Annotated in this window: 101 protein-coding genes, 4 tRNA genes and 3 pseudogenes (1 of these 108 cut by a window edge); 61 read left to right on the top strand and 47 right to left on the bottom strand. The window is 67.8% G+C overall.

Annotation, left to right across the window (positions count from 1 at the left end):
* The 3 genes from ACYVF3_RS14415 to ACYVF3_RS14405 form a co-directional block, all read right to left on the bottom strand.
* On the bottom strand, positions 1-160 hold the 5' end (the start) of the coding sequence (locus ACYVF3_RS14415) for an ATP-binding protein (protein ID WP_461154720.1). The gene continues 281 nt to the left of window position 1, outside the view; the window shows 160 of its 441 coding nt (coding positions 1-160); it begins with the start codon at positions 158-160; its stop codon lies off the left edge, out of view.
* Between the two features lie 99 nt (positions 161-259).
* A complete protein-coding gene (locus tag ACYVF3_RS14410) occupies positions 260-886 on the bottom strand; it encodes a vitamin K epoxide reductase family protein (protein WP_461154719.1) in 627 nt (208 codons plus the stop codon).
* Positions 883-1,620: a DsbA family protein gene (locus tag ACYVF3_RS14405; RefSeq protein WP_461154718.1), complete on the bottom strand. Its 738-nt coding sequence runs from the start codon at positions 1,618-1,620 to the stop codon at positions 883-885. Before ACYVF3_RS14405 ends, ACYVF3_RS14410 begins: the two co-directional genes overlap by 4 nt.
* A gap of 154 nt (positions 1,621-1,774) precedes the next feature.
* Between ACYVF3_RS14405 and ligD the strand changes: the two genes are divergently transcribed.
* The gene (ligD, locus tag ACYVF3_RS14400) at positions 1,775-2,770 is read left to right on the top strand and encodes a non-homologous end-joining DNA ligase (protein WP_461154717.1); all 996 of its coding nucleotides are present in this window, start codon (positions 1,775-1,777) and stop codon (positions 2,768-2,770) included.
* Here ligD and ACYVF3_RS14395 read toward each other — a convergent pair.
* On the bottom strand, positions 2,767-2,919 hold the full coding sequence (locus tag ACYVF3_RS14395) for a hypothetical protein (RefSeq protein ID WP_461154716.1): 153 nt from the start codon (positions 2,917-2,919) through the stop codon (positions 2,767-2,769). The two genes, ligD and ACYVF3_RS14395, sit on opposite strands and share 4 nt — an antisense overlap.
* Positions 2,920-3,222: 303 nt before the next feature.
* Here ACYVF3_RS14395 and ACYVF3_RS14390 point away from each other — a divergent pair, with 303 nt between their 5' ends.
* From ACYVF3_RS14390 to ACYVF3_RS14355, 8 genes are all read left to right on the top strand, one after another.
* A complete protein-coding gene (locus ACYVF3_RS14390; RefSeq protein ID WP_461154715.1) occupies positions 3,223-4,431 on the top strand; it encodes a PucR family transcriptional regulator in 1,209 nt (402 codons plus the stop codon).
* A 559-nt stretch (positions 4,432-4,990) separates the two neighbouring features.
* On the top strand, positions 4,991-6,451 hold the full coding sequence (gene lpdA / locus ACYVF3_RS14385; RefSeq protein ID WP_461154714.1) for a dihydrolipoyl dehydrogenase: 1,461 nt from the start codon (positions 4,991-4,993) through the stop codon (positions 6,449-6,451).
* A 24-nt stretch (positions 6,452-6,475) separates the two neighbouring features.
* Entirely contained in the window at positions 6,476-7,591 is a 1,116-nt protein-coding gene (pdhA, locus tag ACYVF3_RS14380; RefSeq protein ID WP_461154713.1) for a pyruvate dehydrogenase (acetyl-transferring) E1 component subunit alpha, read from the top strand.
* 149 nt (positions 7,592-7,740) lie between these two features.
* On the top strand, positions 7,741-8,736 hold the full coding sequence (locus tag ACYVF3_RS14375; protein WP_461154712.1) for an alpha-ketoacid dehydrogenase subunit beta: 996 nt from the start codon (positions 7,741-7,743) through the stop codon (positions 8,734-8,736).
* A gap of 25 nt (positions 8,737-8,761) precedes the next feature.
* Positions 8,762-10,027: a pyruvate dehydrogenase complex dihydrolipoamide acetyltransferase gene (locus tag ACYVF3_RS14370; protein ID WP_461154711.1), complete on the top strand. Its 1,266-nt coding sequence runs from the start codon at positions 8,762-8,764 to the stop codon at positions 10,025-10,027.
* A 407-nt stretch (positions 10,028-10,434) separates the two neighbouring features.
* Positions 10,435-11,064, top strand: a complete 630-nt coding sequence (locus tag ACYVF3_RS14365; protein WP_461154710.1) for a DUF4232 domain-containing protein — start codon at positions 10,435-10,437, stop codon at positions 11,062-11,064.
* Positions 11,065-11,151: 87 nt separating this feature from the next.
* Positions 11,152-11,775 (top strand): DUF4232 domain-containing protein, encoded by a 624-nt coding sequence (locus ACYVF3_RS14360; protein ID WP_461154709.1) that lies wholly within the window; start codon positions 11,152-11,154, stop codon positions 11,773-11,775.
* Between the two features lie 53 nt (positions 11,776-11,828).
* On the top strand, positions 11,829-13,928 hold the full coding sequence (locus tag ACYVF3_RS14355; protein WP_461154708.1) for a PLL family lectin: 2,100 nt from the start codon (positions 11,829-11,831) through the stop codon (positions 13,926-13,928).
* A 49-nt stretch (positions 13,929-13,977) separates the two neighbouring features.
* Here the strand turns inward: ACYVF3_RS14355 and ACYVF3_RS14350 are convergent, their stop codons facing one another.
* Positions 13,978-14,982, bottom strand: a complete 1,005-nt coding sequence (locus ACYVF3_RS14350; protein WP_461154707.1) for an iron-siderophore ABC transporter substrate-binding protein — start codon at positions 14,980-14,982, stop codon at positions 13,978-13,980.
* 161 nt (positions 14,983-15,143) lie between these two features.
* Between ACYVF3_RS14350 and ACYVF3_RS14345 the strand changes: the two genes are divergently transcribed.
* From ACYVF3_RS14345 to ACYVF3_RS14325, 5 genes are all read left to right on the top strand, one after another.
* Complete coding sequence (locus tag ACYVF3_RS14345; RefSeq protein ID WP_461154706.1) at positions 15,144-15,902, top strand: EI24 domain-containing protein; 759 nt, start codon at positions 15,144-15,146, stop codon at positions 15,900-15,902.
* Between the two features lie 26 nt (positions 15,903-15,928).
* Positions 15,929-17,242, top strand: a complete 1,314-nt coding sequence (locus ACYVF3_RS14340) for a M20 family metallopeptidase (protein ID WP_461154705.1) — start codon at positions 15,929-15,931, stop codon at positions 17,240-17,242.
* A 201-nt stretch (positions 17,243-17,443) separates the two neighbouring features.
* On the top strand, positions 17,444-18,151 hold the full coding sequence (locus tag ACYVF3_RS14335) for a M50 family metallopeptidase (RefSeq protein ID WP_461154704.1): 708 nt from the start codon (positions 17,444-17,446) through the stop codon (positions 18,149-18,151).
* A 203-nt stretch (positions 18,152-18,354) separates the two neighbouring features.
* A complete protein-coding gene (locus ACYVF3_RS14330; protein ID WP_461154703.1) occupies positions 18,355-19,257 on the top strand; it encodes an oxidoreductase in 903 nt (300 codons plus the stop codon).
* Positions 19,258-19,398: 141 nt separating this feature from the next.
* Entirely contained in the window at positions 19,399-21,504 is a 2,106-nt protein-coding gene (locus ACYVF3_RS14325) for a putative bifunctional diguanylate cyclase/phosphodiesterase (protein ID WP_461154702.1), read from the top strand.
* Between the two features lie 54 nt (positions 21,505-21,558).
* On the opposite strand, the gene ACYVF3_RS14320 is transcribed toward ACYVF3_RS14325, so the two are convergent.
* Positions 21,559-22,947: an LVIVD repeat-containing protein gene (locus ACYVF3_RS14320; protein ID WP_461154995.1), complete on the bottom strand. Its 1,389-nt coding sequence runs from the start codon at positions 22,945-22,947 to the stop codon at positions 21,559-21,561.
* 227 nt (positions 22,948-23,174) lie between these two features.
* Between ACYVF3_RS14320 and ACYVF3_RS14315 the strand changes: the two genes are divergently transcribed.
* Entirely contained in the window at positions 23,175-23,780 is a 606-nt protein-coding gene (locus ACYVF3_RS14315; RefSeq protein ID WP_461154701.1) for a DUF305 domain-containing protein, read from the top strand.
* An 18-nt stretch (positions 23,781-23,798) separates the two neighbouring features.
* On the opposite strand, the gene ACYVF3_RS14310 is transcribed toward ACYVF3_RS14315, so the two are convergent.
* From ACYVF3_RS14310 to ACYVF3_RS14290, 5 genes are all read right to left on the bottom strand, one after another.
* Positions 23,799-24,155 carry a GntR family transcriptional regulator gene (locus tag ACYVF3_RS14310; protein ID WP_461154700.1) on the bottom strand — a complete coding sequence of 119 codons (357 nt, stop codon included), beginning with the start codon at positions 24,153-24,155 and terminating at the stop codon, positions 23,799-23,801.
* A gap of 124 nt (positions 24,156-24,279) precedes the next feature.
* Complete coding sequence (gene meaB, locus ACYVF3_RS14305) at positions 24,280-25,269, bottom strand: methylmalonyl Co-A mutase-associated GTPase MeaB (RefSeq protein ID WP_461154699.1); 990 nt, start codon at positions 25,267-25,269, stop codon at positions 24,280-24,282.
* Positions 25,269-27,473, bottom strand: a complete 2,205-nt coding sequence (gene scpA, locus ACYVF3_RS14300) for a methylmalonyl-CoA mutase (protein WP_461154698.1) — start codon at positions 27,471-27,473, stop codon at positions 25,269-25,271. Before scpA ends, meaB begins: the two co-directional genes overlap by 1 nt.
* Positions 27,470-29,338 (bottom strand): methylmalonyl-CoA mutase family protein, encoded by a 1,869-nt coding sequence (locus tag ACYVF3_RS14295; RefSeq protein ID WP_461154697.1) that lies wholly within the window; start codon positions 29,336-29,338, stop codon positions 27,470-27,472. The genes scpA and ACYVF3_RS14295 overlap by 4 nt, the downstream gene beginning before the upstream one ends.
* 194 nt (positions 29,339-29,532) lie before the next feature.
* Positions 29,533-29,730 (bottom strand): hypothetical protein, encoded by a 198-nt coding sequence (locus ACYVF3_RS14290; RefSeq protein WP_145737388.1) that lies wholly within the window; start codon positions 29,728-29,730, stop codon positions 29,533-29,535.
* A gap of 153 nt (positions 29,731-29,883) precedes the next feature.
* On the opposite strand from ACYVF3_RS14290, the gene ACYVF3_RS14285 reads away from it, so the two are divergent.
* The 5 genes from ACYVF3_RS14285 to ACYVF3_RS14265 all read left to right on the top strand — a co-directional run bounded on the left by ACYVF3_RS14285 (position 29,884) and on the right by ACYVF3_RS14265 (position 35,577).
* Positions 29,884-32,394: a DEAD/DEAH box helicase gene (locus ACYVF3_RS14285; RefSeq protein WP_461154696.1), complete on the top strand. Its 2,511-nt coding sequence runs from the start codon at positions 29,884-29,886 to the stop codon at positions 32,392-32,394.
* A 156-nt stretch (positions 32,395-32,550) separates the two neighbouring features.
* On the top strand, positions 32,551-32,964 hold the full coding sequence (locus ACYVF3_RS14280; RefSeq protein WP_461154695.1) for a universal stress protein: 414 nt from the start codon (positions 32,551-32,553) through the stop codon (positions 32,962-32,964).
* A 140-nt stretch (positions 32,965-33,104) separates the two neighbouring features.
* Positions 33,105-33,689, top strand: a complete 585-nt coding sequence (locus ACYVF3_RS14275; protein ID WP_461154694.1) for a DUF1349 domain-containing protein — start codon at positions 33,105-33,107, stop codon at positions 33,687-33,689.
* Positions 33,690-33,802: 113 nt separating this feature from the next.
* Positions 33,803-34,378: a TetR/AcrR family transcriptional regulator gene (locus ACYVF3_RS14270; protein ID WP_461154693.1), complete on the top strand. Its 576-nt coding sequence runs from the start codon at positions 33,803-33,805 to the stop codon at positions 34,376-34,378.
* On the top strand, positions 34,375-35,577 hold the full coding sequence (locus ACYVF3_RS14265) for an FAD-dependent monooxygenase (protein WP_461154692.1): 1,203 nt from the start codon (positions 34,375-34,377) through the stop codon (positions 35,575-35,577). The genes ACYVF3_RS14270 and ACYVF3_RS14265 overlap by 4 nt, the downstream gene beginning before the upstream one ends.
* Here ACYVF3_RS14265 and ACYVF3_RS14260 read toward each other — a convergent pair.
* From ACYVF3_RS14260 to ACYVF3_RS14235, 6 genes are all read right to left on the bottom strand, one after another.
* Entirely contained in the window at positions 35,552-35,887 is a 336-nt protein-coding gene (locus ACYVF3_RS14260) for a YnfA family protein (RefSeq protein ID WP_461154691.1), read from the bottom strand. The two genes, ACYVF3_RS14265 and ACYVF3_RS14260, sit on opposite strands and share 26 nt — an antisense overlap.
* A 144-nt stretch (positions 35,888-36,031) precedes the next feature.
* On the bottom strand, positions 36,032-36,733 hold the full coding sequence (locus tag ACYVF3_RS14255) for a copper homeostasis protein CutC (protein ID WP_461154690.1): 702 nt from the start codon (positions 36,731-36,733) through the stop codon (positions 36,032-36,034).
* Complete coding sequence (locus ACYVF3_RS14250) at positions 36,730-38,427, bottom strand: formate--tetrahydrofolate ligase (RefSeq protein ID WP_461154689.1); 1,698 nt, start codon at positions 38,425-38,427, stop codon at positions 36,730-36,732. The genes ACYVF3_RS14255 and ACYVF3_RS14250 overlap by 4 nt, the downstream gene beginning before the upstream one ends.
* A 26-nt stretch (positions 38,428-38,453) precedes the next feature.
* On the bottom strand, positions 38,454-39,290 hold the full coding sequence (locus tag ACYVF3_RS14245; protein WP_461154688.1) for a methylenetetrahydrofolate reductase: 837 nt from the start codon (positions 39,288-39,290) through the stop codon (positions 38,454-38,456).
* A 10-nt stretch (positions 39,291-39,300) separates the two neighbouring features.
* Positions 39,301-40,494: a glycine cleavage T C-terminal barrel domain-containing protein gene (locus ACYVF3_RS14240; protein WP_461154687.1), complete on the bottom strand. Its 1,194-nt coding sequence runs from the start codon at positions 40,492-40,494 to the stop codon at positions 39,301-39,303.
* 126 nt (positions 40,495-40,620) lie between these two features.
* Positions 40,621-43,065, bottom strand: coding sequence for an FAD-dependent oxidoreductase (locus ACYVF3_RS14235; protein ID WP_461154686.1), 2,445 nt, complete (start codon positions 43,063-43,065; stop codon positions 40,621-40,623).
* Positions 43,066-43,275: 210 nt separating this feature from the next.
* Between ACYVF3_RS14235 and ACYVF3_RS14230 the strand changes: the two genes are divergently transcribed.
* Positions 43,276-43,812 (top strand): sarcosine oxidase subunit gamma, encoded by a 537-nt coding sequence (locus ACYVF3_RS14230; protein WP_461154685.1) that lies wholly within the window; start codon positions 43,276-43,278, stop codon positions 43,810-43,812.
* 113 nt (positions 43,813-43,925) lie between these two features.
* Positions 43,926-44,684, top strand: a complete 759-nt coding sequence (locus tag ACYVF3_RS14225) for an IclR family transcriptional regulator (RefSeq protein ID WP_461154684.1) — start codon at positions 43,926-43,928, stop codon at positions 44,682-44,684.
* On the opposite strand, the gene ACYVF3_RS14220 is transcribed toward ACYVF3_RS14225, so the two are convergent.
* Entirely contained in the window at positions 44,667-46,232 is a 1,566-nt protein-coding gene (locus ACYVF3_RS14220) for a Na+/H+ antiporter (protein ID WP_461154683.1), read from the bottom strand. The genes ACYVF3_RS14225 and ACYVF3_RS14220 overlap by 18 nt on opposite strands.
* 51 nt (positions 46,233-46,283) lie before the next feature.
* Here ACYVF3_RS14220 and ACYVF3_RS14215 point away from each other — a divergent pair, with 51 nt between their 5' ends.
* Positions 46,284-46,556 (top strand): UBP-type zinc finger domain-containing protein, encoded by a 273-nt coding sequence (locus tag ACYVF3_RS14215; protein ID WP_461154682.1) that lies wholly within the window; start codon positions 46,284-46,286, stop codon positions 46,554-46,556.
* Positions 46,557-46,684: 128 nt separating this feature from the next.
* Here ACYVF3_RS14215 and ACYVF3_RS14210 read toward each other — a convergent pair.
* Both ACYVF3_RS14210 and ACYVF3_RS14205 read right to left on the bottom strand, forming a co-directional pair.
* Positions 46,685-46,768 (bottom strand): annotated as a pseudogene (locus tag ACYVF3_RS14210) (hypothetical protein); the annotation flags it as partial.
* A 21-nt stretch (positions 46,769-46,789) separates the two neighbouring features.
* Positions 46,790-47,176, bottom strand: coding sequence for a hypothetical protein (locus ACYVF3_RS14205; protein WP_461154681.1), 387 nt, complete (start codon positions 47,174-47,176; stop codon positions 46,790-46,792).
* 391 nt (positions 47,177-47,567) lie between these two features.
* On the opposite strand from ACYVF3_RS14205, the gene ACYVF3_RS14200 reads away from it, so the two are divergent.
* Entirely contained in the window at positions 47,568-47,939 is a 372-nt protein-coding gene (locus ACYVF3_RS14200; RefSeq protein WP_461154680.1) for a hypothetical protein, read from the top strand.
* Here ACYVF3_RS14200 and ACYVF3_RS14195 read toward each other — a convergent pair.
* The gene (locus ACYVF3_RS14195) at positions 47,887-48,666 is read right to left on the bottom strand and encodes a cupin domain-containing protein (protein ID WP_461154679.1); all 780 of its coding nucleotides are present in this window, start codon (positions 48,664-48,666) and stop codon (positions 47,887-47,889) included. The genes ACYVF3_RS14200 and ACYVF3_RS14195 overlap by 53 nt on opposite strands.
* A gap of 89 nt (positions 48,667-48,755) precedes the next feature.
* Here ACYVF3_RS14195 and ACYVF3_RS14190 point away from each other — a divergent pair, with 89 nt between their 5' ends.
* The gene (locus tag ACYVF3_RS14190; RefSeq protein WP_461154678.1) at positions 48,756-49,703 is read left to right on the top strand and encodes a D-2-hydroxyacid dehydrogenase family protein; all 948 of its coding nucleotides are present in this window, start codon (positions 48,756-48,758) and stop codon (positions 49,701-49,703) included.
* 91 nt (positions 49,704-49,794) lie between these two features.
* On the top strand, positions 49,795-51,108 hold the full coding sequence (locus ACYVF3_RS14185; protein WP_461154677.1) for an MFS transporter: 1,314 nt from the start codon (positions 49,795-49,797) through the stop codon (positions 51,106-51,108).
* Between the two features lie 102 nt (positions 51,109-51,210).
* Here the strand turns inward: ACYVF3_RS14185 and ACYVF3_RS14180 are convergent, their stop codons facing one another.
* Entirely contained in the window at positions 51,211-52,257 is a 1,047-nt protein-coding gene (locus tag ACYVF3_RS14180; protein ID WP_461154676.1) for an LLM class F420-dependent oxidoreductase, read from the bottom strand.
* 216 nt (positions 52,258-52,473) lie between these two features.
* Between ACYVF3_RS14180 and ACYVF3_RS14175 the strand changes: the two genes are divergently transcribed.
* Genes ACYVF3_RS14175 through ACYVF3_RS14165 form a run of 3 tightly spaced genes read left to right on the top strand, consistent with a single transcriptional unit; the run spans position 52,474 to position 54,576 of the window.
* Positions 52,474-53,430 carry a Ppx/GppA phosphatase family protein gene (locus tag ACYVF3_RS14175; protein WP_461154675.1) on the top strand — a complete coding sequence of 319 codons (957 nt, stop codon included), beginning with the start codon at positions 52,474-52,476 and terminating at the stop codon, positions 53,428-53,430.
* 53 nt (positions 53,431-53,483) lie between these two features.
* Entirely contained in the window at positions 53,484-53,870 is a 387-nt protein-coding gene (locus tag ACYVF3_RS14170; RefSeq protein ID WP_461154674.1) for a phage holin family protein, read from the top strand.
* Between the two features lie 4 nt (positions 53,871-53,874).
* A complete protein-coding gene (locus ACYVF3_RS14165; protein ID WP_461154673.1) occupies positions 53,875-54,576 on the top strand; it encodes an ESX secretion-associated protein EspG in 702 nt (233 codons plus the stop codon).
* A gap of 120 nt (positions 54,577-54,696) precedes the next feature.
* On the opposite strand, the gene lhgO is transcribed toward ACYVF3_RS14165, so the two are convergent.
* The gene (gene lhgO / locus ACYVF3_RS14160) at positions 54,697-55,890 is read right to left on the bottom strand and encodes an L-2-hydroxyglutarate oxidase (protein WP_461154672.1); all 1,194 of its coding nucleotides are present in this window, start codon (positions 55,888-55,890) and stop codon (positions 54,697-54,699) included.
* A gap of 387 nt (positions 55,891-56,277) precedes the next feature.
* Between lhgO and ACYVF3_RS14155 the strand changes: the two genes are divergently transcribed.
* From ACYVF3_RS14155 to pip, 4 genes are all read left to right on the top strand, one after another.
* Complete coding sequence (locus ACYVF3_RS14155; RefSeq protein WP_461154671.1) at positions 56,278-58,554, top strand: sensor histidine kinase; 2,277 nt, start codon at positions 56,278-56,280, stop codon at positions 58,552-58,554.
* Between the two features lie 27 nt (positions 58,555-58,581).
* The gene (locus tag ACYVF3_RS14150) at positions 58,582-59,007 is read left to right on the top strand and encodes a roadblock/LC7 domain-containing protein (protein WP_461154670.1); all 426 of its coding nucleotides are present in this window, start codon (positions 58,582-58,584) and stop codon (positions 59,005-59,007) included.
* Positions 59,008-59,017: 10 nt separating this feature from the next.
* Entirely contained in the window at positions 59,018-59,389 is a 372-nt protein-coding gene (locus ACYVF3_RS14145; RefSeq protein ID WP_461154669.1) for a DUF742 domain-containing protein, read from the top strand.
* Positions 59,390-59,716: 327 nt separating this feature from the next.
* Positions 59,717-60,673 (top strand): prolyl aminopeptidase, encoded by a 957-nt coding sequence (pip, locus tag ACYVF3_RS14140; protein ID WP_461154668.1) that lies wholly within the window; start codon positions 59,717-59,719, stop codon positions 60,671-60,673.
* On the opposite strand, the gene ACYVF3_RS14135 is transcribed toward pip, so the two are convergent.
* The 3 genes from ACYVF3_RS14135 to ACYVF3_RS14125 are packed head-to-tail and all read right to left on the bottom strand — an operon-like array spanning position 60,674 to position 61,565.
* Positions 60,674-60,904, bottom strand: coding sequence for an iron chaperone (locus ACYVF3_RS14135; RefSeq protein WP_461154667.1), 231 nt, complete (start codon positions 60,902-60,904; stop codon positions 60,674-60,676). It abuts the gene before it with no gap.
* Entirely contained in the window at positions 60,905-61,045 is a 141-nt protein-coding gene (locus tag ACYVF3_RS14130) for a DUF1801 domain-containing protein (RefSeq protein WP_461154666.1), read from the bottom strand. It lies immediately after the preceding gene.
* 28 nt (positions 61,046-61,073) lie between these two features.
* A complete protein-coding gene (locus ACYVF3_RS14125; RefSeq protein ID WP_461154665.1) occupies positions 61,074-61,565 on the bottom strand; it encodes a GNAT family N-acetyltransferase in 492 nt (163 codons plus the stop codon).
* Between the two features lie 68 nt (positions 61,566-61,633).
* On the opposite strand from ACYVF3_RS14125, the gene ACYVF3_RS14120 reads away from it, so the two are divergent.
* Entirely contained in the window at positions 61,634-62,029 is a 396-nt protein-coding gene (locus ACYVF3_RS14120; RefSeq protein ID WP_461154664.1) for a VOC family protein, read from the top strand.
* A gap of 101 nt (positions 62,030-62,130) precedes the next feature.
* Here the strand turns inward: ACYVF3_RS14120 and ACYVF3_RS14115 are convergent, their stop codons facing one another.
* Complete coding sequence (locus ACYVF3_RS14115) at positions 62,131-62,466, bottom strand: DUF4288 domain-containing protein (protein ID WP_461154663.1); 336 nt, start codon at positions 62,464-62,466, stop codon at positions 62,131-62,133.
* 214 nt (positions 62,467-62,680) lie between these two features.
* On the opposite strand from ACYVF3_RS14115, the gene ACYVF3_RS14110 reads away from it, so the two are divergent.
* From ACYVF3_RS14110 to ACYVF3_RS14100, 3 genes are all read left to right on the top strand, one after another.
* Positions 62,681-63,325, top strand: a complete 645-nt coding sequence (locus ACYVF3_RS14110; protein WP_461154662.1) for a class I SAM-dependent DNA methyltransferase — start codon at positions 62,681-62,683, stop codon at positions 63,323-63,325.
* A 72-nt stretch (positions 63,326-63,397) separates the two neighbouring features.
* The gene (locus tag ACYVF3_RS14105; protein WP_461154661.1) at positions 63,398-64,150 is read left to right on the top strand and encodes a MerR family transcriptional regulator; all 753 of its coding nucleotides are present in this window, start codon (positions 63,398-63,400) and stop codon (positions 64,148-64,150) included.
* A gap of 148 nt (positions 64,151-64,298) precedes the next feature.
* Positions 64,299-64,589: a YrhK family protein gene (locus tag ACYVF3_RS14100; RefSeq protein ID WP_461154660.1), complete on the top strand. Its 291-nt coding sequence runs from the start codon at positions 64,299-64,301 to the stop codon at positions 64,587-64,589.
* 98 nt (positions 64,590-64,687) lie between these two features.
* Here the strand turns inward: ACYVF3_RS14100 and ACYVF3_RS14095 are convergent, their stop codons facing one another.
* From ACYVF3_RS14095 to ACYVF3_RS14085, 3 genes are all read right to left on the bottom strand, one after another.
* Positions 64,688-64,864 carry a cadmium resistance transporter gene (locus ACYVF3_RS14095; RefSeq protein WP_461154659.1) on the bottom strand — a complete coding sequence of 59 codons (177 nt, stop codon included), beginning with the start codon at positions 64,862-64,864 and terminating at the stop codon, positions 64,688-64,690.
* A 234-nt stretch (positions 64,865-65,098) separates the two neighbouring features.
* A tRNA-Val gene (locus tag ACYVF3_RS14090) sits at positions 65,099-65,170 on the bottom strand.
* 58 nt (positions 65,171-65,228) lie between these two features.
* Positions 65,229-65,753 carry a TIGR02611 family protein gene (locus ACYVF3_RS14085; protein ID WP_461154658.1) on the bottom strand — a complete coding sequence of 175 codons (525 nt, stop codon included), beginning with the start codon at positions 65,751-65,753 and terminating at the stop codon, positions 65,229-65,231.
* Positions 65,754-66,573: 820 nt separating this feature from the next.
* Between ACYVF3_RS14085 and ACYVF3_RS14080 the strand changes: the two genes are divergently transcribed.
* The 4 genes from ACYVF3_RS14080 to ACYVF3_RS14065 all read left to right on the top strand — a co-directional run bounded on the left by ACYVF3_RS14080 (position 66,574) and on the right by ACYVF3_RS14065 (position 67,405).
* The gene (locus tag ACYVF3_RS14080) at positions 66,574-66,999 is read left to right on the top strand and encodes an SsgA family sporulation/cell division regulator (protein WP_093412952.1); all 426 of its coding nucleotides are present in this window, start codon (positions 66,574-66,576) and stop codon (positions 66,997-66,999) included.
* Between the two features lie 139 nt (positions 67,000-67,138).
* Positions 67,139-67,211 (top strand) — tRNA-Gly (locus ACYVF3_RS14075).
* 46 nt (positions 67,212-67,257) lie between these two features.
* A tRNA-Cys gene (locus tag ACYVF3_RS14070) sits at positions 67,258-67,329 on the top strand.
* A 1-nt stretch (position 67,330) separates the two neighbouring features.
* A tRNA-Val gene (locus tag ACYVF3_RS14065) sits at positions 67,331-67,405 on the top strand.
* 49 nt (positions 67,406-67,454) lie between these two features.
* Here ACYVF3_RS14065 and ACYVF3_RS14060 read toward each other — a convergent pair.
* From ACYVF3_RS14060 to ACYVF3_RS14040, 5 genes are all read right to left on the bottom strand, one after another.
* Positions 67,455-68,786 carry a tyrosine-type recombinase/integrase gene (locus tag ACYVF3_RS14060; RefSeq protein WP_461154657.1) on the bottom strand — a complete coding sequence of 444 codons (1,332 nt, stop codon included), beginning with the start codon at positions 68,784-68,786 and terminating at the stop codon, positions 67,455-67,457.
* Between the two features lie 87 nt (positions 68,787-68,873).
* Positions 68,874-69,215 (bottom strand): helix-turn-helix domain-containing protein, encoded by a 342-nt coding sequence (locus ACYVF3_RS14055; protein ID WP_406689258.1) that lies wholly within the window; start codon positions 69,213-69,215, stop codon positions 68,874-68,876.
* A 162-nt stretch (positions 69,216-69,377) separates the two neighbouring features.
* A complete protein-coding gene (locus ACYVF3_RS14050) occupies positions 69,378-70,454 on the bottom strand; it encodes a DNA-methyltransferase (RefSeq protein WP_406689259.1) in 1,077 nt (358 codons plus the stop codon).
* The gene (locus tag ACYVF3_RS14045; protein ID WP_406689260.1) at positions 70,451-71,233 is read right to left on the bottom strand and encodes a TRM11 family methyltransferase; all 783 of its coding nucleotides are present in this window, start codon (positions 71,231-71,233) and stop codon (positions 70,451-70,453) included. Before ACYVF3_RS14045 ends, ACYVF3_RS14050 begins: the two co-directional genes overlap by 4 nt.
* Positions 71,226-72,074: a hypothetical protein gene (locus ACYVF3_RS14040; protein ID WP_406689261.1), complete on the bottom strand. Its 849-nt coding sequence runs from the start codon at positions 72,072-72,074 to the stop codon at positions 71,226-71,228. Before ACYVF3_RS14040 ends, ACYVF3_RS14045 begins: the two co-directional genes overlap by 8 nt.
* A gap of 611 nt (positions 72,075-72,685) precedes the next feature.
* Between ACYVF3_RS14040 and ACYVF3_RS14035 the strand changes: the two genes are divergently transcribed.
* From ACYVF3_RS14035 to ACYVF3_RS13990, 10 genes are all read left to right on the top strand, one after another.
* The gene (locus tag ACYVF3_RS14035) at positions 72,686-73,480 is read left to right on the top strand and encodes a hypothetical protein (protein ID WP_406689262.1); all 795 of its coding nucleotides are present in this window, start codon (positions 72,686-72,688) and stop codon (positions 73,478-73,480) included.
* Between the two features lie 57 nt (positions 73,481-73,537).
* Entirely contained in the window at positions 73,538-73,906 is a 369-nt protein-coding gene (locus ACYVF3_RS14030) for a pilin (RefSeq protein WP_406689263.1), read from the top strand.
* Positions 73,907-73,973: 67 nt separating this feature from the next.
* Entirely contained in the window at positions 73,974-74,927 is a 954-nt protein-coding gene (locus tag ACYVF3_RS14025; protein WP_406689264.1) for a hypothetical protein, read from the top strand.
* Positions 74,928-75,856: 929 nt separating this feature from the next.
* Positions 75,857-76,894: a PrgI family protein gene (locus tag ACYVF3_RS14020; protein WP_406689265.1), complete on the top strand. Its 1,038-nt coding sequence runs from the start codon at positions 75,857-75,859 to the stop codon at positions 76,892-76,894.
* Complete coding sequence (locus tag ACYVF3_RS14015; RefSeq protein WP_461154656.1) at positions 76,891-78,729, top strand: VirB4 family type IV secretion system protein; 1,839 nt, start codon at positions 76,891-76,893, stop codon at positions 78,727-78,729. Before ACYVF3_RS14020 ends, ACYVF3_RS14015 begins: the two co-directional genes overlap by 4 nt.
* A gap of 22 nt (positions 78,730-78,751) precedes the next feature.
* Positions 78,752-79,141 carry a hypothetical protein gene (locus ACYVF3_RS14010; RefSeq protein ID WP_406689270.1) on the top strand — a complete coding sequence of 130 codons (390 nt, stop codon included), beginning with the start codon at positions 78,752-78,754 and terminating at the stop codon, positions 79,139-79,141.
* An 88-nt stretch (positions 79,142-79,229) separates the two neighbouring features.
* Positions 79,230-80,048, top strand: coding sequence for a GP88 family protein (locus tag ACYVF3_RS14005; protein WP_406689271.1), 819 nt, complete (start codon positions 79,230-79,232; stop codon positions 80,046-80,048).
* 47 nt (positions 80,049-80,095) lie between these two features.
* A complete protein-coding gene (locus tag ACYVF3_RS14000) occupies positions 80,096-82,579 on the top strand; it encodes a type IV secretory system conjugative DNA transfer family protein (protein ID WP_406689272.1) in 2,484 nt (827 codons plus the stop codon).
* Positions 82,580-82,659: 80 nt separating this feature from the next.
* Complete coding sequence (locus tag ACYVF3_RS13995) at positions 82,660-83,727, top strand: replication-relaxation family protein (RefSeq protein ID WP_461154655.1); 1,068 nt, start codon at positions 82,660-82,662, stop codon at positions 83,725-83,727.
* A 7-nt stretch (positions 83,728-83,734) separates the two neighbouring features.
* On the top strand, positions 83,735-84,688 hold the full coding sequence (locus ACYVF3_RS13990) for a M23 family metallopeptidase (RefSeq protein ID WP_406689274.1): 954 nt from the start codon (positions 83,735-83,737) through the stop codon (positions 84,686-84,688).
* A gap of 364 nt (positions 84,689-85,052) precedes the next feature.
* Here ACYVF3_RS13990 and ACYVF3_RS13985 read toward each other — a convergent pair whose 3' ends face one another.
* Together ACYVF3_RS13985 and ACYVF3_RS13980 are read right to left on the bottom strand one after the other, a co-directional pair.
* On the bottom strand, positions 85,053-86,234 hold the full coding sequence (locus tag ACYVF3_RS13985) for an alpha/beta hydrolase (RefSeq protein WP_461154654.1): 1,182 nt from the start codon (positions 86,232-86,234) through the stop codon (positions 85,053-85,055).
* A gap of 243 nt (positions 86,235-86,477) precedes the next feature.
* Complete coding sequence (locus ACYVF3_RS13980; RefSeq protein ID WP_406689276.1) at positions 86,478-87,773, bottom strand: MFS transporter; 1,296 nt, start codon at positions 87,771-87,773, stop codon at positions 86,478-86,480.
* 375 nt (positions 87,774-88,148) lie between these two features.
* On the opposite strand from ACYVF3_RS13980, the gene ACYVF3_RS13975 reads away from it, so the two are divergent.
* Positions 88,149-89,711, top strand: a complete 1,563-nt coding sequence (locus tag ACYVF3_RS13975; protein WP_461154653.1) for a serine hydrolase domain-containing protein — start codon at positions 88,149-88,151, stop codon at positions 89,709-89,711.
* A gap of 70 nt (positions 89,712-89,781) precedes the next feature.
* Here ACYVF3_RS13975 and ACYVF3_RS13970 read toward each other — a convergent pair whose 3' ends face one another.
* Positions 89,782-90,753, bottom strand: a complete 972-nt coding sequence (locus ACYVF3_RS13970) for an alpha/beta hydrolase (protein WP_406689278.1) — start codon at positions 90,751-90,753, stop codon at positions 89,782-89,784.
* A gap of 27 nt (positions 90,754-90,780) precedes the next feature.
* A complete protein-coding gene (locus tag ACYVF3_RS13965) occupies positions 90,781-91,905 on the bottom strand; it encodes a serine hydrolase domain-containing protein (RefSeq protein WP_406689279.1) in 1,125 nt (374 codons plus the stop codon).
* Positions 91,906-92,048: 143 nt separating this feature from the next.
* On the opposite strand from ACYVF3_RS13965, the gene ACYVF3_RS13960 reads away from it, so the two are divergent.
* Positions 92,049-93,068 carry a LacI family DNA-binding transcriptional regulator gene (locus tag ACYVF3_RS13960; protein ID WP_461154652.1) on the top strand — a complete coding sequence of 340 codons (1,020 nt, stop codon included), beginning with the start codon at positions 92,049-92,051 and terminating at the stop codon, positions 93,066-93,068.
* A gap of 142 nt (positions 93,069-93,210) precedes the next feature.
* Positions 93,211-94,146: a glycoside hydrolase family protein gene (locus tag ACYVF3_RS13955; RefSeq protein ID WP_406689281.1), complete on the top strand. Its 936-nt coding sequence runs from the start codon at positions 93,211-93,213 to the stop codon at positions 94,144-94,146.
* A 1,099-nt stretch (positions 94,147-95,245) separates the two neighbouring features.
* Here the strand turns inward: ACYVF3_RS13955 and ACYVF3_RS13950 are convergent.
* Positions 95,246-95,596: a cupin domain-containing protein gene (locus ACYVF3_RS13950; protein WP_406689282.1), complete on the bottom strand. Its 351-nt coding sequence runs from the start codon at positions 95,594-95,596 to the stop codon at positions 95,246-95,248.
* Between the two features lie 40 nt (positions 95,597-95,636).
* Entirely contained in the window at positions 95,637-96,716 is a 1,080-nt protein-coding gene (locus tag ACYVF3_RS13945; RefSeq protein ID WP_406689283.1) for an alpha/beta hydrolase family protein, read from the bottom strand.
* 161 nt (positions 96,717-96,877) lie between these two features.
* Between ACYVF3_RS13945 and ACYVF3_RS13940 the strand changes: the two genes are divergently transcribed.
* From ACYVF3_RS13940 to ACYVF3_RS13910, 7 genes and pseudogenes are all read left to right on the top strand, one after another.
* Complete coding sequence (locus tag ACYVF3_RS13940; RefSeq protein ID WP_406689284.1) at positions 96,878-99,253, top strand: xanthine dehydrogenase family protein molybdopterin-binding subunit; 2,376 nt, start codon at positions 96,878-96,880, stop codon at positions 99,251-99,253.
* Positions 99,254-99,504: 251 nt separating this feature from the next.
* The gene (locus ACYVF3_RS13935) at positions 99,505-100,671 is read left to right on the top strand and encodes an FAD binding domain-containing protein (RefSeq protein ID WP_406689285.1); all 1,167 of its coding nucleotides are present in this window, start codon (positions 99,505-99,507) and stop codon (positions 100,669-100,671) included.
* A 57-nt stretch (positions 100,672-100,728) separates the two neighbouring features.
* Positions 100,729-101,499 carry an SRPBCC family protein gene (locus ACYVF3_RS13930; protein ID WP_406689286.1) on the top strand — a complete coding sequence of 257 codons (771 nt, stop codon included), beginning with the start codon at positions 100,729-100,731 and terminating at the stop codon, positions 101,497-101,499.
* Between the two features lie 216 nt (positions 101,500-101,715).
* A complete protein-coding gene (locus tag ACYVF3_RS13925) occupies positions 101,716-102,465 on the top strand; it encodes an SDR family oxidoreductase (RefSeq protein ID WP_406689287.1) in 750 nt (249 codons plus the stop codon).
* Positions 102,466-102,652: 187 nt separating this feature from the next.
* Positions 102,653-103,390, top strand: coding sequence for a maleate cis-trans isomerase family protein (locus ACYVF3_RS13920; protein WP_406689288.1), 738 nt, complete (start codon positions 102,653-102,655; stop codon positions 103,388-103,390).
* 383 nt (positions 103,391-103,773) lie between these two features.
* Positions 103,774-104,619: pseudogene (locus ACYVF3_RS13915) on the top strand (ISL3 family transposase); the annotation flags it as partial.
* A gap of 685 nt (positions 104,620-105,304) precedes the next feature.
* Positions 105,305-105,484: pseudogene (locus ACYVF3_RS13910) on the top strand (ISL3-like element ISAzba9 family transposase); the annotation flags it as partial.
* A gap of 1,270 nt (positions 105,485-106,754) precedes the next feature.
* Here the strand turns inward: ACYVF3_RS13910 and ACYVF3_RS13905 are convergent.
* The 6 genes from ACYVF3_RS13905 to ACYVF3_RS13880 all read right to left on the bottom strand — a co-directional run bounded on the left by ACYVF3_RS13905 (position 106,755) and on the right by ACYVF3_RS13880 (position 114,289).
* Positions 106,755-108,149, bottom strand: a complete 1,395-nt coding sequence (locus tag ACYVF3_RS13905; RefSeq protein WP_461154994.1) for an APC family permease — start codon at positions 108,147-108,149, stop codon at positions 106,755-106,757.
* A complete protein-coding gene (locus ACYVF3_RS13900) occupies positions 108,053-109,045 on the bottom strand; it encodes an IS481 family transposase (RefSeq protein WP_461154651.1) in 993 nt (330 codons plus the stop codon). The genes ACYVF3_RS13905 and ACYVF3_RS13900 overlap by 97 nt, the downstream gene beginning before the upstream one ends.
* Positions 109,046-109,913: 868 nt before the next feature.
* A complete protein-coding gene (locus tag ACYVF3_RS13895) occupies positions 109,914-111,050 on the bottom strand; it encodes an aromatic ring-hydroxylating oxygenase subunit alpha (protein WP_461154650.1) in 1,137 nt (378 codons plus the stop codon).
* Between the two features lie 528 nt (positions 111,051-111,578).
* Positions 111,579-112,445 (bottom strand): DUF3891 family protein, encoded by an 867-nt coding sequence (locus ACYVF3_RS13890; RefSeq protein WP_406689292.1) that lies wholly within the window; start codon positions 112,443-112,445, stop codon positions 111,579-111,581.
* A gap of 124 nt (positions 112,446-112,569) precedes the next feature.
* The gene (locus ACYVF3_RS13885) at positions 112,570-113,202 is read right to left on the bottom strand and encodes an isochorismatase family protein (RefSeq protein ID WP_406689293.1); all 633 of its coding nucleotides are present in this window, start codon (positions 113,200-113,202) and stop codon (positions 112,570-112,572) included.
* 838 nt (positions 113,203-114,040) lie between these two features.
* Positions 114,041-114,289, bottom strand: a complete 249-nt coding sequence (locus tag ACYVF3_RS13880; RefSeq protein ID WP_406689294.1) for a hypothetical protein — start codon at positions 114,287-114,289, stop codon at positions 114,041-114,043.
* Positions 114,290-114,898 lie beyond the last annotated feature (609 nt).

Genomic DNA, 114,898 nt, shown 5'->3' with positions numbered 1-114,898 from the left:
CCGCGATCGAGTCGACGTCGTGATCGGCCCGCATCGCCAGGTCGCCCACGACGGCCCGCATCACGGACAGCTGGTCGGGTTCGGCCGGCACCCGGACTTCGACCTGGTTCGGAGCGGAAGTCTCAGGATCCACCTGGGCGACCTCGCGTTCCACGCTCATCTCGCCGACCACCTCATCTCGGAGCGGCGTTCACTCGTGGTGACCTGCCCTTGCGGCTAACTGATACCCGTGACCCCGGTCGAGCAAACGGACGCCCGGTCAGAGGCTCGTCCAGTAATCCCAGAACCGCTGCAGGATCAGGGCCACGATCACGACGTACCACACTACGACCACGACGCTGTGGAACCGCGTCAGCGCCACGCCGAGGGACCGGCCGCCGCCGAAGTGCCCCTCGCGCAGGTTGTGCAGGGTCGTGTACCAGAACAGCGGGATCGTCACGGCCCACACGACCATGCAGTAGGGGCACAGCGCCCCGATCGAGTACAGGCTCTGCACGATCAGCCAGTGGATGAACACCACGGCGAGCGTGGTGCCGACCTGCATGCCCAGCCAGAACCAGCGCGGCGGGCGGAACCCCGTCAGCACCGCGACCCCGGCGGTGACCACCACCGGGAACGCGGCCACCCCGATCAGCGGGTTCGGGAAGCCCAGCAGCGCGGCCTGCGAGCTGTCCATCACCGAACCGCAGGAGACGATCGGGTTGATGCTGCACGAGGGGACGTAGCCCGGATTCGCGAGCTTGGCGAGCTTTTCGACGATCAGCGCGAACGAGGCGCCGAGCCCGATCACGCCGCCCACGACGTAGAGCCAGGCCAGGCCCCGCGGACCGGCTGGGGGCCGCTGCGCGTCGGGCGCGGCTTGTTCGACGGCGTGGGCGGTGGTCACTTCGCCAGCTCCTGGTCCAGCTGCTGGCGGAAGGACTGCTCGACGTTGTCGCCGCTGGGTTCGAACTTCTGACCGTTGATGAAGATCGTCGGTGTCCCCGAGACCCCGGCGGCTTCGCCGTCGGCCACGTCGCGGTCGATCTTGGACTGGACGTTGGGCGAGACCATGTCCTGCTTGAAGCGGTTGACGTCCAGGCCGATCTGCTGCGCGTACTGCTCGAACTTCGCGTTGGCCTTGGCCTCGTCGCTGTTGAGCTCGCTCGCGTTCACGGTCGCCCAGTCGGCCCAGTTGTCGAACAGGGCGTGGTACATCTCCTTGAACTTGCCCTGCAGCGCGGCCGCCTCCGCGGCGCGCGCGGCGTTCTGCCCCAGCGGGTGCATCTGCAGCGGGAAGTTGCGCGGGACGAGGGTGATCCGGCCCGCGTAGTCGTTCTCGACCTTCTTCATGAGCTGTGAGTAGTACGCGTGGCACGTCGAGCACTGGTAGTCGAGGAACTCGGTCACGGTGACCTTGCCGTCGGGTGCTTCGGTGAGCACGTTGCTGTCGGGCTTGCGCAGCAACTCGGCCGCCACCGGCGGCTGGCCGGATCCGCCACCGGTACCGCTGTCGCCGGAGCGGTTGAGCAGCAGCACACCACCGATCACCAGTACTGCGACGACCACCACCACGACGGTGAGGATGATGTTGGTGGAGACCCCGCTCTTCTGAGTCACCGGGTTCTGGTTCTTCGGCATCGCGCGCATTCACCTTCGGCGGTTGTGAGGGGAACCGACCAAACCAGTCTCGCGCATTCACCCGGTCGGGAACTTCTGCGGGGGTCGACTCACAGCGCTCTCACAGGCACCTCTCAGCTTGTCGGTGATCCGACCTGGGGTGATGCTGAGGCGCATGACCGATCTGGCCGGCCTGCTCGACGAGGACGCGCGTTCCGCGCTGCGGGCCTGGCAGGGCGGGACGTGGTACCCGCCCGCGCTGGCCACCCTCACCCACCACGAGTTCTCCGACGAGAACTGGATCTACGAGCGCAAGCTCGACGGGGTCCGGCTGATCGCCGGAGCGGACGGTGGTGAGCCGCAGCTGTGGTCGCGCAACCGCAAGCGGGTCGACACCGCCTACCCGGAGATCGTCGACGCCCTCGCGGCCCAGGGCGCTCCGAGCTTCGTGCTCGACGGTGAGGTGGTCGCCTTCGAGGGCGACAGGACGAGCTTCGCGCGGCTGCAGAAGCGGATGAACCTGACCAGCGCGGCCACCGCGCGGCGAACCGGGGTCGCGATCTACTACTACGCCTTCGACCTGATCGCCTTCGGCGGCGTGGACCTGACCGGGCTCGCGCTGCGGACCCGCAAGCGCCTGCTGCGCGAGTGCTTCGAGTTCACCGATCCGCTGCGGCTGAGCCAGCACCGCAGCGGCGACGGCGAGGAGTTCTTCGCGCAGGCGTGCGCGCGCGGCTGGGAAGGACTGATCGCCAAGCGCGCCGACCGGCCTTACCGGTCCGGGCGCGGGCGGGACTGGCTGAAGTTCAAGTGCGTCTCCGGCCAGGAGTTCGTGATCGGCGGCTACACCGATCCGCGGGGCTCCCGCTCCGGTTTCGGCGCGCTCCTGGTCGGCTACTACGACGCCGAGGGCCTGCGCTACGCGGGCAAGGTCGGCACCGGCTACGACGAGCGGACCCTGCGCGAGCTGTCCGCGACCATGGACGACCTCGCCCGGCCGGAGTCACCGTTCGCCGACGCGATCCGGGAACCGGGAACGCACTGGGTCGAGCCGGAACTGGTCGCCCAGGTCGGATTCAGCGAGTGGACCGACGACGGGAAGCTCCGCCACCCGAAGTTCTCGGGGCTGCGCAACGACAAACCGGCCCAAGACGTCCGGCGCGAGGCTTAGCGCTCGGCGACGATGGCCGACTGGTTGGCCGCGGGGTGGATCTGCTGCGCCGGATCGTTCGGATGAGTGGACACCGCGAGCAGAACGGTCAGCACGACCATCGAAACCGTTCCGACAACCGACACGATCGTGCGGCTGTTGATCTGCATCGCGCTGCTCTCCCTCAAGACGTTCTCGTGCGAAGTGGGTGAAGGGCGGGGCTTCTCGGCGAGCGCCGAAGACCGTCGTCCCACAGTAGGTGTCGCCGCAGGCGGCGGAGGCGTTACCCGCGTCGCCGCACATTCTCGGTGTGACTCGGAACATTCTGCTGCGCCAGGCCGTTTCGGTTCGTCCGGCACCGAACCGCGGACGCGTTAAGTGATGGATCAGTGACCCTCCGGTTAGGCGCCGACTCGCGGCGAATCGGCGTTCGCGGCCTCGCCGCGTCGCGCTGACCGGTATCGTCGAAGGGCGTGGTAGCCGATCCTGCCGATCTCCCGAACGTGACTCACGCGCTGGCCAGAGCCGGGCTCGACGACGTCCCGGCGCTGACCGAGCGCCTGATGTCGGCGATCTTCACCGACAACCCCGAGTGGACCGATTACCGGCCGGTGCCCAAGGAAGATCTGTGGGAGGGCTGCCGCCAGTACCTGGAGCGGATCCTGCAGATCCTCAGCGGCGAGGTCGACATCTCCGATCGCGACGACGACGTCGCCGCGGCCATCGGCAGACGCCGCGCCGAACAGGGCGTGCCGCTGGAGGTCATGCTGCGGACGTTCCGGCTCGGCGGACGCGTCGTCTGGGAGGCGCTGGTCGACCAGGCGCACCGCGACGGCGCCGACCCGGACTCGGTGCTGGGCGTGGCCACCTCGATATGGCGGGTCATCGACGGGTTGTCCTCGACGCTGTCGACCTTCTACCGCAACACCGAGCTGGAACGGCTCCGCCGCGACGACCAGCGCAGGCACGCGCTGGTGGAGGACCTGCTGGCCGGCCGCGCCCGCGACGTCGCCTTCGCCCAGCGCACGGCCAAGGAGCTCGACCTGCCGACCGGCGGTGCGTACCTGGTGGTCGTCGCGGAGATGACCGACGACGCGGGCTTCGCGCTGCGCGGCCACTCCGAGGCGCTGGCCGCGCTGCACTTCCGCTCGGTCTGGCAGGTTCGCGCCGACTCGCTGGTGGGCCTGATCGCGCTGGAGCAGCATCCCGCCGAGCTGGCGCTGGACGCTCTGCGCCCGCTCGCCCGCGCCCGCGTGGCGGTGTCTCCGAAGGTGCAGGGGCTCTCGGAGGTCGGGCTCGCGCACCAGCTGGCGCTGACCACCTTGGGCACGTCGGCGCCCGGTGCCGCGGAACTGGTGACGCTGGAGGAGCGCTTTCCGGAGGCGCTGCTCGTCCAGTCGCCGGACCTGGCTCAGCGGCTCCTGGAGACGCAGCTCGGCCCGGTCCTCGCGCTGCCGGTCAAGGAACGCGACATGCTGCTGGACACGCTCCGGGCCTGGCTGGAGGAGAACTGCTCGACGGCCAACGCCGCCGTCCGGCTGCACTGCCACCGCAACACGGTCCTCAACCGCCTCCACCGCATCACCACGCTCATCGGCCAGCCCCTGCACGGCCGCACGGCCTACGTCTCACTCTCCCTCGCCCTCTCCACCCTCCACCTCCGAAACGACCCCCAGACCTGAACACCCCAGGCCCCAAGGTCCCCAGGCCTCCCGCCCCAAGGCCCCCGGGTCCCAGGGCCAGGGCCGAGGGCCGTCGAGAAATCCCCTCGCGTCGAGGTGTGGGGCACCAGGGGGCAGTTTTGGTCCGAATTGACCGGGCGAAACGGATATCGATCATGGACGGTTCGGACCAAAACTGCCCACTGGTGAGCACCGCCGAACCCCGCGGAGCGGCTCCTCCGACGATCGAGGCCACTCGGGGTGCGATTGTGCAGTGGGCATAGTTGGAAAAATTTGGGTTCTTTTCGCTGGTAGTGGGCGTAACCGCAGGCGCTGGGGTTTTGTGCCTGGATGTGTTCCGCATGTGACGGGGGTCGCGGCTCCCTTGAGTAACTGCGGAGCCACGTGTTGTGCCCATCACGGCATGCGATGTGCACACTGCACAGTTGGCCGTCTCAAAGTCTGGGCGGCAGGGCATAGCGCGAACGTGGTCGTGCTCACGACACTCTGGATGTGGATGGCCCGCTCCTGAGCCGGGTCGTCGATTGACCGGCGCGTGCGTTCAAAGGAGCACAGCGAAGTGCAGGAGTTCGACCTTCTGGTGTTGGGCGGCGGCCCCGGTGGCTACGTCGCCGCGATCCGGGCCGCGCAGCGCGGTCTCTCGGTGGCCGTGGTGGAGAAGGAGCGGCCCGGCGGTGTCTGCCTGAACTGGGGCTGCATCCCGACCAAGGCCATGCTGCGATCCGCCGATGTCTACGAAACCGTGCTGCACGCAGCCGATTTCGGTGTGAACGTCGAGGGCGTCAGCATCGACTACGACGCGATCACCCGCCGCAAGGCCAGCGTCGTGAAGGGTCTGACCGACGGCGTCGCGGGCCTGCTCAAGGGCAACGGCGTCACGGTCATCAACGGCCACGCCCGGTTCACCGGCCCGACCACCGTGGACGTCTACGCCACCGGTGAGTCCCCGCTGGGCGCCGACGGCCCCCGCTACGCCGCCGAGCCGACCGGCGCGAAGCCGATCGATCAGGTCAAGGCCACCGACGTCATCATCGCCACCGGTTCGGTCCCCGTGCAGCTGCCGCTGCCCGGTGCGGACCTGCCCGGCGTGATCACCTCCGACGGCGCCTTCGGCCTCACCGAGGTCCCCAACCGCATCGCCATCATCGGCGGCAGCGCGGTCGGCGCCGAGTGGGCGACGCTGTTCAACACCCTGGGCAGCGAGGTCAGCATCATCGAGATGCAGAAGACCCTCGTCCCGGCCGAGGACGCCGAGGTCGGCAAGGCGCTGGGCCGCTCGTTCAGCAAGCGCGGCATCAAGGTCCTCACCGACGCCACCGTCTCCCGCGTCGACCAGGCCGACGGCGGTCTGGCGGTCACCGTCGACGGCGCGAAGCCACAGCAGATCGACGCCGACTTCGTGCTGGTGGGCGTGGGCCGCAAGCCCAACACCGCGAGCCTCGACCTCGACAAGGCCGGGATCGCCACCGACCAGCGCGGTTTCATCACGGTCGACGACAAGCTGCGCACCAACGTCGAGCACGTCCACGCCATCGGCGACGTGACCGGCAAGGCGCTGCTCGCGCACGTCGCCTCGCACCAGGGCGTCGTCGCCGCGGAGACCATCGCCGGTCACCACGCCGCGATCGACTACGACGTCATCCCAGCCGCCACGTTCACCCACCCGGAGATCGCCTCCGTCGGCCTCACCGAGGCGCAGGCCAAGGACGCCGGGCACGACGTGGTGGCCTCGAAGTTCCCGTTCGCCGCGCTGGGCCGCGCGCAGAGCTACGGCGACACCGAGGGCTTCATGAAGATCGTCGCCGGCAAGAAGTACGGCGAGGTCCTGGGCGTGCACATCATCGGCCACGCCGCCAGCGACCTGATCACCGAGGGCGCTCTGGCCATGGGCCTGGAGGCCACCCTCGACGAGCTCGCGGAGACCATCCACGCCCACCCGACCCTCGGCGAGGTCGGCATGGAGGCCGCGATGAACGCCCTCGGCCTGCCCGTCCACGTAGCACCGCCCAAAAAGCGCTAGAGGTAAGAGAAAAGGGGATCCGCGATGGCACAGACCGCCACCCGCAGCAAGCCGTCCACGCGCACCGGCGCGACCAAGACGCGGCGTTCCACCTCGGCGCGGGCCGCTGAGCGGGGTCGCTTCTCGGGCGAGTCGCCGGAGCTGCTTCGCGACTACTTCTACGAGATGACGCTGATCCGCCGCTTCGAGGAGCGCGCGGCCCAGGGCTACACGCAGGCCAAGATCGGCGGCTACTGCCACCTCAACCTCGGTGAGGAGGCCACGGTCGTCGGCCTGATGCGCTCGCTGCGCAAGAGCGACCTGCTGTTCACCAACTACCGCGAGCACGGCTACGCCATCGCCAAGGGCATCGAGCCGGGTCGCGTGATGGCCGAGCTCTACGGCCGCTCCACCGGCACTTCCAAGGGCTGGGGCGGTTCGATGCACATGTTCGACGTCGAGGCCGGTCTGCTCGGCGGCTACGGCATCGTCGGTGGCCAGATCCCGCTGGCCACCGGTGCCGCGCTGGCCATCGACTACCGCTCCGGCGACCAGGTCGTCATGTGCCAGATGGGCGATGGCACCACGAACATCGGCGCCTTCCACGAGGCGCTGAACATCGCCGCGCTGTGGAACCTGCCGGTGATCTTCGTGGTCATCAACAACCAGCTCGGCATGGGCACCACGGTCGAGAAGTCCTCGGCGGAATCGGAGCTCTACAAGCGCGCGGCGGCCTACCGGATGCACGGTGAGCGCGTGGACGGCACCGACGTCCTCGCTGTCCGCGACGCGTCGTCCCGGCTGGTCGAGCAGGCCCGCGAGACGGGTCGTCCGGCGCTGCTGGAGCTGACCAGCGAGCGGCTGAAGGGCCACTCGGTCGTCGACCCGGGCAAGTACCGCGACGCGGAGTCGATGGAGAAGGCCAAGCAGGCCGACCCCGTCGCGAAGTTCCGCGCGGAGCTGATCGACGCAGGGATCCTCGACGAGGCCGCCGCGGCCGACATCGAGACCAAGGCGCAGGCCGAGGCAGACGCCGCCGTGGCCTTCGCCGACGACAGCCCGCACCCGGACGTCGAGACGCTGTTCGACTACACCTACGCCACGCCGGTCGCCAACGACTCGCGCCGCCTGCCGGCCGACCCGCTGTTCGTCGCCGGCTGAGCAGGTCTCCCTTCACGTCCCCTTGCGGTTTTTGCGACACCCCGCCACGTTTCGCATCCCCGTGGTCCTGAGTGTGGGGAAGTTTTCATGAAAACTTCCCCACACTCAGGACACGAGGCCGCTGCTTCCCGCTGTCAGGAGAAATTCCCTTGGCACTCATGACCTATCGCCAAGCGCTGCACGACACCCTCCAGGAGGAGATGCGGCGCGACGAGGACGTGTTCCTCATCGGCGAGGAGATCGGAGTCTTCGAAGGCTCCTACAAGATCACCGCCGGACTGCTCGAGGAGTTCGGTGAGAAGCGCGTGCGCGACACCCCGATCGCCGAAGAGGGCTTCGTCGGTGCGGCGGTCGGCGCCGCGATGCTGGGCCTGCGCCCGGTCGTCGAGCTGATGACGATCAACTTCTCGCTGGTCGCGCTGGATCAGATCGTCAACCACGCCGCCAAGATCTACGGCATGTTCGGCGGCCAGACCAGCGTCCCGATGGTGCTGCGCACCCCCGGCGGCGGTGGCCAGCAGCTCGGTGCCACGCACTCGCAGAACATCGAGCTGTACTACGCGTTCGTACCGGGCCTGAAGGTCGTCGCGCCGAGCACGCCCGCCGACGCCAAGGCGCTGCTGCTGGCCTCCATCCGGGACGACGACCCGGTGCTGTTCCTGGAGAACCTCGCGCTCTACAACACCAAGGGCGAGGTCCCGGACGTGGTGGAGCCCGCCGAGATCGGCAAGGCGAAGGTGACCCGCGAGGGCACCGACATCACGATCATCGGCTACTCCCGGATGGCCACGGTCGCCCAGCAGGTCGCCGAGAAGCTGCACGACGAGCAGGGCATCAACGCCGAGGTCATCGACCTGCGCAGCCTGCGCCCGCTGGACCGCGACACCGTGGTGCAGTCGGTGCGCAAGACCGGGTGCGCCGTGGTCGCCGAGGACGACTGGCTGACCTACGGCATCGGCGCGGAGATCGCCGCCTCCATCTCCGACGGTGCCTTCGACTACCTCGACGCCCCGGTGCGGCGCGTGGCGGCGGCCGAGGTGCCGCTGCCCTACGCCAAGCCGCTGGAGCGTGCCGCCCTGCCGTCGGCGGAGTCGCTGACCGCCGCCGTTCACCAGACCCTGGACGCGGTGGGCCGCCGCCGCTGAGTCCCGCGCTCACCTGAGGAAGACGATGACTGACATTCAGATGCCGAGGCTCTCCGACACCATGGAGGAGGGCGTGATCGCCAACTGGCACAAGCAGGTTGGCGACAAGGTCTCGCGCGGCGAAGTGGTGGCCGAGATCGAGACCGACAAGGCCCTCATGGAGCTGGAGGCCTACGACGACGGGGTCCTGGAGAAGATCCTGGTCGAGGCCGGCACGACCGTGCCGATCGGGGAGCCGATCGCGGTGCTGGGCGACGGTTCCGGCGCAGCCGCCGAGGCGGCTCCGGCGCCCGCCGCTCCCGCTCCGGCCGCCGCCGAACCCGCTGCGGAGGAAGCGCCCGCGGCTCCGGCCCCGGCTCCGGCTCCGGTCGAGACGGCGGCCCCGGCCGAGTCCGGGAGCAAGCCGAAGGCCTCGCCGCTGGCGAAGGCCGTCGCCAAGGAGAAGGGCGTGGACCTGGGCTCCGTCCAGGGTTCCGGCCCCGGCGGGCGGATCATCCGCGCCGACATCGAGGCCGCCGCGTCCTCGGCTCCTGCGGCTCCGGCTCCTGCCGAGGCGGCCCCGGCTCCCGCGTCGCAGACCGCGCCTGCGGTCGTCAGCGACGACGTCGAGGAGGTCCCGCTGTCCAACATCCGGAAGGTGACCGCCAAGCGCCTGACGGAGAGCAAGCAGAACGCGCCGCACTTCTACCTGACCAGCGCGATCGACGTCACCGAGCTGCTGGAGTTCCGCGGGAACCTCAACGAGCGGTTGCAGGCCGCGGGCGGCCCGAAGGTCAGCGTCAACGACCTGATCGTCAAGGCGGTCGCGACCTCGTTGCGCGCCAACCCCGGCGTCAACGTCTCCTTCGCCGGGGACAAGATGCTGCAGCACAAGCGCATCAACCTCGGCGTCGCGGTGGCGATCGAGGGCGGTCTGGTGGTGCCGGTCGTCAAGGACGCGGACCGCAAGAGCGTGTCGGAGATCGCCACCGAGAGCCGTGAGCTGGCCGGACGGGCGCGCGAGGGCAAGCTGAAGCTGGACGAGATGTCCGGCGGCACCTTCTCGATCTCCAACCTGGGCATGTTCGGCATCGAGCAGTTCAGCGCGGTGATCAACCCGCCGGAGGCTGGGATCCTGGCCGTCGGCGCGGCCCGCGACGAGGTCCAGGTCCGCGACGGCGAGTTCGTGGCCCGCAAGATCCTGCGCGTGACGCTCTCGGCCGACCACCGCGCTGTCGACGGCGCGGTCGGTGCCGCGTTCTTGCAGCAGTTCACCTCGCTCCTGGAGGACCCGCTCCGGATCATCGCCTGATCCGGTCGCGAGAGCGAAGAGCGGCCACCGCCGACCTCCCCCGAGTCGGCGGCGGCCGCTCTTCGCGTTCCCGGGCGAGTGCGGAGCGCTCGCTCGTCGGCACCAACAATTGATCTTCACGTGGGGCGGCCGTCGCCGGATTGAGTTCCGTCGGCGGCCTTTTCGCATTCCGGAATTGTTCGGGATTTGAGTAGGAGTACCTATTTCTTGCGCGCGTTTAACAATCCGGATCGGATTGGATGTACCGCCGATCGGGTTGTCTTGCTGGCTGGTCTTTGCCAGGTTGTGGGCTTTTTCAGTGATCTAGATTTCGTTTTGATCGAAATGGCATTGGTGCGCGATCGCGGTTGGAAGACTCCCGCCCCGGATTCCGGCCGAAGTGCAACAGAGGAGGACAGGTCCGCGAAGTGCTGGAAATCAGGGGGAAGCGCCTGGGGGCGTTGATCGCTGCGACAGCGGCGGTGACGGTGTCCTGCGGTCAGCAAGCGCCGCAGGCGCAGCAACCACCGGCGGTGGTGACGGTGACCCAACCCGCGCCGCAGGGGAGTGCGACGAGCAGTTCCGAGGCGAGCACGGAGTCCACTGAGGATTCTTCGGAGGCGACGTCGAAGTCGAAGGAACCTGAGGCAGAAGATGGCCTCGCGTGCGCTGCCGATGAGCTGCAGCTGCAGTTGGATCCGAACTACCCGCAGGCCGACGGCCACCACATGACGCTGAAGGTCACCAACATCGGCAGTCGTCCGTGTCAGATGCGCGGCTACGGCGGCCTGCAGTTCGTGGACTACTACGGCAAGCCGGTGGACACGAAGCTGAACCGGCTGCAGGCGAACCCGCCGACGGTCACGATCGAGCAGAGCCAGAGCGCCGCGCTGGACCTGACCTGGGACATCTACCAATCCCCGTGCGTGGAACCGGAAACGCTCCAGTTCACGCCGCCCGGGGATGACAAGACGATCAAGTCGGTCTGGGGCCGTGGCGCGGTCTGCCGTGGCGGGCTCGTCGACGCCACCGCGTTCCGCAACGTTTGGGGCGGCTGACCAGCGGACCTGCGAACCAAGAAGAACAGTGAAGTGCAGGGGGATTGACTGACAGTGTTTCGAACGAGAACGCAGCGCCTAGGCGCGTTGATCGCCGCGACCGCGGCGGTGACGGTGTCCTGCGGCCAGCAAGCGCCGCAGGCGCAGCAACCACCGGCGGTGGTGACGGTGACCCAACCAGCGCCGCAGGAGACCACCGAATCGCAGGATTCCTCGGAGGAGACCTCGGAGCAGGGCGGTTCTTCGGAGACGAAGGTCAGTCATCCGGAGGAGATCCCGACGCAGAAGCCGTGTCAGACGTCGCAGCTGCGAGCCCGGTTCTACCCGGACACGCTTGTCGGGCTGCACGACGACCCCACGCAGCCCGCCGGAGGATCACGCACGAAGCTGCGGTTGGCCAACGTCGGAGCCAAGGAGTGCACGGTTCACGGCGACGCGAGGATCGAGTTTCTCGACCGAGCCGGCGCCGTCATGCCCGCGACCTTCGTGGACAAGGCGGGAACGCCGCCTGCCGAATGGATGAGCATCGGCACGCGTGAGGGCGTGGCCCAGGAGCTGTACTGGATCTACCAGACAGGCGATTGCGTCGACGACCCGGCCAAGGTGCGCATCTACCCGCCGGACAACACGGAGCCGATCACGCTGGACTGGAACTTCGGCACGGTCTGCGGCGATCGTCGCGTCGAACGAACCCACCTCCGCTCGGATTGATCCGTTCCTGAACTCCCGCAGACGAACAGGCTCAGAGAAACAAGGGGAGAAAGATGGCCAATTGGCGACTCGCGGGCAGCTTGGAAACACTGCTCGCCCAGTTCGACGCAGCGTTCCCGCAACGGAACAAGGCCAGCGACGGCACCATCGGTGATGCGTCGCACCAATCTCGGGACAGCGACCACAACCCGTGGGTCGGTCCGGGAATCGTGACCGCGGTGGACATCACGCACGATCCTCAGAACGGCGTCGACATCAACCGGATCACCGACGAACTCGCGGCCAGTCGCGACCCGCGGATCAAGTACGTGATCGCCAACGGCCTGATCATGGACAGTCGTCCTGGGCAAAGTCCGTGGCAGTGGACCAAGTACACCGGTAGCAACCCGCACGCGAAGCACTTCCACATCTCCGTGATGAACTCGCCGGCGTGTGACGACCGGCGGCCTTGGACGTTGCCGATCCTCGGTGGCGCGCCGCCACCACCGCAGCCGCCGCAGGGTCAGCCTCCTCAGGGGCAGCCCGTCCCGCCGCCTCCGCCTGGTCCCGGCCCGCTTCCTCCCGCACCGCCCGGCCCACCCCCGCGGATGGGGAAGCCGGGGCCTCCCGACCCCGAGGTCATGCGGACCGTTTACCTGGTCGCCAAGGAGATGCAGGTTTCGCAGAAGCTCTTGCTCGCGGCATTCGAGACCGGACTGGTCGAATCTCGGATGTCGAACATCGACGGTGCTCGCGACCACGACTCCTTGGGCGTGTTCCAGCAGCGCCCGTCGCAGGATTGGGGCGCACCTGAACAGGTCTTGAACGTCAACTACGCGGCGCACAAGTTCCTGGAAGCGGCGATCAGGGAAGAGCGGAAGGACCCGAATCGCACCGCCGGGCAGATCGCTGCTGACGTGCAGAGGCCCGCGAAGCAGTACCGCGATCGTTACGACCAGCACGAGGCCGAGGCGCACAGGCTGATCCAGGACACCGAGCGGGCGCTGAACATGGCACCGCCACCGGGACCGAACCCGCCGCCGCAGCCGCCGCCCGGACCGAATCCGCCTCCGCCGCACGGTCAGCCGCCGGGACCGCCGCAGCCGCCGCACCAGGGCCCGCCGCCGCAGCAGCCTCCGGCGCCTGCTCCTGCTCCGCCTCCGCCGCCGCAGCCGGTGGTGCCGACCGTGTTCGGGTCGTGGATCCTGCCCGGTGCGGATGGTGCGCTGTCGGCGTTCGCGACCTCCACGTCCGGTGAGGTCGTCACGGCGTGGCAGGTTTCGCCCGGTGGTGACTGGGTCGGTTGGCTGGGCATCGGTGGCGAGCCCGCGGGTCGTCCGGTCGTCGTGCGCGAACCTTCAGGCTCGACCGCGGTTTTCGTGCGGGACCGCAACGGTGAGGTGATCACCTCGTCCTGCCCGCAGCTGGGGGCGAAGTGGAGCCCGTGGATCGGTCTGCGGGGTGCGATCGCCGAGGACCCGGTGGCCGTGCTGCGGCCGGACGGTGCGATCGCGCTGTTCGCCGTGGGCGAGGACGGCAAGCTGCACAGCGCCGCGCAGGCCGGTCGTGGCGGGCACTGGACCGACTGGGACGACCACGGCGGCGACCTCATCGGCCGTCCGGCGATCGCGCTCGGCCCGAACGGTGCCGTGTCGGTGTTCGCCCGCAACTCCCAGCGCGAGGTCGTGATGTCCACCCAGGGCACCGCGGGCGCGGGCTGGTCGGAGTGGAAGGGCCTGGGCGGCAGCATGGCCGGGGACCCGGTCGTGGTGACCCTGCCCGACGGCGTGGTGGTGCTGCTCGCGGTCGGCGACGACCAGCAGCTCTACTGCGTGGAGCGGCCCGGCGAAGGCGGCAACTGGTCCGACCTGGGCGGTGACTTCACCGGGACGCCGGCGATCGCGGTCAACCCGGGCGGACGCGTCGAGGTGTTCGTCCGCGACACCTCGGGTGCGATCCACACCGCCGAGCAGCAGTCCGCCCACGGCGGCTGGTCCGCCTGGACAGACCTGGGCGGTTCGCTGGGTGGCGACCCGGTCGCCATCAGCCGCCCGGACGGCGCCTCCACCCTGTTCGGCGTCGGCCACGACGGCGACATGGTGACCTCCGGCCAGCCCGACCCGGACTCCTCGTGGGAGCCCTGGGCGGACCTGGTCGACTCGCTCAAGGCGTAGCGCGGCGGGGGATTCGAACTTCGCGCGAAGTTCGAATCCCCCGCGAACGTCAGGAGAGGGCTTCGAGGAGCTTGGGGGTGAGGTGGTTCAGGGCGAAGGGGATGCTGGAGAGCGTTGCCGAGCCCAGGGCCATCGTGAGGTCGTAGTCGTCGAGCACGACCAGCGAGCCCCGCTTGGCGGCCGGGAGGTTGTTCAGCAGCGGGTCCTTGCGCACGGCCTCGACGTCGGTGGCCTTGGCGGTGGTCACGATGACGACATCCGCGTCCAGCAGCGACACCTGCTCCTTGCTGACCTTGACGTTGAACTTCCCGCCGCTGTCCATCCCCTCGATCGCGGGGGACAAGCGCAGCCCGAGCTGCTCCAGCAGCGCCGTGCGGGCGTCCTGCTTGGTGTAGGCGGCGTAGGTCCCGGCGGCGTCGGTGCGGACCGTGACGTGCGTCTTGCCCTCGAAGATCTGGTTCGCCCTTCGGGTTTCGTCGATGCGCGCCTGCGTCTGCTCGATGAGGCGGGCGACCTCGGCCTGCTTGCCCAGGGCCTGGCCGATCGTCTCAGCCTGCACCCGCCAGTTGATCCCGTAGTCGATGGAGTTCGGCGGCTGCGCGACGACCGGCGCGAAGGTGCTCAGCCGGTTGTACTGCTCCTGCGTCAAGGCGCTCTGCACCGCGATCGTGGCATCGGGGGTCTGGGCGATGACGCCTTCGACGTCGACCTCGCTGCCGAACACCTTGGGTCGCCGGCCGCCCAGCATCGGCTCCACCCACGGGCCGACTCCGCTCTCCCACGGGCCCCACTTCGTCAGGCCCGCCGGGATCACGCCCAGCGGCAGCAGGACGTCGTGGTCGGTGATGCCCAGCGTCACCAGCCGCTGCGGTGCCGCCTGGAGGTCGGCCGCGCCGTAGCGGTTGGGGATGCGGACCGGGAAACCGGGGCCGGACGGTGCGTTCCCGCTCGGGTTCGCGCCGCCGCCGCTGCACGCGGCCAGGCCCGCCGCGACGAGTCCGGTCGCGCCCATCAGGAAGCCGCGACGGCCGATCGAGCTGGGGGGAGGAGTCATAGCGGAGTCCTTGTCGTCCGGTTCCGGGTTCACCGCCCGAAGTGCTAGCACAAGAGAGGCTAACCTAACCCACGCTGCGATCGAGCTGCGGTCGATCGGTGAATCTGCTCACCGAGCGCGCGCTACCGTGGATCAAGATCGCCGATCACGGGAGTTGTCGCATGAGTTCGTTCGCCACCGGAATCCGCAGCCTCGGGTCCGGTCTGGGCATCATCCTGCGCAGCCCGAAGCTGCTGCTGCTCGGCGCCATCCCCGCCCTGATCAGCGCACTTCTGCTGCTCGGGAGCCTGGGAACGCTGATCTACTTCAGCGGTGACCTGACGACCTGGATGACCCCGTTCGCCGACGGCTGGGCGGACTTCGCGCGCAGCGGCCTGCGCATCCTGCTCGGCGTCGCCCTGGTGGGAGCGGCGGCCGTGCTGGGGTCGATCTCGTTCATCGCGCTCACGCTGCTCATCGGCGGACCGTTTTACGAGCACATCGCCGAGCAGGCCGAGAAGCAGCTCGGGCTGGACGCTTCCGACGACGGCGCCGGCTTCGCCCGCCAGCTCGGACGGGGAGTGCGGGACTCGCTCAAGCTCGTCGTCGTGGCGCTGATCGGGGCGATCGTGCTGCTGGTCATCGGGTTCATCCCGGTCGCAGGGCAGATCGCGGGCGCCGTGCTGGGTGCGCTGTTCGGTGCGTGGGTGATCAGCATGGAGATGGTGGGCCTGGTGTTCCAGCGGCGCGGACTGGCCTTCGGCGAACGCCACCGCAGGCTCCGCGAGCACAAGGCGATGACGCTGGGCTTCGGCCTGCCCGCCTACCTGCTGTGCCTGGTGCCGGTGCTCCAGCTGCTGATCATTCCCGCTGCCGTGGTGGGCGGCACCCTGCTGGCCCACCGCGTCCTCGACGAGCGCGGCGCCGTCTCCACCGGGTGATGTCCGCGACGGCTTAGAGTCTGGGTGTGACACAGCCCGTTCAGCCTGATGAGTCCTACCTGCGCGCCGTGGCCGCCGCGACCGAGAAGGCCGTGGCCTCCGCGGAACCGCTGCGGTCGGGGTACGCCGGAGCCGATGAGGCGCTGCTCGCGGAGACCGAACGGTGGGTGACCGAGCACGGCGAGGACCTGCTCGGGCTGAGCCACCAGCTGCACGCGGACCCGGAGGAGGGCTACGCCGAGCACCGCTCGGTGGCGCGCGCCGCCGAGCTGCTGCGCGGCTTCGGCCACGACGTCGAGGTCGGCGTGGGCGGGCTGGACACCGCGCTGCGCACCGGTGCCGGTGACGGCGGGCCGCACGTGGCGGTGCTGGCCGAGTACGACGCGCTGCCCGGCATCGGCCACGGCTGCGGGCACAACATCATCTGCTCGGCGGGCGTCGGCGCGTTCCTCGCCGCTGCCACAGCGGTGGGGCGGACCGGCGGGCGCGTGAGCCTGTTCGGCACCCCCGCCGAGGAGGGCGGTGGCGGCAAGGAGCATCTGGCCAGGGCCGGGCTCTTCGACGACGTCGACGCCGTGGTGATGCTGCACCCGTTCTCGCACGACATCGCCACCCACCCGTTCCTCGGTCGCAGGCAGGTCGAGGTCGTCTTCCACGGCGTGGCCGCGCACGCGTCCGCGCAGCCGTTCATGGGCCGCAACGCGCTGGACGCCGTGGTGGCCACCTACCAGGGCGTGGCGGCGATGCGCCAGCACATGCCCTCCACCGACCGCGTCCACGGCGTGATCACCGACGGAGGCAAGCGCCCCAACGTCGTCCCGGACCGGGCCGCCGCGCTGTTCTACGTGCGCTCGGCGGAGCCGGGTTCGCTGCAGGACCTGGCGCGCAGGGTGGAGTCGATCGCGCACGGCGCGGCCTCGATGACCGGCTGCGGGGTCGAGCTGAACTGGGACCACAACCCCGCCTACCTGCCGATCCGGCACAACGACGCGCTCGCCGCCCGGTGGGCCCGCCACCAGGCCCGGCGCGGCCGGACCTCGCTGCCGCGCGGCGTCGTCCCGGACTACCTGACCGGCTCGACGGACCTGGGCAACATCAGCTTCCGGACACCGGCGATCCACCCGATGATCGGTCTGAACGACGCCGGCCTGTCGCTGCACACCGAAGGTTTCGCCGCCGCAGCCGGTTCCGACGCGGGCGATGCCGCGGTGATCGACGGAGCCATCGGCCTGGCGCTGACCACAGTGGACTACTTGGCCGACGGTGACCTGCGCGCCGCGGTGGGTGACGAGTTCGAAGCGGCCGGAGGCGCGCTGGACGTCCCGAACTACTTCACCTGACCGGATAGGGTTCTACGGCGGTTCGTGGATGGGTGGGTGGGGAAGTTTTCATGAGAACTTCCCGACCCACCCACAACACGGATTCGCGGCGAGCTCGCCGCGAATCCGCTCAGACCCCCGGCGGGGCAGGTTGCTCAGGTGGTCCCCAGGACGACAAAGTGGCTCCGCCAGCCCCAGAAGACCTAGTAGTTCGGATGTGTTGTGGACGAATTAGTGCAGGGCGCGACGGCGCGGCTCCTCGACTCCGGGAACGTCGCCGCGCTCATCGCCGGATTGGTCGCGCTCGTCGTGGTGCTCAACCGGGCGACCTGGTTGCCGCTGCGCAACGTGGTGACCATCGCTCACGAGGGCGGGCACGCCGTGGTGGCGCTGGTCAGCGGCCGCAAGCTCAACGGCATCCGGCTGCACTCCGACACCTCCGGGCTGACCGTCTCGACCGGGCGGGCGCACGGGCCCGGGATGGTGTTCACCCTGCTCGCAGGCTATCCGGCCGTGTCGCTGCTCGGCCTGGGCGGTGCGTGGCTGGTCACCGCCGACCGGGAGCGGTGGATGCTGTGGGGCTGCATCGTGCTGCTGGCGTTGCTGCTGCTGGCCGTGCGCAACGCTTTCGGCGTGCTGTCGGTGCTGCTCACCGGCGGTGCCATCGGTGCCGTGTCGTGGCTAGCGAGCCCGTCGTGGCAGGCGCTGTGCGCCGCGCTGCTGTGCTGGTTCCTGCTCATCGGGGGCATCCGCCCGATCAGCGAGCTCGGGCGCAAGCGCCGACGCGGTCGCGCCGGTGATTCCGACGCCGACCAGCTGGCGCGGCTCACCGGGGTCTCCGGGGGAGTCTGGATGTTCCTGTGGTTGCTGACCGGTCTCGCGTCGTTGCTGGTCGGCGGGTACTGGTTGCTGCTGATGCCGCAGGTGTAGGAGCTGTTGAGGTGGTCAGCTCGCAGAGCGGTGCGGGTGGCGGAACCTGAGCGGCTTCGTGGTCTCCGCGCGCCGCTCCTGCCACGAAACCGCTGGCGAACCCGCGGCGGTGCCGGCTGCGAGCGTGGTGAAGGAGAACAGCGTCGTGGTGTGCCTCGGCACGACTTCTTGCTGATCAGCCGGTTTTCCCGCAGCATCGACCCGTGACGACTGCGAATGCTTTGGGTGGCAGGTTTCCGCTCGGTTCGGGCCTGGAGGTCAACCGCGTCGGGTTCGGCGCGATGCAGCTGGCGGGTCCGGGCGTGTTCGGCCCGCCCGCCGACAGGGAGGCCGCGATCGCGGTCCTGCGCCGTGCCGTCGAGCTCGGCATCGATCACATCGATACCAGCGACTTCTACGGCCCGTGGGTGGTCAACGAGCTGATCGCCGAGGCGCTGCACCCCTGCGACGAGAACCTGGTGGTGGCGACCAAGATCGGCGCCTACCGCGACGACCAGGCCAACTGGCTGCCGCTGAACCACCCCGCGGCGCTGCGCGCCCAGGTGCACGACAACCTGCGCCGGCTGCGCACCGACGTCCTCGACCTGGTCTACCTGCGCGACATGGGGCCGCAGGCGGGCATCACCTTCGCCGACCAGGTCGGCGCGCTGCACGAGCTCAAGCAGCAGGGTCTGATCCGCGCGATCGGTCTGTCCAACGTGGAGCTCGGTCTCTACGCCGAAGCGCGGGAGATCACCGAGATCGCCTCGGTGCAGAACCTCTACAACGTGGTCAACCGCACGGCCGCGACCCTGCTGCAGGCCACCGCCGAGGCGGGAGCCGCGTTCGTGCCGTTCTTCCCGCTGGGGTCCGGCTTCGCCGACAGCCGGGCGCGCGGCGACGAGGAGCTGAAGGCCATCGCCGACGCGCACGACGCGACCCAGGCGCAGGTCTCGCTGGCGTGGCTGCTGCGCCGCGCGAGCAACGTCCTGCTGATCCCGGGCACGTCGTCGGTGGCGCACCTGGAGGAGAACACCGCGGCCGGGACGCTCGCCCTCGACGACTCGGAGCTTGCGCGGCTCGACGCGCTCGTCGCGGAGGGGGAGACTCTCGAAGAAGCGCACTGATCGACTTCCGGTTGATCGATCTCGATGTGCCCGCCGTGCCATCCCGGTGGCGCCCGCCCGGTATCCTGTGCTGGCGTGCGCCACCGGAGGCGGGCGCGCAGGTCGATTCGCTTCGCCAGGTTGACGCTGACGGACGGTGAGATGAGCGAGGGTGATCCGGACGGGCCGCCGCCGGAATCCGAGTGGCGGTCCGATGTCGCGCGCCGGTGGACGGCGGAACTGCGCACCACCGCCTACCTCCCCTTCTCACCCGCGGAGGTCCAGGAGACCCTGGAAGGTCTGCTCGACCTCGTCGCGCTGTCGCTGGACGACCCCTCCCGAGCCGCTGAGACCGGCCGCGTCGTGGGTTCCCGGCTCGTGGAAATCCGCGCGACCGGCGAGGAAAGTCTCTCGGTGAGCCTGAAGTTCCTTCAGGACGCGCTGCTTTCGGACGACACCAAGGTCGATGTGCTGCTGACGGTGCTCACCGAGATCGCCGCCGGGTACGCGGCGGCCGACCGGGAGAGCACCTTCGCCCAGCAGGAGACGCTGAACAAGGCGCTGCTCAAGGCCAAGCTGAAGACCGACCGCGAGCTCAAGGCCAGCGAAGCGCGGTTCAGCGAAGTGTTCACCTCCACCCCGATCGGGGTCGCCATCAGCGATCTCGAAGGCCGGTTCGTGCAGGTCAACCCGGCGTTCGAGCAGGTGCTCGGGTATCACGCCGACGACCTGGTGCCGATGACCATCGACCGGCTCTTCCACCCCGAGGACGCCGAGTACCTCAGCGCCTCCTACCGCGAGCTGATCGAGGGCGCGAGCTCCAAGCGGATCAGCGACCGCAAGCGGCTAGTTCGCGCCAACGGCGAAGACGCGTGGTGCTACCTGGGCGTTTCGGTGCTCCAGGGCGCAGACGGGGCCCCCAGCGGCGTGGTCACCATGGTCGAGGACATCACCGAGCTGCACCTGCTGCAGGACCGCTTCCAGCACCAGGCGCTGCACGACGCGCTGACCGGGCTGCCCAACCGCGGGTTCTTCCAGACCCGGCTGCAGGCCGCCCTGGTCAACCTGCCCCGCGATGCGCGGCTCGCGCTCTACCAGCTGGGGCTGGACGGCTTCGAGCTGATCAACGACGGCCTCGGCTACCTCGTCGGCGACCAGCTGATCAGGACCGTCGCCCGCCGCCTGGAGCACCTCGTCGAGGGCGAGGAGGCGCTGGTCGCGCGCTTCGGCGGAACCGAGTTCGCGCTGCTGGTCTGGGAGCAGGCCGACACCCCGGCGGTGCCGGTGATGACCCAGCTGATCAACGAGATGCTCGCCGAACCCGTCTACGTCGGTGGGCGGGGCATCGCCGCGTCCGCCAGCGTCGGCGTGGTGCAGCGGATCGTGGGGGAGGCCGACACGGCGAACCTGCTGTGGTCCGCCGACATCGCGCTGCGCCGCGCGGAGGCGGCGGGGAAGCGGCAGTGGGCGCTGTTCGACCCGGACCTGGCGCCGGAGGAGCACGAGGAGAGCCAGCTCGCGGCGATCATGCCCGGTGGGCTGGAGATGGGCGAGTTCGACGTCGTCTACCGCCCGCAGGTCTGCCTCCCCGGCCGCGACCTGTGCGCCCTGGAGTGCGAGTTCCGCTGGGACACCGGCGATTTCGGAGTCATCGAGCACGACGAGTGCCTGCGGCTGGCGGAGCGCTCCGGGGTGACGCTGTCGATGCGCGACTGGATGGTGCACCGCGCCTGGCAGCACCTGGCGGAGTGGCACGCAGACGGGCACGAGGTGCGGTTGTCGGTGTCGCTGAGCCCGAACCAGGGCCGCGATCCGGATCTGGCGGCCCTGGTGCACAAGGTGCTCGACGAGTCCGAGCTCGATCCGAGCTGGCTGCGGCTGTGCATGCCCATAGCGGCGATCAGCGAGAACGAGGAAGCGCGGGAGAACCTGCGGTACCTGCACTCCCGAGGTGTCCGGACCGCGCTGCACGACTTCACCGGCTCGCCGGGTGAGCTGCACCTGCTGCGCGAGATGCCGGTGGACTCGGTGCGGCTCTCACCCGAGATCGTCCGCCTGGTGCACGAGGCCGGCACCCCGGACGCGCCCGAGATCCAGGCGCTGCGCGCGCTGATCCCGCTGATGAACTCAGTCGACCTGTGCGTCGACCACGTCGAGTCGCAGCAGCAGGTCGCCCTCTGGCAGGACATCGGCTGCGCCGTCGTCGCGGGACCGCACCTCGGAGGCCCGCTGCTGTCCTTCGACGTCCCGGATCTCCTCAGCTCCTGACGTCGTGGGGGTGGGGAAGTTTTCATGAAAACTTCCCCACCCCCACGAACACCCCTAGTTGCTGTAGACGGGTTGGGTCTGCGGGTTGAACTCCTCGTAGCGGACCTTCTTGGCCGAGTCCGTGCGCTTGTCGCGGAGGTCGAGGACGTCCAGTCCCTCCTGGATGCCGCTGGAGTAGATGTGGCCGTTGTAGTAGTACGCCGACCACGAACCCGCCAGCTGCAGCTCGTTCGGGTTGAACGGCGAGCGGTCGAAGTGGGCGATCTCCTGCGGCTTGGTGGAGTCGGTGAAGTCGAACACCGAGATCCCGCCCTGGTACCAGGCCTGGACCATGAAGTCCCCGCCTGCGACCGGGATCAGCGATCCGTTGTGCGCCACGCAGTTCTCGGTGTCCGCCTGGTGCCGAGGGATCTTGTAGTAGCTCTTGAACGCCAGCTTCGAGTCCGCGCCCGAGCCGCTGATGTCGTAGATGCCGTTGGCACCGCGCACCGGGCCGGTGGCCTCGTTGCAGGTCGCGGCGCCGCCACCGCCGAGCTCGTCGGTGAACACGACCTTCGTGCCCTCGTTGTTGAACGTGGCGCTGTGCCAGAAGGCGAAGTTCGTGTCGTCGCGAACCTGGTTGATGACGCGCGGGTTCTCCCGGTCGGAGATGTCGAACAGCACGCCGTCGCCCATGCACGCACCCGCCGCCAGGTCCTTGGACGGGAACGCGGTGATGTCGTGGCAGCCCGTGGTCGCGCTGATGCCTTCCGGTGCACCGGGGTTGCCGCCGTCCGGGAACAGCACCGGCGCGTTGATCAGCTCCGGCGCGGCCGGGTTGGCCAGCGGCACCTTGATGATGGAGATCTTGTCGTGCGGTGGCTGGCAGTTCGGGAACTCCGCCTTCGGGCCGTAGGACGAGACGTAGAGGTAGACGGCCTCTCCGGCCTTGTCCGGCACGAGGGTGTGGGTGTGCGAACCGCAGTCGGTCGCGATCGCCGAGACGTAGCGCGGCTTGGCCGGATCGCTGATGTCGAAGACCTTCATGCCCTCCCAGCCGTTGGGGTCGGCCGAGTCGGTCTCCTCGCTGGTGCAGGTGTTGTTGCTGCGCGGGTAGTCCGTCGAGACGAACAGCAGGTCGCCCGAGACGGACATGTCGCCCTGACCGCCCGGGCACTGGACCTGGGTGATGATGCGCGGCTTCTTCGGGTTCGCGATGTCGTAGACGACGAAGCCGTCGTAGTTGCCGACGTAGGCGATGTTCTCCTTGAACGCGATGTCCGTGCCGTAGGCCTCCACGGTGTCGAAGGGGGCCTGCTTGGGCAGGTTCGCGACGTGCTCGACGTTCTCGCTCTTGTCGATCTCCCGGTTCGGCGCCGGGACCTGCGCAGCGGAGTACTGCTCAGGACCGTCGCTCGGTGGCGTCGCGGCCGTCGCGGGTGCGAGCGACAAGCCCAGCACCATCGCTCCGATCACCGCGCCCAGCGCGCGCCTCCGACCGGTGGACTGAGGGATCACAACCGATCTACCCCCTGGTTCGACGAAGTCGCCGCCACCCGTGGGCAGCCGCCGACAGCGGTTTCGGACGACCGCATCTGACCAGTATCGTGTTCCCAGAATGAGGCCGAAATAGGACGTTTCAGCGTCTTTTTCACGGTTTTCCCAGAAGGGCGGCCATGGTGCGGAGTTCGGTGGCGGGAGTTCTGCTGGCAGCCTGCGCGCTGACGGGGTGCGCGGCGGAACCACCCGCGCCACCCGGCCCTCCCGTCGTGCAGCCCGGCGCCCCCGGTGACGAGCCGGAGGTGGTGTCCAGCGCGGCCCGCGACCGCGGCGGAGCGAGCCAGGTCGAGGTCGACTACCTGCGGAACATGATCGCCCACCACCAGCAGGCCGTGGAGATGACGGCGCTGACCGCCGAGCGCGCGCAGAACCCGAAGCTGCGGTCGCTGTCCGACCGCATCAGCGGCGCGCAGGGCCCGGAGATCGCGATGATGCAGGGCTGGCTCAACACCCGGGGCGCGAACGAGCACTCGGGTCACGCTGGGCACGACCACGCGATGATGCCCGGGATGGCCACGCCGGAGCAGCTGGCACAGCTCGCGTCCTCGCGCGGCGCCGACTACGACCGGCTGTTCCTGCGGTTGATGATCGCCCACCACGAGGGCGCGGTGATCATGGCGACGCAGCTGCTGACCACCGGCCGCGACGAGCAGGTCCACGAGATGGCCCAGGACGTCCTGGTCACCCAGCAGGACGAGATCGCGACGATGCGAGGTCTTCAGTCCGAGGTCGGGTAGGCGGTCGCCGGGAGCCTCCTACGCCTTCAGCGCGGCCTGCACGATCGCGAGCGCCTCGGACTTCGGGATGCCGAGGGCCTGGGTGATCTGGGCGTAGGTCGCGGCGGCTTCGGCCGCGCGCGCCGCTGTCTGGTCGCCCGCGTCGCTGACGAAAGTTCCGGCCCTGCCGCGGGTTTCGATGAGACCCGCGTGCTCCAGCTCGCGGTACGCCTTCGCGGCGGTGTTGGCCGCGATGCCGAGCTCGGCCGCCAGCGCCCGCACCGTGGGGAGTTTCGCGCCGACCGCCAGCTCGCCGGAGTTGATCTGCGCGGCGATGCGTGACCGCACCTGCTCGAAGGGCGGTACGTCGGAGTCGGGATCGACGTTGATCCGCATGCGTTCACCGTCCAGACTCGCGCGAACGACGTCATGACCCGCCCAGTATCTGCCCTTCCCGTGGGCCGGGGTCGGGTGGGGCCCGGTTCGCGCGGCGTGTTCGTGGTCGTGGGAGCCGGGAGGGTCAGGAGCTCTGGCGGAAGGCCTGGAGCAGGCGTTCCGTGGCGAGGCTCGCGGTGAGCTCGCCGGCGCGGACCTGCGATTCCACCCCGCCGACGATGTCGCGGACACCGGGGTCGTGGGTGAACTCCGACATCAGCTGCTCGCGCACCATGGCCCAGGTCCACTCCAGCTGCTGCCGGCTGCGCTTGGCGGCGAGCTCACCGGTCTCCGAGAGCGTCTTGTGATGCTGCTCGACCTGCTCCCAGAGGGTGTCCAGCCCCAGCGAGCGCAGTCCGCTGCAGGTCAGGACCGGGGGAGTCCACGACGCGCTGACCGGGGTCAGCAGCCGCAGGGCGCTGCGGAGCTCGCGCGCGGCCTTCTTGGCCTCCATCTCGTGCTCGCCGTCGGCCTTGTTCACGGCGATGATGTCGGCGAGCTCCAGCACGCCCTTCTTGATGCCCTGCAGCTGGTCACCGGTGCGGGCCAGCGACAGCAGCAGGAAGCAGTCGACCATCCCGGCGACCGTCACCTCCGACTGCCCCACACCGACGGTCTCCACCAGCACGACGTCGTAGCCCGCGGCCTCCATCAGCAGGATCGTCTCGCGGGTCGCGCGCGCCACGCCGCCGAGCGTGCCCGCCGACGGTGACGGGCGCACGAACGCCGCCGGGTCGGACGCGAGCCGGCCCATGCGGGTCTTGTCGCCGAGGATGCTGCCGCCGCTGCGCGTCGACGACGGGTCCACGGCCAGCACCGCCACCCGGTGCCCCTGCCCGGTGAGCGTGGAGCCCAGAGCCTCGATGAAGGTCGACTTGCCCACGCCGGGCACACCGGTGATGCCGATGCGGTGCGCACCGCCGCTGTGCGGGAGCAGCTCGGTGAGCAGCTGCTGGGTCAGCGCGCGGTGGTCGGCGCGGGTGGACTCCACCAGCGTGATGGCCTGCGCCAGCTTCGTGCGCGAACCGTCGAGCACGCCCTGGGCGTAGTCGTGGATGTCGATCGTGCGTGGCATCAGTGTTCGAGGCGGGTTCGGAGTTCGTCGAGTAGCCCGGTCGCGGCATCGGCGATGACGGTGCCGGGCGGGAAGATCGCCGAGGCCCCGGACTGGCGCAGCGCGTCGAAGTCAGCGGGCGGGATGACGCCGCCGACGACGATCATGATGTCCTCGCGGCCGACCGCCGCGAGCTCTTCGCGCAGCGCGGGTACGAGCGTGAGGTGCCCGGCGGCGAGGCTGGAGACGCCCACGATGTGCACGTCGGCTTCGGCGGCCTGGCGCGCGACCTCGGTGGGGGTCTGGAACAGCGGGCCCACGTCGACGTCGAAGCCGAGGTCGGCGAAGGCGGTGGCGATGACCTTCTGGCCGCGGTCGTGGCCGTCCTGGCCCATCTTGGCGACCAGGATGCGGGGTCGGCGCCCCTCGGCCTCGGCGAAGTCCTCGACCTGCCGGCGTGCGGTTTCCAGCTGCTCGGAGGGGCCGGACTCTTCCCGGTACACACCGGAGATCGTACGGATCTGGCCGGAGTGGCGGCCGAAGACCTTCTCCAGCGCGTCGGAGATCTCCCCGACCGTGGCCTTGGCGCGGGCGGCGTCGACGGCCAGGGCCAGCAGGTTGTGCGCGAGGTCGTCGGGCCGCTCGTCCGACAGCGACGCTTCGGCGGCGGCGGTGAGCTTGCGCAGCGCGTCGTCGCAGGCGGCGGAATCGCGTTCCTCGCGGAGCCGGCGCAGCTTCTCCAGCTGCTGCGCCCGGACGTCGGCGTTGTCGACCTTCAGGACCTCGATCTGCTCGTCGCCGTCGTAGCGGTACTTGTTGACGCCGATGAGCGGCTGGCGGCCGGAGTCGATGCGCGCCTGGGTGCGGGCGGCCGCCTCCTCGATGCGCAGCTTGGGGATGCCGGCGTCGATGGCCTGGGCCATGCCGCCGGCGTCCTCGACCTCGCTGATGTGCGCCCAGGCGCGTTCGGCGAGGTCCTGGGTGAGCCTTTCCAGGTAGTAGCTGCCGCCCCAGGGGTCGATGACCCGCGTGGTGCCGGACTCCTGCTGCAGCACGAGCTGGGTGTTGCGGGCGATGCGGGCGGAGAAGTCGGTGGGCAGCGCGAGGGCCTCGTCGAGTGCGTTGGTGTGCAGCGACTGGGTGTGGCCCTGGGTGGCGGCCATCGCCTCGACGCAGGTGCGCGCGACGTTGTTGTAGACGTCCTGGGCGGTCAGCGACCAGCCGGAGGTCTGCGAATGAGTGCGCAGCGAAAGCGATTTCGGGTTGGTCGGCTCGAACTGCTTGACGAGCTTGGACCAGAGCAGCCGTGCGGCGCGGAGTTTCGCCACCTCCATCGCGAAGTTCATGCCGATGCCCCAGAAGAACGACAGCCGGGGCGCGAACGCGTCGATGTCGAGACCGGCCTGCTTGCCCGCCCGCAGGTACTCGACGCCGTCGGCCAGCGTGTAGGCGAGTTCGAGGTCGGCTGTCGCTCCGGCTTCCTGGATGTGGTAGCCGGAGATGGAGATGGAGTTGAACTTCGGCATCTTCTGGCTGGTGTAGGCGAAGATGTCGGAGATGATCCGCATGGACGGCTGCGGCGGGTAGATGTAGGTGTTGCGGACCATGAACTCCTTGAGGATGTCGTTCTGAATGGTCCCGGCCAGCTGCTCGGGTGCAACACCTTGTTCTTCGGCGGCCACGATGTAGAGCGCCATGACCGGCAGCACCGCGCCGTTCATGGTCATCGACACGCTCATCTTGTCCAGCGGGATGCCGTCGAAGAGCTGCCGCATGTCCAGGATCGAGTCGATCGCCACACCGGCCATGCCGACATCACCGCCCACGCGGGGGTGATCGGAGTCGTAGCCGCGGTGGGTGGCCAGGTCGAAGGCGACCGACAGGCCCTTCTGCCCGGCGGCGAGGTTGCGCCGGTAGAAGGCGTTGGAGGCCTCCGCGGTGGAGAAGCCCGCGTACTGGCGCACGGTCCAGGGCTGGTTGACGTACATCGTCGGGTACGGGCCGCGCAGGAACGGCGCCAGACCCGGGTAGGTCGACAGGAAGTCCAGACCGTCCACATCGGATTCCGTGTAGAGCGGCTTGACGTCGATGCCCTCCGGGGCCTCCCACGACAAGGCGTCGGACTCCTTGCCGGTGGCCGCCAGCACCTCTGAGCGCCAGCGCTCCTCGTCCGCTCCGGGCGGGTCCTCCAGCGGGACCTCGGCGAAGTTCGGGATCTGCGTCATCGTCGGACTCCCAACTCGGCGTGCACGGCGTCGAGGACGGTCAGCGCATCACAACCGGCGTGGATGTGACCGTCGACGGCGTGGGCGTCATTCGGTTTACCCGCCAGCAGAACGGTTTCCGCCCCGGCCTGCTTCAGCGCGAGCGCCGTGTCGGCGGCGCGCTCGGCGTAGATCTTGTCGCTGGAGCACAGGCACACCACCGGGGCGCCCGAATACGCGGCCAGCACCTCATCGATCGACTCGGTCGGGCCCGCCTCGGTGGCGTCCAGCCCGCCGGCGGCGAACAGGTTGCGGGCGAACGAGGCCCGCGCGTTGTGCGCCGCCAGCGACCCCAGCGTCGCCAGGAACACCGAAGGACGCTCGCCCGTCTCCGCCGAGCTCGCGTCGGCGGCGTCGCGCAGCGCCTCGAAGTCCTCCGCGTAGCGGTGCACGGGAAGCCCGCCACCCGGCCGCTCCGGGGCGGGCGTGCGCTCCAGCAGCTCCTCATCCAGGTTCGGGAACTCGCTGACACCGGTGATCGCGTCGCTGCGACGGGCCACCGCAGCACGGCGCTCCTGCCAGATGTCCTCGATCTCCTCGCCGACCAACCCCGACTCCAAGGCCTCCGGCAAACCGCCGACCGCCTCGATGCGCTGGAACCACGCCCACGCCTTGCGGGCCAGCTCGTCGGTCAGCGACTCCACGTACCAGGACCCGCCCGCCGGGTCGATCACCTGCGCCAGGTGGGACTCCTCCAGCAGCAGGGCCTGGGTGTTGCGGGCGACGCGGCGGGCGAAGTCGTCCGGCAAACCGATCGCGGCGTCGAACGGCAACGTCGTGACCGACTGAGCGCCGCCCACACCGGCGGCGAAGGTGGCGATCGTGGCGCGCAGCATGTTCACCCACGGATCGCGGCGGGTCAGCATCGCCTGCGACGTCACCGCGTGCTGCACCTGCGCCCGGGCCGGCTCGCTCACCCCGGACGAGCGGGTGACCTGCTCCCACAGGCGACGGGCCGCGCGCAGCTTGGCGATGGTGAGGAACTGGTCGGCGGAGGCGGCGTAGCGGAACTCCAGCTGCGCGGCAGCGGTGTCGACGTCCAGACCGGCCTCGGTCAACCACCGCAGGTAGGTGACACCCGCCGCCAGGGAGCAGCCCAGCTCCGCGGCATCGGACCCGCCCGCGTCGTGGAACGGCAGCGCGTCCACGCTCAGCGCCCGCAACTGCGGGAACTCCGCCGCGCAGCGCTGGGCCAGCGCGACCGCCGCATCGCGATCCCCGGTGACGCCGGTCCGGGCCTGCACCGCCAGCGGATCCGCACCGAGGTTGCCGCGCAGTTCACCGGCAGGCACGCCCTGCTCGGCAGCGAGGTCCAGCAGCGCCTCCGCCGCCGTCGCGAACTCGGCGCCCGCGTCGAGGCTCACGCCGATCATGTCCAGGTGCACGCCGTTGAGCGCGTCCGCCAGGTCCCCGACGGCGATGCCGCCCGCACCCAGGCGCAGCCACAGCGACGACACACCGTTGTGGAGATCGGCCAGCACCTCGCGGTTCGTCTCCGCGACATCCGGGTGCTCGTGGCGCTGGCGGACGTCCCAGCCCTCGGCCACACCGCCCTGCGGACGGCTGCCGCGCACGAACGGCGCCAACCCCGGAAGGCCCGGATCGGCCGGCGCGGAGGTGTAGAGCGGGCGCACCCGGACACCGTCGTGCGTCGTCGAGTTCAGCACGCCCTCGACCGGACCCGACGGCGGCTCCTCGCCGATCAGGCCGGATCGCTCCAGCACCTTGTGGACCTGGACCTGCCACTGCTCGTGAGTCGGCTCGGGGAACTCCGCGGCCAGCGGGAGTTCCGGCCGGCCGCCGCTCGTCGTCGAGTGCGCCACCATGGACCAGATGGTAGGCCGCGTGGACCGGCCTGAACCCGATCAAACCTGTGACGCGTGTCTCCGCCGGTAAACGGGGTTCACTCGATTGTTGGAGATGTTGTTCGGGGGGCGTGGGTCGTGGGGAAGTTTTCATGAAAACTTCGACCTTGTCCCAGTGGGGACGGAAGTTTTCATGAAAACTTCGGTTTTCGGAACTACGGTCTTGTGCCGCAGAGGTGGTACACCCAGCCGTTCTCCGGGGTGTAGTGGAGTTCGTACTGGGTTTCGATCTTGGGGCCGTCGTGCAGGTGGATGTGCTTGAGGAGGCGGCCTGCTACCGCTTCGTGGTCGCGCAGGTCCTGGACTCTGCCGTCCAACGGACCGCCCACGAAGCGCACGTTGCGGGTCGACATGGCGCCTCTCCTTCCGCCTGATGCCCGGGCCTGGTCCCATGGTCGCTGATCACCCGGGTCTTCCACCAGCGAGGACACCGGTGTGGAGGAAGCGGGGCCGACTCGTACCCCGGATGCCCCGCGTCGGGGGTGGCCAGGGACGATGGAACGACGATGAAGCTCACCGACCAGCTCCCAGCGCTCACCGCCGGCGACCCCGATCCCGACGCCCAGTTCGAGTCGTTCGTCGAATGGACGATCTCGTTGGGCATCGAGCTCTACCCGGCGCAGGAAGAAGCGCTGATGGAGGTCGTGACCGGCGCGAACGTGATCCTGTCCACGCCCACCGGATCCGGCAAGAGCATGGTCGCCACGGGCGCGCACTTCTCCGCCCTGGCCACCGGCAAGCGCAGCTTCTACACCGCGCCGATCAAGGCCCTGGTCTCGGAGAAGTTCTTCAGCCTCGTCGAGGTCTTCGGCGCGGAGAACGTCGGCATGATGACCGGCGACTCCAGCGTCAACGCCGACGCGCCCATCATCTGCTGCACCGCAGAGATCCTGGCCAACATCGCCTTGCGCGACGGCGTCGACGCCGACGTGGACCAGGTCGTGATGGACGAGTTCCACTTCTACGCCGAGCCCGATCGCGGATGGGCCTGGCAGGTGCCGCTGCTGGAGCTCACCCGCGCCCAGTTCGTGCTCATGTCGGCCACCCTCGGCGACGTCAGCTCGTTCGAGGAGGACCTCACCCGCCGAACCGGACGCAGCACCGCGGTCGTCACCTCGGCCGAGCGGCCCATCCCGCTGAACTTCCGCTACGCCAAGACCCCGCTGCACGAGACCATCGAGGAGCTGCTGGCGGGTCAGCAGGCGCCGGTCTACGTCGTCTACTTCAACCAGGCCTCGGCCCTGGAGCAGGCGCAGGCGCTGATGAGCGTCAAGGTCGCCTCCCGCGAGCAGCGCGACCGCATCGCCGAGACGATCGGCGATTTCCGGTTCACCGCGGGCTTCGGCAAGACGCTGTCGCGCCTGGTCAGGCACGGTATCGGCGTCCACCACGCAGGCATGCTGCCGAAGTACCGGCGGCTGGTGGAGCAGCTCGCCCAGGCGGGGCTGCTCAAGGTCATCTGCGGCACCGACACGCTCGGCGTCGGCATCAACGTGCCCATCCGCACCGTGCTCATCACCGGTCTCACCAAGTACGACGGCGTCCGCACCCGGCACCTCAAGGCGCGCGAGTTCCACCAGATCGCCGGTCGCGCCGGTCGAGCCGGCTACGACACCGCCGGGTTCGTGGTGGTGCAGGCGCCGGAGCACGAGATCGACAACGAGCGGGCGATCGCGAAGGCGGGCGACGACCCGAAGAAGAAGCGCAAGGTGGTGCGCAAGAAAGCACCCGAGGGCTTCGTGTCGTGGAGCGAGAAGACCTTCGACAAGCTCGTCGAAGCCGAGCCGGAACCGCTGCGGTCGAGCTTCAACGTCAGCCACTCGATGCTGCTCAACGTCATCAACCGGCCCGGCGACGCGTTCGCGGCGATGCGCCGGCTGCTGGAGGACAACCACGAGGACCGGCCCACCCAGCGCAAGCACATCCTGCGCGCGATCGCGATCTATCGGGCCCTGCTGGCGGCCGACGTGGTCGAACAGCTCGACACCCCCGACGAGCAGGGGCGCAGGGTCCGGGTGACGGTGGACCTGCAGTTCGACTTCGCGCTCAACCAGCCGCTCTCGCCGTTCGCGCTGGCCGCGATCGAACTGCTCGGCACCGACTCGCCGACCTACTCGCTGGACGTCCTCAGCGTCATCGAGTCCACACTGGACAACCCCAGGCAGGTGCTCGCGCAGCAGCAGTTCAAGGCCCGCGGCGAGGCCGTCGCCCAGATGAAGGCCGACGGCATCGAGTACGACGAGCGCATGGAGCTGCTGGAGGAGATCACCCACCCCAAGCCGCTCGAAGAGCTCCTCGAAGCCGCTTACGAGACCTACCGCAAGGGGCACCCGTGGGTCGGTGAGCACGAGCTGTCGCCGAAGTCCGTCGCGCGCGACATGTACGAGCGGGCGATGAACTTCGTCGAGTTCGTCAACCACTACGGGCTCGCCCGCTCCGAAGGACTCGTGCTGCGCTACCTCGCCGACGTCTACAAGGCGCTGCGGCACACGGTTCCCGACGACGCCAAGACCGAAGAGCTCACCGACATCATCGAATGGCTCGGCGAGCTGGTCCGGCAGGTCGACTCCAGCCTGCTCGACGAGTGGGAGAAGCTGCGCCACCCGGGCGACGACGCCGTGCAGGCGGCCCCGCCCGAACCGGAGCGGGTCACCCGCAACCTGCGGGCGTTCCGAGTCCAGGTCCGCAACGCGCTGTTCCGCCGCGTCGAGCTCGCTTCGCTGCGCCGCTACGACCAGCTCGGCGAGCTCGACGCCGAGGAGGGCTGGGACGCCGAGGCGTGGGCCGACGCGCTGGACGACTACTTCGCCGAGCACGACGAGATCGGCATCGGCCCGGACGCCCGCGGCCCGCAGATGCTCATGATCACCGAGGAGTCCGACCGCTGGCTGGTGCGGCAGATCTTCGCCGACCCGGCCGAGGACCACGACTGGGGGATCAGCGCGGAGGTCGACCTCGCGGCCTCGGACGAGGCGGGCAGCGCGGTCGTGCGGATCACCGACGTCGGCGAGCTGTAGGGCGCCAGGAGCTGGTTATGGACTGCTTTGCGTGGCGGTGCGGGTAGCGGAAACCCCTGATGGGGACGCTCGACGACCCTTCGGGGGCTGCGCCGAAGCCGTCATCGCAATACGATCCGGGCAAGATCCCCGCAACTCGTGCGAAGGAGCGTCGTCATGCCGCAGACCGTCGTCGTCGGAGTGGACGGATCTCAGGAGTCGGTGCGCGCGCTGCGCTGGGCCGCCGATCACGTGCGGCAGGTGGGCGGCATCCTGCACGTGGTCACCGTCTGGTACCAGCCCGTCCAGTTCGGTTACCGCCTGGCGTCCCCCGACACCGAGCTGCAGAAGCAGGGCCAGCGGGCCCTGGACTCGACCGTGGAGCAGGTCAAACCCGAGTTCCCGAACGTCGACATCAGGCCGAGGCTGATCCGGGGCCAGGTCGTCGACGAGTTCGTGAAGCTCTCCCGGCAGTGCGATCTGATGGTCGTCGGCGACAAGGGCCACGGGGCCTTCGCCGGGATGATGGTCGGATCGGTCGCGATGAAGATCGTCCACCACGCGGTCTGCCCGGTCACCGTCGTCCGCTGAACCACGCCCCGTGATGGCGGGTTCACGAGCCGTGCCCGCTCGCGATGATCCGCGCCCGGTACTCTTCGGTGCCTGAGAAGTGTGCGTCGGGGGATGCGGGCCGCTGCTGCGGCGCGCGGGCCGAGCGAAAGCGGTGTGCGATGCAGCAAGCCGAAGACCTCACGCTGTTCGAGCTCAGCGGGTGGAGTTGGCTCAACGAACCGGCGAACTGGCTGACCTACGCCGGTCTGACCGTCACCAGCGACACCGACACGGACTTCTGGCAGACGACGCACTACGGGTTCACACGCGACACCGGGCACGCCTTGCTGCGGCCCGTCGGCGCCCAGTTCCGGATGCGCGCCCGGTTCTTCGGCGACTACCGCGAGCAGCACGACCAGGCCGGGCTGATGCTGCGCGTCGACGCGGACAACTGGATCAAGGCCGGCATCGAGTACGTCGACGGAGAGCAGTACCTCTCGGCGGTGGTCACCCGCGAGCACTCCGACTGGAGCGTGCTGCCGCTGACCGCGGCGTGCGGTGATGTCGAGTCGGTGACCATCGAGATCGATCGCTTCGAGGACGCCGTGCACGTCCGCTACGCCGCCGAGGGCGGTGAGCCCGTCAACAACCTCCGCATGGCCTACTTCCCGCCGGACGTCCCGGCCCAGGCCGGGCCCATGTGCGCCTCGCCGGACGGCGCCGGGTTCCCGGTCCGCTTCTCGGAGATCACCTTCTCGGAGTGATCTCCGCCCACTCCGCCTGACGGGGGTTCGTCTCAGGTATCGGCTGGACCCCGGCTTCGTCGCGCGCTACGGTTAGGGCAGTCGTACAGGACGAGTGACCTGGAGGGTTCGGGATGAGTTCACCTGCGGCGGAGCGCGGGCGCGAGGTCCGGCAGCGGCTGCTGGCCGCCGCGGTCGAGCTGATCCCCGAGCGCGGCTGGACCGCGGTGAGCACGCGCGTTCTCGCCGAGCGGGCGGGTGTCACGCCGAGCGTCGTGCACTACCACTTCCCGTCGATGGCGGAGCTGCTCAACGAGGCCGTCCTGGGGCTGATGCGGCAGGTCCTCGCCGCCTCCGAGGAACAGGTCGGCGAGGGCGGTGACCCGGCTTCGTCGATCCGCGCGATGGTCGCCTCGGTCGCCGGGTACACCGGCGACGACCCGACCTCGCTGGTCTTCCTGGAGGCCTATCTGGCGGCGACCCGCGACGCGGGGCTGCGGGAGCGGATCGGTGCCGAGCTCAGGCGCTTCCGGGACGGGGTCGGTGCGCTGCTGGCCGCCCACGGCGTGCCCGAGCCCGAGGCGACGGCGGCGGTGCTGGCCGCCGCGATCGACGGTCTGCTGCTGCACCGGGCTCTCGCCGAGGGCCCGGACACCCGGGCCGTGGCCGACGTGCTGGGGAGATTGGTCCCCGGGGAGGAGCGACGATGAAGATCGTGGTGTGCGGAGCCGGTATCGCCGGGCTCGCGCTGGCCGGGCAGGTCGCCGAGACCGGTGCCGAGGTCGTGCTCGTGGAGCGGGCTCCAGGGCCCCGGCCCGAGGGCTACATGATGGACTTCTTCGGGCCGGGCTACGACGCGGCGCGGGAAATGGGACTGCTGCCCGCGATCCGCCGGCGCGCCTACCAGGTCGAGGAGATGAGCCTGGTCGACGAGCGCGGCCGGCGACGCGCGGGGCTGGGCATCGCCCAGTTCTCCGACGGCGACCTGTGCAGCATCATGCGGCCGGACCTGGAAGACGTGCTGCGCGAAGCGCTTCCGGCCGGGGTCGAGCCGCGTTACGGGGTGCGGGTGGTCGGAGTCGACGAGCACGACGACGGTGTGCGCGTCGAGCTCTCCGACGGTGCGGAGGTGGAAGCCGACCTGCTGGTGGGCGCCGACGGCATCCACTCCTGCGTGCGGCGGCTGGTCTTCGGCGAGGAATCCCGATTCGTGCACCACATGGGTTTTCACACCGCGGCGTTCACGTTCGACTCGCCGGAGATCCACCGCGAGGTGGCCGACCGGTTTTGCCTGACCGACACGGTGGGCAGGCAGATGGGCTTCTACGGGCTCGCCGGCGGACGGGTCGCGGCCTTCGCCGTGCACCGCACCTCGGATCCCGCGCTGCCGTCCGACTTCCGGTCGGCGGTGCGCGACACCTACGGCGGCATGGGCTGGGTGGTGCCGGAGGCGCTGGAGAAGTGCCCGGAATCGGGGATCTACTACGACCAGGTCGCGCAGGTCCGGATGCCCGCGTGGAGCAGCGGGCGCGTCGTGCTGCTCGGCGACGCCGGGTACGCGGTCTCGCTGCTGGCGGGCCAGGGCGCATCGCTGGCGATCGCCGGGGCCTACGTGCTGGCGGACCGCCTGGCGCGGGCGGATTCGATCCCCGAGGCCCTGGCCGACTACGAGCGGTTGTGGCGTCCGATCGTCGAGGAGAAGCAGCTCACGGGCCGGAAGGCCGCCCGCTGGTTCCTGCCCGCCTCGGCACTGCAGCTCCGGCTGCGCCGTGCGACGTTGCGCCTGGCGGGCTTGCCGGTGCTCGACCGGTACGTCGCGGCGCTGCTGGCGGGCAAGTCCACGGCGCTGATCACCGAGCTGCGGCGCGACGCCCGCGTGCAGCTCAGACAGGGCGGGGCGCGTACATGATCACGCCGACGCCGACCAGGCAGATCAGCGCGCCGATGATGTCCCACCGGTCCGGGCGGAAGCCGTCGAGCAGCACGGCCCACACCAACGAGCCGGCCACGAACACCCCGCCGTAGGCCGCCAGGATCCGGCCGAAGTGCGCGTCCGGCTGCAACGTCGCGACGAAACCGTAGACGCCGAGCGCGAGCACGCCCGCGCCCATCCACAGCAGGCCCTTGTGCTCCCGCACGCCTTGCCACACCAGCCACGCCCCGCCGATCTCGGCGATGGCGGCCAGCACGAACAGCACCACGGACCGAACGATTCCCATGAGTGCACCGTAGGCCCTCTCGCGGAACGTGATCGAACGCGCACGGTCGGTTGATCTCGGGCGGCGGGATCGTGGTCGTGGTGGCGGAGAACTCGAACAGCGGTCCGGACTCGAACTTCGCGCCGAATTCGACTCATCCCGGGGTCACGGGATCTGGCGGGCCGCGGTGATCAGGTCGCGCGTCTCGGTCTCGTCGAGGACGTGGTGGGGGCCGAAGTCGACCTGGCCGCCGGGGGAGAGGATCTGCCGACGAGGTGCCGCGTGGATCTCGTCGATTCCGGTGGCCTCGGCGATGCGGCGGGCGTTGTGCGAGCGGATCCCGCCGCACGCGGTGAGGGCGACGCCTGCTCGCGCCATGCGCCGCAGCACCGGGAGACCGTCCTCGGCGCGGGTAGCGCCGCCCGAGGTGAGGATGCGCCGGATGCCCAGTTCAGCAGCGGTGTGGGCCGCCTCGACCGGGTCCGGGCAGACATCGATGGCCCGGTGCAGGGCGACCGGGACGCCGCCGGCTTCGGCGATGAGCTCGCCGAGCACGGCGGCGTCGAGCCGTCCGTCCTCCCCGAGCGCGCCGACCACGACGCCGGCCGCACCTGCGGACGCGGCGTGCCGGACGTCGGCGCGCATCGCGGCGACCTCGGAGGGCGAGTACGCGAACCCGCCCTCCCGAGGCCGGATCAGCACGTGCACCGCGCTGCGGTGGCACCGGTCTTGCACCGCCGACAGCAGGCCGGGCCCGGGCGTGAGACCGCCCAGGGCGCCGGCCGAGCACAGCTCGATCCGGTCGGCTCCCAGGCGGTCCGCCGCGACGGCGCCGTCGACGCCGTCGGTGCTGATCTCGACCTTCACATCAGCCCGGTGATGTTGCCGTCCGCGTCCAGGTCGATCGACTCGGCCTGCGGGTGCGAGCCGAGTCCCGGCATCGTCCGCATGTCACCGCAGATCGGGTAGACGAAGCCCGCACCGACCGACGCCCGGACCTCGCGCACCGGCAACGTCCAGCCGGTGGGCGCGCCCAGCAGCGACGGGTCGGAGCTCAGCGAGAGGTGCGTCTTGGCGATGCAGACCGGCAGGTGGCCGTAGCCGTTGGCCTCGTAGCTGTCGATGGACTTGGCGGCGGCCGGTGCGTAGCTGACGGACTCGGCGCCGTAGACCTTGGTCGCGATCGTCTCGATCTTGGTCCGCAGGTCGGCCTCGTCCGGGTAGAGGACCTGGAAACCGGCCGGTTCCTCGCAGGCGGCGACGACGGCCTCGGCGAGCTCGGTGCCGCCCTTGCCGCCCTCGGTGAAGTGGTTGCTGACCGCCACGTGCGCGCCTTCGGCTTCGGCGACCTGGCGGATCGCCTCGTGCTCGCTGGTGAAGTCGCTCGGGAAGGCGTTGATCGCCACCACCGGGGAGACGCCGTGCAGGCGGATGTTGTCGATCTGCTTGCGCAGGTTGTCGGCGCCCGCGAGCACGTCCTCCGGGTTCTCCTCCAGCATCTCCGGCGGCAACGGTTTGCCCGCGACCACCTTGTACCGGCCCGAGTGCGCCTTGAGCGCGCGCACCGTCGCCACCAGCACGGCGGCGTCGGGCTGCAGCCCGGAGGTGCGGCACTTGATGTTGAAGAACCGCTCGGCGCCCATGTCCGCGCCGAACCCGGCCTCGGTGATCAGGTAGTCGGTGCAGCGGCTGCCGACGAGGTCCGCGACGATCGAGGAGTTGCCGTGCGCGATGTTGCCGAACGGCCCGGCGTGCACCAGCACCGGCGTGTTCTCGGTGGTCTGCATGAGGTTCGGCTTGAGCGCGTCGCGCATGATCACCGCCATCGCGCCCGCGGCCTTGAGCTGCTCGGCCGTGACCGGCTCGCCGTCGGGGGTGTAGCCGACGACGATGCGCCCGAGACGCTTGCGCAGGTCGGCCAGCGACGTCGACAGCGCCAGCACGGCCATCACCTCGCTGGCGGCGGTGATGTCGAAACCGGTCTGCCGCGGTCCGCCGTCCACCTTGCCGCCGAGGCCGGAGACGATGTTGCGCAGGTCGCGGTCGTTGACGTCGAGCACCCGGCGCCAGGTGATCCGGTGCGGATCGAGGCCCAGCGCGTTGCCCTTGTGCAGGTGGTTGTCGACCATCGCCGACAGCAGGTTGTGCGCCGCGGTGACCGCGTGCATGTCACCGGTGAGGTGCAGGTTCAGCGACTCCATCGGCACGACCTGGCTGTAGCCGCCGCCTGCCGCGCCGCCCTTGATGCCGAAGGTCGGGCCCATCGAGGGCTGCCGGACGGCCACCGTGGAGCGCTTGCCGATGTGGTTGAGCGCCTGCCCGAGGCCGACGGTCGTGGTCGTCTTGCCCTCGCCCAGCGGGGTGGGCGTGATGGCCGAGACCACGACGTAGCGCGAGCGCGGGCGGTCGGAGAGCTCGTCGATCGCGTCGAGCGAGATCTTCGCGACGTTGCGCCCGTAGGGCTCCAGCAGGTGTTCCCCGATGCCCAGCTGGCCCGCGATGTCGTCCATCGGGCGCAGCTCCGTCGCACGGGAAATGTCCAAATCGGACGGTATGGTCATCCCAGAACCTCCTGCGAGGTGGTCGGTCACGCCGGGCGGTCCGCGTAGCCGGACAGCCGGACCGCCAGATCGTCGCGCCACCGCACCGTCTTGGTGACCTCGTTGAAGGTGAACAGGTGCCAGCCGGCGATCGGCGAGTCGGGGTCGGTCAACTGCGTGGACAGCTCGTCGAACAGGTCCTCCGGCGTGTAGCGTGCCAGCATCTTCGAGACCGCGTCGTACTGCTTTCGCAGGAACCGCGTCGACTCACCCAACCCGATCCGCATCGCGATGCGCAACAGTCGGCGCGCGTCCACCACCCCGGGCACTCCCACGTACACCGGCGCGCGCACGCCGCGAAGCCGCACGTCACGGGCCCAGTCGGCGATAGTGCGAGGGTCGAACGTGATTTGCGAAACCACGTAGTCGGCGTAGTCCGATTTATCCGACAACGCCCGAATGGCGCATTCGTCCGTGATAAGCGCGTGGCGTTCCGGGTACCCCGCCACGCCGATGCGGGAGGGCAACCGGCCCATCCGCTCCATCGCGCGCAGCAGGGACAGCGAATCGGCGAACTCGCCCAGCGGCCGAGGGGAGTCCCCGGCGACGGTGAACACCTCGCTCACCCCGGCCGCCTCCAGCCGGTCGAGCACGCCCGCCAGGTGCGCGCGATCGCGGATCGACCGGGCGGCCAGGTGCGGCACCGCGTGCAGGCCCCTCGCGGCCAGCCGCTCGGCGGTGTCGATGGTCGGCCCGATTCCCTTGGCGGGCGAGGCGGTCACGGTCACCGTGCTGCCGGGTTCGAGTTCCTCGACGTGGGCGTCGCCGACCGGGAGCACCTCGTAGCGCATCCGGTCGAGGGAAAGCCGCAGCTCTGATGCCATCTCGCCCCCTTCACGCGCTGCGCGTCAAGCGCTTGGGGATGTCCTTGGTCGGGTCCAGGAACGGCTTCTCGGACACGACGGCCTGCTGCGGGCCGTGCTGGGTGTGCACGACGAGCTCGGTGCCGGGCTCCTGGTAGGCGATCGGCACCATCGCGTAGCCGATGTTGGCGTCCAAGCGCGGGGACCGGGCCGCCGAGGTGACCTCGCCGATGCGCAGCCCGTGCGGGTCGTGCACGTCGAAGAAGTCGATCATCGATCCGTCGTTGAACGAGCCGACGCTCGGTCCGTCGATGCGCACGCCCACCAGCTTGCGGCCGACGCCCTCCCGCTTGATGCGGCGCAGCGCCTCCTTGCCGAGGAAGTCCGCCTCCTGGTCGAGGTCGACCATCCAGGTCTTCTCGAAGCCGTAGCCGGCCTCGAAGGGGTTGGTCTCGGCCGTGATGTCGCAGCCCCACGACAGGATCCCGGCCTCGATCCGGCGGATGTGGCAGGGACCGATCACCGTGAGGTCGTGCGGCTCGCCCGCCTCCCAGATCGTGTCCCACAGCCGCACGCCGTCGCGGGAGGCGTGGTGGAGGTAGATCTCGTAGCCGAGCTCCGCGGTGTAGCCGGTGCGGGAGACGATCACCTGCATGCCGGCGAGCTCTCGTTGCACCGCGTAGTAATAGGGGATGTCCAAGATGGACTCGCCGAACAGGTCGGCCATCACCTCGCCCGACTTCGGGCCCTGGACCTGCACCGGTCCGACGTCCGGTTCGCGGATGTCCACGTTCATGCCGAGGCCGTGGGCGAGCGCCTTGGCCCACAGCAGCACGTCGCTGTCGGCCAGCGAGAGCCAGAAGTGGTTCTCGCCGAGGCGCAGCAGCACCGGGTCGTTGAGGATCCCGCCGTCGGTCCCGGTGACGAACACGTACTTGCACTGACCGACCTTGCACTTGGTGAGGTCGCGGGGCACGAGCATGTTGGTGAACTCGAAGGCGTCCGGCCCGGTGATCTCCACCTGGCGCTCGACGCCGACGTCCCACAGCGTCACGCCCTCCAGCAGCGCCCAGTACTCGCCGACCGGATCCCCGTAGTGCCTCGGGTGGTACGTGTGGTTGTACACGCTGTACATGCCCACTCCGTGCCGCCGCGACGCGTAGAAGAACGGCGATTTCCGGAGCCGCGGGTACAGCAGGACTCCAGGATCCGAGTTGACGCCCATGATGCTCCTCCAAGTCTCGTTCGACGCGGTGTCGGCGGAATGCCCACGAGGTCGGTGGGATTCCGGGTCTGGATTTCGGGTAAGCGACCACCTGGGGTGATCGACGGTTGCCGGGTGCGGGTCGGGTCACCGGCGCATGCGGGTCATCCGCGGGTCGTAGGCGGGGTCCGGGATGACCGTGACGGGGTGGCGTTGGTCGAAGTAGGTGACCGTCAGCCGGGTGTCGGGGCGTGAGAGGTCGGTGGGCAGCCAGGCGTAGGCGAGGCTGGCTCCGAGGGTGTGGCCGTAGGCGGCGCTCGTGGTGAAGCCGACGGGCCGATCGCCGTCCAGGACCGGTTCCGAGCCCATGAGGACCGTGCCGTCGTCGACCCGCAGGCAGCACAGCCGCCGGGCGGGTTCTCCCTGGCGGAGCAGGGAGTCCCGGCCGATGAAGGGGCCCTTGTCGGGCTTCACCGCGAATCCGACGCCGGCTTCGGCGGGCGTGTGCTCGCTCCACATGTCGGTTCCCCAGGCCCGGTAGCCCTTCTCGATCCGCATCCCGTTGAACGCCCCGCGACCGGCAGGGAAGATCTCGTGCCCGGAGTCGGCGAGCAGATCCCACAGGCGGCGGCCGAAGTCGGCGGAGGTGTAGAGCTCCCAGCCGAGTTCGCCGACGTAGGACAGCCGCAACGCCACCACCGGGACCTCGCCGACGTGCAGTCGCCGGGCCCGGAAGAAGCCGAACGCTTCGTGCGAGACGTCGGCGTCGGCCAGCGGGGCGAGCACGTCGCGGGCGCGCGGCCCCCACAGCCCGACGCAGCAGGTGCCGCCCGTGATGTCGCGGACCTGCGTGGTCTCGTCGGCGTGCGCCCGCAGCCACGCGACGTCGCGGGGGCCGTTGCAGCCGACCTGGAAGTGGTCCCGCTCCAGCCGCGCCACGGTGATGTCCGACCGGATGCCGCCTTCGGGCGTGAGCATCAGCGTGTAGGTCACGTACCCAGGGGAGCGATCGATCCTGCTGGTGGTGAGCTGTTCCAGCAGCGCGACCGCGCCGGGGCCGGTGACCTCGGCGCGCGCCAGCGAGGTCATGTCGAACATCGCGACCCGCTCGCGCGCGGCCTGGTGCTCGGCCCCGACGATCGGCGACCAGAACCGGCCCGCCCACTCGCCCGGGCGCGCGATCTCCCGCCCGCTGACCAGCGTTTCGTTGCTCGCGTACCAGTGCGGACGTTCCCACCCGGAGGATTCGAGGAACACCGCGCCGAGGTCGCGCTGCCGGTCGTGGAACGGGCTGGTGCGCAGCGGCCGGGGCTGCTCCGGCGGCTGCTGCGGGTGGATGATGTCGTAGACCTCGCGGAAGCTCTGCGCGCTGCGCTGCGCGAGGTAGGCCGGGCTGAGGGCGAAGTCGTCGAACCGCCGCAGGTCGGCCTGCCGGAGATCGACCCCGGGCGTGCTCCCTGCCAGCCACTGCGCCATCGCCCGCCCGACGCCGCCGGCGTGGGTGATCCACACGGCCTCGGCGACCCAGAAGTTCTCCACCTCCGACGGGCCGAGCACCGGCATTCCGTCGGAGGTGAACAGGAACAGCCCGTTCATGCCCTCGTCGATCTCGGCGTCGCGCAGCGCGGGCAGCAGCTGCCGCGCGGCTTCCCACTGCTCGGCGAAGTCCTCCGGGGTGAACGGGTGCACCGAGGCCATGCCCTTCCAACCGCCGCCCTCGGCCGGGGCCTCGGTCCCCGGCGTGGCGGTGGGGGAGAGCTCGTCGGTGTGCACAGGAATCACCCGGTGCCGGTAGGAGCCGATGCCGTAGCGGTCGTGCGCCTGCCGGAAGTACATCGACCGGTCCTGGTGCCGCAGGATCGGTTGCGCCACTTCGGTTTCCCCGTCGCTCAGCACCGGCGTGGTCACCGCGTACTGGTGCGCGAGCGGTTGCACCGGAATGCTCACCCCGGCCATGCGCCCGATCTTCGGCCCCCAGATCCCCGCGCAGCACACCACGGTTTCGGCCGCGATGTCGCCGGAGCTGGTGCGCACGTGGGTGATCCGGTCACCGCTGAGGTCGAAACCGGTGACCTCGGTGCCGCCTTCGAAACGCACGCCGAGTCGACGGGCCTCGCGGATCATCGCTTCGGCGGCCCGCACGGGTTTGGCGATCCCGTCGGAGCCGACGTGCAGTCCGCCGTGGATCCGCTCGGGGTCGATCGCGGGGATGCGTTCGCGCACCTGCTCCGCGTCGAGCAGCTCGCCGTCGATGCCCCACGCGGTGGCCAGGCCGAGCTTGCGCCGCAGGTCGTCCCAGCGCTCCGGGGTGGTGGCCACCTCGATGCCGCCGACCTGGTGGAAGCACGGTCTCCCGTCGACTTCCAACGAGGAGTACAGGTCCACCGTGTCGGCGGCGAGCCTGCTCATCGTCTCGGAGGCGTTGGTCTGGAAGACGAGACCCGGCGCGTGCGAACTCGACCCGCCGGTGGCGGGGAGCGGGCCCTGGTCGATCACGAGGACATCGGTGATCCCCAGGCGCGCCAGGTGGTAGGCCGTGCTGCACCCGACGATGCCGGCCCCCACCAACAGGATGGTGACGCGTGAGTCCATGGCTTCCGCCTTGTTGCGCCTACGACAACTACCTGCGCATATCGCAACAGTGCGCTCGGCGGGAGGGGTGCGTCAAGGGTTCTCCGGGGGGAATTTCTGGCGTGGATCTTGTTGTGGGACAAGGGAAAGCGGTGTCCCTCTTTCGTGGATTGGCCCGCCGGTCGGAGCGCTCCTAGCCTGGGCTGACATCCCCACGTCAGGGAGGTGTCCGTGGTCGCGGCACCGCTTCCGCACCCGCCCGCCGGTGAGCCGGGCGGTGGTGAGGTGCGGCGTGGCGTGCTCGCGGACCGCGCCGCCGAACTCGCGGAAGTCCTGACCGAAGAACCGCTCCTGAGCCAGCTCGACCTGCGCACAGATGCCGAATTCGCGCTGGGGTTCCGGCTTCCGCGCACCAACCTCGTCACCGGGGGCGAGCACCGCGCCGCCCTGGGCCTGGGGCCGGACGAGTACCTGCTGATCGGGGTCGTCGGCACCGAGCCCGGTCATCGCAGCGCGGTCGATGTCTCGGCCGCGCGAACCTCGCTGCGGCTCAGCGACCGGAACGCGCTGCAGTCCCTGTGCGCCCTCGACCTGCACCCCCGCGCGTTCGCACCGGGGACCTGCGCGCAGACGCGGCTCGCCCGGGTCCCGGTGATCCTCTGGCGGCTCGGCACCGACTACCGGGTTCTCGTCAGCAGCTCCTACGCAGGTCACGTCGCCACCGCGTTGCTCGGCGCTCGCCAAGCGACCCCGGGTGTTGCACAATGAGGAACAGAACTGCCCGTCCATCCCGGATGATCGCGGAACAACTCCGGCGAGCCGATAGGGTCTGGCCCGTGGCTAGTGCGTCTGAATCTCGCGGAAGCAGCTCGGGTGCCCTCGTGCAATCGGTGGACCGGGCGGTCACCGTGCTGGAACTGCTGGCCCGCAACGGCGAGGTCGGCATCACCGAGATCGCCGGCGAGCTGGGCGTGCACAAGTCCACCGCCTCCCGCCTGGTCAGCGTGCTGGAGTCGCGAGGTCTGGTCGAGCAGCTGGGCGAGCGCGGCAAGTACGCCATCGGTTTCGGCATCGTGCGCCTGGCGGGTGCGGCCACCGAGCGGATGGACCTCTCGCGCATCGGCCAGTCCTACTGCGATTCGCTGGCCACCGAGCTCGGCGAGACCGTCAACATCGCCATCCGCGACTACGACGTGGCGATCAACATCAGCCAGGCGCGCGGCACCGCCTCGGTCACCGCGCACAACTGGGTCGGCCAGCGCACACCGCTGCACGCCACCTCCAGCGGCAAGGTGCTGCTGGCCAACGCGCCTCGCGACGACCAGGACCGCATCCTGGCGCGCAAGCTGGAGCAGTACACCGAGAAGACCGTCACCGGCGCTCGCCAGCAGCGCAAGGACTTCGACCTCATCGTCCAAGACGGGTACGCCACCAGCTACGAGGAGTTCGAGATCGGGCTCAACGCCGCCGCGGTCGCCGTCTACGACCACGAGGGCAACGTCGTCGCTTCGCTGAGCGCGTCCGGCCCCACCTACCGGTTCACCCGCAAGCGGGTCCGCGAGGCCGTCGGCTTCATGCGGGAGGCCGCCGCGGACCTCTCGGCGCAGCTCGGGTTCCTGCCGTCAGTCCCGGGTGAGTGACAGCTCCTCCAGGTCGAGCTGGTGCATGACCCGGCGCAGCACCTCGTCGTCGATCCGCCGGGCATCGCGGAACCGCACGAACACCGCGCGCTCGGCGGCCAGCATCTCGCTGCGCAACCGCCGGTAGGCGGCGGTCGGGCTCTCGCCCAGCTCGTCGTCGGAGCGTCCCAGCCGTTCCCACGCGCGGTTCGCGCGCTCCTGCGCGGCCTGCCGGAGCTGCTCGGCCACGTCCCCCGGAGGCTCGGCCTCCCCGGCCAGCTCGTCGAGGCGCTGCTGCGACGCGCGCGCGGCGTCGTGCCTGGCCTGGGCCTCGGCGAGCGCGTCGGTGTAGTCCTCGCCGCCGGTCACCCCCAGCCGCTCGATCAGCCTGCTCAGCATGGTGCCGTGCAGCAGCAGCGTCACGAGGGTGACGAACAAGGTCAGGAACAGCACCTCGTCGCGGTGCGGGAACGGCTCGCCGGAGCTCGTGACCGTGGGGATCGCCGCTGCCGCCGCCAGCGACACCACCCCGCGCATCCCGGCCCACGACACGACCAGCTTGTACCGCCAGTCCGGCCGCTTCCCGCGCACCCACTCCGGCAGGTACATCACGCCGAACACCCACACGACCCGCGCGAGAACCACCGCGAGCGTCAGCGCGCAGCCGGCCAGCAGCAGCGGCCCGAAACCCGTCTTCACCCCGGCCACGACGCTGCTGAGCTGCAGGCCGATCAGGGCGAAGACGACCGATTCCAGCAGCGTGTCCACCGCTCCCCAGACCGCCTTGTCCTGCACCCGAGTCGCCGCGCTGCGCGCAGGGGACTGGTACCCCAGGTAGAGCCCGGCGACCACCACCGCCAGCACGCCGGAGGTGTGCGCCTCCTCGGCGACGAAGTAGGCGAAGAACGGCACGATCAGGCCCACCGCGCTCTCCAGCACGTCGTCGCGCAGCAGCGGCTTGATCCGGTGCACCACCCAGGCGATCACGAAGCCGATCAGCGTTCCGCCCACCGCAGCGAGCAGGAACATCCCGAACCCCGTCAGCAGCGAGGTGCCGGTGCCGATCGCCGCGGCCACCGCCACCCGGTAGGCGGTCAGCGCCGTCGCGTCGTTGACCAGGCTCTCCCCGCTGAGCACCGTCATCAGCTTGCGCGGCAGCCCGACGCGCCGGCCGATCGCCGTCGCCGCCACGGCGTCCGGCGGCGCGATCACCGCGCCGAGCACCAGGGCCGCGCTGAGCGGCAGGCCGGGGACCAGCCACCACGCCACCAGCCCGGCGACCGCCGTGGAGAACAGCACGAGCCCGATGGCCAGCAGGCCGATCGGGCGCAGGTGCGCCTTGATCCCCACCGTCGAGCTCCGCAGCGCCGCCGAGTACAGCAGCGGCGGGAGGATCAGCAGCAGCACCACTTCGGGGTTGATCGCGTAGTCCGGCACGCCCGGGATCGCCGACACCGCCAGTCCCACCACGACCAGCAGCAGCGGGGACGGCACTCCGAGGCGTCGGGACAGGGCCGTGATGGCGAGCGCGCCGGCGAGCAACGCCATCAACGCGGGCAGGTCGTGCATGCTCACTCCCGTCGGGACATGCTGGGAGGCAGGAAGAAGAAGGGACGGACGATGTCGGATCGTTGCGCACACCTGACCAGTGCCGCCACCCAGCGGCCGAACCCCAGCAGCCCGGAGGGATGCGAGGACTGCCTGGCCGAGGGCGAACGGGTGTGGGCCCACCTGCGGCTCTGCACCGAGTGCGGGCACGTGGGCTGCTGCGACTCCAGCCCCAACCGGCACGCCACCGCTCACCACGAGCAGACCCGCCACCCGGTGGTCCGCTCGTTCGAGCCGGGGGAGGACTGGATGTGGTGCTACCCCGACGAGCAGCTCACGGCGTGAGCTCGGCCAGCCGGGCGGTGTGCGGGCGGACTCCTGCTGGGATTCCTCGGCTGGTCTCGCCCCTGGCCGGCCGGCTGCGCTGCCTGCCGTGGACGAAGTAGATCACCAGGCCGAGGGAGCATCCAGACGCCGAAGCACAGCCAGTTCCAGCCTTCGAGGTCGAGCATCAGGTAGCGGCACGCGACGGCGGCCAGCGCCGGAACGAACGGCACCACCGTTCGCGACCTGCGACGTCATCCCTTGGTGTGCTCGTTGAGGGCGTCGAGCGCCGAGGTCTTGGTCTCCTGGTCGACCGAATCGGCCTGGGCCTCGGGCGGCGCGACCGGCTCCAGGTCCGGGCGAGTGGGTTCGCGACGCTCGGCCACCGGCTGGAACCGCGGGTGCGAGGGCGGTGCGGGCGGCATCGGCCCGCGCCGCGCGAGCCCCCGCGGCGGCTGGCTGGCGCTGATGTAGAAGCCCTGCAGCAGCAGCACGATGATCCCGACGATCAGCGCGGTGATGGCCAGGTAGAGGCCGTTGCGGTCGTTGTTGAACCACCACAGCCCGCCACCGACGCCGCAGGCGATGCCGGCGACGACGGCCAGCAGGTGGAAGAGCAGGTGGACGGGATAACCCCGCACGGCCGACACCTCCCCGGTGCAACGCGGCGTGGGAACTGGCCCTCTCGAAATCAGCACGCGCACGGACCGCGGCCGGTTGCCCCGGGGCCGGATTCGCCACGCGGCGATTCCTCATCCGATGCTAGACCCGGAGACCCGCGATCCGCTCGATCAACGATCGTTCGGAGCAGGCGAATCGATCCGAGACGGGTCCCGTTTTCACCCGTTGGGGCGATCGGGACCGGACGCGAGCAGCGTTCAAGACGACCCGCCCCTACCGTTGAAACCAACAGGCCACAGTGGATCCGCGCAGTTGATGACCCGGGTGCGAACGGCCGATCGGCCGGGTTCGCCGGAGAGATCGCGCGGGTATCCGATGGGTGAGAACCGGCTAGTTTCGGGGGTGTTGCCGGTGCTGAATTCGTTGACCGGGTTCGCCGCGGCGGCGGGCGTCGGCATCGGAACGGTTCTGGTGTTCTCGATCGTGATGTCGTGGGTCGAACGCGGCATGCTCGGCTCCGGCACGACTCGCCGCGGGAGGCACCGCGAGCGGCGCAGCTTCACCGCGTCCTACCGGAGGCGCCGGGCCGCGCTGCTGGCCAGGGGCGCCTCCCTTCCCGCGGTGGCGGCCGCCGCCGAGACCGCGCGGCGTCGGCGCACCGCCGTCGTCATCGCCGGAGGTCCGGGCGCGATGCGCAGGCCGGGCGCGCGGCACTCGTACTTCGACCGGCCTACAGGACCTCGAAGTCGGCGAAGTCGAACCCAGGCGACACGACGCACGTGACCAGCGATTCGACGGTCGCCGCGGCCGAGGCGCACTGCCAGGTCCCGGCCGGGATCACCGCCTGCGGCGTCTGACCCGCACCCGCGCCCAGCACGACCTGCTCGGGGTGCTCCGAGGGCTTCGCGCCGGTGCCGCCCAGCTGCAGCGCGAGCGGGCCGCCGCGGTGCCACAGCCACACCTCGTCGGAGGCCACCACGTGCCACGCCGAGCGCTGGCCGGGCGGGAGCAGGAAGTAGATCGTGGTCGCCGTGGGGCGCGTGCCGTTCGGGCGTTCGACCTCCACCGAACTGGCCCAGGTCCGCCGGTACCAGCCGCCCTCGGGGTGCGGCATCAGGTCGAACTCCTCGGCGGTGCGGCTGCGCGACTCCAGCGACAGGAAGTGCCCCTTGACGTCGCGGCGCGCGTAGCGGATGCCGATCACCGACTCGCGCTCCAGCGCGCCGTAGACGTGCGGGAACAGCTGGTCGGCGGGCACTCCGGGCGGTGGCGCCGGTTCGGCGGCCTCCCAGCGCACCGGCGAGGACAGCCGCGCCGGGTCCAGCTCGATGGCGACCATCGGCTCCTCGACGTGGCTGTAGAGCGCGTTGGCCACGGCCAGCGTGGTGGGCACGTCGGGGGAGCAGTGCACGAAGCCCTGAGAGCTCAGGCTCTCGGCGGTGATGGGCTGGTCGCGGTCGCTGTGGAAGGTGCGCAACGGCAGCAGGTGCAGCAGGGTCGATCCGGTCACGTGCCACAGTGTCCCTCGTCCTCGGCGCCTGAAGCGATCACCCGGTTAGGATTTTCGCCGTCTCGTGATCGCCGAACGGGAGGTTCGCCATGCGCATCGCAGTGCTCGACGACTACCAGGACGTCGCCCGGAGCTACGCCGACTGGGACGGGCTCGACGCCGAGGTGTTCACCGAGCACATCGCCGACGTCGACGAGCTGGTGGCGACGCTGGAACCGTTCGACGTGATCGCGGCGATGCGCGAGCGCACCCGCTTCCCGCGCGAGGTGATCACCCGCCTGCCGAACCTGAAGTTGCTGGTCACCACCGGTATGCGCAACGCCGCGATCGATCTGGAGGCCGCGAGCGACCACGGCGTGGTCGTCGCGGGGACCGGCAGCGGCGGGGGCTGGGGCGCGACCTCCGAGCTGACGTGGGGGCTGATCTTCGCGCTGCTGCGCGACATCCCGGGACAGGACCGGCAGGTCCGGACCGGTGGCTGGCAGACCGGCGTGGGGGTCGAGCTCGGCGGCAAGACCCTCGGCCTGCTCGGGCTCGGGCGGCTCGGCTCGCAGGTCGCCGATGTCGGACGGGCGTTCGGGATGGACATCATCGCCTGGAGCAGCAACCTGACCGAGCAGCGCGCGGCGGAGGCAGGCGCGCGGCTGGTCGGCAAGGACCAGCTGTTCGCCGAGTCCGACGTGCTCAGCGTCCACATGGTGCTCGGCGAGCGGTCCCGCGGCCTGGTGGGCGCCGAGGAGCTGGCGCTGATGAAGCCGACCGCGTTCCTGATCAACACCTCGCGCGGTCCGATCGTGGACGAGGCCGCGCTGCGGGCCGCGCTGCACGAGGGCCGCATCGCGGGCGCCGGCATCGACGTGTACGGCACCGAGCCGCTGCCCGTCGACGACCCGTGGCGCAGCACCCCGCGCACGGTCCTGACACCGCACATCGGCTACGTCACCGACGACACCTACGAGGCCTTCTTCACCGAGACCGTGGAGAACATCCGAGCCTTCGCGCAGGGGTCCCCGATCCGGGTGCTAAACGGAGGCTGACCGGCCGGAAAATCACCCCTTGACTCAGGGGGAGACCGACATCACAGTCATACCAACCAGTCGGTCGGCCTGTGGACAAGGGAGTCCTTCCATGACTGTTCAGGAGCCCCCCAGAACCCCCAAGAGACTGCTCGGCGCGGCGCTGATCGCGAGTTCGATCGAGTGGTACGACTTCTTCATCTACGCCACCGCGGCCGCGCTCGTGTTCGGCACGCTGTTCTTCCCCGACGCCTCACCGCTGATCGGCGTGCTGCTGTCCTTCGCGACGTTCTGGGCCGGGTTCGTCGCCCGTCCCATCGGCGGTCTGGTCTTCGGCCACCTCGGTGACAAGATCGGCCGCAAACCGGCGGTCGTGACCTGCCTGATCCTGATGGGCTCCGCGACGTTCCTGATCGGCGTGCTGCCCGGCGCGGGAAGCATCGGCGTGGCGGCCCCGATCCTGCTGGTGACGCTGCGGTTCCTGCAGGGCATCGCGGTCGGCGGGCAGTGGGGCGGCATCGTGCTGCTGCTCACCGAGAACAGCGCGAGCGGGAAGCGCGGCATGGCGGGCACGTTCGGTCAGATGGGCGTGCCGTTCGGGGTCATCTTCGGCAACCTCGCGTTCCTCGGCGTGGGCGCCCTGATGAGCCAGGAGGAGTTCATCTCGTGGGGATGGCGGCTGCCGTTCCTGTTCAGCGCGGTGCTCGCGCCGGTCGTGCTCTACATCCAGCTCAAGATCGAGGACACCCCGGTGTTCCAGGAGCTGCAGGAACGCCAGGAGAAGCAGGTCGTCAAGGCTCCGCTGGTGGAGGTCCTGCGCGAGCACAAGCGCAGCGTGCTGCTGGGCGCCGGACTGCTGTTCGCCACGAACACGTTCTTCTACATCGGGATCTCCGGCCTGCTCGACTACGGCACCCGGGAGCTCGGGCTGCCCCGCCAGCAGCTGCTCGGCGTCACGCTGCTGACCTCGCTGGCCGGCATCTTCGTGATCTTCTTCTCGGGCTCGTTGTCCGACCGGCTCGGTCGTCGCCCGATGATCCTGCTAGGCGCGGGGATCCTCGCGCTGTGGTCGTTCCCGTTCTTCTGGTTGATCGACACCGCGTCGATCTGGCTGATCGCCCTGGCCGGAGTGATCGGCAGCGTCGGCCAGAGCATGACCTACGGTCCGCTGGCGGCCTACCTCAGCGAGCTGTTCCACCCCAGGGTGCGCTACTCGGGTGCGTCGCTGGCCTACCAGCTGGCGGCGATCCTGGTCAGCGGTGGAACCCCGTTCATCATGACCGCGCTGCTAGCCGCCACCGGCACCTCGGCGTCGGTCTCGGTGTTCCTGCTGGCGATGTCGTTGTGCACCTTCGGTGCGGCCTACTTCCTGCGCGAAACGCGCACGGCTGAAACAACGTCGCCCCGAACGCGCGCCGAAGCCTGAACCTGGGAACGGGTCTCCGCGACGAGCCGCGTGGAGGTCCACGAAGGCCGATCGGCCCGGGGTTCGCCCCGGGCCGATCGTCGTTGCGCTGCCGTCGTCGGGTCAGACGTCCTGGGCGAGGGTCTTGACCTGCTCGATGAGCTTGGCGCGGCCCGGGGCGTCGCCGGCGAAGGGCGTCACGTTGAGGGTGGTGACGCCGGCTTCCTTCATCGCCGCCAAGCGCTCCTTGACGTGGGACTCGGTGCCGATGAGGGAGATCTTCTCCAGCAGGTCGCGCGGAACGGCCGCGGCGGCCTCGTCCTTCTTGCCGTCGAGGTAGAGGTTCTGGATCTCCTCGGCCTCGGCCTCGTAGCCGTAGCGGCGGGCGAGGTTGTTGTAGAAGTTCTTGCCCTTGGCGCCCATTCCGCCGACGTAGAGCGCGACCATCGGGCGCACGAAGTCGACCAGGTCCTCCAGACCCTCGCCGATGGCCAGCGGCGCCTGGGCGACCACGTCCAGCGGCGGCAGCGAGGCGTCGCGCTTGGCCTTGCCCGCGGCGAGCGGCTCGCCCCACACGTCTCCGGCGCGCTCGGGCAGGAAGAAGATCGGTTCCCAGCCCTCGGCGATCTCGGCGACCATCTCGACGTTCTTCGGGCCGATCGCGGCGATGAGGATCGGGATCCGCTCGCGCACCGGGTGGTTGATCAGCTTCAGCGGCTTGCCCAGACCGGTGCCCTGCTCGGCGGGCAGCGGGATGTTGTAGTTCTTCCCGCTGTGCTCGACCTTCTCGCGGCGCCACACCTGGCGGCAGATGTCGACGATCTCCCGGGTGCGGCCCAGCGGCGCGTGGTACGGAAGGCCGTGGAAGCCCTCGATGACCTGCGGCCCGGAAGCGCCGATGCCGAGGGTGAACCGACCGTCGGAGACGAAGTCCATGCCGGCCGCGGTCATCGCGGTCAGGGTGGGCGTGCGGGTGTAGATCTGCAGGATGCCGGACGCGATCTCCAGCCGTTCGGTCTTCGCGGCGATGAAGCCCATCTGGCTGACCGCGTCGAACGAGTAGGCCTCCGGGACGTAGACGATGTCCAGCCCGGCCTTCTCGTACGTCGCCAGGTCGTCGACGGTTTCCTTGAAGCCTCCGCTGTAGTTCAGCGGCATCCCGATGCGCATCGGCCGTTCCTTCCCAGGTCCAGCGGAGGCGGGGTCGCGCGGCGACACCGCCGGGTTCTCCCGGCGAGGTTACCGCTGAGTACTGTTCAGCGGGGAGTGCGCCGGTACCGCCACATCGTGTGACTCACGTCCCAAAATCAGTCGTTCGATTTGCCCGAACCACGGTCGTCCCGGCCATGCTGTTGGCATGTCGTCAACCGAGTCCGTGAGTGCGTCGTGAAGCTGGCCATGCTCGACATCGGTTCCGCGGCGGCCCGCCTCGACATCGTCGACCTCGCCAGTCCGCGGATGCCGCGCGCCACCTGGAGCGTCAAGTCCCGCACGCGGCTCGCCGAGCACACCCGGCCCGACGGGCGGGTCACCGAGGAAGGCATCGCCGACGCCGAACGCGCCGTGCGGCACTGCGTGCGCGCCTCGGCGGACAAGCCGGTGGAAGCGCTGATCGCCTACGGGACCTCCGCGGTCCGCGATGCGAGCAACGGCGCCCGGATGCGCAAGCGGCTCGGGGAGGCCGCCGGTGTGCGCATCGGCGTGCTGACCCCGCGCGACGAGGCCGCGGTGGCCTACCACGCGGCGCGCCGCTGGCACGGTCGCGGCGGCAGGCCGATGACCACGGTCGACATCGGCGGCGGCACCATCGACGTCGCGACCGGCACGGGCATCGACCCCGGCCGCGTCGTCTCGCTCCCGCACGGCGCGGCTCGGCTGACCAGGCAGTTCCTCGCCGACGACCCGCCGACCCCCGAACAGCTGGCCGAGCTGCGCAGCGAGCTGCGGGAAACGATCCCGCCGGCGCTGCGGCGGGTCGAGAGCGGTCACCCGCTGGCGCTGTCGAAGGTGCTGCGCCAGCTCGCGGTGCTCACCGAGAGCTCGCCGGACGCCGTGGTCCGCCGTCCGCACCGGCTGCGCCTGGAACGCCTGTCGGAGTGGATACCGAGGCTGGCGGAGCTCGACCACCGCAAGCGCGCGAAGCTGCCCGGCGTCTCCCGCAGCCGGGGCAAGCGCATCCTGGCCGGGGCCATCGTGGCCGAGGTGATCATGGAATCGCTCGGGCTCGTGGAGCTGGAGATCTGCCCGTGGGGCCTGCGCCAGGGCCTGGTCTACCGGTTCCTGGAAGCGCGCACGCGCACCCGCGCCGACGCGCTCGACCTCGTCGGAACGCTATTCGACTGACCGGCGCGCGCGTTCGGCGGTAGCGTCTCGGGTAGATCGACTAGGGAGGCGCTGTGGCACTGGTGTTGCACATCTTGATCACGATGGCCGCGGTGTGGATCACCACCGCGCTGCCGGGCATCGAGCTCTCCGGCCAGGACACCACGGCGAAGATCCTGACGCTGCTGGCCGTCTCGGTGATCTTCGGCCTGGTGAACCTGGTGCTCAAGCCGATCGCCAAGACCCTCGGCTGCCTGCTCTACGTGCTGACGCTGGGGCTGTTCGGCCTGGTCGTCAACGGGCTGCTGTTCTGGCTGACCAGCTACCTCGCCGGGCAGCTGGACCTGCCCTTCCACGTCGACGGCTTCTGGGCGGCCTTCTGGGGCGCGCTGATCGTGTCCATCGTCAGCAGCGCGCTGGCGGGCATCGTCCGCCGCGTCGCGAACCCGCAGGAGGACTGAGCCGGTGCAGTTCGGACAGCGCGAACTCAGCGCGCTGCTGGTCGACGTGGTGCCGGAGGTCGCGGAATTCCTGGGCGTCGCACCCGCACCCGGTGACCTGCCGGAACAGGAGCGGGACGTGGCGCGGGTGCTCTCCCGCGCTTCGGTCTTCGGCATGGCCGAGGTGCGCGCCGCGGACGAGTCGGAGCTGCGCGCGGTCGTCGCGGTCGGCGACGGCGGTGGGATCCGGGTCCGGGTGCGCGGCGACGAGGTGACCGCCGACGTCGTGCGCCCCGACGCCCCCTGGCCGGCGCTCGTCGGGTGCCTGCCCAAGTCCGAGCCTGCCGGTGGCTGCGAGGTCACGGTCCCGACCCGCGAGCTCGCCGAGGCCCGGGCGGAATCGGCCGAGCGGGACCAGGCAGCGGACTGGCTCGCCTACGAGCTCAAGCAGCGCCAGGTCCCCACCGACGACGCCCGCGCGGTGGCCGACCTGCTCGTCCGCGCCGACGACACCGAGGCCTGGTTGCGGGTCGCCTACCGGGACGAGCACGGCGGGTTCCAGCGGTGGCGCCACGGCATCGAGGTCCGGCACTCGCCCACCGGGCGGTCGGCGGTGATCCCGGAGTCGCCGGACGACACGTTCACGATGGTCGCCCCGGCCGACGCCTACCTGCTCGGCAAGACCCTGCAGGAATACCTCGAAGACCTCACCCAGTCGGACCAGTGAATTCGAAGTTTTCATGTGAACTTCGACCCCATCCGATCCACCGAGTGAGGTCGAAGTTCTCATGTGAACTTCTACCCCACCCGACCTACCGAGTGAGGTCGAAGTTTTCATGTAAACCTCTCAACCACGGGACTCCAGGCGCCCGGCGATGTCCTTGCCGATCAGCAGGGATGCCGTGGCCGCGGGGGAGGGAGCGTTGAGGACGTGGACCCAGTTCTCGTCCTCGACCACCAGGAAGTCGTCGACGAGAGTCCCGTCCGGAGTGACGGCCTGGGCTCGCACACCGGCCTCGGCGGGCAGCAGATCATGTCCGCGCAGGTCGGGGAGCAGTGAGCGGGCGGCCCGCAGGAACAGCGGTTTGAACGCGGAGCGGGCGATCTCGGTCGCTCCGGCGCGCCAGTGCTTCTTGGCCAGCACCCGCAACCCCGGATCGGTGACGAGGCGCTGCAGGTGCCGGGGTGAGACCGCGCCCCAGCGGTACCCCTCGCGCGAGAGCGCAGGCACCGCGTTCGGCCCCACGTGCAGGCTGCCGTCGACCATGCGGGTCAGGTGCACGCCCAGGAACGGGAACGCCGGGTCCGGCACCGGGTAGACCAGCGCGTTGACCAGGTCGCGGGTGAACGAGGTGGTCTCGTAGTACTCGCCGCGGAACGGCAGGATCCTCGCGGGCGGGGTGGTTCCGGCGAGCTCGGCGACGGCGTCGCTGTGCAGGCCCGCGCAGTTGACCGCCCGCCGGGTGCGGATCTCGCCGCGGTTGGTGCCCAGCACCAGCTCGGAACCGTCGCGGCGGACCCCGAGGAGTTCGGTCGCGGGCCGCAGGTCGACGCCGCGCTCGGCCAGCAGCTCCGCGAGCTTCGCGCTGACCTCGGCGAAGTCGGTGATACCGGCGTCGGGCACGAGCAGCGCGCGCACCCCGCGCACGTGGGGTTCTCGCTCGCGCAGGCCGATCAGGTCCAGCTCGTGGGCCTGCACGCCGTTGGCCTCACCCCGCCGTTGCAGCTCGGCCAGGCGGGGAAGTTGATCGTTCGAGGTGGCGACCACCACTTTTCCGGTGCGCCGCACCGGGATTCCGTGATCGGTGCAGAAGCGGTACATGGCTTCGCCGCCTGCCCGCGCGAAACGCGCTTTCGCGCTGCCCGGCGGGTAGTAGAGTCCACTGTGGATGACCCCGGAGTTGTGCCCGGTCTGGTGCGCGCCCCAGTGGCGTTCCTTGTCCAGCACCGTGATCCGGTGGCCCGGATGTCTCTCGCTGAGCGCGTGAGCCGTGGCCAGCCCCACGATCCCGCCGCCGATGATCGCCACGTCGTTGGTCATGCCGCCATCCTGCTAGTCCGGATGCGGGGATGGGTGGGTGGGGAAGTTTTCATGGGAACTTCCCCACCCCACCTCCACCTGCCTTCCACGAGGGTGAACCGCCCTGGGGAATGTCCTGATCACCCGTTTCTCGGAGGCTGGGCGCGAGGCGATGTTCATCCGGCCTCAAGATCACCCTGTGCTAGGGTTCGTTCATCCTGTCGGGCGAACGAAGTTCGTTGCTGACAGTGGTATCGGCTTGATTACGAGCAGTGAGTTCAGAGCTCGCGTGGCTCATGCTGATGCCGAATTCCGCGCCGCATCCCCGGTCGCGGAGCCCTGCTGAGTTGAGTCGCGATTCGCCGCGCACGCGCCGAACCGCGGCCGGTTCGACGGTTACGAGGCGCTGTGACGCGGAGCAGTTCGGGTAGTGAGCACAAGACGATCCGGGCCCGCCTGACGCGCGTCGGGCTGGTGCCCAGCATCATCCTGCTGGCGATCTGGTTGGCGTTCTCCGCTGTGCCGATCTACCAGGGGTTCCACTCCCGGATGGTCGCCACGGAAGTCCGGGACGCGGCCATCCCGACCGCCGACGCCTTCGCGGCGTTGCAGGAGGAGCGGCGGCTCGTCGTGGACCGGTTGAGCTCCGGCGGAGCCGACCCGGCCGCGCTGGCCGCTCAGCGGCCCAAGACCGACCGCACCGTCGGCGAGATGCGCCGCACGCTGCGGACCGCGGGCGAGTCGAGCACCCCGGAGATCGCGGACAAGATCAAGTCGTTGGACGGCCTGCTGGCCCAGCTGCCCAAGCAGCGGCAGCGCGTCGAAACCGGTCAGGTCGGCCGGAACGACGCCCTCGGCTACTACAACCAGGTCCTCGACGCCGGGCTCGACGTGTTCGAGGCCTACACCGAGACCATCTCCGACACCGAGAGCGGCCACGCCGGGCACGTCGGCACCGAGCTGTTCCGCGCTGCCGACCAGATGTCGCGCGCCGCCTCGATCGGCACCGCTGCGCTCGCGGCAGGCGAGTTCAGCACCACCGAACACCTCGAATTCGCCCAGCTCGTCGGTTCCTACCGCAACACCCTCTCCGCCGAGGTCCCCGCCGCCGAGGCGCGCGCGGGCGACATCGCCGACCGGCTGCGCGAGGGGCCCGCCTGGATCCAGCTCGACGGGCTGGAGAACCAGCTGATCGAGCACCCGCCGCAGCGTCCCGGCAACTTCGACGTCAACGAGTCCGCCTGGCGCCAGAGCACCGCGCAGGTCTCCGCCGACCTCTCGAACATCGCCGTGGAGCAGGTGCGCTCGGGCGCGCTGATGGCGGTCAGCAACGCCAGCGGACACCTCATCGGCGTGATCGTCGGCAGTCTGGTGGCGCTCGCCGCCATGCTGATCGGCATCCTGCTGGCCGCCCGCAACGCCCGAGTGCTGGTCAACCGGGTGCTCGTCAGCCGGCTGGAACGGCTGCGCGACGACACCCTGCTGCTGGCCACCGAGCGCTTGCCCAACGTGATGGAGCGGCTCGAGCACGGCGAAGAGCTCGACATCGAGGCTGAGCTGACGCCGCTGAACTACGGCGCCGACGAGATCGGCCAGGTCGCCGACGCGTTCAACACCGCCCACCACACCGCGGTCGTCGCAGCGGTGAAGGAGAACCAGGCCAAGGAAGGCGCCAACAAGGTCTTCCTCGGCATCGCGCACCGCAACCAGGGCCTGGTGCACCGCCAGCTCAAGACCCTGGACAAGATGGAGCGCAGCGAGGAGCACCCGGAGCGGCTGGAAGGCCTGTTCCAGCTCGACCACCTCGCCACCCGGTCCCGGCGCAACGCCGAGAACCTGATCATCCTCGCAGGTGAGAAGCCGGGCAGGCAGTGGCGAAAGCCGGTGCGCCTGGTCGACGTGATCCGCTCGGCGGTCGCCGAAACCGAGCACTACTACCGGATCCGGGTCCACGCGGCGCCCGAGCTCTCGCTGGTCGGAGCCGCCGTGGGCGACGTGATCCACCTGCTCGCCGAGCTGATGGACAACGCCACCTCGTACTCGCCGCCCCGCTCGCAGGTCCAGGTCTACAGCAGCGACACGCCGCGCGGCGTGCTGATCCAGATCGAGGACGAGGGCCTGGGCATGCGCGCGGCCGACCGCGACGAGGCCAACGTGCTGATGGCCACCACACCGCGGTTCGAGGACATCACGCGTCGCGGTGACTCCCGGCTGGGCCTGTTCGTGGTCGCCAGGCTGGCGGCCCGCCGAGGCATCGAGGTCGACCTCCGCGAGGCCGAGGAGCAGGGCACGATGGCGTTCGTGCTGCTGCCCCCGCACATCGTCGCCGAGGAGTCGGCGCAGGCCGACAAACCGAGCATGTCGCAGCTCGCCGAGAAGGCACTCGAACGCGCCTCCGGGCAGTCCGTGGTCCGCGAGGCCCGGACCGAACCGGTGAGCGCGATCGACGAGCCCGTGGCCGAGTTCGAACCGCGCTTCCCGTCGGACGATCCCGACGCGGAACGGCCCGAACTGCCGCGCCGCGACCGCCAGCAGAGCCTGGCGCCGCAGCTGCGCGACGACCCCGACGGGGGAGTTGCGCACGACACGGCGGCGCTCCAACCGGAGCGGACTCGTGGCACCATGTCGGCGTTCCAACGCGGAACCCTGGATGCCCGCCGGGCCGGCGGCCGCGACCGAGCTTGACCCGACGATTCGAGGAGCAGCGCAGGAATGAGCGAACAGATCGGTTCTGACAACGACCTGAACTGGTTGTTGGACGACCTGGTCAACCGGGTCGTGGGCGCCCGCGACGGCGTGGTGCTCTCCGGTGACGGGCTGCTGCTGGCCAGGTCGGAGGGCTTGACGCCTCAGGACGCCGACCACCTGGCGGCCATGGCCTCCGCGTTGCAGAGCCTCGCCAAGCAGACCGGGAAGCACTTCGGCGGTGGAGGCGTCCGGCAGACCGTCGTGGAGCTGGACACCGCGTTCCTGTTCGTCACCGCGGCAGGTGCGGGTGCGTGCATGGCGCTGCTCGGCGACGAGAACGCCGACGTCGGCATGATCGCCTACGAGATGAACCTGATGGTGATCCGCGTCGGCGAGTACCTGAGCTCGGCCCCGAGGGTGGACGCCGCGGCGCAGCTGCGTCAGCAGTGAAGGCCGCACCATGTCTGAAGACGGCCAGCTCTGGCTGGACGAGGAGTCCGGGCCGCTGGTGCGGCCGTACGCGATGGTGCACGGACGCACCCGCCCCGCGCGGCCGGACCTCGACGTCGCCACCCAGCTGCTGACGTCGTGGGGCGGTGCGGATCGCAGCGGCTTCTCGGTCGAGCACGAGGAGATACTGCGGTTGTGCGTGCGCCCGATGTCCATCGCGGAGGTCGCGGCGCACCTGGACACACCCATCGTGGTGGCCAAGGTGCTGGTCTCGGACCTCATCGACCGCGGCGATCTGGTCACCGACAAGGCCTCTCGCCAAGTCCAAAGACCCAACCGCAAACTCCTGGAAGCGGTCCTGGAGGGCGTCCGCCGCCTGTGATCCCAGTTTTAGGGGTCGTTTCAGTATCGCCTTGCTTGGCGGTGCGGGTAGCGGAACCTCACACGCCGCCTGGGCTCCGTGCGCCGCGACTTATGTATGCCAATACACGGCGTCGCGGCGTACTCACCCAGACGACGTGTGAGAACCCGCGGCGGTGCGGGCTGAGTCCCACACCTGAAGCAACGGCTCCGCCGCATTCTGAAACGACTCCTTAGTCCAAACCGAGCGCCTTTCGTGCCCGAAATGTTCGCTCAGTTTGGACCAAAACTGGGAGGCTGTCGGGGAGAATCGCTCCCACACCGCGATTCGCTGCGGCACGATGGCGCCATGCGCGATCTCCACCCGCAGCGGGAACCCCACGCCTCCGGGCAGCTCGACGTCGGCGACGGCAACCTCGTCCACTGGGAGGAGAGCGGCAACCCGGACGGAAAGCCCGCGGTGTTCCTGCACGGCGGGCCGGGCGCCGGCTGCGTGCCGGCGCACCGCGGCCTGTTCGACCCCGACGTCTACCGGATCGTCCTGTTCGACCAGCGCGGATGCGGGCGCAGCACCCCGGACGCGGGAGAACTCGGCGCCGACCTCAGCACCAACACGACCTGGCACCTGGTCGCCGACCTGGAGCGGATCCGCGAGCACCTCGGCATCGAGTCCTGGCTGGTCCTGGGCGGATCGTGGGGCAGCACCCTGGCGCTGGCCTACGCCGAGACCCATCCCGAGCGCGTCACCGAGCTCGTGCTGCGGGGCGTGTTCACCTGCCGCCAATCCGAGATGGACTGGATCTACGCGGGTGGCGCGGCGAACCTCTTCCCGGACCGCTGGGCGGAACTCGTGGCGCTGGTGCCCGACGCCGAGCGGGACGACGTGCTGCGCAGCTACCACCGGATGCTGCACGACCCCGCCGAGCAGGTCAGGGGGCGTGCCGCGATCGCCTGGAGCCGCTGGGAGGCGAGCCTGATCGGCCTGCGGCCACGGCCCGAGGTGGTCGAGAACTTCGGCGATCCCGCGTTCGCGGCGGCCTTCGCCCGCATCGAGACCCACTACTTCGTGCACGGGGCCTGGCTCGCCGAAGGCCAGCTCCTCGCCAACGCCCACCGCCTGCACGGCATCCCGGGCACCATCGCCCAGGGCCGCTACGACGTCATCACGCCACCGTTCACCGCGTTCGACCTGGCGGACGCTTGGCCGCAGGCGGAGCTGAAGATCATCCCCGACGCGGGGCACGCCTACGACGAGCCGGGGATCCTCGACGCCCTGATCGAGGCGACGGACCGCTACGCGCGCTGATCACATCCACAGCACGCCGTCGTCCTCGTGCTCCCGGACCCGGTAGGCGATCATCCGGCGGAGCAGCTCCTCCGGAACCGGCTGCCCGTAGCGGAGCTTCACGGTGCCCTTGCCGGTCTCGAAGTCGGTGAGGTCGACGTCGAAGGCCTCGCGGGTGCTCGGCGTGAACGCGAAGTTCACGTGCTTGGCATGCCCGCTGAAGACGAACAGGATCGTCCCCGAGGGGTGCACCTAGGCCGGACTGCCCCACTTGATCGCCTCGGTCGCGTCGGGCACGGCATCCGCCGCCAGCTGCCGCAGCTGCTCCAGCAGCTCGCGCTTCTCACCGGAGAACCCGGCGAGGTACTCGTCGATCGTCGTCGGTCTGGCCATGCGGCGAGTCTGGCACGACGAGCCCGGCTCAGCGCCGGACGACGCGCAGCATGGTGTCCGCGTGCTCGCGGCGTTCGACCGTCTCGAAACCTTCGGAGGAGTAGAGGCGGATGGCCGGATTCGCCCGTTCGACGCTGAGGCTGATGCGCAGGATCCCCCGCTGCTCGGCGGCCTCGAACAGCGCCCGCAGGAGCGCCCGGCCGACTCCACGACCCCTGCTCGCGCGTTCGACACCGATGGCCAGTTCGGGTACGTCGGCCGCGACGAACCCGTGCGCCGGAGCGGTCTCGGTGAAGTACCTCAACCAGGCCGCCCCGAGCGGCGCGTCACCGTCCACCGCGATCACGCCGAGATCCGTTGCACGAGGCCATCCTTCGGCGTAGTGCCGGATGTCGAGCAGTGCGAGCGCTTCCGCGCGGCTGCGGCCCGGGTGGCTGGGTGCGTTGGCGGCCTCGACGAGCATGTCCTCGATGAAGACCGCATCTCCCGCCGCAGCCGGCCGAACGGTGATCGCGTCCATGCCGGCAGCATCGGGCTTGGGAGGCGCAATCGCAAGCAGCCGTCGGTGCGGGCGGCCATACTCGGCGGATGTCCAGTCGGATCGCTGTTGTCGCCATCGATGCCCACGACCCCGACGCGGTCGCCGCGTTCTGGTGCGAGGTCCTGGGCTGGAGCGTCGTCGATCGCGAGGAGGACGGCCTCGCGATCGGCCCGGCGGACGGTTCCTGGCCGCGCATCGACATCTTCGAGGTGCCCGAGGCGAAGACCGTCAAGAACCGCCTGCACTTCGACCTCCGCGCCGAAGACCGCTCCACGGCTGAGGAACTGCAACGCCTGGAGGCCCTGGGCGCCCGCCGCGTGGACGTCGGCCAGTCGCCGGAGGACACGTGGGTGGTCCTCGCCGACCCGGAGGACAACGAGTTCTGCCTGCTGCAGAGGTCGGTTGAGGACCTCCCGGAGGTTGAGCGACCCGCGGGTGGATGAGGCGCCCCCGGACGGATCGCCCCGTTGACCCGACTCGTGCCGCGCTCAGCGGACCGCGCCGACGCCCGTGATGTGAGCCGGCCCGCCGCCCGCGGCTCAAGTCAGAGCGGCTCGCCGTCGAGCCGGGGTTCGAAACGGCGGTAGGCGGCGATGTCGCGGAAGTGACGGCTGTAGAGGTCGTTCGTGGTGCTCAGGTCGTCGTTCAGCGCGGGTGCGACGTCGACGACTTCCAGGAGCCGGCTCGTGATCGTGTCCCCGAACGCGTTCTCGTGCGAGGTCTCCTGATCGCGTCCGTGCCGTTCCGCCGCGGTCTCCGCATCGTCGATCGAGTTGGCGTGGAGCACGACCAGATCTTCCCGGTAGAGCGGCCGATAACCGGGCGCTGGGGACGTCGACTCGAACAGGAGCGCGGCCACGAACATCTGCTGGTCTGCCATGTCCGCATTGTCGTTCGAGGGGCGCTCGCCGACATCCGGCTGAACCCGGAGACGGGTGGGGCTTCCTGCGGGATCGGCCCCAGCGCGGTGAAACGAGCGATGACGTCACGAGCCGGTGCGTGCGTGGGATGTGCCCTCGCAGGGGTGTCGAGCGGGAGGTGGCCGGGCGACGGTCCTGCCGGTGCCGGCGGCACCAACGGGCTACTGTTCGCCGATGAGGTGGTTGGACGAGACGCGGGAGGCCTACGACAGCATCGCGTCGAGCTATGCCGACGAAACCCGCGACCTGCTCGACAGGCTGCTCCACGTTCGCGCGGGAGTCGTTTTGTTCGCCGACCTGATCCGCGCGAGCGGTGGTGGACCGGTCGCCGACGTGGGCTGCGGGCCAGGGCGCACCAGCACCTTCCTCCGGGAGCTGGGCGTCGATTCGGTCGGCATCGACCTGTCACCGGCGATGATCGAGATCGCCCGGCGCGAGCACCCCGGAGGTCGGTTCGAGGTCGGGTCGATGACCCGTTTGGAGTTCGACGACACCTCGTTGGCCGGTGTGCTCGCGTGGTGGTCGTTGATCCACATCCCGGACGAGACGGTGCCGGACGTGCTCGCCGAGTTCCACCGGGTCCTGCGGCCTGACGGGGTGCTGGCGATCGGATTCCACGTCGGTGATGGCGTGGAGCGCACCGGCGCGTACCCCTCGAAGGCGCAGGGCTACCAGCGCCGGCCGTCCCAGGTGTCCGACTGGCTCCGCGGTGCGGACTTCGCACTGGAGTCCCAGCAGTTGCTGAGTCCCGACGGCCCGAGACCGGGCGCAATCTTGTTCGCCCGCAAGCCGCTGGCGACGCGCACGACGGAGTCGTAGACCGGGGGATCGCGGCTTGACGTTGACGCGACGTCAACGCCTAGCGTCGATTCCGTCGAGGTCGAGGAGGTGATGGCGGTGGAGTGGCCGATCCAGGAAGTCGCTCAGTCAGCGGGGGTCAGCAGCCGGACGTTGCGCCACTACGGTGACGTCGGTGTCCTGCCCCCGACCCGGGTGGGATCGAACGGCCACCGCTACTACGACCAGGACGCTCTCGTGCGGTTGCAGCGGATCCTGCTGCTGCGCGAGCTCGGTCTGAGCTTGAGCGCCATCGCCGAGGTCCTCGAAGGGGAGCAGGACGCGGTCTCCGCGCTGCACACCCACCTCGGCTTGCTGGAGCAGGAGCACCAGCAGCTGACCCGCCGCATCGCGTCGGTCAGCACGACGCTCGGCAAGCTGGAGAGAGGGGAGCCCCTGATGCCTGATGACGTCCTCGACGGATTCGACCACACCCAGTACCGCGACGAGGTGATCGAGCGGTGGGGCCGCAACGCCTACGAGCGGGGCGACCGCTGGTGGAGCTCGCTGTCGGACGACGACAAGCGCGAGTTCCAGCAGACCCAGGAGCGGATCGCGGCCGACTACGGCGAGGCGCACCGCAACGGCCTGACCGCGGACAGCGCCGAGGTCCAGGCCATCACGGCGAGGCACTGCGAGTGGCTCGCGCTCGCGGCCGGTCCGCCGAGCCGCGAATACTTCAAGAACCTCGGCCAGATGTACGTGGACGACCCTCGCTTCGGTCAGAACTACGACAAGCACGGCGAGGGGGCCGTCGGCCTGGTCCGCGACGCCATGGCGGTCTACGCCGACGAGAACCTGGAGTGACCGACGGACGGGAGATGAGAACCGCTGGCAATTCAGCGGTTCTCATCTCCCGGCCTAGTGGGCAGCGGTGCGCGCGCCGGGTGAGGCGTGCACGTCCGGGGCGGATGTGCTCTCGCGGGACCCGCACGTCCGCTCGATACTCGGCCGCATGAGCGATCCCACTGCTTCCACGCCCGGCGGATGGCACATCGGCCACGGAGAACTGCTGCTCCGCCACCGCTACGAAACGGTCAGCATCGTCAACGACATCCTCGTCGCGCTCTGGTTCATCGCAGGCAGCGTCATGTTCTTCCAGCCCGCGATGTTCACCCTGGGCACGTGGATGTTCCTGCTGGGCAGCGTCGAACTGGCGATCCGCCCGACCATCCGCATGATCCGGCAGGTGCACCTGCGCCGCCTCCACCACGCGGCCGGACACGAATCGGACCAGGACTTCTAGCCCCGGCTCGCCGTCACGTCTCAGAGCCCGAAAGCACCGCCTTCGACGAGGATCACCAGTCCGATGCCGATCAGGACCGCGGGCAGCACGACGTGGCCCTAGCGCGACAGGGATCGAGCGATCACGGGCCGTGTGGCGAAGTACCGGCCCGCAGCGCACCACACCGCCACCAGCGCGAGGAACACGACCGCGAACACGGCCAGCCCACCTGACCCGGCGGTGGCGAACACGGGGACGTACACCCCGATGTTGTCCCCGCCGTTGGCCAACGTCACCGCGGCGACCGCCCACGTCGTCGGGCCACCACCGAGGGCACCGATGACGGCGGCAGCAAGGATCGCCCCGAAACCCAGATACTGACCGCCGCCACGGAGAACGCACCACCGGCCGATTCTTCCGAACCGGGAATCGAGCTCCGGAGAGCCACCACTTCAGGCAATGCGAGCGGGAATTGCGGGTGTCGACAAAAAGATGATCCCGACCGCGCTGGTCGGGACCATTCTTCAACGTGGGCGATACTGGGATCGAACCAGTGACCTCTTCGGTGTGAACGAAGCGCTCTCCCCCTGAGCTAATCGCCCTTGTTCTGTTGTTCATTCGCCGTGCGAGGCGAACGAGAGGAACAATACACGATCGTTTCTAAGGCCCGAACAGGGGGGAGGCCAACCACGTCCAGCGCAGGCCGAGCCAGCCTCCGATCGTGCCGAACATGCCCAGCAGCCACAGCGTCACCACGACGACGAGGCCGGTGGTGGCCATGATCGTGAGCTTGGTGGCCATGTTCTGGCGGCCCAGCCACTGCACCCAGCGCTGGTAGTGGCGCTTGGCGAAGTTGTTGACCCGGTGCGCCCAGTCGAACTCGGTGGCGAGGATGCCGAGGCCCGCGAAGACCACCAGCCAGCCCGGGCCGGGATACGGGATCATCAGGATCCCTGCGAGCAGGACCGTCGCGCCCAGCACGCCCAGAACGATCCGGTAGGTGAGGTTCAGGGTCGGGCGGCGGCGGACGTGCTCGCGGTAGCCGTGCAGGCGCTCACGCAGCGCGTGCAGGCGCGGGTGCTTGGGTTGCTCGTGGCTGCCCGGATCCGCACCGGTGGTTCGGGCTTCCGGCTCGGCTTTGTCGTTCAGGGCTGTCCACCTCGGAGCCGTTCGTCGGGTTCGCACGCTCAGGATACGGTCGCGGTAGGTGTCAGGCGGTGCACTGGGTCACACGCGCCGGTGTGTCGGCAGCGCGCAATTGTGCCCTCGCCGGGTAAACAGTGTCTTGCTGTCAAGCGGACAGACGGGTGCTCGACGCCTGGGGCTGTGACTCAATTGTGACTGGGATCATCGTCCGGTTCGTCCTGAGCCGGGTCTTTGGACTCTGTCGCGAGCTTTCGATCCTGGTCACACTGTGAGCCGACTCTCGACCGCGCGTTCGGTGTCGTGCGTGCGCTGTAACCGACGCGGTGAGAACGATTAGCCCGAACCGGTGACATCTCGTGGTGGACATCTCATCGAGGGCGTTTTCGGGAAAATGCGAAGGGCCTTCGTCGCTTATTCTTGAGTCACGTCAGGCGAACCCTGCGAAGCGTGAACCCAGAGGTCAGCGGGTACGCATGAGGAGGATTCACCGGGCGTGAGCGACCGATCTGCAGACCGGGCTCGGACACAGTCCACCTAGTTACGGACAGTAGCGACGGTGGGTCACTGGGCGAGGCGGGTCCTCTGGGCCGGCCGCTCTGATCGGGAAGAGTTCGCGACGGATCGAGTCTCCGGCGTGGGCGACGGGCCCGTCCGATCGGAAGAGGATCGGCCGGAACCGGCGACCACCTCGACCCTGGAGTTTCGACCACGGAGTGCACTCGCTTGATCGCCCAGCGAAGTCGGGCATGCCCCGTCCGGGTGATCTATGCGGGAGTCGCGAGTAAATCTGCCCGATGAGGCGTCACAACTGTGTTGCTCGGTCGATAAACGGACCGGGGGGAGCAGGAAGGGGAGGACAATGCGTAATGATCACGTGACACTCCGTTCTACGGCCGTGTTCGATCTGCTGGCTCCGCAAGCGCCCGCAGTGCCGGTCCAGGTCGAACTCCGTTACGACACCCAGGATCCCTACGCCGTGGTGGCCGCGTTCCGCACCGGCCGCGCCGGGTGGGTCGAGTGGGTCTTCGCGCGCGACCTTCTGGCCGACGGTCTGATCGCGCACGCCGGCGAGGGCGACGTGACGATCCGCCCGGCGGTCGACGACCCCGAGGTCGTCGCCATCGAGCTGAGCTCGCCGTCCGGGCACGCCGTCTTCGAGGCCTCCGCGCAGGAGCTCGCCGACTTCCTGGACCGCACTTACGACGTGGTCGTCCCCGGGAACGAGAACCTGTGGGTCGACGTCGACGACGCGCTCACCCGCCTGCTGCCCTTCGACATGGGCTGATCAGGCCGAAGTCGCTGTGCCCGGCTGCGGCCGGGCGAGGTGCGGACCCCCCTTTGATCCCGATCTTGGGCGTGGTCTAGAGTTCACTGTGCAACGCGGCGGACGGGCCCGGGGACACCGGGCCAGGATGTCGCAGCAGGCGGATGTAGCGCAGCTGGTAGCGCATCACCTTGCCAAGGTGAGGGTCGCGGGTTCGAGTCCCGTCATCCGCTCTGGTTCTCTGGCGTTCCAGCCGGCTTGGGCATGGATGCGGAGTCCGGCGGAGTGGCCGAGTGGCTTAGGCAAGGGCCTGCAAAGCCCTGTACGCGGGTTCGATTCCCGCCTCCGCCTCGCGCGATTAGCTCAGTGGGAGAGCGCTACCTTGACACGGTAGAGGTCACTGGTTCAATCCCAGTATCGCGCACCAATTCTTAATGCAGGTCAGCGGCCTTGCTCCTCCATGGGGCGGGGCCGTTTTAGCTTGCGAATGGCGATGAAATGGCGATTAGGTCTTCATCGGTGGCCAGACTGGCTCGAAGCCGCGGGATCCACAGCAGGAGTTGCGCCCGTTCAGCGACCGACAGCGAGGCGACGGATTTCACCCAACGCGTCTCCAACGACTGAAGTAGGTCTTCGGTCATCGCCGGAGTGACGTGGTCGTAGACCCGGGCAATGCCTTTCATCTTCTGCCCAAGTCGGGCTCGGCGAGCGACCTCGGGCACCCCGTCCTCGGTCATCCACGTGTTGTGGCTGTGTCGGCCTTCGTGGAAGCTGAAATCGGACAAGATCGCCGGGGCGTGCCTACTGTGACGGGGCTCGTCTGGCCGCACTCCGTCCCAAGCGGGACGCCAACAGCGTTGCCGGAAGTTCGACCGGCGAAGTGGTGCTCGGTCCGGGGTGCAGAACACCCAGGGGCTGTCGTGCGAGTGCATCAGCGTTTCGTACGCCGTGGCGATACCAGGTGGCAGCGGTACCCACCGGGTCCCGGCCGGGCTCTTCGTTCGTCCCCTCTTCGCCGCCCTTCCCCGTCGCTTCGGACGCTGGGAAGCCGATGCTGGGATTCCTTCGAGCTCGCCTCCAGGACCCACTCGGCGGCCCCCTTTGAACAGGTGCCCACCGATCTCCTTGAGCGGTTCCTGGATGCAGATTGCTCGGTTTTCCCGGTCGTACTCATGACGTTGCTGTCCGACCAGCTCGCTCCAGCGTGCCCCGGTGTAGAGGTCCATGAGGCAGAGGACAACTCCCGACAGCCCAGCGGTGTGGTGCAGGCGCATGGCGGCTCGGAGAGCTTGGACTGGGTTCGCGACCAGCCGGTCTGACTCATAGGCGCCTGAGGTGACTCGGATACCTGAGCACGGGTTGGCGGGCATGCAACGAGCTCTGACGGCTGCGTTCAGCATCGTGGAAAACGTCGCGAAAACCGACGCCACGGTCGATTCCGCGTAGTCTTCGTGCAGCTCCGACACCCACTTCTCGATCTCCACGTAGTTGTTGAAGATCCCGATCAGCGGCCACGCGGACCACTGCGGTAGGAGCTGCGAATCCAGGTGGGACTTGTACTTGGCGAGAGTGCTGGGCTCCAGCCGTGGCGCCAAAGCATCAAGGAGCTCGCGTGCGAACGTGCCGAACGGCGTCTCGCCATCACGAGGGTCGATCCACATGTGTCTGCGGATCAGTGCTTCCTGCTCGTTGCCCCAGTTCTCGGCTGCTCTCTCGGAGGGGAACCCGGACTTGCTGCCCAATGTTCCGTCAGGGCGCTTGTACCGGGCGCGCCATCCTCCACTGTCGTCTCGTTGGCCGTAGGCCATGACCACTTCCTTCCTTGCTCTTTTCCTTTGTGTGGCCGCCCGGGCAAGATCTGTCGGGGCGGACATTTGTGTGGGGCTGTGCCCGGGTCAGGCCGCCCGAAACCCCTTCCTCCCCTGAGGCGTGGGGGGTTTCCTGGCGAGCCTTACGATTTCTGCGGCGTCCTCGCGGCTGAACCGGTAATGCTTGCCGAACCTGCGGTGCGGGATTAGCCCGGCTGCTGCCTGCTCCTTCAGCGTGCGTGGTGATAGCCGCAGGAGGTCTCCGAGCTGTTCTGCGGTGAGCAATGCATCGGGGTCATGCGGCGCTTGTTCGGCCAGTGCGCGGACGGCGTCAGCTAGTTCACGAGCTGCCGAGGCGAGTTCGGTCGCTGCGGGGATCGTGTCAGCATCTGGAGTAGCAGCATCGGCGAGCGGATCGTGCGGGTTCATGTGGCAGCCCCCTCAACCCCGTCGCGAGCATCGCGGCGGGAAGCGTAACGCCGGCGGATGGGATTGAGTCGCGACTCCCGTGTCACACACCACTGCACGGCCGTCCGGCTACGCCGTCGTGTTGGAGGAAAACCCACGTTGCTGGTGCTACACAGCTTGACTTCAAGCAACGTTGGCTCCCGGATTCTTTTCGTTGGAGAGCTCGGTGCGCCCGTTCTGTTGGTGGAGTCGCCGCAGGAAGATGTCGTGATAGTCGGCCCGCAGATCGATTCCCTGGAAAGATCGGCCCAGTCGTCGGGCGGCGAGGCCGGTAGTTCCTGCTCCCGAGAAGGGGTCAAGGGCACCGCCATCTTCAGGGCAGCCGACCGAAATACAACGCTCTGGAAGGTCGATCGGAAAAGGAGCGCAATGCGCTTCAGGTAGTGGTCGCGTGGATATCGACCAGATGTCTCCGACGTTCTTCCCGCCTCCTCGCGGTTGCCAGGATGATCGGATTGTGTGCGGCTTGTTGCCTCCGCGATGGTTCTTCCGATGATCCGGACGGTTCGGTGACAATGGTTCGACTGCGTGGGCTGCGTTGAAGTAATAGTCCGGCTGCTTGACCAAGAGGAAAACCATCTCGTAGCGCGAGGAGAACCGATCTGATGACGGATCAGGGATGGCGTTGGGTTTGTGCCACACAATCGAGTTGCGAATGATCCAGCCATCTTGTTGCAAAGTTAGGGCAGTCCGCCACGGAATACCCATGAGACTTTTGTGGCGCACCACTGCGGAGGCTGCGTCGGGCGTGTTTCTGCGCGTGTTTCCTGTGCCGCTGTTGTGGTAGCTGAAACTGTCCCGGACATTGAGCCAGTAAGTTCCCCGTGGTGTGAGAAGGCGCCAGACTTCCGCACTCACCGCTCGCAGGCGATCAACGTAGTCATCGATCGTCGGCTCCAGACCATATTGTCGATCGTGCGCAAGAGCGCCGCACTTCCTGCAGTTCTTGTTCATGCTCGAATGAGGCCACGAGGATGTCTGCTTCTTGGTGGTCCGGCGTTGATGGGGTGTTGTCCCCAAGGTGTGTCGGCACTCAGGGTTACCGCCGAGCCAAACTGCGGTTCCGTAATCGCGCAATCCCCAGTGGGGTGGCGAGGTGACGACACAATCCACCGAAGAGCTGGGAAGTGATGCCATGACCTGAAGGGTGTCGCCAAGATGCAATTCGATGGTCTCGTCACGATAGTAGAGCCTGTTCACGCGACACCTCGCTGCGGAGTTTTTTTACGACTTGCGCTGGTGGGGAGGCGGAAAACCAGCACGTCAAGATGCGCCGAGATGGTTGTCGTACGGCCGTGAATGTCGGTGTTTTCCGGGAGGTTTCCCGCGCGGCTGACGATTCTCGGGCGCACCCGGTTTCCCCGAATAGTTGCGGTCAGCGCGATGCAATGGTCGGCGGGGACGAGACCGATCGCGTCCGCGGCGTCGTGGATCTTGCCGGGTAGGTCGAGCAGCTTTCCGAGGCGGCGCCAGGGGCGGCAGGTGACCACGATGTGCCCAGCGGGCCAAACCCAGTCGGCGACGGCGTCCAAGTCCTCATACAGCCCCACCAACACCCGGCTTGGGTCGCTGCGCGGGGTGTGCCGCAGTCCCGTGAGCACGAGGTCGACGGCGCCGGGCAGTTTGGCGGCGCGGGGGTCATCGACGCTGTCCAGCAGGGTCGCGGAGCCGACCGGGCCGGCTAGGCGGGCGAGGTCGAGATTGGCTTCCAGGGCGGATTCCCACCATGGCTCGGTGGGCAGGCCGATTGCGTCTCGGCCCGCCCGGAGGGCTTCGGCCAGGATCAGTCCGGGTCCCGGGTTGGGGTCGCAGACGGCGTCGCCAGGGGCGGTGTAGGTGGTGATGATCTGCCGCGCGACGTCCGAGGTGAGTGCGGTGTCGGCGCGGGTGGCTCCGACGTGCCTGTCCGCGATCTGCCGGGGTGGGGTGGTGCGGCCGGTGTCCCAGACACTGCCGGGACGCAGGCGGGTCTTAGGCATGGCGGACCTCCGGAGACGGGGGCGAGCGGCGGAAGACGCTGGCGGTGGTGTGGATGCGGCGGTGGCCGCCGAGGGCGATCTCCCTCCGGCTGCGCCGGGTAGTCGGCCGAGGGGGCGACGGGGGTTGGTGGGCCAGGATTAGCCGGTCGGTCAAGATCAATCCGGCCAGCGCCGCGGCACGCGACAACTGCCCCGAATGGCTGATTCTTGCTTGGCGCTGATTGCTACTGTGCGTGAGTACGACGACGGTGCCGGCAGGGGCGAGCAGCGGTGCCCAGTCGGCCATCGCGAACGGGTCTGCGGGTTGGTCGGACCAGCCCGCGATGATCAACGCGAAGCCGTCGGAACCCGGACCGAACGACTCGCCGAGGGACTTCTGGTCGGTCAGGTTCGCGACCGGCTCGGCGACGTCGCCGGGCCGGGGTCCGAGTCCGGACCCGGACCCCCGGGCGCCGGGCAGCCCCCCACCCGCCGCGGCGAACTCGTGATCGCTGTGAGGCCGAAAGTCCGGACCAGTGGTCGCGCCGCGGCCGAGTCGGAGGACGGACTCCACGAGCCGGTCCCGACGCGTCCGGCTCGAACCCGTCGCGGGTGCCTCGGGGGCGGCGAGCATGATCCTGTCGCCGGGCGCGGTGTAGGTGGTGCTGATCATCGAGACCGCGGCGGTGACGATCTCGTCGGCGTCCGCGGCGGGGTCGACGAGACACAGCCGCACCGTCGCCGACACCGGCGGGCCGGTGCGTTCGCGGCGTGGTTCGCGGACCGACCCGACGCAGGGGTTTGGCCCGTGGCCGTCGGGGGTGTCAGGAGGCGGTACCTCCGGCATCGGGAGGACAGACATCGCGTGCTCCGGTGATCGGTCGCGTTGGGCAAGGACACCCCTGAAGTCCGCGAAAACGGCCCCGATTCGCCACCGGCTTCCAAGATTTTTTCTGACGACTCCTCAACCGGAGCGGACACCTAGCGTCACTGGCTTCGTCGACACCACTACCCACTAGTTGATCTGGAGGAGGGCTGCGCAAGATCAACCGTCACGCCGATTGAAAGCGGGCCAGCAGAGCGCGCGGTGGGACTGTTCAAGATCGCCCCGGACGTTTCTCAAGATCCTTTTTCTTGTTCCGTTCCTCCGCCTGGGCGCAGTGACAGCAAAGGAACAGCGTCTGACTAACGCCGCAGCGCACAGGCTTGCTGCTCGCTTGGGGTGCGATCTTCAAGTTGACCAGATGATGATCTTCCTGTTCCGGAACACGAAGATCATTTTAGTTTCGTCTTAGTGCACAACCGTGCGCTGCGCTGTTCTGCGCCTGGCCCTCTCGGCGGCGTCATCAACCGCCGTTCGAGAGGAGCCGAGCAATGGCTCTCACTGCTCAGTCCGAGCACGAAGAGTGCCGGGGCAACCCGCTGGATGCCGCCCGTGACGCGTTCAGATGGCTGACCGCGGGGGATCACCCAGTGGCTGTGGATGGTCGCCTGTTCGACCACCTTCCGGGCCGGATCATCCCGGTCGACGAACTCCGGGACCTGCTGCTGGACCAGCGCTGCCCCCGCCGGGTGTGGGACCAGGTGTGGGCGCATGTGATCAGCCGCGCCCGCATCGAGGGCGGCACGTGGACGATCACCGCGGTCGGTCTGGCGCTGCCGATGCTGACCTCGCTGGCCGCCCGGCTGACCGAGCGCTACGCCGACGACCCCAGCGACATCCACGCCGAGATCCTTCGGGGGGTCCTCGACGCACTCCGGACCGTGGATCTCACTGAGGGGCGGATCACGGTCCGGCTGCGGTGGGCCGCCTACCGCGCCGGGCACCGTGCACTGCTGGACGGGATGGACGGGCCGACCCCGAAGCCGCCGGGGTTTCACTCCAGCGAACCCAAGCCCCCGTCCGGTCATCCGGACTTGGTCCTGGCTCGGGCGGTCGAGGCCGGAGTCCTGACCCGGACCGAGGCCGAACTGATCGGCGCGACCCGTCTGGAAGGCATCGAGCTGGCCGACTGGCCCCGCCGGCCAGGGCTGACCTACAAGACGCTGGCCAAGCATCGGCGCAAGGCCGAGAACCGCCTCGCCGCGTGGCTGGCCGAGTCCGACACCAACCCAGACGACGGCGACCCAACGGGCGCCGTGGCCATGACGTGGCAGTCCTCCAACGAGGTGGCCGGCGACGAGAGTCAGTCACAGAACGTAGCGAAAAAAGTTGGGGACGAGGTGGCGAATCAGCCCCCAAATTCCGGACTTCAGGGACGCGGGTGAGCCCTACCCCGCTTCGCGCTCCCGCTGCCTCGCACGCGCTGTCTGGAGGTCTCTCTGATGCGCTTCTCGTTCACCCCATGCTTGTCCCGGCGCGGTGCTCTCCGGCTGCTGATGATCGCCGGGATTGCCGCCGTCGGCCTGCTGGCGATCTCGATGCCCGCGGTCGCCGAGACCACCCACGTCGTCGCGCTGGCCCGCACGATCGACGACGTCCTCAACAACATCCGCAACTGGATCATGGGTCTGCTCGCCCTGCTGGCCACGGTCTTCTTGACTATCGGCGGGGTCCGCTACGTGCTGGCCAACGGTGACCCTGGCGAGATCGAGAAGGCCAAGCTGTCTTTCAAGTCCGCTGGGTTCGGCTACGCGCTCGCGGCGCTGGCGCCGCTGGTCGTGGAGATCCTGCGCGGAATCGTGGGGGCCTGATCCCATGTCGGCCACCGCGTATTCCACCTCAGGGGCGGGCCACCGCGTGGGCCGCGTGTGTACCGCGGTGACCGCCTTGCTGGTGCTCGTCGTGGCGGTGGCGGTGGCGGGGCTGGCTTGCACCGGTGCCGCGAGCGCCCAGCCCGCCCCGCAACCACCTGCCGCCCCGTCTGGACCCGTTCCCGCGCCTCCTCCGCCGCCGTGCCAGGGGCCGAGTTGCATTCCCCAACCCGTTCCGGTGCTACCGGCGAACCAGCCGCCCGGAAATCAATCGAACCCCAGTCAAGCTCCGGCCCAGGGGTCGTCGTGCGGGATCACCGACATTCCGGCCTGCGTGTCGGACGCGATCGAGTCGTTCTTCCGCGATTTGGTCACGCCCGGTTTGAACAGCCTGCTGGACCTGCTCGCGAAGTCGCTGTTGGTGACTCCTCCGCTGGACCAACTGCCGGTCATGGGACAGATATGGGGCAGCTCGCAGCAGATCGTCATCGCGGTCTACGCGACTCTCATCCTGGCCGCGGGCATCATCGTCATGGCCCACGAAACATTGCAGGCCCGGCATTCCATCAAGGAAATCCTTCCCCGGGTGATTGTCGGGTTCCTCGCGTCCAACCTGTCGCTATTTTTCGGCGGCAAGGTGATCGAAATCGGTAACGCGCTCTCGCGAGAAATCTTGGGAGATGGGGTGAGTCCGGAAATTGCGGGGCGTGCCATGCGTGACACCTTGATGCGTGATCTCGATGGGGGTGGGCTGTTCGTCATCTTTATCGCTCTGGCGCTGATCGTCATGCTCGTCGCGGTTTTGCTGACGTACATCGTCCGTATCACGCTGACCATCATTTTGCTCGCGGCAGCCCCGATCTTGCTTATGTGTCACGCGCTTCCGCAAACCGAAGGTATCGCGTTCTGGTGGTGGAAAGCATTCGCCGGGGTGATGGCCATTCAAGTTGGTCAATCGCTCGCCTTGGTTGCGGCGATCAAGCTCTTCTTTTGGCCCGGCGGCATCACGCTGTTCAACTAACAACAAGGGGGAAGCGCTGTGATTCAGTTTCTGGTTGCACTCGCCTTGTGCTATGTCCTCATCAAGATTCCGTTCTGGATTCTTGGATCTCTGCGCGGCGGCGGAGGCCGCTCTCTAGTCGGCAGTCTCGTCCGAGGGCTCATCGCCTACAAGACCTTCGGTCTCCTCAAGGGGATGGGCAGCGGCGGCGGAAAGACCCCTCGTTCCCGTGGCGGTCAGAAATCGGCCGACCCGCCGGACCCGTATGCCACAACGCGGGCCACCTCCAACGGCCAGTACATGCTCCCGCTGAACGTCAAAAGAACGCGGAAACCCACCCAGCGGCGACCGGCGCCGCAACCGTCCTCGCGCTCTCGCCCAGCCCCGCAGGGTAAACAGTTGGAGCTTCCGTTGGATGGCGAGTGGCCGGAAAACAAGCCACGACTAGGCCGTGACGGGCAATACCAGCTACCGCTGAACGTCCAGCGGCAACCTAAGCCGAAACCGGCTCCGGAACCACCCCCGGAGCGGAAGTCCTCGACGGAACCGCGTGGCCGGCAACTGGAATTCCCGCGCGACGGGGAATGGCCGGAAAACAAGCCCCGGCTCGGCCGCGACGGGCAATACCGGCTGCCGATCGAGGTGCAGCGCGTGCGGCGACCCGCGCCACCCCCGGAGCTGCCGAAACCGATCCGTCCAGCGACCCGGGAGCGACAGACGAAGTTGCCCGCCGATGGCGAGTGGCCGGAGAACAAGCCCCGGGTCGGCCGGGACGGGCAGTACCAGCTCCCGCTGAACGTGCAGCGCACGCGGAAACCAGCCCGCAGCCAGCCCCAGACACCGCCGCCTGAACCGCAGCGGCCGGGGCCGCGTCAGCAGGAGTTGCCGCTGAACCTTCCGAAGCTCCACCCGCCCCGGCCCAGCACTAGGAGGAAAGGAGGTGACCACCGATGAGCGTGCGGATTCCCGCCGACGTCGACCGGGAGGACCGGATTCTGGCCGGCTTCACCGCGCGGCAGGTCGCGGTGATGGCAGTGACGGGCCTGGTGCTCTACGGCGGCTGGCAAGCCACCCGCGCCATGATCCCAGTGATCGCCTACCTTGCCATCGCAGTCCCGATCGGGGTCGCGGTGACCGCGCTGGTCGTGGTCCGCCGAGACGGAGTGACCCTGGACCGCCTGTTGCTGGCCGCCGTTCGGCAGCGGCTACAACCGCGGCGCCGGGTCGCGGCCGGGCAGGCGCCCGCCGAGGTGCCGGAATGGCTATCTGGGGTAGCCCACGGACACGAAGCCGTCGCCGCGGGCGGGCTCGACCTGCCCGCCCACGGGGTCGCCGAAGCGGGAATCGTCGATCTCGGCGACGACGGCGTGGCTCTGGTCGCGGCGTGTTCGACGGTGAACTTCGCGCTGCGCACTCTGGCTGAGCAGGAAGCGCTGACCGCAGCGTTCGGCCGGTACCTGCACAGCCTCGGCGCGAGCGTTCAGATCCTCATCCGCGCCCAACGACTGGACCTCTCCGGCCAGATCGCGGAGCTGCGCGAGCGTGCGGCGGGGTTGCCGCACCCGGCGCTGGAGTCCGCAGCGCTCGATCACGCCGACTACCTGGCCCAGCTCGGGCAGCAGGCCGACCTGCTAAGGCGGCAGATCCTGCTGGTGGCCCGCGAACCGGTGCGCACCACCCCGCAGGACTCGCTGACCCAGCGCCGCCGCGTCGGTCGCGCACGCGGCGGAGGCCAGCCGTCGGACGGAGCACACAAGGCGGCGGCTTCCCGGCTGCTGCGGCGGATGAGCGAGGCCACCGAACTGCTCTCGCCCGCGGGCATCAGCGTGACCCCGCTGGATGCCGCACAAGCCACGGCGGTGCTGTCCACCGCCACCAACCCCGACAGCCCGCTACCGCCGTCGGCGGAGATGGCGGGCGCCGGCGAGGTCATCACCACCCCTATCGGCTCGGACTGGGAGCTCGATACCGAGGAGGACTTCTCGTGATCACCACCAAGAAGCGTCGCCAGCCACCCACGGCGACGAGTGCCTTCGCGCCGGACGCCATCGAGGTGCACCCGCGGCATCTGCAGATCGGTGAGGACTGGGTCGCCTCGTTCGCGGTCACCGGCTACCCGCGCGAAGTGCACCCCGGGTGGCTGCAACCGTTGCTGACCTACCCGGGCCGGTTGGACGTGTCGCTGCACATCGAGCCGATCGACCCGCGCATCGCGGCCGACCGATTGCGCAAGCAGCTCGGCAAGCTCGAATCCGGCCGCAGGCACTCCGCCGCACACGGGCGTCTGCAGGACCCGGAGGTGGAGGCGGCCACCGAGGACGCCTACGACCTCTCCGACCGACTCGCCCGCGGCGAAGGCCGCCTGTTCCGCCTCGGGCTGTACCTGACAGTGCACGCGTCCTCGGAGCAGGAACTCGTCGAGGAGATCGGCGCACTGCGCGCGCTGACCGCCTCGCTGCTCATGGACGCCAAACCCACCACCTACCGGTCCTTGCAGGGGTGGATCACGGCCTTGCCGATGGGCCTGGACCAGATCGGCATGACCCGCACTTTCGACACCGCGGCGTTGAGTGCTGCGTTCCCGTTCACCTCGCCGGATTTGCCTCCGCCGGATGCCACCTCCGCGTCAACCGCGGCCGGGGTGCTCTACGGCTGGAACCTCGGCTCCCAGGGGCTGGTGCACTGGGACCGGTTCGCCTGCGAGAACTACAACTCGGTCATCCTCGGCCGTTCCGGAGCGGGCAAGAGCTACTTGGTCAAGCTCGAAGCGCTCCGGTCGCTGTACCGGGACGTGGAGATCGCGATCATCGATCCGGAAGACGAGTACGCCCGCCTGGCCGCCGCCGTCGGCGGCACCTACTTCCCATTGGGCGCCGAGGGCATTCACCTCAACCCGCTCGATCTCCCGATTCACGTCCGCCCGGATGGGCGCCGCTCCGCGCCTGCCGATGTGGTCACCCGCCGCAGCCTGTTCATCCACACCCTGCTGGCTGTGCTGTTCGGACAGGCGTTGACCGCGGACGAACGGGCCGTGCTGGACCAGGGGGTAACCGCGACCTACCAGCTGGCAGGGATCACCGGCGACGCCCGCACCTGGACCCGGCCCGCACCGCTGCTATGCGACCTCCGCGTCGTCCTCGCCCGCCTCGGCGGCGACACCGCCAGCGAGTTAGCCAGCCGGTTGCAGCCGTTCACCGACGGCGCGTTCCGCGGGCTGTTCGATGGCCCCACGACGGCGCCGCCGGAGGGCCACCTACTCGTGTTCTCCCTGCGGAACCTGCCCGACGAACTCAAACCCGCCGGCACCCTGCTCACCCTGGACACGGTGTGGCGGCGGGTGTCCAACCCCTCCACTCGCCGCCCGAGGCTGTGTGTGGTCGACGAGGCCTGGTTGCTCATGCAGCAGCAGGCGGGGGCCGAGTTTCTGTGGCGCATGGCCAAATCCGCCCGCAAACACTGGGCGGGTTTGACAGTCGCGACCCAAGACGTCGGGGATGTTTTCGGCACGGATCTCGGCAAAGCCGTCATCGCCAACGCCGCCACCCAGATCCTGCTTCGCCAAGCACCCCAAGCCATCGACGACATCGTCCGCACCTTCGCTTTGTCCGAAGGCGAACGGCAATTCCTGCTTTCAGCCGGTACCGGTCAGGGCTTGTTGTCGACGGGGACTCAGCGGGTCGCCCTGCAGGCCATCGCCTCCGACGGCGAGCACGAATTGATCACAACAGACCCTGCCGAACTGGCATCGCTGTCCGAATCCACCGACGAGACAGGTGAATTCGCCGAGATCGGCAGTTCTCAAGATCTTCTTCTCGACGACTGAGGCGAACTAGGAGGAATCTCCCGTGTTCTCACAGCTTGCCACCGCGGTCCTCGACCAGGACGCAGTCGGTTCGTTCCTGGGCATTGTCGTCCACGACTTCCTCTCCGTCTTCGCGCTGGCGGCCGGAGTGATGGCGGTGATCTGGATTGCCTGCGCAGTGGTCGTGATTTCCGGATACCTCATCGGCGCCGTGGCCGTCTTCGGCGTGCGTGCACTGGTCCACGTGTGCGTGCGGTACGTCCGCCGCCGGAAGGGCGTCGAGTGCGCCCAGCTCGTGACCGTCGACGATGACGGTGCCCACACCAAGGTCGTCAACCTCGACTGCTACCGCCGACGCCACCGGCACCGACGTTCGGACAACGTCCAGACCGACGCCCCATTCCAGTCTCGCTGCGACGACGATCCAGCGTAGGAGCGAAGCTCCCTTCCTCGCTTAACAGATCCACTGTGGACCTTTTGTCTTGTTTTTGAATTTCTTCCTATTCCTGTGGAGGACGCGCATGTCTTCATCTGAACACGTGCCTTCATCCGCCGGGCGCCCGCGCCGGCTGCTGACTCAGAACCGGGAAATGCGTGCCATCGGCGTGCACAACTGGTCCTTGCCCGCTTGGGCCGGACGACTTCCTGACGGACGCACCTACAACACCTGTCCCTCGGCGGGCATCTGCCGGCAGGTCTGTTACGCCCGCCACGGCACCTACACCTGGCCTGCGGTGCGGGCCAAGCACGAGTCGAACCTGCGGTTCGTGCTTGACGACCTGGCCGGATGGAAACAGGCCATGCTCACCGAGCTGGCCGCACCGAAATTCCGCGGCAGCTGGGTCAGAATCCACGACAGCGGCGACTTCTTCAGCACGCCCTACCTGGAGTCTTGGCTTCGCATCATGCGAGCGCGTCCGGACACCAATTTCTACGCCTACACCAAGGAAGTTCGGCGGTTCAAAACGGTGGTGGAGCCGGACCGGCCGGAGAACTTCCTGTGGGTCTACAGCTACGGCGGGATGCAGGACGCGCTGCTGGACCCCGCGGTGGATCGCGTGGCCGATGTCTTCCCGGATGAGGACGCCATCGACGAGGCGGGGTGGTCCTCTCAGGAAGCCTCGGACTTACTCGCGGTGCTCGGTCCCCGCCTGGTGGGTGTCTCCGCAAACAACATCCCGCACTTTATGAAAAAGCTAGCGGGGCGTCGGTTTTCGGAGTGGCAGGCTGAAGTCGACGCGCACCGACGCAGGCGAGCTCGCGCAACGGTTTGCTCGATCACCAGTGCTCCGTCGTCTCGCCGCCGCATCGGGCCGGATTCAGACGAGCAGGCCGCTTGATCGCGCCAAATCCGACCTCTCTTGTGACAGTAGGGAGCTTTCCGCTCATGGATCTCGCAATTCCGTCCGTCATAGACAGCCCGCTGGGGAGGTTGCTGACTGATCCGTGGGGCGTGATTCAGGCGGTGCTGGACCAGGTGTGGTCGTGGCTGCAGGCCTGGGGGTTGATCGCGGTCCCCGCGATCGTGCTTGTGGCGACCGGGCTGGGTTTGCTGCGGCGGTGGTGGTTCCTGCGTTGCCAGGATGCGCTGCACGAGCGGTCTCGGATGATCACCATCTTGGCTCCTCCAACGGTCGACCCGGACGGGGCTGAGGCGATGTGGTCGAACCTGGTCGGGCTCGTGCGGCCGATGGTGCAACGGGCGACCACCGGGCAACCGCATCTGGCCTGGGAGTACGTGTTTGGGCACGACGGAGTGCAGATCCGGCTGTGGGTGCCGGGCGCGGTGCCTCCGGGCATGGTGGAGCGCGCTGTCGAAGCCGCCTGGCCCGGAGCACACACCCGCACCCACGAGACCGGCCCGCCAGTGCCCACGACACCCATCGAGGGGCGCCGGCAACTGGTCACCGCCGGCACGCTGCTCCTGGCGCGGTCGGAAGCGTTGCCGATCCGCTCCGACTTTGACGCGGACCCCATTCGTGCCCTGTTGGGCGCTCCTGTGGGGCTCGGTGTGCACGACACCGCGTGTGTGCAGGTCCTGACGCGTCCGGTCACCGGTCGTCGGGTGAAGCAGGCTCGGCGGTCGGCCCGCCATCTCAACGCCGGGCGGTCAACGCACCTGGTAGGCCGGTTGCTCGACCTGCTCACGCCGGGCCCCTCGGGCACGAAGCCGTCCAACGGCCAGCCGAAGCTGGACCCGCAGACTTCGTTGGAGTTCCAGGCGCAGAACCGCGCCATCGTGGCCAAGCAGCGTGGGGCGCAGTGGGAAACGCTGATCCGCTACGCGGTGGCCACGACGGTGCCGATCGACACCCCCGGGGAGCAGGTCGCGCGGGTGTGTGAGCAGGTCCGGGGCCGCGCCCACGCCATCGCGAGCGCGTTCTCCGGGTTCACTGAACACAACCATTACCGCCGTCGACGGTTGCGCGACCCCGTGCGCAGCCTGGCGCGTCGGCGCCTGCGGCGGGGTGACCTGCTGTCGGTACCGGAGCTGGCGGCCGTGGCCCACTTGCCCACCGACGAGGCGCTGCCGGGCTTGGCCCGCGCCGGAGCGCGGGCGGTACCGCCCCCGCCGAACACGCCGACCGAGGGCGAGCTGATCCGCCCGGTCGGGATCTCCGACACCGGCCACGCCCGCCCGGTGGGGCTGCAGGTCTCCGACGCGCGGCACCACCTACATGTCCTCGGGGCCACGGGATCGGGGAAGTCGACGATGTTGGCGCGGATGATCCTCGCCGACGCCGAGTACGGGCGCGGGGCGGTGGTCATCGACCCCAAGGGCGACCTGATCACCGACGTCCTGCAGCGGCTCCCCGCACACGCCGCAGACAAGGTCGTGCTCTTCGACGCCGACTCCCGCGGACCGACCCCGTGCCTGAACCCCCTGGAAGGGCCGAAGGAATCGGCAATCGACCACCTCGTGTCCGTGTTCTCCCGAGTGTTCGCCTCGGCCTGGGGGCCGCGCACCGAGGACATCCTCCGCGCCGGGTGCCTAACCCTGCGGGCCGCCTCAGACACGCCCACGCTGGCCACCTTGCCGCAACTGCTCACCGACCCGGCCACGCGGGCGCGGCACCGGGATCGGGTGTCCGACGACCCGACGCTGCGAGGGTTCTGGGACTGGTACGACCAACTGTCGGATGCGGCTCGCGCCCAAGCGACCGCGCCCCTGCTGAACAAGCTCCGCGCCTTCTTGTTGCGGTCATTCGTGGTCAAGGCTGTCGCCGCAGGACCATCCACAGTGGATTTGGGCGAAGCGTTGGATGGTGGACTTTGTCTGGTGCGTATCCCCAAGGGACGTCTTGGTGAGGACACCACGCGGCTGCTGGGATCGCTGATCGTGGCGCGAGTCTGGCAAGCCACGACCGCCCGCGCAGCACTGGCCCAGCGCGAACGCCGCGACGCCGGACTGTATGTCGACGAGGCGCACAACTTCCTCAACCTGCCGTATGCGATGGAGGACATGCTCGCCGAAGCCCGCGGCTACCGGCTGAGCATGACGCTGGCCCATCAGCACCTGGGTCAACTTCCCAAGGACCTCAAGGAAGGCATCTCCACCAACGCCCGCAGCAAGATCGTTTTTAACGCCTCGCCCGAGGACGCACGCGAACTCGCTCGCCACACCGCACCGCGAGTATCCGAGCACGACCTCGCGCACCTGGGGGTGTACCACGCAGCCGCGCGACTGGTCGTCGGCGGCGAGGAAACCCAGCCGTTCACCGTGACGACCCAACCGCTGCCGCCAGCCATTCCCGGGCGCTCCAAGGCCGTGCGCATAGCCGCCGCGGCCCACACCCGCCCATTAGCCTCCCGAACCGTGGACGCCGGCGACCAGTCAGCAACCACCGGCACAGACCCACGCCGCGCATGACCTCGCACGCCGCAGGGCGGTCCTCCCAACAGAGAGAACCGCCCTCCCTTATGTCTGCACCCGCCCAAGGGGGAACGATTGTGTTCGACCAGCACCAGCACCAGCACCAGCACCAGCACCAGCACCAGCACCAGCAACGCGACCTGCGCGCTCCGATACCGCAGCGGCCGAGCCTGCGCCTCGCCGCCTCTGCCGAGCATCAAACCAATGTCGCTGCACACCTCACCACCCGTGACCGATGGCTGGCCCGCATGGTGGCCGAGCACCGGGTGCTCACCTCTCCACAGATCGCGGCGATCGCCTTCGGCTCCCGCCGCTCAGCGAACCACCGGCTGCAAAAGCTCCACACCTGGCGGGTGCTGGACCGCTTCCAGCCCTACATTGGCCGCGGCCGAGCCCCCATGTACTACGTCCTGGACACCACCGGCGCCCACCTACTGGCCCACGAAGACGGGCTCGACCCCAAGGACCTGAAGTTCCGGCCAGAACGATCGGTGGGCATCGCCTACAGCTTGCGGCTGGCCCATCTCATGGGCGTCAACAACTTCTTCACCACCCTGCTGGCCGACGCGCTCACCAACACCACCCAGGACCAGACCGTGACCGCATGGTGGTCCGAAGCCCGCTGTGGCCGGCACTTCGGTGACCACGTCCGCCCCGACGGATACGGACGCTGGCACGAAGCCGGGCGGGAGATCGAATGGTTCCTCGAATGGGACACCGGCAGCTACCAACTCAGCCGGTTCGTCTCGAAACTGCCCGGCTACACCAGTCTCGCCGCCGCGACCAATATCGTCACCCCGCTGCTCGCGGTCTTCGCCACCGCAGCCCGGGAAGCGCACGCCCGACGACAACTCGTTGAGCACCTACGCACTGATCCGCAGCGGCAAGCACTACCGATTGCCACCACCACCGCCGAACACCTCCGCACGGCAGGAAGCCCTGCCCACGACATATGGCTTCCCTTGCACCACGCCGACGGCGGCCGCCACCGCCTGATCAGCCTGCTCTCGGCCTGGCCCCACCTGGAAGCACCGACCAGCTCCGCGGACACCAGCGGCACCGAACCCAGCCCCGTTCCGCGCTTGAGCCCGCCCACGCCGACTCCGCCCTGGCAACCCAGCGAGCTGACCTGGAACCCGAGGTGATCCCTGCATGGCCAAAATTGCGGCCACTGCGATCGGCGCACTCGTTGCCCTAACCGTGATCATCGCGGCTGCAGCCTCCGGAGTCGTCTCCGCCGTTCTCGGCGGAGGCGGCTACGCAGCCAGCCAACCCAGCCCTGCCGCACTTGCCGACATCCCCGGCAACTACCTCACGCTCTACCAACAAGCTGCACCGACCTGTCCCGGGCTGGACTGGAGCACCCTCGCCGCCATTGGCAAGGTCGAGACCGACCACGGACGCCTCAACGACGACGGGGTCCACAGCGGAGAAAACTTCGCCCACGCAGGCGGACCGATGCAGTTCCTCCAACCCACCTTCGACTCCGTCATCGCGGAACACCCGCCCCCGCCCGGCGGCAGCACACCACCCTCGCGGTACAACCCGCACGACGCGATCTACACCGCCGCCGCATACCTCTGCGAATCCGGAGCACGCGACGGCCGCGACCTCTACGGCGCGATCTTCACCTACAACCACGCCCACTGGTACGTACGTAAGGTCCTCAACCAAGCAGATGTCTACAACGCCGCGGAACAAAGCACGTCTCAGCAGAGGTGGGCCGTGCCAGTGAGTGGGAGATGTAGTTCGGGGTTCGGGCCACGCGACGGGGAATTCCACCGGGGGCAGGACATCGCTGCACCTATCGGGACTCCGATCGTTGCCGCCTCAGGCGGCAACGTCATCGACTCCGGACCAGCCACCGGCTACGGGCTCTGGATACGCATCCGGCACGCGAACAACGTGATCACCACCTACGGGCACAACAACCGGAACCTCGTCCAGACAGGCCAGGAAATCCACGCGGGCCAGGCGATCGCCGAGGTCGGCAACCGGGGTGAGTCGACCGGGCCGCACCTGCACTTCCAGGTCGATGTTGGCAGCAGCGCTTCGGACCCCGTTGCGTTCTATGAACAGCAACAAGGAACACCGCTGTGCCAATGACGGGGATTACGGATTGGTGGCATGACTGGCTGACCGTACGCTCAGGACCGCACGCTGCTGCCCGGCGTTGTCGCCACGCTCCTCGAGCCGGCGCCCGGGACGGCAGCCTGCGAACCGGTGTTGCCCCCGATGATGTCCGGCTCCTCGTCGGTGGTGTCGTCAGTACGCGCACACAGCACCAGAGAACAGGCCCAACGGCTCGTCGGTCTCCTCATTGATGCACTGACAGGGACTTGACCTGCTCCCAAAGCGGCACCCGCAGGAGGAACGAGGGGCGGGAAGGGGCAGAACGCCTCGGAAGCAGCTGGCAGAGGCCACAGGTCATGACGTTTCCGCGCTGATTCGCGGAAGTGCGCCCGCAGCCCTACTCCCGGGTGAACGTTATGGCGGCGGTGTGGAAGTCGTTGTCGCTGCTGGCGGTGTACTGCTGTTGCCGGTTCGCCGGGCCTAAATCGGCGGTGAAACTGATCCGGCCGGTCTGGTCAGGCCGTACTGTGGTCGCAACCCCGTCGACGGTCACGGTTACGGTCGCGAATCCCTGGAACAGCGGCGGTGTGGCGACGGTGGTAGTACCGCTCCCGGTGATCCGTAATCCGGTTTCGCTGACGTCGTGCAGGTGTAGGAACTCCAGAGCGCGGTTCGGATCGGCCTGCATCGACCAGCCGAAGACCTCGAAATGCGGTTCGATGGAGCTGTAGTCGAAACTCGCCGGTGCGGCATCCGGACGGGCGAAGAGGTCGGCGAAGCGGGGCAGGCTGTCGGTGATCTCTTGTCGGATCTGTGACGGCGTGTGGCAGCCCCAATTGTAGGTCTTGAGCTCGTGGGTGATGCCGAGACCGACGAGGGCGTTGTGGAGGTTTCTTGTTTCCGGCTCGATGATTCCGGACTCCACCGCGCACAAGGCGGGAACGTCGCCGATCTCGCGGGAATCGGGCACGCCGTTGCCGGTGTAGAGCTGGAGGTCGACGGGCCGGAGGTTGGCCGCGAGGTCGGTCGGGTTGTGACCGCGCCAGCGGACCTCTTCGGTGGCTCGGGGTCCGTAGATGGAGTCGGGTGGGGAGAGGTCGAACGCGGGGCTGGCGGTGAGTGCGGCCGTGCCCGGAGCGAAGTTGGTGTCCACGGCTCCCGAGAGGCTCGACGCGGCGGCGAAGAGATCCGGATGGCGTGCTGCGAGCATGAGGGTGCCGTATCCGCCCATCGACTCGCCGAGGACGCCACGGTGGGCGCGACCGGAGCTGGTGCGGAAGTTCGCGTCGATCAGCGGGATCAGCTGCCGGATCACGAAGGTCTCGTACTCCGGTGGCCCCCCGTTGCCGTTGTTGTACCAGTCGCTCCAGTACCCAGCGTGGCCGGCAGGAGCGACGATGAGAGAGGGATAGGAGGCCGTCTTGGCCTCACCGTCGTAGACGGTGCGGAACCAGGTCTGGTCGCCGTTGGTTCCGTTCAGGTAGTAGGTGGCGGGCCACCGGCGCGCTTGTTCGTCCGAGTACCCGGTCGGGAACATCACCTCCACCTTCGTCGGCGAGGTGAACGTCGAGGTGGACACGGTCAGCTCGAGAGTGCGCGTGGTGAGCCACTTCTCGTCGGTGATCGACGCGCCTGCAGCCGGAACGGTGCCGGGCGCGGCGAGTGAGTCGTCAGCCGCCGCGGGTTCAGGCGACGCGGAGCCTGCGAGAACGGCGAGGAGAAGGGGAACCAGGGCGGCGCGAGCGTGCGGTCGCCTTGAAAATATTGGGAAACTCATGGACGTCCTTCGGAAGATCAAGTCATGAGCGGGGTCGAGGTAGGGTCAGCTGCGTTCGTGGTCGAATTCGGCCACTGAGACGTCCTGGGCCTCCACCTTGAACGCGTTGATCCGTCCCTTGTGGAATGCGATCCATCCCACGACCAGCCCGATCGCGGCGGTCGCGGCGAGGGAGAGGAAGAAGAGCCTGGGCGCGGTGAGCAACTGCGGTGCGACGAGGGCGACGCCGGCCGAGGCGATGCGGGCGATCGCGAGCACCGCGCCCTGTACGCTCGCGCGTACCAGGGTCGGGAACGTCTCTTGCGACCACACGCGCATGATGGCCTCACCGGCGAGCCCGCCCGCGATCGTGCCGAAGGCGATGGTGATGGTCAGCGTCGGCAACGAGAAGCCGAACGCGATCGGAACTGAGTACGCGGAGATCCAGGCAACGAACCCGATGAGGTAGGCCTTCATCCGGAACCGCGTGTCGGCGACGCGCATGAACACCAGCGCGCAGACGAGTCCCAGCGGAAGTCCGACGATGAGGTTGGCCGTCGACAAAGCTTGCACCGACGTGTGCGCGACGTTGATCGCGATGTAGGAGCTGAACTGGCCGAAGGTGTTCCCGCCGACGGTGATCGCCGTGTAGAACACCATCAGCGCGAGGAACGGCACAAGCAGCACCCGGTCCTTGAGCACGTCGGCGATCCCGACCCGTTGCGCGCGAAGCGTGGTGGCCCCGGAGCGGCGCTCGTCCCGCGCGGCGAGCCACTCCTGCGATTCGGGCAGGCTCAGCCGGAGGATGAGGATGATCAGGGCGGCGATGCCGACGTGCGCGAAGAGGATCTGGCCGCCGAACCGCCCCAGACCGCCCACGAGGGCCGACAGCAGAATGCTGATGAGCTGACCGGCGAACCAGAGCGTTTGGGAGAAGCTGACGAGCTTGCCGCGGTTCTCCTCGGTCGCGGCCTCGGCGATCGTCGCGATCGACACGGGCAGATCCGCTCCGACCGCGAAGCCGAGTGCGGCGGTAGCCACTACGAGCAGCGGGAACGCGGTACCGAACACGAGGGCGCCCGAGCTGAGCACGATGAGAACCATCGTGACGAGGAAGACGGATCGCCGACCGAGCGCATCACCCAGGCGCCCGCCGACGGCCGCACCGATCGCGACGCCGAGCGTGAGGATGGCCGAGAGCACGCCGATGTCTGTGCCGGTGAGGCCGAGAGGTTGCTGGTAGAGCACGATGGCCGTGGCGTATGCCGCGAGCGCGGCGCCGTCGATGTAGGAGGCCATCCCCGAGACGGTGCCCACTCTCCACTGGTTCGGGCGACGCGCCGGGGTTCCTGCTGATGACATGGGTTCTCCTTTGAGCCCGGTCGGGAAGAGGCAGGGCGGATCCAAATGTGGCTAAATGGATTTAGCAGGGAAGCTTGAGCTACTCGGACGGCCCCTGTCAGGCCTTGTCCGCGGCTGGGTTCGGGCCTCTCGGGCGTTAGCGGCGAAGTCTTGCTACTGCCGGAAAGCCCGTGCTAAAAGGATGTAGCTCACGTTCTGCATCCCTGATCGACACAACGCTCCAGCGTTGCTCTCCCGCGTCGATCCCGGTTCCAAGTCCTTCAACCGCGGTCATCCCGCGAAGCACTGGCCGACGGCGCCCCCGAGGTACTCCCGCGCCTTCTCGTGCCCTGGCCCGTGCGCGTCCAATGCCATCCACTGGGCAGGAGGTCCGGCATGAGAATTCCCGTCAGAGGGGCTGCGGTCGCCGCAGCACTGTTGGTGGTCCTGGGCAGCACTCAGGGGACCGCGTTCGAGGCGGGCGTGCGGCCCGCTTCGGATTCCCGATCCGGCGAGCCGCAGGAGCCCGAGCAATGCAGTGAACCGGGCGCGATCTGGCAACGGGCCACGCCCGAGGAGGCGGGCTTCGACGCCGGGAAGCTGCGGGAAGCCGTCGCGTTCGCGCAGGCCGCCGGGTCCGGGGCCGTGCGCATCTACCGGAACGGATGCCTGGTCGCCGAGGACGCGGTCAACCCGGAGAGCCGGGCAGTGCCGACGCAGTCCTTCTCGGTGGCCAAGTCGGTAACGTCGATGGTCTTCGGCCGCGCCTGGACACAGGGGCTTATGTCGCCCTCCGACCCTGTGGGCTCGCTATATCCCGAGGCCGACGCGGCGCACGGGCGTCTCGACATGCGCAATCTGGCCACCATGACATCGGGGAACGAGCAGACCCTGAGCCGCGACTTCAACCTCGCCATGCCCGACCGCGTGCGTGACGCCCTCACCGTGCCGTTGATCCACCGGCCGGGGGAGTACTACAACTACTGGCAGAGCGGTGTCTCGCTGCTCGCCGACTCCGTCACCCGCGCCTCCGGCCGCGACTTCCAGGACTACGCGCAGGCCGAACTGCTCGGTCCCATCGGCATTCCGCGGGAACGGTGGAGCTGGGTGCGCGACGCCGAGGGCCACACAGCGGGCTACTACGGCATGTTCATGCGTGCCGACGACTACGCCCGCATCGGGGAGCTGCTGCGCCGCGACGGCGTGTGGAACGGTCAACGCCTGCTCTCGCGCGAATACGTTCAGGACGCCGTGCGCCCGACGGAACCGTATCCCTGCTACGCGGATCTTATCTGGCGCCACGCGGTCGCGGAGTGCAACGGGGCGGAACAACCGTTCCTGGGGCTGCCACCGGACATGTGGGAGTTCAACGGTGCAGGTGGTCAGCTCGTCGACGTCTTCCCGAGCCAGGGCATCATGACGGTCCGCACTGGCGTCGACGACGCGACATCCCAACCGACATCGGGGGAGTCACGCCGGAAGTTTCACGACATGGTGCTCGGTGCTCTCGAGGAGCCCGTGCCCACACCACACGTCCCGCCTGGAGAGGATGTCGAGCACCGCAGGTACGGCGGCGGGACCGAGGATCCGTTCTTCACCGCGGGCGGCGTGGTCCAGCCCGAGCTGCCGCCGGTGGGTCCGGCCCGCGCACGCGCCACCCTCATCGGTGAACGCCTGACGGTCGTGGAAGGACAGCTGCTGGTTCCGATTAGCTGCCCGCCACGTCATCTCGGCCCGCTGACCACGTGCAGCGGAACGTTGGGCAGCGACGCCACGTCGGAAACTCGCGACTATCAGATGTTGGCGGGGGAGCGATTGGAGATGCGGTTGCCGTTGACCGCGGCGGCCCGGGACGCGTGGCGCCGCGGCGGTCGGATCGACGTGCTGCTCCGGGCGGTCAACCGGGACGCCACCGAGAGCGGCACCGTCACCAACGTGCGGCGGATCGTGATTCGTTGAAGGCAGTTCTGGTGTGGTGGTGCCGTGGGGACGCGGCACCACCACACAGGAGCCGGGGGTTGCTTGCGCTTCAGTCCGTCGGGTTGCTCCAGGCCAGCGCTCGGGTGTTGGCCTGGCGGAGTACGTGCAGTGCTTCTTCCCGCCAGGCACGTGCGCTGGGCATGACCTTGGTGAACGCCGAGGAGCCGTGGACGTGCCCGGCTTGCAGCGAGAAGCGCGCGGGCACCCCGGCATTCTGAAGCTTCTCCGCGTAGGCCGCGCCGTCGTCGCAGAGCAGGTCGAACTCGGCGGACATGATGTAGGCCGGTGCCAGGCCTGACACGTCGGCGGCGTGCAGTGGCGAGGCGTACGGGTCGCGAGGGTCGCCGTCCTCGCCGAGGTACATCGGGACCATGCGCTCGGCGTCGGCGCCGCTGAGGGCGTACCGGGTCCGGAGCTCGGGGTCGGAGTGCGACGGGAGCTTCATGGTCAGGTCGAGGGCGGGCACCTCAAGCAGTTGCAGGGCGATCGCCGGGCCGTTCTCGTCGCGTAGCTTGAGCGCAAGGGCCGCGGCGAGGTTGCCGCCGGCGGAGCCTCCGCCGAGCGTGATGACGTGAGGATCGATGCTCAGCTCGGCGGCGTGGTCGAGCGCCCACTTCAACGCCGCCTGGCAGTCGTGCAGCGCGACAGGGAAGGGGTGCTCGGGCGCCTTGCGGTAGTTGACCGCGACCGTGACGCAGGTGGCGCCGACGGCGCGCTCCCGGGCGATGACGTCTGTGGCGGGGCTCAGCGCGGAGCCTGCGACCCAGCCGCCGCCGTGGAAGTAGAGGTGCACGGGCAGCGGGCCGGAGGCATCCGGGCGGTACACCGCCAGCTCGATCGAGCCGTCGGTGACGGGGATCTCGATGATGCGGTGCTCGGCCACCGCGGGTCCGGCCTCGGCGACCTGCTCCATGAGGGCCGGACCGGTTTCTTCGTCCTGCGCGCGGAATGCGGCGATGTCGAGTTCGGCGGGCATGCTCGGGAAGGGCAGGAACGGCGTGAGGGCGGGGTCGACTGGCATGGGAACTCCTGTGATCGTGTTGTGTGGTCAGAGGCAGGCGCGCAGTGCGGTGGAGAGGATCTCGGAGCGGAGGTCGTCGTCGCCACCGGCCTGGACGGTCTGGTAGCCGAAGCCGAGCCGCAGATCCGGGTGCGCGAACGCGAGTTGGCCACCTGCACCGTCGTGGCCGAAGCTCCCGGGGCCTGCCATCCCACGGCGGCGGGAGTGCACCATGAACCCGGTCGCCCACACGTTGCCCTGGTCCGGGCCGAAGAACGGGGCTCCGGACGAGATCGGTTCGCGGGCACGCGCGATGATCTCCGAACCGGTCAGCCGAACTCCGTCGACGTCGCTGACGGTCGCGGAGTAGAGGGTGGCGAGATCCCGGGCGCTGGTCACTAGGTTCGCGGCCGGAATTTCCGCGCGCAGGCAGGTTTCGGTGTTGAAGGCCAGGAACGGGTCACCGGAGAACGCGCCGCCCATGCCCATCGAACGTTCCTGCAGTCCGAGCTCTTCGACGGAGCCGGGGATGCCGTAGCCCGCGGTGGTGGGCGGAAGGATCGGGGCGAGATCCGGATCGTTCGGGGCGGTACCGAAGGTCGTGCGCAGTCCGAGCGGGCCGGTGATCTCCTGCGCGAGCCATTCGGCTGGGCGCTTGCCCGTCGCGCGGCGGAGCACCTCGCCGGCGAGCCACCCGAACGTGAGCGGGTGGTAGGCGAAGGTCGTGCCCGGCGTCCACATCGGATCCTGCGCGGCGAGCCCGTCCACGACCGGGAACCACTTCTCGACGTCGTCGGCGGTGTGGTCGTGTTCCGGCGCGATCAGCCCGGTGCGGTGGGCGAGCAGCTCGCGCACGGTCACCATGTCCTTGCCGCGGGCGCCGAACTCCGGCCAATAGGTCGCGACGGGCTCGTCGAGGTCGACGAGCCCGCGTTCGGCGGCCATGAGCAAGCAGATCGTCGTCACGCCCTTGCTCACGGAGAACACCACGCTCCGTGTCGCGGTGTTCCACGGCTTGCCCGCCGTGGCCGCACCGCCGTGGATGTCCACGACGAGCTCACCGTCGATCATCACCGCGCACGCCGCGCCCCGATCACCGCGCACGGTGAAGTTCTCCGCGAAGGCGTCCGCGACGGGCTCGAAACCCGGTGACACATACCCCTCGATCTGCACTGCCCCTGCTCCTCCGTCTGTGTCGGCCCGGGTGACTCCGTGGGCTAAATCCATTTAGGCTGTTGTCGACTCTGCCTGCGGGGTGTTGGGGTGTCAAGCGGGGCGACTGCCGGAACGGGGTGGTCGTGCGGGAAGATGGTGCGATGAGCTCGAGGGTCACGTTGTCCGATGTCGCGTCTCGTGCTGGCCTGTCCGTCACTGCCGCCTCGTTGATCCTGAACGGCAGGGCGGGCACAGGGCTGAGCGAGGACGCGCATCGTCGCGTCTTCGCCGCGGCGGAGGAGCTCGGCTACCGCCCGAACCTCATGGCGCGAGGACTGCGCACGGAGAAGTCGCTGACGATCGGGTTCGTCTCGGACCGAGTCGCCTCGACCCGGTATGCGGGCCCGATGATCCGCGGCGCACTGCGTGCGGCGCGCGAGCGGGACCACACGATGTTCGTCACCGAGACCGAAGGGGAGCCGGCCGAGCAGGACCGGGCTCTCGAAGCACTGCTCGACCGGCGGGTCGACGCGTTGGTGATCGCCACCGTCACCGGCCACGCGAGCCTGCCGGAACGCCGCCCGACCGTCCCGGTCGTGCTGCTCAACGGCGTCAGCCCGGACGGGGACTGCGCCGCCGTCCTGCCCGACGAGACCGATGGTGCTCGGCAGGCTGCGCGGCACCTGCTCGATCTTGGGCATCGGCGGGTGCACCTGCTCGGGATCCCGGCGGAGTCCGATCTCCGGGCCCGCGCGACCGTGCAGGTCCGTCGGCGCGTCGAGAGCCTCTGCAGCAACCTCCAGGAGGGCGGCGCCGAGGTCGTGCGCGTGGAGCTCGATTCGATGTCCTGGGACGCCGAGAGCGGATATGAGGCCGCCGGTCGGGCATTGGCCGGCTCGGCGCCTGTGAATGCGGTCGTGGCGCTCAACGACGCCATCGCCGCAGGGGCCTACGAAGCGTTCCGGGAAGCGAGGGTGAGCATTCCCGACGACGTGTCCATCGTCTCCTTCGACGACGACGAGATCGTCAACTTCCTGCGCCCCGGTCTGACGACCGTGGCGCTGCCGTTCGAGGAGATGGGGCGTCGCGCGGTCGAGCTCGCGCTTAGCGAGGTCGAGCCGGGGGAATATCTCGAGCCGATGCGTCTGCAAGTCCGGGGTTCCACCAAGCGATCGGCCTGATCGGCCGCCGAACCACTGCTGCTTGACATGGCGGGCGTCTCTTGTCCATGCTTTATAAACCGATTTAGTACGGCAGATTCCTCGACCGTCCATCCAGTCGGGCGCTGCCTGCAGCATTGTGGACTGAAAGGACTGCTCCGCCTTGTTCGCTCCGGAAGATCGCTGGATCTGGGACTTCTGGTTCGCCTTCTCCGAAGGCGTGCACCACATGTTCTTCCTCCAGGCCCCGAAATCGCTCGGTGACGCGGAACTTCGTCACCGCAACGCCACCATCGGCCACGCCACCTCGACGGACCTGGTGACGTGGGAAGAATGCGGAACCGTGCTCGAACCCGGTCGAGCTGGTGCGATCGACGAGACCGCGACCTGGACCGGGTCCGTGGTGTGCGGGCCCGACGGGCTTTGGCGGATGTACTACACCGGCTCGGTCTGGGATGCGGAGGGCAACACCCAGACCATCGCACTGGCGACCTCGCGCGACCTGTTCACCTGGACGAAGCGGACTGACTTCGCGCTGTCCGCCGATGGCCGCTGGTACGAACGCCGTGGCACCTCGACCTGGCCAGAAGAGGCCTGGCGCGACCCGTGGGTGTACTTCGGAGCTGATGGCCGCTGGCACATGCTGATCACCGCGCGTTCCAACGAAGGGCCGGACGACGATCGCGGTGTCGTCGGCCACGCCGTCTCCACAGACCTGGAGGAGTGGGAAGTGCTGCCTCCGCTGACCGAGCCCGGCATGGGGTTCGGGCACCTGGAAGTTCCGCAGCTGGTGTCGGTCGGTGGTGGATCCGAGGCGCTCATCTTCTCCACCGCGCAGGAAACCCTCACCGAGGCGCGGCGTCTGCGAGGAGGAGCCGGCGGCGTGTGGTGGGCGCCCGCCGCAGGCGAGGCCATCGACCTCCGTCGAGCTGAACAGCTGACGTCCGAGGATCTCTACAGCGGACGAATCGCCCGTGACGGCAACGGGACCGAGGTGCTCCTGGCGTTCGCCACCGGCTTGCCCGGGCCGAAGTTCACCGGAAACATCGTCGACCCCCTTCCCGTTCATTGGGCCAACGGACAACTCGAACTCAGCTGAAAAATTTCCAGGGCCGCCACTACGGACGTCGAGAATCCAGCCACCAACCCCACCATTACCTAGGTGTTGCGACGACCGCTGGAATCCAAGAAACCTGGCTCAGACGCTGCTAGGGCTCCGAGGCGAACCCCCATCGCCGAATACTGGCAGAACGAGTCCGCGGTCAGCGATGAGGGGCTCTGATCACGGGGCAAGAAGGGCCGTGAGTAAAAGAGTGTCCGAGGCCCGAAAACTCGGTCCTTGACTGCAGGGAAGCGCTCTTGTGATCTAAGACATCCCATTCCGACGCGAGCGAGTCACCTCATTCCGATGTCCTGAGGCACACACCGTCGTCCCGGCCGGTTGAGCAGCACGCTGACATGCACGCAGGTGCAGGTCAGCGTGCCGTTTTGCGTTGCGGTGTGGATCTAGGTTGAGCTGCTGCGGGGGCGTTAGGTCGGGGCTTTCGCATTTTTTGGGATGACTTTTGGAGTTGTTGAGCTTGGGATGCGATAGGCAACTCGACCACCACCGAGCTGGGGTTTTTGTACTCGGTCGAGCTTGATGCGACGACCGCCGGTGACACATACACGTCCCGTTACCGCTTGATGTTGGATGCGGGGCCCGTCGACGAGGAAGGCTGATGAAACTGATCTACCGGGCCCGTGGAGGGCTACGTAGCTGTCATTGCTGGTCGTCGGTGTGCGCCAATTTCCGCGTCACGGGTGAACGTGACAGTGAATGGGTAGGTCGTCGAGGCAAAACGTGAAGAGCGCCTATGTCAGGGAAGACCACTTACGCTAGGGGATCCGAGTCGGTCGCGTCAGCGAGGATGATGTGTCCCTGGCGGACTTTCTCCGGATGACGGACTGGTATCTGTCCGGGTCCGAACTGGACAGTCGAAACGAATGCGTCGGTGGAGAGTCCTGGCCTGTTGATCGGAACTTCACCGCACGCATCCCGTGCACGAGAGAGGCGTCGCCAACGAAACGGCTACCAAGGCCCCTGCGTCGGCGGGGCAATGAGGCCCCGCCCCGAACGTCAATCCGGGCGGGGCCGCAACCTGCTTTCCGTTGACAACCAAGCACGCTGTATCAGTAGAGGTATGGCGGAGTATGGATCATTCGACCAGGAACCACACTTCTTTGAAGGGAGCGTGGAATGTCCAGGTGGATAGATGACCCTTGGGAAGAAACGCCAGGTCACCAACGGTCAGTTCGACCGCCTCGTGGTCATCGAGAGCGATGCTGACGGATCCCTCGACGACATAGATGATCTCGTTGGCCGTGAGTTCGTAGGTCGTTACCGACGGTTGGCAGGCGAACACCCCGGTGGCGAAAGTAGGGCCGGATGCTTGCTCTGCGAGCGTGAATCCGTGCCCGTCGGGGTTGGCTTCGAGGATCGTCACTCCTTCAGGCTGCCAGGCCTCCAACGGGGCGTTGGATGTCGTGACGGAACGGATCGCGGTCATCGGTTGGACCTTCCTTTCACAACAGCGGTGAACCGAGTTGTTACGAGAGCTGGTCGTGCATCCAATCGGCCATCTGCAGTCGGGGGCGGACGCCGAGGTTGTGACAGCAGTGGTCACCCTGGTTCTCAACCACGATGGTGAGCGGGGCGTTCGTGATGTGTTCGCGAACGGTGTCCACGAATGTCACGGGTACCTCGTCATAGACACCGTGCAGGATGTAGGTGGGGCATCGGATGTTACCGAGGACATGGCGGGTCTCCGTGGCCTTTTGAACGTGGTCACGGGCTTCCTCTAGGGTCGCGACCTTACTCACGTAACGCCAGCTCTCCTTGGTCAGGGGAGTCTCGGCGTCCCACGAATCCATGTCCGAAAAGCCTCCCCAGGACACGCATGCCGCGATGCGGTCATCGCAGGCAGCGGACTTGAGGGCGTAATTGCCACCGAGACTGCGCCCCAGCACACCGATAGCGGAGGAGTCGATGTCTTCCCTGCTGATGAGGTGGTCGACGACGGCAGAGGTGAAGGTTTCGAAATCAGCCGAGAGCGCCCGGAAAGGGAAGACCTCACCCTGGCCCGGGCCGTCGAACGTCACGGTCGCCATCCCACGCGCCAGCAGAAGGTCCTCCATCTGGCGGCTCTCTTCCTTGGTGCTTTCCAGGCCGCCGAGCAACACCACAGCTGGGTATGGCGCTGGCCGATCGGGAACGCGGACGTACACCCGCACCGGTACCCCATCGATGGTCAGGTCGACATGATGGGCAGGTGGATCGAGCAAGGTCGCGGCCTTGCGGTACAGCGCGGCCTTGCGCTCCTGTGCCGCAGCACGCTCTGACCCGAACCACAGGAACTGCGCATACTGGGCGGCGAGAGTGCCGAGGTAGAAGTACTCGCCAGCCGATCGGCGATGTTCTTCGGCGAGGGCCCTCTCCGCGAGCTCCTCGTATTCAGTGGCGCGGCCCATCCAATAGTCCAGCCAACTGAGATCACCAGGACGGTTGCGCGCCCCAACGAGATCGGCGAACGGGACGCCGTCGAGGATCAGGCGACCCCAGTTCAGCATTTCCTGCTCCGGGGTGGGCTCATGCGGCTCCGAGCGTACGCCGCCATCGGTAGTGGACACGGTGCTCCCTGAGTGAGTTCTGTGAAGCCTGGTAGAGGGCATGTCTTCGACATTGTGGGGAGTGGAGCGGTGGTGCGCGTTTGCACACAGCGCTGATTCGTCCGGGCTTTTTGTTGTTCTCTGCACACGCTGGCGACGGCACCTGCCGAGATAATGGGATAATGGCGGATACGACGAAGTCAGTCAGTACAGGTCAAGCGGATGACCAGCGCCGCTCGATGCGTTTCATCGGCCAGCCGGTGCGGCGGCGTGAGGACCACCGCCTGCTTACGGCCGCAGCGAGCTTTGCTGGCGATGTTGACCTTCCCGGCCAGCTACACTTGCGGATCGTCCGGTCGACCCACGCGCACGCACGGATCGCCGCCGTCGACGTGGAGCAGGCCAGGGAACAGCCCGGTGTCCGTCTCGTGTTGACCGGAGACGACCTCGCGAGCCTCGGCACCATCCCATTGGAGGAAGCCGGCTTCCACGAGATCTATCCGGACCTCGAGGCATTCACCCACCCTGTGCTGGCCGTGGACCGGGTGCTTTACGTCGGCCAGCCGGTTGCGGCGGTACTGGCTGACGACCCCTATTCGGCCGAGGATGCGGCGGAGCTGGTCGACGTCGACTATGAATCGCTGCCTGTTCTACTGGATCCGGTCGAGGCGGTGGAATCGGAAGTCGACCTGTTTCCCGGTTTCGGCAATGAGGGCGCGCGAATCGAGAAGACTTACGGTGAAGTCGCCCAGGCGTTTGCGGACGCTGCGCACGTCGTGCGCCACGATTACACTGTCGGAAGGCATTCCGGCGTCCCGATGGAGACCCGCAACTGTGTCGTCCAGCCCGATCCGGGTCGAGACGTCCTTTACATGTGGGGCACCGTCCATGTTCACGGGAACATGCGCATCCTCGCGCGTATACTCGGCATGCCCGAGACGAGCATCCGCATGCGCCACGTGGAGATCGGCGGGAACTTCGGCGTCAAGGGCGATGTCTTCCCGGAGTACGTCGTGGCCGCCTGGGCTGCGCGGCACCTTCGGAAGCCGGTTAAGTGGGTCGAGGACCGCCAGGAACACATGGTCGCCACCTCACACGCGCGCGAGCAGGTGCACCGTATGGAGCTCGCGTTGAACGGCGCCGGTGAGATTCTCGCCTTGCGGGATGAGATCTTCCACAATCACGGCGCGTTCTTCCGGCAGACCGAGCCGCTGGTCAGCGATATCACAGCCGGCATTGTGTGCGGTCCGTACCGAGTCCCGTCCTACGAGGCGACATTGCACGCTGTGTTCACGAACAAGACGCCGCTAGCCGCCTACCGGGGACCTGGGCGCTTCGAGTCGACCTTTGCGCGGGAACGGCTTCTCGATCTCGCCGCGATTGCAGTCGGCGTCAGCCGCATCGAGATCCGACGACGAAACCTTTTGCGCGAGAGCGACCTTCCCTGGTCGCCTGGTGTGACCATGGTGCACGAGCCGTTCCACTTCGACTCCGGCGACGTAGTCGATCACCTCGATCGCGCGTTGGCTGAGGCCAAGTGGGACGAGTGGGTTACCGAAGCGGAATCCCTGCGCAACGAGGGACGATACGTGGGAGTCGGCCTTGGCGTGCTGATGGACAAAGGGGGGCTCGGTCTCTACGAGACAGGATCGGTCGAAATCAGCCCTGCCGGTCGCGTCCGCGTGCTAACCGGAGCTTCCTCGGTGGGGCAGGGAGTCGAAACAGTTCTGGCGCAGATCGTCGCAGAGCAGCTCCAGATCGACCCCGCAGTTGTCGATGTCGAGCATAGTGACACCGAGCTGGTTCCGGACGGAGTCGGCTCGTGGTCGAGCCGCTCGACAGTGCTGGCCGGCGGCGCCGCACGGCAAGCGGCAATCCAGGTCGTCGAGAAGGCGAAACGCCTGGCTAGCAGCATGCTGGAAGCGTCTGAAGACGATCTCCATCTGGTTGATGGAGCGATCAGCGTCAAGGGTGCGGACGCTGGGCTCAGCTTGTTCGAGATCGCCGAGCGTTGGGACCCATTCACTGCACGGTCCGTCGATGATCAACCGGGCCTGCGTGCGGATGCGGCGTACCGGAACAATCTGATGAACTACCCGTACGGTGTCACGCTTGTGCAGCTCGAGATCGACCCGGAAACCGGTGGTCACGAGTTCCGTCGCTTTCTTACGACCACGGAGGCGGGGCGAGTCGTCAACCCGATGACGACTCGCGGCCAGATGATCGGTGCGGCCGTCCAAGGCATCGGCGGCGCCCTCTACGAGGAATTCACCTACGAGGACGACGGCCAGCCGACCGCAACCTCATTCATGGACTACTTGCTGCCGACCGCGCAAGAGATGCCGGACATCGACATCTTCATCACTGAACATGCGCCCTCACTGGATAATCCGCTCGGTGCGAAGGGGTTGGGCGAAGTCGGCCTGATCGCCGTCGGCGCCGCCGTGGCGAGCGCCGTCGACGATGCAGTCGGCGGTGGGCCGCACAGCGACCGTCTGCCCCTGCGTCCCGAAGACATCTTCATGCGATGTCGCGCGGCGCACGAACACGACAACTGACTTACCCCCTCATAACCACCCGAATCTGGCCCGGCGTCTTCGCGATTACGCCATCGAGGATGGGCTCGGTGGCCGGGGCCGGCACGAGCGCATTGCCACGTGCGACCGTGTCGCGCCTTCCGGCGATGTCAGGAGATACACAGCAATCAGGGCTGAGTTGTTCGTCAGTGCAATAGTGCGGTTGCTTGTATCGGGAGAGAGTTACATGCACCGGAACGAGGAAACCGAAACCGTGTCAAGGTAGGTGAAGTATGGACATCTCGCGCATCGCGGTAATCGGAGGCTCGATCTGCGGTCTTACCACGGCTCTGCTGCTGCGTGACGCAGGATTCGACGTGGACGTGTACGAGCGTTCGCGTAACCCGTTGTCCGGGTTCGGAAACGGCATCGTCGTGCAGCCTGAGCTCGTTCGTTACCTGGTGGAACACGGTACGCAGATCGAGTCGATCAGCGTCCCTTCCGCCTCGATGCGTTACGTGGATGCTGCGACGGGAGAAGAGCGGGGGTCTGTCTCCGCATCGTGGCGGTTCACCAGCTTTGACAGTGTCTATACTCGGCTGCTTGATCTCTTCGGCCGAGAGCGCTATCACCTCGGCAAGTCGCTGGTCGGTCTGGATCAGGACGAGCGTTCGGTACAGTTGCGCTTCGCTGACGGCAGTGATGCGTCCGCATGCTTCGCGGTGGGCGCCGATGGAGGCATGTCGGTTGTCCGGCAACGACTAATGGGCCTGACTCCGCAATACGCTGGCTATGTCACGTGGCGCGGTCTCGTTTACCAGGGCGATGTCTCCGAAAATACTTGGGGATATTTCGACGACGCATTCACGTATGGTCTTCTTCCAGACGGGCATTTGATCGCGTACCCGATTCCAGGGGAGAAGGAGACCGACGTGAAGCGTCTAAACTTCCAGTGGTACTGGAACATTCCCGAAGGGCGCGAGCTGGACGAGGTTATGACCGATTGCAATGGCATACGCCTGCCCGTATCGGTGCATTCACATGTGCTCTGCCCGCGGTTGAAAAGGACGTTGCACGAACGCAGCAAGGTACTTACACCACCCTTCCAGGAAATGGTGACCGGGGCGGATCAGCCCTTCGTCACGGTGGTCAACGATGCCGCCCCAAAGGCCACTGTGTTCGGCCGGGTCGCTCTAGCAGGGGACGCGGCAATCACGCCGCGGCCGCACGCTGCCGCCGGTTCGGCCAAGGCCGCGCATGACGCGTGGACACTGGCAGAAGCTTTGTCGACCTCGCCGCAGCAACGACCGGAGCGGATTAAGGAGTGGGAAGCCAATCAGCTCGCTGTCGGGCAGGCGTATCTTGGCAAGGTTCGCAAAATGGCGGCACGTCTACAGCACGGTGGTGAGTTCCCGCCGGGGCGCCCGGAATTTCGATTCGGCCTACCTGAATCAGCATAGGTAGCTGGATTGTCGTAGAAATAGAAAGCCAGGGTATAAGGACAAAGGGGTTCGGTAATGCTCATCGAAAACGAAGTGACGCTTCCTGTTCCGCCAGCTGAAGCATGGCCCGTGTTGCTTGACCTCGAACAGATCGCACCATGCTTGCCGGGTGCGAAGATCACCGCAGCCGACGGTGACATCTTCGAAGGAAAAGCAAAGATCAAAGTTGGCCCGATCACAGCTGAGTACAAGGGTGTGGCCGAGTTCGTCGAACGGAATGAGGAATCCCACCGGGCAGTCATCAAGGCCACCGGAAAAGATGCACGTGGACAAGGGAACGTTGCAGCTAATATTACCGCGAGTCTCGTGCCCGAGGGTTCTGGATCAAAGATCCTCGTGCAGACCGACCTAAACATCACCGGCAAGCTTGCACAATTCGGTCAGGGTGTCGTACAGGATGCAGCTGCCGGAATCATCGGCACATTCGCCCAGCGGCTCGGAAAGCTGTTGGCTTCCCAGAGCGGTGAGGAAGATTCGTCCGGCACGAGCGTGCCAAGCCAAGTCGGCGAGTCGGCGGCATCACGACGGGTGCACGAAGAGTGTGACACGCTTGATGTACTTAAGTTGGCGAGGGGCGTGTCGAAGAACCGATTGCCGTCAGTATCCCGACGAGCGGTTGCCCTGGTGAGCGTCGTTGCTGGTGTCGTCAGCGTGACTGCGGCTGCATCGGGGGCACGTTCGTCCGTTGTCGCTGTTGTTGCTGCTGGGATTGGGGCGTTCGCCGCAGGATACTCACTCGGTCTCTTCAACTCTGAGAGCTCACGCTCTGCAAGTGCGACAGAATGATGGTCGGCACCTGACCCGTGGCGAACTAGCCGACTGCCGGTATGGCGAGCATAAGGACTCCCGAGAGTAAGGGTTCCAGCTGGGAAGGTCGTCCATCAGGCTATCGGCCACGTTGACGTGCGCATGAACAAAGGCCGAAGGTGGATCCGTTTACCGCGGCGCTCGTCGGGCTAAACCCGGCCATACGGTTATGACGGACTGCTTAGGGGCTGTTTGATGAATCTGTACGGAAAAACTGCGTTGGTGACCGGTGGTGCCAGCGGTATTGGTGCCGTATGCGCTCGGCGTCTGGCGTTTGCCGGAGCTCGCGTGGTGGTACTGGACGTTCGCTCTGACGGTGCAAAGCAGATTGCCGAGGAGATCGGCGGCGAGGCACTCTTTGTGGATCTGGCAGATTTGGGGATGGTTGAGTCCGCGCTGGAGGGTCTTGAGGCAGACATCGTCGTCAATAACGCGGGCGTGCAGCATCTCGCACTTCTGGATGAGTTTCCGCCAGCGGAGTTCGACCGACTGCTGACGGTGATGCTGCTGGCTCCGTTCCGTATCACACGGGCGGTGCTGCCGGGAATGTATGCCCGGGGGTGGGGCCGATTTGTACACGTTACGTCGATCCGCGGAGTGCTTGGCGACGTGCGAAAAGGGGCCTATGTCGCGGCGAAGCATGGGGTTGAGGGCTTGTCGAAGACGATTGCCCTGGAGGGAGCCAAGCACGGTGTGACATCGAACTGCATCGCACCGGCATGGGTCGAAACCCCACTGACATACGACCTGGCCAACCGTCAGGCGCACCTGTACAACACCACTCCGGAGCGAATTGTCGAGGACGTCATGCTCGGCGGAGCAGCGATCAAAGAATTGGTCAGTGCCGAAGAGATAGCCGAGCTCGTGGCCCACCTGTGCTCGCCAGCCGCCCGCCACACGACAGGAACCTCTATTCCCGTTGATGGCGGGTGGCTAGCCGGGTAAGCAATGCGCGGAATGGTATCTATTGAGCGTGCCAATCAGCGTCGCTGCGTCGTAGCCGGTGTAGGCGCGTGAAGGAGGCCATGTCGTATCGCTCGGCTCACCTCGTCATCGACCTGCGGCGTCCGGGATTACCGGAAGTTCTGTCGACACAAATTGCAACTAACCGCCTATCAAAAGGGAGTCACCGGTGTCGCTGTATCGAATGGGGCTCATCGTGCCAAGCTCCAATACCACCATGGAGACCGAGATTCCTGAACTGTTGCGCCGATACAAGTCGGACCACACGTTCACGATCCATTCCAGTCGCGCCGTTCTACACACTGTCGATGCCGAATCGCTGCACCGGATGGTCGGGGAAGGTGACCGCTGCGCGGCCGAGCTCGCTGACGCCCGGGTCTCGGCCATCGGTTACGCGTGTCTGATCGCTCTTATGGCTGAAGGGCCCCGGGCCCACGAACGAATCGAACCCAGGTTGGCTGACGTTGCTGCGGCGGGCGGGAGCCCTGTGCCGGTCGTGAGTAGTGCTGGTGCTTTGGTCCGTACTCTGCTCGACCTCAAGCTTTCCCGGGTGGCGATGGTTACGCCCTACATGCCTGAGTTGACCAAGATGGTGGTTCAGTACCTGGCCGCGTATGACATCGAAGTGACTGACTCGGTCAGCCTCGGTGTCCCGGACAACCATCAAGTTGGTGTTCTCGACCCGTGCAACCTGCCCAGCCATGTTGAGCGACTCGACCTCAGTCGTGCCGAAGGGGTGGTGCTCTCGGCTTGCGTGCAAATGCCGTCCCTGCCAGCCGTGGAGACGGTGGAGAACAAAATTGGCCTCCCCGTGGTCACGGCCGCCACGTCCACCACACGTGAGTTGCTGCTCGCGGCCGACCTGCCGGCTCATATCAGCGGTGCCGGAGCCGCACTGCGCAACTGAGCTCTCCCTTGTTGGCCGGACTCGGGATGTGCCCGGGAGGTTGTTGTTCGCGCTCCCGCAGCGCGGGGTTGGCGTAGCAGGGGCGGTGCGCAGTCGTCTGCGGTTGTACCGGATGTTGGATCCAGGTGAGGATGACTTGGCGTGGATGAGTTCGACGATGAAGCGTTGTCGGTGCACGACTTCTCGTTCCAACGTGCGAAGGACGACTCCACGACCGCTGTCCTACCGGACACCGGCCGGTCCGTATCGGCTAATCGTAGTAGGCCGCTGGGACTCGAGACACGGCCGCTACCGCAAACCCGTCGGTCTTTTGGGAGTCGACGAAGCGGTAGCGGTCAGTCCATCTCGTAGTTCATCTTGTCAGCGGCCCGCTGCACCATGCCATGGTGTCAACGACGGTCGAAAATTGGTTCTTCCCACTTTCGGTGATCATCGTTGGGTGCGATAAGCCGAAGTTCGTGATCTTGGACGAGATGGCAGGAAACTTGCTGAGGGCGCTGTTTCCCCAGTTGGAGCAGGTGCGGCTTGAACGGCTGACAGCCGAAGAAGGAGCTGTGCGGTTTGAGGCGGCCGCGTGCGCGCCGTCGGCGGCGTGCCCTGGCTGTGGCATCTCGTCCGATCGCGTGCATAGCCGTTACGAGCGGCGCGTCGCTGATCAGTGCGTCAGCGGCCGGGAAGTGGTGATCCGGTTACGCGTCAGGCGTTTCCGGTGCGGTAACGCTGATTGCTCACAACGGATTTTCGTAGAGCAGGTTGCTGGCCTGACCGAACGCTACCAACGTCGCACCCCCTCCTTGACCAGGTTGTTGGCCGACGTGGCGCTGGCGCTGGGCGGCCGCGCCGGGGCGCGGATGACCCGTCGGCTGGCGGCTGAGGTCTCCCACATGACCCTGTTGCGGCTGCTGCGGGCGCTGCCCCTGCCCGAGACCGGCGATCTGGTGGAGGTCGGGGTCGACGATTTCGCCCTGCGCCGCGGACACCATTACGGCACTGTGTTGATCGACATTCGCACCCACCGCCCGGTCGACCTCTTGGCCAACCGCACCGCCTACACCGTGGCCGCCTGGATCGCACGGCACCCGGGTGTGGAGGTCGTCTGCCGGGACCGCGCCGGGGCCTACGCCGACGCGGCAGCCCGCGGCGCACCGCAGGCGATCCAAATCGCTGACAGGTGGCACCTGTGGCACAACCTGGGTCAGGCCGTCGAAAAGGCCGTCGCCCGCCACCGCGCAGCGCTCCAGATGCCCGAGCCCACCTCGGTGCCATCAAGCACGGCCGGGCCCTGCGCGATGCCAGCGGTGCCACCCGGTCCAGCGCCAGTCGCGCCCGTCGACCGCAAAGACCGCATCGCGCACCGCACCCGGACCCGCCACCGCCAGATACACGACCTGCTGGACCAGGGCCTAACGCTGAGGGCGATCACCAAGCAGCTTGGACTGTCGCGGGGCACCGTGCGGCGCTTCGCCCGCGCCGATCGTCCAGACGAACTGCTGGTCAACAACGGAACCGGACACCGCGCCAGCCTGCTGGAGGCATACAAGCCCTACCTACACCAACGTTGGGAGGCTGGCTGCACAAACGCCACCCGCCTCTGTCAGGAGATCACCGCTCGGGGATACACGGGCGGCTTCACCGTCGTCCGCGACTACATCCGCCGCCTGCGCACCACACCCCGGCACGTCCCGCCGCCGGCACCGAAGCCACTTACCGTCCGGCGGGCCACCAGCTGGCTGATGACCGCCCCGGAGAACCTGGACGCCAGGCGCGGCAAGAGCTTCAGGACATCCTTGACCGCAGCCCGGAACTGGCCGTGCTGGCCGAGCACGTCCGCCGGTTCGCGCACATGGTTTGCCACCTCGCCGGCGAGCGCCTGCCCGACTGGATCGCCTCCGCCAAGCGCACCGCATCAGCGAGCTGCGCTCCTTCGCCGCCGGCCTCGAGCGCGACTTCGACGCCGTGCGCGCCGGGCTGACCCTGCCCCACAGTTCAGGGGCCGTCGAGGGCCAGGTGAACAGGATCAAAATGCTCAAACGCCAGATGTCCGGCCGCGCCAACCTTGACCTGCTCCGCATCCGCGTCCTCCACCACACCTGACCGACGCTGCGAGAAAGATCATCAAAAGTGAGACAGAACCAGTATTTCAACCACCGTCGACACCATGGTTTGTTCCCAGCTCCGTAGGGTTGGGACGGGAACGCTCATCAGCGACCGCGATGCGCTGGCTGAAGCAGGCATCCAAGCCGTCCATTGCATCGGGGACGCGATGTCGCCGCGCCCGCTGGCCGAGGTGACGTTCGAAAGTCACCGAGTGGCGAGCGAGTTCGAGTCGCCCGAACCCGCGATCGCGCTCCCATACAAGCGCGAGCCGCTGCGGCTGGTTCTGGAGGGGGCACTCAGCACTTGCAGGACTGATCTCGGCGACGAAACCCCGGGGATCAGGCAATTGGAGAGCCACAACCTCAGCCAGCGAGGGAGCTTTCAATCAGCATCTCCTCACATCGATGCAGATGCCGGATCTCTGCCCAGGACTCCACGCTGATCACTCCCTATGCATCAGGGAGTGGGTCCACGGATGCGGCTCCGGGAGCGCACGAAGCTGCGGATGGAGCGTGTCCTGCTCAATCGAGCCACGGGCTTTAGGGTTTCGATCGAGCCGATTCGCCAGTGTGGTCCCGCAGTGCGGGAGTCGCGAGAGGGCAAGTCTGCAGGCACGACTCCCGAAGCCAAGCGAGAGAAGCAGCTCGATCGTCAGAACCGCGAGCTGCGGCGCGTGAAGGAGATCTTCAGAAGTCCGCCACCTCCTTCGGGGGGAGTCGGCGACCAACGCGAGAAGTAGCCGCGTTCAGCGACGGGAACTCGCGCGCCTAATTTGGCCGCCTTCTCGGGGGTGATCATGGCTGGTGAATGTGCCGACCACACGCGACGCCGAGGAGTGGCCGACGCGAGGACGCCAGGTACGTCCGGTATGGAACCTGCTTGATCGTCGTCTTGGCCGCGCACCCGGGCCGGGCGCAACGCGTGATAGTTCGGCGCGATCGCCCCGCCTTGTCGCGCCAAGCTTCTCGGCAAGGCCTGTGGGAGGCTTTGAAGGAGACCGACGAGCGTGTCGCTCGCGTTGGAGGGCAGTCATATGCGTCGATGAGATCGATCGGCGACGCATATGACTGCCCTCTCTGAAATCGACGATCGGCTGTTCAAGACCGAAGCGATCCGTGACAGTCCACCGGTCCGCACCGGGAAGCTGAAGACGGCCGACTACGTCGAGTGGGCGCCGCCGGTTGAGCCGCGGCACCACACCAGGACAGTGGTTCGTGTCTTGGTGTGCTGTACCTGCCTGTCGGGCACTGAGCGGATCGATTAGGGATCAGCCGAGCTCATCCGCGGGGATCTCGGACTGGACCTTGCGGGAGCGCCGGTTGAACTGCATCCGGATGGGCACGACCACAAGTAGCGCTAGGGCGATTGTGATGGGAGCGGCCCAGGTCATCGCGTCGAGGGAGGTACCTGTGGGGCTCAGCACGGCACTCAGCCACACGTAGCCGATGCCCGCCGCCCCAATGACGCAGACGAAGACCATGCCGGCGCGAAGCTCGTGTCGGCGAGCCAGCATGACGATCGCGCCGACACAGATGAGCACGTACGGGATGACCCAGTAGTACGGGAACAGGGCGGCGACGTGGGTGTATACCTCGAGCGGGGTGCCGCCGCTGAACCCGGCCAACGCGATCGGAACGATTGTCGAGAGCACGGCGATGGCGACGATCGCTCGTACGGGTGTGTGACGCTTCCCGTCAACGTGCGCCAGGTACTTCGGCAGCATGCCGTCGACGGCCATCGTGGCCCACACACGCGGCGCGTAGTTCATGAATCCGAGGACCACCGAGTAGCAGATGATGGCCAGGAACAGGTCTGCCACCGGGGCGAGCGCCCCGAGTCCGGCGTTGTCGGCCATCGCGGAGAGGGGGGACTCCCCGGTCGCGGTGGCATCGGCGATCTCCGGCAGAACGGGTACGGAGAGCAGTGTCGCGATGACTCCGACGCTCCCGACGATCAGCGGCACCAGCGTCATCAATCGCGGAACTGTACGCATCGGATTCTTGGTCTCCAACGCCGTGGCGGCACTGGACTCGAAACCCACGAAGAAGGTGGCCGACAGGACGATGCCGAAGAAGAACCCGCTGAGGGTGAACTCACCGAAGTTGAACTGCTCCGAGAAGGTGAAGCCGTCCGTGAAGACGTTGGCCACCAGGATGATTGCGACGATGGGTGCGGAGGCGAAGAGCAGGCCGATGCTCAGCCGGGTGGAGGTATCGAGCCCGCGGATAGCGAACCCAGCGATGCTCAGCATAGCCAGCACCCACATGATCGTTTGACCTCCCAAGCCGTTGGCCGCGGGAAGGTCGAAGACGGTGGCAATGAAACTCCCGGCGTACACGCCGAAGACCTGCAGACAGACGATTACACCGGTGGCGTAGCCGACGGCCAGGGACGCACCTGCGACGGCACTCGCCTTGGACCCCAACTCGTGACCGATGTAGGAGTACAGAGCGCCGGATACCACGTAGCGCCGGGCGAACGGCACGATCGCCATGCCGATGAACGTGACGAGGGCGGTACCGGCGAGAACGGACAGCCAGGCATTGGCGCCGGCGACCCCACCGGCTAGGTGTACTGACCTGAGAGGTTGTGTACGCGGCTGGCGGGTGGTTGGCCTGCGAGTGCGGTGTGGCCGCGGTGGTGGTTGTAGAAGTGCAGCCAGGTGGGCAAGGCGGCGCGGCGTTGGGTCTCGGAGTCGTAGGGGCGGTCGTAGGCCCATTCGTCGAGCAGGGTGCGGTTGTAGCGCTCGACTTTCCCGTTGGTCTGGGGCCGGTAGGGACGTGTGCGTTTGTGCGTGATTCCGGCTCCGGCGAGGGCGTCTTTCCAGACGCGGGAGGTGTAGCAGGCGCCGTTGTCGGTCAGGACTCGTTCGACGGTGATTCCGTAGGTGCTGAAGAAGGTCTGGGCTCGTCGCCAGAACGCGACAGCGGTCTCTTTGCGTTCGTCGGGCAGGATTTCGCTGTAGGCCAGCCTGGAGTGATCGTCTACGGCGTTGTGCAGGTAGCTGTAGCCCACATGACTGTTGCCGTTGTGGTCGAGCGTCTTGCCCGGCGTGCGGGTTCGATGGCGTGTCCCGGCCTGGCGGCCCACAGCCCGGTGCCCGCCTCCGTCGGGAATGTTGCCCAGCTTCTTGATGTCGACATGCACCAACTCGCCCGGCGTGGCGTGCTCGTAGCGGCGCACGACCCGGCCAGTGGCCCGATCCAGGTGCCTCAGGCGAGCGATGTTGTAGCGGGTGAGTACCCGGTGCACCGTGGACGGGTTCAGGCCCAGCAGCCCGGCGATCCGTGCCGGCCCCCACCTGCGCAGCACACGGACCTTGATGACCCGCCGTTCCAGACGCGACGGTGTGCGGCGCGGACTGTGCCACGGTCGGCTCGACCGGTCGACCATGCCGGCTTCCCCGGCCACCCGATAGCGATCAGCCCACCGTTTGGCGCAGGTCACCGACACCTGAAACCGCTCCGCGGCCCGACGCAGCACCCACCCGTCCTCCACGACACACCGGGCCAAGCGCAGCCTGCCTGTCTCGGTCAACGGGGCGTTACGGTGACACACGAGGACCTCCTGCGTGTTCGGCGTGTGATGTGGTGATCCACACCGAACCCGGAGGTCCTCACTCATTCCAAGATCATCCGTCCCGTGTCCCGTACACAACCTCCCGAGGCACTACAGCTAGGGCGGGTGCGGTGGCCGCCATGAGCACCGGGCTGAAGGTGACGACGGCTAGACCCAGCGCCTTGGGCAGGCTCAGCGTCCCCTGCTGGAGGCCACTAAGTTCCTCATGACCATCCGATGTTGGTTCCGTGACGTCTGATGGCATTTCTTCTCCTAGTGAGTCGGTTGCTCAGCAGGGGAAGTATGAACGCGGTCACACTCTTGGGATTTGGTCCTATCGTGCAAACTGGCTTGCGACATTGCCGAGTTTGGTAAGGGTCTGCTCGAAGGCGTCGACGTACTTTATGCGCTCGCCATGGTCAGCGGCGGGGGATGCTGAACTGCCATGGGAGGTGTGTCCGGGCTTGTCCTCGCCGATCAGCGGACAGCGGCGCGCCGAGACAGCGGTCGCCCACGGAGATCGACATCAGCCGCTGGGGCGGCGCTTGGAGTGCCGGTTTGTCCAGTGTCCGCCCCTGGACTTCGATCAGTGCTGACGGTGACGTCCACGGGCCGAGTAGCCCAGAGCAGCCACGTCGATCGGGATTCAAGCGAGCGATTCTCGTACCAGCGCTCCAATTACGATCCTGCCGGTGGAGGATGAAGCTTTTCGCCACACCACGCGGTCAAAGCTCCATCCGCCGACACCCGCGCCTGGGGATACTTGGAACGAGGGCCCAACGCTTCTGGCGACGCAAATGCGCATCCTCTACGTGTGGCGGTCTACCGCGCCGCGATCAACAAAGAGGCGCCTCCAACCGATGGCATGCTATTCCAGGTTGACTCCTACACTCTCCAGTTCCTTCCTGATCTGCCTATGGAAGTGGAAGACGTTGTTCTCAGTCGGCACTTGAATGCGTCCTGAGATGAAGGCTTCAGCGGCGAGTCCGTCCTGCATGCGCCCTACGATCCATGCGTCCTCGAACATCGCTCTGTCCAACGGATCGTGGATGTCCTCGTGAGCGGTCTCGCCCGGAGCGAGAAGGATGTGTGCTCTGACGATGGACCGATCTACTCCTCGTGGGACGATCACGAGCACGACCACATGGTCTGGACTGCAAAGGAACTGCACGTTAGGAAAGACCCGCCACAGGCGCAACCTCTTCTTTCCTTCGCGGTCAACCGCCGGCAGGGGTGCCCGGTTCCCGGAGTCGCCGAGGACAGACAGGTCCTCGTCGCCTCGACGCTCGACGTAGTACCACGTGGACAGTGGATCCGTTGTTTCGCCGTAGACGAAACCATCGAGGCGGAGATCGTCTCCCAGGGACCCGTGGACGAAAGGAATGTGGTAGGCCTCCGCCAGGTTCTCAGCGACAAGCTTCCAGTTCCCCGGAAACTCGTAATCCGTGGAACGAACGCATCGCAACGCGGATACGCCATAGCCGAGGAGCTCCGACGGGACCTCAGGGACCAACTCATCGAGACCTGGAGCATCGCCGGACAAGTTGACAAAAACCACACCTTGCCACACCGTGAGTCGGACGGGAACCAAAGCAGCCTCGCGCCGATCGAACCCTTGCACCCGCTCGAACCACGGTGCGTAGTCAAGTTGACCATCCACCCCGTAGCGCCATCCGTGATTCGGGCAGACGAACTCGTCGACGCGGCCTGCGCCTGTGCACAGAAGAGTTCCGCGGTGCATACAGGTGTTGTAGAAGGCCGCGACGTCGCCATTTCCACTTCGGACGACCAGCAAAGGTTGTCCGGCAACCTCGGTCGTGAAGTACGAGCCTGTATCTGGAATCTGGCCCGCAACTCCGACGGCCACCCAATGACGCTTAAACACGGTCGCCTGCTCGGCTTCTGCCACTGACTGGTCGACGTACGCCCTGCGCGGAAGGCATCGTGCTTGCGCTAGGCCGTCTAGCTCCTCATCGCTAGAACCCCAGCTGATTTCCGTACTCATGTGATCTCCTTGAGTAGGGGTGCTGATTCTCTGGAGCGCGTCGCGCTGTGTGCGCATTCCGCGTCACCGGCAGCACCGCCTGAAGTCTGAGACGCGGACCTAGCTCCGATCTGGGCCGCGTTCTCACGGGTGATCACCGGTTGTGGATCGCCGACCAGAGCGTGCCCCTGGTGCTCGAGACGCTCTGGAGATGTGTTGTGCTGGCGAGATGGCGAAGGGGTCGGAGAGATCGCTGCGGCCCCAGCGATCGCAACCGTCACGCACGGGTGCGGCAGAGCGCTCGCTAGACCGTGGACGGTGAGACCGAAGTCGTCCGCGAATCCGCCTGCAGCGGTCCGCGGACGGCTTCGGGCGACGTCGGGCTCCCCATGCTGCGACGGCGTGCTGGCGCTAGCCACGGGCGGTTGCCTGCTAACTCTGTGAAACTTACACCCGGCCCTGCTCTGTCCTCGTCAGGAGCGTGGCGTGAATGGGAGTCTTCGTGACGCTGGCTCGACACCACCGCCGCGATGTCACCGCGCCTGTTGGTTATGGTTTCGTGAAGCGGCATTCCAACGTGGTTGGCTCTGCTGCTGTGAGTGCGGTGTTCAGATCTGTCTGGTCGCGGTAGGTCCGGTCAGGAATGCGTTGGGCGGAAAGGGTTGCCACCACGTCACCGTCGAAAGGGAACGGGTCGACGGTGACGACTCCAGGCTTGATCGGGTTGATGGTGAGGTCGACTCTGCGGCCACCGACGGCGGTAGGGGCGAGTTGAATTGTGCGCGGTCCGGGTTGTTGGTCGATGCTGCTCAACTGCGATGCCAGTGGAACTGCGGGCGAGCTGTCCGGTGTGATGTCGCCCAGCGCCGTGTAAAGGGAGAATAGGTCCCAAATCTGCAGCAGGTCGTAGTGGTACCACAGGTTAGCTTCGAAGTCGCTGCGAATGGTGTTTTTGATCAGAGACTTCTTCGTCTCTGCCCAGCGCTGTTCTTCGTCGGCAACGTGCTGCTCACGGATCTTGTCCAGCGGGGTGGCTGCCGGCTTGATGCCCACGCCGCCTTCCTGCATGCCCCACCGGTTTCGGTACAGCCCGGTCCAGTGCATGCTGACGAGCAAGCCGGCGTAGGCGTCCTCGGCGTAGACCCGGTCCACGCCTCGTTGGTACAGCGGCATGTGCTCTTCCATAGCGACTTCCAGGAAGTGCAGCGGGCGCTGTTCCTCAGTGTTGAACAGAGGCTCGGCGTCGGCTTCACGCCAGCCGTCATCGTGGCGTGCGGTGCCAAGCTGGACGTTCTCGCGCCGGGTTGGTGCGTCGAAGCTGGAGTTTCCCCAGCGGGTGGTGAACTCGCCGGCGAGCCTGCCGTGTTCGTTCTGGTCCACCAGGACCAGGTCGTCGCCGCGTCGGGTGATTAGCATCTTAAGGTTCCTTTTCGCCGGGGCGGATTAGTGTGAGTTTTGGGTGTCGATAGAGATTGGGTTTCGCTGTAATGTTTCGCGCTAGAAATGGGGGCTTTCTTGCCCGCGTCGCGAATCGACCTTTTCAGTCCTCCCCGCGGAGTATTGTCTCGGCCTCTGCGAAAGAGGTGACTTGCCCATATTTGGCATCCATATCGAACAAAGCCGCCTCATGGGGTTCAGTGGCCCGATCGGCTACCGCAGTGCGAGGCACGACTGTGCGGTAGCCATGCTGCAGCGCATCGACCACGGTGGCGCGCACGCATCCAGAAGTGGTCGCTCCGGTGACGACTACCCCGTCGCAGGCGTGACCTGCAAGGAACGGTGCCAGGCTGGTTCCAAAGAAACCTGAGGCAAACAGCTTGCTCAGGACCGGTTCCCCTGGGGCCGGTGCGATACGTTGATCAATCTGCGTCCAATGGGTGCCGGTAACGCACTCCCGCAGCGCGGGCATCTTCTCGAGAAACGGCGCTGCGATGGCTGCGGTGCTCTCGTCGTACTCGATTCGGGTGAACACTCGTGGCACATCGCGTGTCCGCGCCACGTTCAGTAGCTTCGCAGTATCAGCTACTGCCTCGTCTGCGTCGCATCCCAAGTCGGAGTCGGCTTCGGTAAACCCGTACGTCAGATCGACGATCACCAGTGCTGGTCGAGTGATCGGTGTCTGCCTCTCCCCGATTCGTCGTTCACGGTACAGCTGCGCTGCCTTGACAGCCATCGGTAATCTCCTTTCCTGTTCAATGAGTTGCACCTTCAGCGCATGCGCTACTTGCAAGGGCTATCCGACGAGATCGATTTCAGCGATCGTCTCAGGGTTCAGCGGCAGGTGGCATGTCCCATAAGGGCTTTGCCGACTAGTCAAACATCTGTGTGCGCCTGGGGACTTGCCGGAAGTTGACTAGGTTCGTCCCAACTTTGTCTACCTTGTGCAAAAGACGTCGGCCCGCGAAGCGCCGAGGATGCTCCTGTGACATGCGACTGAGGCTCCGCGCTGTTGGTTATGAAAAGGAGATTCGCGCATGGCTGAGGTCAGTAAGTTCGACGTAGTCGTCGTCGGTGGAGGTTATGCCGGAGTCACCGCGGAACGCGACCTGGCAGACCGAAGTTGCGCGGTCGCCCTTCTCGCGGCACACGACCGGACGGGGGCAGCGCCTGCTCCAGGACGTCCAAGGCGCGCGAGAGGTATCGAGTTCGGTGGCGCGTGGATCGCCGCCGACTGCATACCGAACGCAGCCAAAGAGAGCGAGCGGTACGGCATTCCTTTCATGCAGAGCGCCAACCAACTACAGGCGCCTCTATGGGGACTCGCTCACCGGCTATCCGGTTCCCGCTGGGGAAGTCGCCGCGCTCGAAGGCGCCTGACTCGCGAGAGCGCGGGCTGCTGAGTGCATGTCTCGTCGCTTGCCCTTCACCTGCAGCCGTTGGCCATGCGTATGCTCAGCCGGGTGGTCTGTGCTCACCTCCCCCTTACACGCAGCCGTTGGGTGACCGCGACTGCTAACCAGGCTCAGTTTCCGGCGGCGTTGGAACTTCCTGCACGCACGTACGGGTTCGGTTCATCCTCGCGGCGATTTCAACTTTTGTCGGCGGCCTGCCCCCACGATTTCTCTGCGTTGCCGGTATGGGCGGCGTGATGTGCCGAGCTGGGGAAGTGCGAGACGGCGCTGATCTCGAGCCAGGATGCGGGCGGTGATCCTGATGCCGATGCCGCCGAATAAGTTGATCGGAGCATAGGTCTGGCCGGAAAGATTCGGCCAAGCGTGGCTCAGAGAAAGCCGATCGGTGCGCCGGTCGTTCTTCTTCACCTGGCAACAGGGGTGGTTACGCTACCTCCGGAGGAGATGGTCATGGGTGGTGCGCCGGCGTCGGCCTCGGTAGAGCGAGTGTCGGCGTCGTCTCCGATCTCGGTCATGAGCCGGGCGCCGCTCAGATCGCCGTGGCAGGGCACAGGTGCGGCATGGTATGAGGAAACCGTTCTCGGCACTAGAGCCACTGAAGTCGTGCTACCGCAGCAGGCCGCCACCCTGTCCCTGCCTGCTGGCCCCAGCTCGAGGCCGCGGACAAGATCGAGTTAACGCTCGATGCTCAGTATCGGTGATTGGTAGAACGCCCCACCAGCCGCCACCGCGCTGCTTACGCCGGACTCGTGCCGGTGCCCTGACGTGCCAGCCCCCGCATCAGCGGTGAACACCTAGACGACCAAGCAACTCGGCCCCCGCTTCTCGGTTGCCGTGCTCGGGGCATTGCGCGGCTGACGTTCTTCACCAGAGCCCGTGGCCTCATCGACCAGGTGCACCGTACACGCGTGAATTGTTTAGCGGATGTCAGCACTTCGAACTTCTCGTGCCTCAGGCTTAGAGCCTGTTCCTGAACTGATCTTGGTCGGCGGGGGCGCTGCGGAGTTGAGAAGGGAC

This window comes from Saccharopolyspora tripterygii (assembly GCF_054778355.1).
Note: the sequence above shows the minus strand (reverse complement) of the source record. Positions and strands in the feature narration are given on the sequence as shown.

Coding starts and splice junctions, on each gene's coding strand:
- ACYVF3_RS14405 (WP_461154718.1), bottom strand. CDS start 1,620: ATGCCGAAGAACCAGAACCCGGTGACTCAGAAGAGCGGGGTCTCCACC.
- ligD (WP_461154717.1), top strand. CDS start 1,775: ATGACCGATCTGGCCGGCCTGCTCGACGAGGACGCGCGTTCCGCGCTG.
- ACYVF3_RS14395 (WP_461154716.1), bottom strand. CDS start 2,919: ATGCAGATCAACAGCCGCACGATCGTGTCGGTTGTCGGAACGGTTTCG.
- pdhA (WP_461154713.1), top strand. CDS start 6,476: ATGGCACAGACCGCCACCCGCAGCAAGCCGTCCACGCGCACCGGCGCG.
- ACYVF3_RS14370 (WP_461154711.1), top strand. CDS start 8,762: ATGACTGACATTCAGATGCCGAGGCTCTCCGACACCATGGAGGAGGGC.
- ACYVF3_RS14355 (WP_461154708.1), top strand. CDS start 11,829: ATGGCCAATTGGCGACTCGCGGGCAGCTTGGAAACACTGCTCGCCCAG.
- ACYVF3_RS14350 (WP_461154707.1), bottom strand. CDS start 14,982: ATGACTCCTCCCCCCAGCTCGATCGGCCGTCGCGGCTTCCTGATGGGC.
- ACYVF3_RS14345 (WP_461154706.1), top strand. CDS start 15,144: ATGAGTTCGTTCGCCACCGGAATCCGCAGCCTCGGGTCCGGTCTGGGC.
- ACYVF3_RS14325 (WP_461154702.1), top strand. CDS start 19,399: ATGAGCGAGGGTGATCCGGACGGGCCGCCGCCGGAATCCGAGTGGCGG.
- ACYVF3_RS14320 (WP_461154995.1), bottom strand. CDS start 22,947: ATGGTGCTGGGCTTGTCGCTCGCACCCGCGACGGCCGCGACGCCACCG.
- ACYVF3_RS14310 (WP_461154700.1), bottom strand. CDS start 24,155: ATGCGGATCAACGTCGATCCCGACTCCGACGTACCGCCCTTCGAGCAG.
- meaB (WP_461154699.1), bottom strand. CDS start 25,269: ATGCCACGCACGATCGACATCCACGACTACGCCCAGGGCGTGCTCGAC.
- scpA (WP_461154698.1), bottom strand. CDS start 27,473: ATGACGCAGATCCCGAACTTCGCCGAGGTCCCGCTGGAGGACCCGCCC.
- ACYVF3_RS14295 (WP_461154697.1), bottom strand. CDS start 29,338: ATGGTGGCGCACTCGACGACGAGCGGCGGCCGGCCGGAACTCCCGCTG.
- ACYVF3_RS14290 (WP_145737388.1), bottom strand. CDS start 29,730: ATGTCGACCCGCAACGTGCGCTTCGTGGGCGGTCCGTTGGACGGCAGA.
- ACYVF3_RS14285 (WP_461154696.1), top strand. CDS start 29,884: ATGAAGCTCACCGACCAGCTCCCAGCGCTCACCGCCGGCGACCCCGAT.
- ACYVF3_RS14280 (WP_461154695.1), top strand. CDS start 32,551: ATGCCGCAGACCGTCGTCGTCGGAGTGGACGGATCTCAGGAGTCGGTG.
- ACYVF3_RS14275 (WP_461154694.1), top strand. CDS start 33,105: ATGCAGCAAGCCGAAGACCTCACGCTGTTCGAGCTCAGCGGGTGGAGT.
- ACYVF3_RS14270 (WP_461154693.1), top strand. CDS start 33,803: ATGAGTTCACCTGCGGCGGAGCGCGGGCGCGAGGTCCGGCAGCGGCTG.
- ACYVF3_RS14265 (WP_461154692.1), top strand. CDS start 34,375: ATGAAGATCGTGGTGTGCGGAGCCGGTATCGCCGGGCTCGCGCTGGCC.
- ACYVF3_RS14260 (WP_461154691.1), bottom strand. CDS start 35,887: ATGGGAATCGTTCGGTCCGTGGTGCTGTTCGTGCTGGCCGCCATCGCC.
- ACYVF3_RS14250 (WP_461154689.1), bottom strand. CDS start 38,427: ATGACCATACCGTCCGATTTGGACATTTCCCGTGCGACGGAGCTGCGC.
- ACYVF3_RS14245 (WP_461154688.1), bottom strand. CDS start 39,290: ATGGCATCAGAGCTGCGGCTTTCCCTCGACCGGATGCGCTACGAGGTG.
- ACYVF3_RS14240 (WP_461154687.1), bottom strand. CDS start 40,494: ATGGGCGTCAACTCGGATCCTGGAGTCCTGCTGTACCCGCGGCTCCGG.
- ACYVF3_RS14235 (WP_461154686.1), bottom strand. CDS start 43,065: ATGGACTCACGCGTCACCATCCTGTTGGTGGGGGCCGGCATCGTCGGG.
- ACYVF3_RS14220 (WP_461154683.1), bottom strand. CDS start 46,232: ATGCACGACCTGCCCGCGTTGATGGCGTTGCTCGCCGGCGCGCTCGCC.
- ACYVF3_RS14215 (WP_461154682.1), top strand. CDS start 46,284: ATGTCGGATCGTTGCGCACACCTGACCAGTGCCGCCACCCAGCGGCCG.
- ACYVF3_RS14190 (WP_461154678.1), top strand. CDS start 48,756: ATGCGCATCGCAGTGCTCGACGACTACCAGGACGTCGCCCGGAGCTAC.
- ACYVF3_RS14185 (WP_461154677.1), top strand. CDS start 49,795: ATGACTGTTCAGGAGCCCCCCAGAACCCCCAAGAGACTGCTCGGCGCG.
- ACYVF3_RS14180 (WP_461154676.1), bottom strand. CDS start 52,257: ATGCGCATCGGGATGCCGCTGAACTACAGCGGAGGCTTCAAGGAAACC.
- lhgO (WP_461154672.1), bottom strand. CDS start 55,890: ATGACCAACGACGTGGCGATCATCGGCGGCGGGATCGTGGGGCTGGCC.
- ACYVF3_RS14150 (WP_461154670.1), top strand. CDS start 58,582: ATGAGCGAACAGATCGGTTCTGACAACGACCTGAACTGGTTGTTGGAC.
- ACYVF3_RS14145 (WP_461154669.1), top strand. CDS start 59,018: ATGTCTGAAGACGGCCAGCTCTGGCTGGACGAGGAGTCCGGGCCGCTG.
- pip (WP_461154668.1), top strand. CDS start 59,717: ATGCGCGATCTCCACCCGCAGCGGGAACCCCACGCCTCCGGGCAGCTC.
- ACYVF3_RS14130 (WP_461154666.1), bottom strand. CDS start 61,045: ATGGCCAGACCGACGACGATCGACGAGTACCTCGCCGGGTTCTCCGGT.
- ACYVF3_RS14125 (WP_461154665.1), bottom strand. CDS start 61,565: ATGGACGCGATCACCGTTCGGCCGGCTGCGGCGGGAGATGCGGTCTTC.
- ACYVF3_RS14120 (WP_461154664.1), top strand. CDS start 61,634: ATGTCCAGTCGGATCGCTGTTGTCGCCATCGATGCCCACGACCCCGAC.
- ACYVF3_RS14115 (WP_461154663.1), bottom strand. CDS start 62,466: ATGGCAGACCAGCAGATGTTCGTGGCCGCGCTCCTGTTCGAGTCGACG.
- ACYVF3_RS14110 (WP_461154662.1), top strand. CDS start 62,681: ATGAGGTGGTTGGACGAGACGCGGGAGGCCTACGACAGCATCGCGTCG.
- ACYVF3_RS14105 (WP_461154661.1), top strand. CDS start 63,398: ATGGCGGTGGAGTGGCCGATCCAGGAAGTCGCTCAGTCAGCGGGGGTC.
- ACYVF3_RS14100 (WP_461154660.1), top strand. CDS start 64,299: ATGAGCGATCCCACTGCTTCCACGCCCGGCGGATGGCACATCGGCCAC.
- ACYVF3_RS14080 (WP_093412952.1), top strand. CDS start 66,574: ATGCGTAATGATCACGTGACACTCCGTTCTACGGCCGTGTTCGATCTG.
- ACYVF3_RS14060 (WP_461154657.1), bottom strand. CDS start 68,786: ATGGCCTACGGCCAACGAGACGACAGTGGAGGATGGCGCGCCCGGTAC.
- ACYVF3_RS14055 (WP_406689258.1), bottom strand. CDS start 69,215: ATGAACCCGCACGATCCGCTCGCCGATGCTGCTACTCCAGATGCTGAC.
- ACYVF3_RS14045 (WP_406689260.1), bottom strand. CDS start 71,233: ATGCCTAAGACCCGCCTGCGTCCCGGCAGTGTCTGGGACACCGGCCGC.
- ACYVF3_RS14040 (WP_406689261.1), bottom strand. CDS start 72,074: ATGTCTGTCCTCCCGATGCCGGAGGTACCGCCTCCTGACACCCCCGAC.
- ACYVF3_RS14030 (WP_406689263.1), top strand. CDS start 73,538: ATGCGCTTCTCGTTCACCCCATGCTTGTCCCGGCGCGGTGCTCTCCGG.
- ACYVF3_RS14020 (WP_406689265.1), top strand. CDS start 75,857: ATGAGCGTGCGGATTCCCGCCGACGTCGACCGGGAGGACCGGATTCTG.
- ACYVF3_RS14005 (WP_406689271.1), top strand. CDS start 79,230: ATGTCTTCATCTGAACACGTGCCTTCATCCGCCGGGCGCCCGCGCCGG.
- ACYVF3_RS14000 (WP_406689272.1), top strand. CDS start 80,096: ATGGATCTCGCAATTCCGTCCGTCATAGACAGCCCGCTGGGGAGGTTG.
- ACYVF3_RS13990 (WP_406689274.1), top strand. CDS start 83,735: ATGGCCAAAATTGCGGCCACTGCGATCGGCGCACTCGTTGCCCTAACC.
- ACYVF3_RS13980 (WP_406689276.1), bottom strand. CDS start 87,773: ATGTCATCAGCAGGAACCCCGGCGCGTCGCCCGAACCAGTGGAGAGTG.
- ACYVF3_RS13975 (WP_461154653.1), top strand. CDS start 88,149: ATGAGAATTCCCGTCAGAGGGGCTGCGGTCGCCGCAGCACTGTTGGTG.
- ACYVF3_RS13970 (WP_406689278.1), bottom strand. CDS start 90,753: ATGCCAGTCGACCCCGCCCTCACGCCGTTCCTGCCCTTCCCGAGCATG.
- ACYVF3_RS13960 (WP_461154652.1), top strand. CDS start 92,049: ATGAGCTCGAGGGTCACGTTGTCCGATGTCGCGTCTCGTGCTGGCCTG.
- ACYVF3_RS13950 (WP_406689282.1), bottom strand. CDS start 95,596: ATGACCGCGATCCGTTCCGTCACGACATCCAACGCCCCGTTGGAGGCC.
- ACYVF3_RS13940 (WP_406689284.1), top strand. CDS start 96,878: ATGGCGGATACGACGAAGTCAGTCAGTACAGGTCAAGCGGATGACCAG.
- ACYVF3_RS13935 (WP_406689285.1), top strand. CDS start 99,505: ATGGACATCTCGCGCATCGCGGTAATCGGAGGCTCGATCTGCGGTCTT.
- ACYVF3_RS13930 (WP_406689286.1), top strand. CDS start 100,729: ATGCTCATCGAAAACGAAGTGACGCTTCCTGTTCCGCCAGCTGAAGCA.
- ACYVF3_RS13925 (WP_406689287.1), top strand. CDS start 101,716: ATGAATCTGTACGGAAAAACTGCGTTGGTGACCGGTGGTGCCAGCGGT.
- ACYVF3_RS13895 (WP_461154650.1), bottom strand. CDS start 111,050: ATGAGTACGGAAATCAGCTGGGGTTCTAGCGATGAGGAGCTAGACGGC.
- ACYVF3_RS13890 (WP_406689292.1), bottom strand. CDS start 112,445: ATGCTAATCACCCGACGCGGCGACGACCTGGTCCTGGTGGACCAGAAC.
- ACYVF3_RS13885 (WP_406689293.1), bottom strand. CDS start 113,202: ATGGCTGTCAAGGCAGCGCAGCTGTACCGTGAACGACGAATCGGGGAG.